At 45.9% G+C, this 114,057-nt stretch carries 88 protein-coding genes, 1 tRNA gene and 1 pseudogene (1 of these 90 only partly in view); 59 read left to right on the top strand and 31 right to left on the bottom strand.

The genetic code is table 11. From position 1 onward, the window contains the following. Positions 1-404: 404 nt before the first annotated feature. The gene (locus tag AC4IE7_RS19845) at positions 405-2,489 is read right to left on the bottom strand and encodes an SGNH/GDSL hydrolase family protein (protein WP_490778607.1); all 2,085 of its coding nucleotides are present in this window, start codon (positions 2,487-2,489) and stop codon (positions 405-407) included. Between the two features lie 245 nt (positions 2,490-2,734). Here AC4IE7_RS19845 and AC4IE7_RS19840 point away from each other — a divergent pair, with 245 nt between their 5' ends. Then, on the top strand, positions 2,735-2,995 hold the full coding sequence (locus tag AC4IE7_RS19840; protein WP_490778606.1) for a hypothetical protein: 261 nt from the start codon (positions 2,735-2,737) through the stop codon (positions 2,993-2,995). 68 nt (positions 2,996-3,063) lie between these two features. Here the strand turns inward: AC4IE7_RS19840 and AC4IE7_RS19835 are convergent, their stop codons facing one another. After that, on the bottom strand, positions 3,064-3,870 hold the full coding sequence (locus tag AC4IE7_RS19835) for a proteasome-type protease (protein WP_490778605.1): 807 nt from the start codon (positions 3,868-3,870) through the stop codon (positions 3,064-3,066). A gap of 223 nt (positions 3,871-4,093) precedes the next feature. On the opposite strand from AC4IE7_RS19835, the gene AC4IE7_RS19830 reads away from it, so the two are divergent. The 17 genes from AC4IE7_RS19830 (at position 4,094) to AC4IE7_RS19750 (ending at position 21,944) form a co-directional block, all read left to right on the top strand. Continuing rightward, a complete protein-coding gene (locus AC4IE7_RS19830) occupies positions 4,094-7,465 on the top strand; it encodes a transglutaminase family protein (protein WP_490778604.1) in 3,372 nt (1,123 codons plus the stop codon). Further along, positions 7,465-8,910, top strand: a complete 1,446-nt coding sequence (locus AC4IE7_RS19825; protein ID WP_490778611.1) for a circularly permuted type 2 ATP-grasp protein — start codon at positions 7,465-7,467, stop codon at positions 8,908-8,910. The genes AC4IE7_RS19830 and AC4IE7_RS19825 overlap by 1 nt, the downstream gene beginning before the upstream one ends. A 40-nt stretch (positions 8,911-8,950) precedes the next feature. Beyond that, entirely contained in the window at positions 8,951-9,895 is a 945-nt protein-coding gene (locus tag AC4IE7_RS19820; protein WP_490778603.1) for an alpha-E domain-containing protein, read from the top strand. A 111-nt stretch (positions 9,896-10,006) separates the two neighbouring features. Continuing rightward, a complete protein-coding gene (locus tag AC4IE7_RS19815; protein ID WP_490778602.1) occupies positions 10,007-10,534 on the top strand; it encodes a Na+/H+ antiporter subunit E in 528 nt (175 codons plus the stop codon). Further along, positions 10,531-10,797 carry a monovalent cation/H+ antiporter complex subunit F gene (locus AC4IE7_RS19810; protein ID WP_490778601.1) on the top strand — a complete coding sequence of 89 codons (267 nt, stop codon included), beginning with the start codon at positions 10,531-10,533 and terminating at the stop codon, positions 10,795-10,797. The genes AC4IE7_RS19815 and AC4IE7_RS19810 overlap by 4 nt, the downstream gene beginning before the upstream one ends. Further along, positions 10,794-11,111 carry a monovalent cation/H(+) antiporter subunit G gene (mnhG, locus tag AC4IE7_RS19805; RefSeq protein WP_490778600.1) on the top strand — a complete coding sequence of 106 codons (318 nt, stop codon included), beginning with the start codon at positions 10,794-10,796 and terminating at the stop codon, positions 11,109-11,111. Before AC4IE7_RS19810 ends, mnhG begins: the two co-directional genes overlap by 4 nt. Beyond that, positions 11,108-11,419: a Na(+)/H(+) antiporter subunit B gene (locus tag AC4IE7_RS19800; protein WP_490778599.1), complete on the top strand. Its 312-nt coding sequence runs from the start codon at positions 11,108-11,110 to the stop codon at positions 11,417-11,419. The genes mnhG and AC4IE7_RS19800 overlap by 4 nt, the downstream gene beginning before the upstream one ends. Next, positions 11,412-12,098 carry an MnhB domain-containing protein gene (locus AC4IE7_RS19795; RefSeq protein ID WP_490778598.1) on the top strand — a complete coding sequence of 229 codons (687 nt, stop codon included), beginning with the start codon at positions 11,412-11,414 and terminating at the stop codon, positions 12,096-12,098. The genes AC4IE7_RS19800 and AC4IE7_RS19795 overlap by 8 nt, the downstream gene beginning before the upstream one ends. After that, on the top strand, positions 12,095-12,574 hold the full coding sequence (locus AC4IE7_RS19790; RefSeq protein WP_490778597.1) for a sodium:proton antiporter: 480 nt from the start codon (positions 12,095-12,097) through the stop codon (positions 12,572-12,574). The genes AC4IE7_RS19795 and AC4IE7_RS19790 overlap by 4 nt, the downstream gene beginning before the upstream one ends. Next, positions 12,571-14,040 (top strand): complex I subunit 5 family protein, encoded by a 1,470-nt coding sequence (locus AC4IE7_RS19785; protein ID WP_490778596.1) that lies wholly within the window; start codon positions 12,571-12,573, stop codon positions 14,038-14,040. Before AC4IE7_RS19790 ends, AC4IE7_RS19785 begins: the two co-directional genes overlap by 4 nt. Beyond that, a complete protein-coding gene (locus tag AC4IE7_RS19780) occupies positions 14,037-15,914 on the top strand; it encodes a proton-conducting transporter transmembrane domain-containing protein (RefSeq protein ID WP_490778595.1) in 1,878 nt (625 codons plus the stop codon). The genes AC4IE7_RS19785 and AC4IE7_RS19780 overlap by 4 nt, the downstream gene beginning before the upstream one ends. Further along, entirely contained in the window at positions 15,914-16,810 is an 897-nt protein-coding gene (locus AC4IE7_RS19775; RefSeq protein WP_490778594.1) for a respiratory chain complex I subunit 1 family protein, read from the top strand. Before AC4IE7_RS19780 ends, AC4IE7_RS19775 begins: the two co-directional genes overlap by 1 nt. Positions 16,811-16,960: 150 nt before the next feature. Continuing rightward, a complete protein-coding gene (locus AC4IE7_RS19770; protein WP_490778593.1) occupies positions 16,961-17,674 on the top strand; it encodes an NADH-quinone oxidoreductase subunit B in 714 nt (237 codons plus the stop codon). Next, positions 17,671-18,240: an NADH-quinone oxidoreductase subunit C gene (locus tag AC4IE7_RS19765; RefSeq protein WP_490778592.1), complete on the top strand. Its 570-nt coding sequence runs from the start codon at positions 17,671-17,673 to the stop codon at positions 18,238-18,240. The genes AC4IE7_RS19770 and AC4IE7_RS19765 overlap by 4 nt, the downstream gene beginning before the upstream one ends. A gap of 55 nt (positions 18,241-18,295) precedes the next feature. Further along, entirely contained in the window at positions 18,296-19,438 is a 1,143-nt protein-coding gene (locus AC4IE7_RS19760; RefSeq protein ID WP_490778591.1) for an NADH-quinone oxidoreductase subunit D, read from the top strand. A gap of 127 nt (positions 19,439-19,565) precedes the next feature. Further along, positions 19,566-21,422, top strand: a complete 1,857-nt coding sequence (locus AC4IE7_RS19755) for an FAD-dependent oxidoreductase (protein WP_490778590.1) — start codon at positions 19,566-19,568, stop codon at positions 21,420-21,422. Between the two features lie 18 nt (positions 21,423-21,440). Continuing rightward, positions 21,441-21,944 carry a ferritin family protein gene (locus tag AC4IE7_RS19750; RefSeq protein WP_490778589.1) on the top strand — a complete coding sequence of 168 codons (504 nt, stop codon included), beginning with the start codon at positions 21,441-21,443 and terminating at the stop codon, positions 21,942-21,944. Between the two features lie 594 nt (positions 21,945-22,538). Here AC4IE7_RS19750 and AC4IE7_RS19745 read toward each other — a convergent pair. The 4 genes from AC4IE7_RS19745 to AC4IE7_RS19730 form a co-directional block, all read right to left on the bottom strand. After that, positions 22,539-25,391 (bottom strand): PKD domain-containing protein, encoded by a 2,853-nt coding sequence (locus AC4IE7_RS19745; RefSeq protein ID WP_490778588.1) that lies wholly within the window; start codon positions 25,389-25,391, stop codon positions 22,539-22,541. A 115-nt stretch (positions 25,392-25,506) separates the two neighbouring features. Next, the gene (locus AC4IE7_RS19740) at positions 25,507-26,859 is read right to left on the bottom strand and encodes a sensor histidine kinase (protein ID WP_490778587.1); all 1,353 of its coding nucleotides are present in this window, start codon (positions 26,857-26,859) and stop codon (positions 25,507-25,509) included. A 276-nt stretch (positions 26,860-27,135) separates the two neighbouring features. Further along, entirely contained in the window at positions 27,136-27,813 is a 678-nt protein-coding gene (locus AC4IE7_RS19735) for a response regulator (RefSeq protein WP_490778586.1), read from the bottom strand. 387 nt (positions 27,814-28,200) lie between these two features. Continuing rightward, on the bottom strand, positions 28,201-28,554 hold the full coding sequence (locus tag AC4IE7_RS19730; protein ID WP_490778585.1) for a hypothetical protein: 354 nt from the start codon (positions 28,552-28,554) through the stop codon (positions 28,201-28,203). Positions 28,555-28,663: 109 nt separating this feature from the next. Here AC4IE7_RS19730 and lexA point away from each other — a divergent pair, with 109 nt between their 5' ends. From lexA to AC4IE7_RS19715, 3 genes are read left to right on the top strand one after another with little or no spacing between them, the layout of a single operon-like run. Next, the gene (lexA, locus tag AC4IE7_RS19725) at positions 28,664-29,311 is read left to right on the top strand and encodes a transcriptional repressor LexA (protein WP_490778584.1); all 648 of its coding nucleotides are present in this window, start codon (positions 28,664-28,666) and stop codon (positions 29,309-29,311) included. Between the two features lie 12 nt (positions 29,312-29,323). Continuing rightward, positions 29,324-30,592, top strand: coding sequence for a DNA polymerase Y family protein (locus AC4IE7_RS19720; RefSeq protein WP_490778583.1), 1,269 nt, complete (start codon positions 29,324-29,326; stop codon positions 30,590-30,592). A 23-nt stretch (positions 30,593-30,615) separates the two neighbouring features. Beyond that, positions 30,616-31,071, top strand: a complete 456-nt coding sequence (locus AC4IE7_RS19715; protein ID WP_490778582.1) for a hypothetical protein — start codon at positions 30,616-30,618, stop codon at positions 31,069-31,071. A gap of 14 nt (positions 31,072-31,085) precedes the next feature. On the opposite strand, the gene AC4IE7_RS19710 is transcribed toward AC4IE7_RS19715, so the two are convergent. Continuing rightward, a complete protein-coding gene (locus AC4IE7_RS19710) occupies positions 31,086-31,607 on the bottom strand; it encodes a TlpA family protein disulfide reductase (protein ID WP_490778581.1) in 522 nt (173 codons plus the stop codon). 650 nt (positions 31,608-32,257) lie between these two features. On the opposite strand from AC4IE7_RS19710, the gene AC4IE7_RS19705 reads away from it, so the two are divergent. After that, positions 32,258-34,645, top strand: coding sequence for a methyl-accepting chemotaxis protein (locus AC4IE7_RS19705; RefSeq protein ID WP_490778580.1), 2,388 nt, complete (start codon positions 32,258-32,260; stop codon positions 34,643-34,645). A 263-nt stretch (positions 34,646-34,908) separates the two neighbouring features. Here AC4IE7_RS19705 and AC4IE7_RS19700 read toward each other — a convergent pair whose 3' ends face one another. Next, on the bottom strand, positions 34,909-35,079 hold the full coding sequence (locus AC4IE7_RS19700; RefSeq protein WP_490778579.1) for a hypothetical protein: 171 nt from the start codon (positions 35,077-35,079) through the stop codon (positions 34,909-34,911). A 117-nt stretch (positions 35,080-35,196) separates the two neighbouring features. Further along, positions 35,197-35,709 carry a hypothetical protein gene (locus tag AC4IE7_RS19695; protein WP_490778578.1) on the bottom strand — a complete coding sequence of 171 codons (513 nt, stop codon included), beginning with the start codon at positions 35,707-35,709 and terminating at the stop codon, positions 35,197-35,199. 208 nt (positions 35,710-35,917) lie between these two features. Here AC4IE7_RS19695 and AC4IE7_RS19690 point away from each other — a divergent pair, with 208 nt between their 5' ends. Together AC4IE7_RS19690 and AC4IE7_RS19685 are read left to right on the top strand one after the other, a co-directional pair. Next, the gene (locus AC4IE7_RS19690; RefSeq protein ID WP_490778577.1) at positions 35,918-36,535 is read left to right on the top strand and encodes a DsbA family protein; all 618 of its coding nucleotides are present in this window, start codon (positions 35,918-35,920) and stop codon (positions 36,533-36,535) included. 451 nt (positions 36,536-36,986) lie between these two features. Further along, entirely contained in the window at positions 36,987-37,577 is a 591-nt protein-coding gene (locus tag AC4IE7_RS19685; protein WP_490778576.1) for a class I SAM-dependent methyltransferase, read from the top strand. A 160-nt stretch (positions 37,578-37,737) separates the two neighbouring features. Here the strand turns inward: AC4IE7_RS19685 and tcdA are convergent, their stop codons facing one another. The 3 genes from tcdA to AC4IE7_RS19670 form a co-directional block, all read right to left on the bottom strand. Further along, positions 37,738-38,514 carry a tRNA cyclic N6-threonylcarbamoyladenosine(37) synthase TcdA gene (tcdA, locus tag AC4IE7_RS19680; protein ID WP_490778575.1) on the bottom strand — a complete coding sequence of 259 codons (777 nt, stop codon included), beginning with the start codon at positions 38,512-38,514 and terminating at the stop codon, positions 37,738-37,740. Positions 38,515-38,637: 123 nt separating this feature from the next. Beyond that, complete coding sequence (locus AC4IE7_RS19675; protein ID WP_490778574.1) at positions 38,638-41,574, bottom strand: EAL domain-containing protein; 2,937 nt, start codon at positions 41,572-41,574, stop codon at positions 38,638-38,640. A gap of 143 nt (positions 41,575-41,717) precedes the next feature. Continuing rightward, a complete protein-coding gene (locus AC4IE7_RS19670) occupies positions 41,718-42,758 on the bottom strand; it encodes an ABC transporter substrate-binding protein (RefSeq protein WP_490778573.1) in 1,041 nt (346 codons plus the stop codon). 947 nt (positions 42,759-43,705) lie between these two features. Here AC4IE7_RS19670 and AC4IE7_RS19665 point away from each other — a divergent pair. From AC4IE7_RS19665 to AC4IE7_RS19655, 3 genes are all read left to right on the top strand, one after another. Continuing rightward, positions 43,706-44,185: a hypothetical protein gene (locus tag AC4IE7_RS19665; RefSeq protein ID WP_490778572.1), complete on the top strand. Its 480-nt coding sequence runs from the start codon at positions 43,706-43,708 to the stop codon at positions 44,183-44,185. Between the two features lie 175 nt (positions 44,186-44,360). Beyond that, positions 44,361-45,035, top strand: a complete 675-nt coding sequence (locus tag AC4IE7_RS19660; RefSeq protein WP_490778571.1) for a response regulator transcription factor — start codon at positions 44,361-44,363, stop codon at positions 45,033-45,035. After that, complete coding sequence (locus AC4IE7_RS19655) at positions 45,032-46,330, top strand: sensor histidine kinase (RefSeq protein ID WP_490778570.1); 1,299 nt, start codon at positions 45,032-45,034, stop codon at positions 46,328-46,330. Before AC4IE7_RS19660 ends, AC4IE7_RS19655 begins: the two co-directional genes overlap by 4 nt. A 20-nt stretch (positions 46,331-46,350) precedes the next feature. Here AC4IE7_RS19655 and AC4IE7_RS19650 read toward each other — a convergent pair whose 3' ends face one another. Further along, complete coding sequence (locus AC4IE7_RS19650) at positions 46,351-47,706, bottom strand: deoxyguanosinetriphosphate triphosphohydrolase (protein WP_490778569.1); 1,356 nt, start codon at positions 47,704-47,706, stop codon at positions 46,351-46,353. A 51-nt stretch (positions 47,707-47,757) separates the two neighbouring features. Further along, positions 47,758-48,642: a DMT family transporter gene (locus AC4IE7_RS19645; RefSeq protein WP_490778568.1), complete on the bottom strand. Its 885-nt coding sequence runs from the start codon at positions 48,640-48,642 to the stop codon at positions 47,758-47,760. Between the two features lie 158 nt (positions 48,643-48,800). On the opposite strand from AC4IE7_RS19645, the gene AC4IE7_RS19640 reads away from it, so the two are divergent. The 5 genes from AC4IE7_RS19640 to AC4IE7_RS19620 all read left to right on the top strand — a co-directional run bounded on the left by AC4IE7_RS19640 (position 48,801) and on the right by AC4IE7_RS19620 (position 56,414). After that, a complete protein-coding gene (locus AC4IE7_RS19640) occupies positions 48,801-49,451 on the top strand; it encodes a DUF2959 domain-containing protein (protein WP_490778567.1) in 651 nt (216 codons plus the stop codon). A 126-nt stretch (positions 49,452-49,577) separates the two neighbouring features. Further along, positions 49,578-51,140 carry an inorganic phosphate transporter gene (locus tag AC4IE7_RS19635; protein ID WP_490778566.1) on the top strand — a complete coding sequence of 521 codons (1,563 nt, stop codon included), beginning with the start codon at positions 49,578-49,580 and terminating at the stop codon, positions 51,138-51,140. A gap of 302 nt (positions 51,141-51,442) precedes the next feature. Beyond that, the gene (locus AC4IE7_RS19630; protein WP_490778565.1) at positions 51,443-53,545 is read left to right on the top strand and encodes a TonB-dependent receptor plug domain-containing protein; all 2,103 of its coding nucleotides are present in this window, start codon (positions 51,443-51,445) and stop codon (positions 53,543-53,545) included. Between the two features lie 36 nt (positions 53,546-53,581). Beyond that, positions 53,582-54,169 carry a hypothetical protein gene (locus AC4IE7_RS19625; protein ID WP_490778564.1) on the top strand — a complete coding sequence of 196 codons (588 nt, stop codon included), beginning with the start codon at positions 53,582-53,584 and terminating at the stop codon, positions 54,167-54,169. Further along, positions 54,162-56,414 (top strand): putative bifunctional diguanylate cyclase/phosphodiesterase, encoded by a 2,253-nt coding sequence (locus AC4IE7_RS19620; RefSeq protein ID WP_490778563.1) that lies wholly within the window; start codon positions 54,162-54,164, stop codon positions 56,412-56,414. The genes AC4IE7_RS19625 and AC4IE7_RS19620 overlap by 8 nt, the downstream gene beginning before the upstream one ends. 68 nt (positions 56,415-56,482) lie before the next feature. Here AC4IE7_RS19620 and AC4IE7_RS19615 read toward each other — a convergent pair whose 3' ends face one another. Next, the gene (locus AC4IE7_RS19615) at positions 56,483-57,019 is read right to left on the bottom strand and encodes a hypothetical protein (RefSeq protein ID WP_490778562.1); all 537 of its coding nucleotides are present in this window, start codon (positions 57,017-57,019) and stop codon (positions 56,483-56,485) included. A gap of 414 nt (positions 57,020-57,433) precedes the next feature. On the opposite strand from AC4IE7_RS19615, the gene AC4IE7_RS19610 reads away from it, so the two are divergent. Next, a tRNA-Asp gene (locus AC4IE7_RS19610) sits at positions 57,434-57,510 on the top strand. 94 nt (positions 57,511-57,604) lie between these two features. Here the strand turns inward: AC4IE7_RS19610 and AC4IE7_RS19605 are convergent. After that, on the bottom strand, positions 57,605-57,946 hold the full coding sequence (locus tag AC4IE7_RS19605; protein ID WP_490778561.1) for a hypothetical protein: 342 nt from the start codon (positions 57,944-57,946) through the stop codon (positions 57,605-57,607). A gap of 290 nt (positions 57,947-58,236) precedes the next feature. On the opposite strand from AC4IE7_RS19605, the gene AC4IE7_RS19600 reads away from it, so the two are divergent. Together AC4IE7_RS19600 and AC4IE7_RS19595 are read left to right on the top strand one after the other, a co-directional pair. Continuing rightward, on the top strand, positions 58,237-61,098 hold the full coding sequence (locus tag AC4IE7_RS19600) for a DUF1800 family protein (RefSeq protein WP_490778560.1): 2,862 nt from the start codon (positions 58,237-58,239) through the stop codon (positions 61,096-61,098). Between the two features lie 24 nt (positions 61,099-61,122). Beyond that, positions 61,123-62,766, top strand: coding sequence for a DUF1501 domain-containing protein (locus AC4IE7_RS19595; protein ID WP_490778559.1), 1,644 nt, complete (start codon positions 61,123-61,125; stop codon positions 62,764-62,766). A gap of 175 nt (positions 62,767-62,941) precedes the next feature. Here AC4IE7_RS19595 and metA read toward each other — a convergent pair whose 3' ends face one another. Both metA and AC4IE7_RS19585 read right to left on the bottom strand, forming a co-directional pair. Then, the gene (gene metA / locus AC4IE7_RS19590; protein ID WP_490778558.1) at positions 62,942-64,009 is read right to left on the bottom strand and encodes a homoserine O-succinyltransferase MetA; all 1,068 of its coding nucleotides are present in this window, start codon (positions 64,007-64,009) and stop codon (positions 62,942-62,944) included. Position 64,010: 1 nt separating this feature from the next. Further along, positions 64,011-64,856 (bottom strand): ATPase, encoded by an 846-nt coding sequence (locus AC4IE7_RS19585; protein WP_490778557.1) that lies wholly within the window; start codon positions 64,854-64,856, stop codon positions 64,011-64,013. 903 nt (positions 64,857-65,759) lie between these two features. On the opposite strand from AC4IE7_RS19585, the gene AC4IE7_RS19580 reads away from it, so the two are divergent. Both AC4IE7_RS19580 and AC4IE7_RS19575 read left to right on the top strand, forming a co-directional pair. Continuing rightward, complete coding sequence (locus AC4IE7_RS19580) at positions 65,760-66,818, top strand: HD domain-containing phosphohydrolase (protein WP_490778556.1); 1,059 nt, start codon at positions 65,760-65,762, stop codon at positions 66,816-66,818. Further along, the gene (locus AC4IE7_RS19575; protein WP_490778555.1) at positions 66,815-68,728 is read left to right on the top strand and encodes a response regulator; all 1,914 of its coding nucleotides are present in this window, start codon (positions 66,815-66,817) and stop codon (positions 68,726-68,728) included. Before AC4IE7_RS19580 ends, AC4IE7_RS19575 begins: the two co-directional genes overlap by 4 nt. A gap of 251 nt (positions 68,729-68,979) precedes the next feature. On the opposite strand, the gene AC4IE7_RS19570 is transcribed toward AC4IE7_RS19575, so the two are convergent. The 4 genes from AC4IE7_RS19570 to AC4IE7_RS19555 form a co-directional block, all read right to left on the bottom strand. Further along, entirely contained in the window at positions 68,980-71,508 is a 2,529-nt protein-coding gene (locus AC4IE7_RS19570; RefSeq protein WP_490778554.1) for a hybrid sensor histidine kinase/response regulator, read from the bottom strand. 270 nt (positions 71,509-71,778) lie between these two features. Next, complete coding sequence (hrpB, locus tag AC4IE7_RS19565; protein ID WP_490778553.1) at positions 71,779-74,280, bottom strand: ATP-dependent helicase HrpB; 2,502 nt, start codon at positions 74,278-74,280, stop codon at positions 71,779-71,781. Next, positions 74,281-76,182, bottom strand: a complete 1,902-nt coding sequence (locus AC4IE7_RS19560; RefSeq protein ID WP_490778552.1) for an ATP-binding protein — start codon at positions 76,180-76,182, stop codon at positions 74,281-74,283. It lies immediately after the preceding gene. Beyond that, positions 76,179-76,376, bottom strand: a complete 198-nt coding sequence (locus AC4IE7_RS19555; protein WP_490778551.1) for a nodulation protein E — start codon at positions 76,374-76,376, stop codon at positions 76,179-76,181. The genes AC4IE7_RS19560 and AC4IE7_RS19555 overlap by 4 nt, the downstream gene beginning before the upstream one ends. Positions 76,377-76,890: 514 nt before the next feature. Here AC4IE7_RS19555 and AC4IE7_RS19550 point away from each other — a divergent pair. From AC4IE7_RS19550 to AC4IE7_RS19535, 4 genes are all read left to right on the top strand, one after another. Next, positions 76,891-77,502: a TetR family transcriptional regulator gene (locus AC4IE7_RS19550; RefSeq protein ID WP_490778550.1), complete on the top strand. Its 612-nt coding sequence runs from the start codon at positions 76,891-76,893 to the stop codon at positions 77,500-77,502. Between the two features lie 117 nt (positions 77,503-77,619). Next, entirely contained in the window at positions 77,620-79,902 is a 2,283-nt protein-coding gene (locus AC4IE7_RS19545; protein ID WP_490778549.1) for an efflux RND transporter permease subunit, read from the top strand. Beyond that, positions 79,899-80,678: an outer membrane lipoprotein-sorting protein gene (locus tag AC4IE7_RS19540; RefSeq protein ID WP_490778548.1), complete on the top strand. Its 780-nt coding sequence runs from the start codon at positions 79,899-79,901 to the stop codon at positions 80,676-80,678. Before AC4IE7_RS19545 ends, AC4IE7_RS19540 begins: the two co-directional genes overlap by 4 nt. A gap of 13 nt (positions 80,679-80,691) precedes the next feature. Then, on the top strand, positions 80,692-81,870 hold the full coding sequence (locus AC4IE7_RS19535; protein ID WP_490778547.1) for a hypothetical protein: 1,179 nt from the start codon (positions 80,692-80,694) through the stop codon (positions 81,868-81,870). Between the two features lie 62 nt (positions 81,871-81,932). On the opposite strand, the gene AC4IE7_RS19530 is transcribed toward AC4IE7_RS19535, so the two are convergent. From AC4IE7_RS19530 to AC4IE7_RS19505, 6 genes are all read right to left on the bottom strand, one after another. Further along, a complete protein-coding gene (locus AC4IE7_RS19530; protein ID WP_490778546.1) occupies positions 81,933-82,274 on the bottom strand; it encodes a zinc ribbon domain-containing protein YjdM in 342 nt (113 codons plus the stop codon). A 13-nt stretch (positions 82,275-82,287) separates the two neighbouring features. Further along, positions 82,288-82,602 carry a hypothetical protein gene (locus tag AC4IE7_RS19525; RefSeq protein ID WP_490778545.1) on the bottom strand — a complete coding sequence of 105 codons (315 nt, stop codon included), beginning with the start codon at positions 82,600-82,602 and terminating at the stop codon, positions 82,288-82,290. A gap of 5 nt (positions 82,603-82,607) precedes the next feature. Beyond that, positions 82,608-82,988 carry a PH domain-containing protein gene (locus AC4IE7_RS19520; protein ID WP_490778544.1) on the bottom strand — a complete coding sequence of 127 codons (381 nt, stop codon included), beginning with the start codon at positions 82,986-82,988 and terminating at the stop codon, positions 82,608-82,610. A gap of 336 nt (positions 82,989-83,324) precedes the next feature. Continuing rightward, on the bottom strand, positions 83,325-85,769 hold the full coding sequence (locus AC4IE7_RS19515) for a putative bifunctional diguanylate cyclase/phosphodiesterase (protein ID WP_490778543.1): 2,445 nt from the start codon (positions 85,767-85,769) through the stop codon (positions 83,325-83,327). Between the two features lie 193 nt (positions 85,770-85,962). Next, positions 85,963-86,496 carry a hypothetical protein gene (locus AC4IE7_RS19510; protein ID WP_490778542.1) on the bottom strand — a complete coding sequence of 178 codons (534 nt, stop codon included), beginning with the start codon at positions 86,494-86,496 and terminating at the stop codon, positions 85,963-85,965. Between the two features lie 189 nt (positions 86,497-86,685). Further along, complete coding sequence (locus AC4IE7_RS19505; protein WP_490778541.1) at positions 86,686-88,503, bottom strand: RNB domain-containing ribonuclease; 1,818 nt, start codon at positions 88,501-88,503, stop codon at positions 86,686-86,688. 112 nt (positions 88,504-88,615) lie between these two features. Here AC4IE7_RS19505 and ygfZ point away from each other — a divergent pair, with 112 nt between their 5' ends. The 13 genes from ygfZ to AC4IE7_RS19440 all read left to right on the top strand — a co-directional run bounded on the left by ygfZ (position 88,616) and on the right by AC4IE7_RS19440 (position 102,135). After that, on the top strand, positions 88,616-89,611 hold the full coding sequence (gene ygfZ / locus AC4IE7_RS19500) for a CAF17-like 4Fe-4S cluster assembly/insertion protein YgfZ (RefSeq protein WP_490778540.1): 996 nt from the start codon (positions 88,616-88,618) through the stop codon (positions 89,609-89,611). A gap of 113 nt (positions 89,612-89,724) precedes the next feature. Then, positions 89,725-90,555, top strand: a complete 831-nt coding sequence (locus AC4IE7_RS19495) for an HDOD domain-containing protein (protein WP_490778539.1) — start codon at positions 89,725-89,727, stop codon at positions 90,553-90,555. Continuing rightward, positions 90,552-91,430 carry an ABC transporter ATP-binding protein gene (locus AC4IE7_RS19490; RefSeq protein ID WP_490778538.1) on the top strand — a complete coding sequence of 293 codons (879 nt, stop codon included), beginning with the start codon at positions 90,552-90,554 and terminating at the stop codon, positions 91,428-91,430. Before AC4IE7_RS19495 ends, AC4IE7_RS19490 begins: the two co-directional genes overlap by 4 nt. Positions 91,431-91,486: 56 nt before the next feature. Beyond that, on the top strand, positions 91,487-92,485 hold the full coding sequence (locus AC4IE7_RS19485) for an ABC transporter permease (RefSeq protein WP_490778537.1): 999 nt from the start codon (positions 91,487-91,489) through the stop codon (positions 92,483-92,485). 3 nt (positions 92,486-92,488) lie between these two features. Then, positions 92,489-92,962, top strand: coding sequence for a nucleoside deaminase (locus AC4IE7_RS19480; protein ID WP_490778536.1), 474 nt, complete (start codon positions 92,489-92,491; stop codon positions 92,960-92,962). 72 nt (positions 92,963-93,034) lie between these two features. Next, positions 93,035-93,511 carry a (2Fe-2S)-binding protein gene (locus AC4IE7_RS19475; RefSeq protein ID WP_490778535.1) on the top strand — a complete coding sequence of 159 codons (477 nt, stop codon included), beginning with the start codon at positions 93,035-93,037 and terminating at the stop codon, positions 93,509-93,511. Next, on the top strand, positions 93,508-95,610 hold the full coding sequence (locus AC4IE7_RS19470; RefSeq protein WP_490778534.1) for a xanthine dehydrogenase family protein molybdopterin-binding subunit: 2,103 nt from the start codon (positions 93,508-93,510) through the stop codon (positions 95,608-95,610). The genes AC4IE7_RS19475 and AC4IE7_RS19470 overlap by 4 nt, the downstream gene beginning before the upstream one ends. Before the next feature lie 151 nt (positions 95,611-95,761). Beyond that, positions 95,762-97,690: an asparagine synthase (glutamine-hydrolyzing) gene (gene asnB, locus AC4IE7_RS19465; protein WP_490778533.1), complete on the top strand. Its 1,929-nt coding sequence runs from the start codon at positions 95,762-95,764 to the stop codon at positions 97,688-97,690. 236 nt (positions 97,691-97,926) lie between these two features. After that, a complete protein-coding gene (locus AC4IE7_RS19460; protein ID WP_490778532.1) occupies positions 97,927-98,172 on the top strand; it encodes an acyl carrier protein in 246 nt (81 codons plus the stop codon). Between the two features lies 1 nt (position 98,173). Continuing rightward, positions 98,174-99,712: a class I adenylate-forming enzyme family protein gene (locus tag AC4IE7_RS19455; protein WP_490778531.1), complete on the top strand. Its 1,539-nt coding sequence runs from the start codon at positions 98,174-98,176 to the stop codon at positions 99,710-99,712. A 1-nt stretch (position 99,713) separates the two neighbouring features. After that, on the top strand, positions 99,714-100,130 hold the full coding sequence (locus AC4IE7_RS19450) for a VOC family protein (protein ID WP_490778530.1): 417 nt from the start codon (positions 99,714-99,716) through the stop codon (positions 100,128-100,130). A 58-nt stretch (positions 100,131-100,188) separates the two neighbouring features. Then, entirely contained in the window at positions 100,189-101,184 is a 996-nt protein-coding gene (nadE, locus tag AC4IE7_RS19445) for an NAD(+) synthase (protein ID WP_490778529.1), read from the top strand. Positions 101,185-101,439: 255 nt separating this feature from the next. After that, complete coding sequence (locus AC4IE7_RS19440; protein WP_490778528.1) at positions 101,440-102,135, top strand: hypothetical protein; 696 nt, start codon at positions 101,440-101,442, stop codon at positions 102,133-102,135. 334 nt (positions 102,136-102,469) lie between these two features. On the opposite strand, the gene AC4IE7_RS19435 is transcribed toward AC4IE7_RS19440, so the two are convergent. Then, positions 102,470-103,360, bottom strand: a complete 891-nt coding sequence (locus tag AC4IE7_RS19435; protein WP_490778527.1) for an AraC family transcriptional regulator — start codon at positions 103,358-103,360, stop codon at positions 102,470-102,472. A gap of 239 nt (positions 103,361-103,599) precedes the next feature. On the opposite strand from AC4IE7_RS19435, the gene AC4IE7_RS19430 reads away from it, so the two are divergent. The 4 genes from AC4IE7_RS19430 (at position 103,600) to AC4IE7_RS19415 (ending at position 111,145) form a co-directional block, all read left to right on the top strand. Beyond that, the gene (locus tag AC4IE7_RS19430; RefSeq protein WP_490778526.1) at positions 103,600-104,151 is read left to right on the top strand and encodes a C40 family peptidase; all 552 of its coding nucleotides are present in this window, start codon (positions 103,600-103,602) and stop codon (positions 104,149-104,151) included. 1,363 nt (positions 104,152-105,514) lie between these two features. Beyond that, complete coding sequence (locus AC4IE7_RS19425; RefSeq protein ID WP_490778525.1) at positions 105,515-106,780, top strand: HlyD family secretion protein; 1,266 nt, start codon at positions 105,515-105,517, stop codon at positions 106,778-106,780. A gap of 78 nt (positions 106,781-106,858) precedes the next feature. Further along, complete coding sequence (locus tag AC4IE7_RS19420; RefSeq protein ID WP_490778524.1) at positions 106,859-109,723, top strand: ATP-binding cassette domain-containing protein; 2,865 nt, start codon at positions 106,859-106,861, stop codon at positions 109,721-109,723. Between the two features lie 9 nt (positions 109,724-109,732). Further along, on the top strand, positions 109,733-111,145 hold the full coding sequence (locus AC4IE7_RS19415; RefSeq protein ID WP_490778523.1) for a TolC family protein: 1,413 nt from the start codon (positions 109,733-109,735) through the stop codon (positions 111,143-111,145). 326 nt (positions 111,146-111,471) lie between these two features. Here the strand turns inward: AC4IE7_RS19415 and AC4IE7_RS19410 are convergent, their stop codons facing one another. Continuing rightward, positions 111,472-112,293 (bottom strand): hypothetical protein, encoded by an 822-nt coding sequence (locus AC4IE7_RS19410; protein ID WP_490778522.1) that lies wholly within the window; start codon positions 112,291-112,293, stop codon positions 111,472-111,474. A gap of 726 nt (positions 112,294-113,019) precedes the next feature. Further along, positions 113,020-113,625: pseudogene (locus AC4IE7_RS19405) on the bottom strand (RHS repeat-associated core domain-containing protein); the annotation flags it as partial. A gap of 232 nt (positions 113,626-113,857) precedes the next feature. Here AC4IE7_RS19405 and AC4IE7_RS19400 point away from each other — a divergent pair. Further along, positions 113,858-114,057: the 5' portion of a CopG family ribbon-helix-helix protein gene (locus AC4IE7_RS19400; RefSeq protein WP_490778521.1), read on the top strand. The gene runs 49 nt beyond the window's last position; only the first 200 of its 249 coding nucleotides appear in the window; it begins with the start codon at positions 113,858-113,860; its stop codon lies off the right edge, out of view.

The following is a 114,057-nucleotide window of genomic DNA, read 5'->3' as shown; positions in this document are numbered from 1 at the left end:
TGTCCCATTAACTTTCAATCTTCTCAGAACAACTCTGAAAGCCCCTCTCCCTTTACGGGAGAGGGGTTGGGGAGAGGGTGTACGCGAAGCGTTTCATGTGATTGAAAGAGAAAAACTGCATTGATCGTTCATATTTATCTTGCTGATTGTTGGGGAAAATAGAGTGTTCATTCTCCCCCTCTCCCGAAGGGAGTTTCTCTCCCCACCTATTCAAGATACTGATGACTTGTAAGTTTTTTCTAGCCGTGACCCTCTGGTTTACGATGCTTTTTCATGCCTCAACTCAAATATCAATCAGCAATAGAAACCAACAGCAATGAATCAGCTACAGCCGTAATAGTTTAAGTAAGTGGGATACAGCCTATTATCACATCATGTCTACTAGGACCTGGCTAGCAGTTGCATCACGATCTCAACTCAATTTGCACACCTATACCACTGCTTCCATCAATCTCCGCCCCCCCTGGCACATTCAAGGTTAAGTATAATGTCTCCCCGCCTGTCTGTATCGGTAGCCAGATACTCTCGAATGATAGAGGTATGCTCTCCAATGTATCACTTTTTTTAATTACCACATCGCTGACTATCCTGTCATGGGATTGACCTGCGGGCGCTCTTGAAAATGAGAGTTGATATTGACCAATATCGGTTGCATTAATAGTACAAAACCCTCTTAGCTTGAAACTGCTATATCCCTGTTGATCAACAATGGTAACTGCACCATCACTCTCACCAGTAATAACTGTGCTTGGCGCTTCATCTATCTCACGAATAGTGACTGTATTTGTAAACGGAATGTTGTGCCAACCCCCACCCAGCAGTTGCATACTCTCTGTTCGAATCAAGCTGACAATATCTACAATTCTGGCGGGCTGAGGATAGTTACCTTGAACTTCAACATCAAACGGACCAAAGACATCATTGCCGATCCTGTATTTGATATGCCAGCTCCCCGCAGCCAAACCAATATTTTGCAGTGAGCTGATATGCGCACCCGTTGCTGAAACCAATGTTGGAGGGTTATTGCTATTCCAGTTGGATGGCTCTGAGACTCCATCTAACCAGAGCTTTGTTGAGATCTCATAATCAGGCCATAAGTTGTTCAACACCACTAAAAACAGATCATCTTTGGATCTGTCTATAGTCTCGGTCAGGCCGATGGTTGGGCGTTGCTCATTTGCCCAGTATTTAATGTTGTAGATCAGGTTGGTATCACCATAAACATTCAGCCACATGGGATACTCTCTGCCAGAGAGGTATTTTGTATCGACATCATAGCCATCCCTGCCGATATCAAGCTTGATTGCTGAACTCCATAACAGATCAAAGTCAGTAAAATCACCCAGTTTCCTGATATTTTTCAGCGCCGGGAGGGTTTCTCGGATTGTGCTGTTGGTCTGTAGCGCTTCCCATACGCGACTCATGATGAAGTAGTGTCCCCAGGAGTTTGGGTGATATCGATCGTGTGAGAGTAACCCCAACCTTGCGGGGCGAAAGTAGTTAGTGTTGATCACCACATCTGCAAGACTACGACACTCTGCATCCAGGGCTTTCCAATCCCTCAACCTCTCCTGCATGCGAGGTGAGAGTAGCTTGTCGACCTCTTCGTATTCAGAAGTGTAGAGCCCCGATTCACCTGGCTGGGTACTGGTCTCATGCATAACAGGTACGCAGTACTTTTTCTTGATCCTCTCAATCGGTTTTCTTGAATGGCGCTCTTCATCGTATGGAACCAACCTAGAATAGATCAGCAGAGAATCAGGATTGTGCACCCTGAAATAGCCAAAGAGTGCCTGTGCATCAGCAATCATCTCTGTCTGAGACCTGCCACCCAAGCCAAGAATGGCGTCATTTATACCTAGCTCAACGATGATGGCATCAGGATTCGATTGGCTGGTAAACTCGGCATAGGTCTGACCTGTCAATGGGTCTGCTCTGTTTAGAGCGTACTGATAGGTTATTGCACCCGCTCCGGTATGATTGAATACAACATTCACCCCCTCTACAGCCAATGCCCCATTGATGTGGTCAACCCAGGTCTCCCGCCACGGAAATACCACTTCACTTGATCCCAAGACCGCAACTTTTGCAGCTTCAGTTGTTACCAGGGCTCGATTTGTCTGCTGCACCATCATGGTCAGCTTATCCAACGCCTGCTCTGTCAGTTCGGGGCTATAGGTGATCTGACTTCTCAAATCAGTGGTTTGAAGCAGATCTACAACACGTTGGATCAGCAGTGATTCATCCATCGCCAGGGGGCCGTTGCTGCCGGGATAGTCCACTGCACCACCAGGGTTGTTTTCCTGATCCAGGTTGAGAGTCACTGTATAGTCATCTCCCTGGGCCAGTATCATTTTAAATCCATTGGCTGCGATCATAGTGACCACAACATGCGCAGGATCGAGCAGAGGAAACGAAAACTCAAAATGGGTGGTGAGCCCATCACCATAGACTGGACCTGAGACGAGAGTAGTGGTGTTTACGGTCATATTGGCATCTTCCTGTGAGTCCTGTTGAGTGTCATTCGCTACTCATAATCCCCATCAACCGGCGACTCAAGAATCACCGACCACTTAATAACATATTGATTTAATTTCATATTTTATATATTGAACATCTAGATATTATTTTGCGCTATTATCCAGATAGGGAGATCAAAATTACCCAACATGATCGAACAAATAATAATGTCAGAAAATGACTGAATAATCTCAATGTCGAGGGGAAAGATGTGATGTCATTAGAAAAACGCGTAGGTTTGGGGCCAATCCCCAATTCTCCTGAGATGTATATCAATGAAAAACAAGTCGACGGAATGTCTATCCTGAAGAAATTCGGCTGGAAATTGGTTTGCATCAGAAGAGCACAAGCAGGGAAAGTGCTGACTTTGCTGAAGAACCGTTTTGATAAGACAGTAGGCGTTCTGGGGGAAGACGGTATCCTCCGACTTCAACCAGAGATCAGGATACGCCATAGCAGGTATGCCGACCACTAAGCATGAGCTTGACTTGTTTACGTCAGAAGTGAGAATCGCCCTGATTTATTATGAAGTTCCCTAAAAATTCAGTCATAGCTTTTAACTGGCTCTGAAGTCTGATCTTGACATTGATTAAGCTCAAGACTTGACTGAATTTCCGCAGTCTCCCATTCAAAGCGAGGAAGATTGGCAAAGGACTGGATCAGACCATTGGTCCAGGCTGCCTGAAGCTCGTTGAGGTACTCCCCCTGCTCTTCAAACTTACACCGACTGGCAAGCTGGAAATCATTTGCTCGATAGAGTGAAAGCTCATAGGGTGGACCCACAGTAATATTGGACATTGTTGTGGAACTGAGTGAAACCAGTGCCAGACGCGCGCAATCATTCAGAGGCAAGTCGTGGCTCAATACCCGATCAAGTACCGGTTTTCCATATTTGGTCTCACCAATCTGCAGATAGGGTGTGCTTTTCGAGGCCTCAATATGGTTACCTTGCGGATAGATCAGCATCAAACCATGGGGCTGTCCTTGAATCTGACCACCCAGTATCAGTGATACCTCACCACTGACCCCGGCTTGTTGAAGCACGCTGCTGTGTTGCTGCTGAACCTGCTGGCTGACACGTCCCACATAGTCTGCCGCTTCGAAGAGGTATCTTGCTGACAGTAGACTATCGACTCCTGTTGGGTAATCAATATCCCGCTGGATTATGTTCACAATCTCCTGGGTAGTCGCCAGATTTCCTGCTGACAGAATGACAAACAGCCGATCCGGCGCCGGATTGAAGAGATGCATTTTCGAATAGGAGGTGACATAGTCTACACCGGCATTGGTACGGGAGTCGGAAGCGAACAACATGCCATCCTTGACACAAATACCGAGACAATACGTCATAGAGTAACCTTATAAAGTTTTTTGGGTATAGATCTGTTTTAAGCAGGATATTTCTGGCCTTGCATCTTAATACAAACTGGAAAGCTGTGGATACCATTTACTCAACCTTTTGCCCCTCAAATGAGTTACAACACTGGCATAAAAACTGCAATAATTCTCCCCAAGCATTGAAATAGGTATTCAGTGCAAAGCAACAGCACCAATCTGGAGCACACGACGCACCATGTCAGTACGCATCGCCATTCAACACCGCACAGAATACCACTTTGATCGTCAGGTTAATCTAGCTCCACACGTGATACGTCTGCGTCCCGCACCCCACACGCGAACGCCACTGCACCACTATGGCTTGATTGTAGAGCCAGAAAAAAAGTTTCTGAATTGGCAGCAGGATCCGTTTGGCAACTATGTGGCACGCTGTGTATTTCCTGAAAAAACAAAAAGTCTGGTTATCGAAGTCAATCTTGTTGCTGATTTAGTGACTATCAATCCTTTCGATTTCTTTGTCGAGGAGGAGTGTGAACACTATCCATTCAGCTATGAAAAACAGTTGAATAAAGAGCTGTTCCCCTATTTCGAAATCAAAGAGAAGGGGCCTCATTTATCCGCTTGGTTAAAGGCTCTGAAAGCAGATCCGGTCGGATTCAATTACCAACTCGACAAATCAACAGAGGAAGAGCGAGCGCAAGGACCTCACATTGTTCACTATCTGGTCGAGCTTAACCAGCGACTGCAACAGGATATCGGCTACACAGTCCGCATGGAGCCTGGTGTACAGAGCTGCGAAGAGACCCTGACCAAAAAGAGTGGCTCCTGTCGTGATAGTGCCTGGCTACTGGTTCAGATATTGCGCCATTTAGGCTTGGCGGCACGTTTCGTATCCGGATATCTGGTTCAGCTTGTTGCCGACCAGCAATCACTCGATGGCCCATCTGGCCCGGAAGCAGATTTCACCGATTTACACGCATGGACTGAAGTCTACATACCTGGTGCCGGTTGGGTAGGGCTTGATCCAACCTCCGGATTATTTGCAGGAGAGGGACATATTCCACTGGCCTGTACACCAGATCCAATAAGTGCTGCGCCCATAGAGGGGGCTACTGATGAGTGTAAAGTCACCTTTCATCACGAAAACAAAGTCATCCGTGTTCATGAGGATCCGCGAGTAACCAAACCCTACAGCAGCAGGGAGTGGCAGGAGATTCTCACTCTTGGCGATTTCGTTGACCAGCAGTTGGATAGAGGCGACGTCAGACTCACTATGGGAGGTGAACCGACATTTGTCTCGATTGATGATATGGAGAGCCCTCAATGGAATACTGCCGCACTGGGGAAGCACAAACGTCAACTAGCCGGGGAGCTACTGCAACGACTGAAAAAGGCCTTTGCAAAAGATGCTGTACTCCACTACGGCCAAGGCAAGTGGTATCCGGGAGAACCCCTGCCCCGTTGGGCACTCACCTGTGCCTGGCGCAAGGACAATCAACCAACCTGGTATCACCCGGAGCTTCTCGATCAGCCCGACTCTTCGAGTGATTACTCTATACAGCACGCTCAACTTCTGATTGAGAAGATTCAGAATCATCTTCATCTGCCAGATCGCTATGTCGTTCCAGGGCTGGAAGACAATCTCTACTACCTCTGGAAGGAAGGTACATTACCAACCAATGTGGATGCACTGGACAACAAGTTAAAAGATCCTCTCGATCGTGACCGGGTGCGTAAAATCTTCGAGCAGGGATTGCAGAAGATCGTCGGCTTCACTCTACCCATAGCCTGGGATTATCGTCAGCAGAGCTGGGTCAGTAATCCTTGGAATTTTCGACGCGGCAAAATGTTTCTCATACCCGGTGATTCACCCATGGGTTATCGGCTGCCTCTGGATTCCCTGCGTTGGGAAAAAGAGCAACAACGTCATGCTGTTCATCCCCGAGACCCTTTTGATGAACGGGAACTACAGCCGGAAATACGGGATCGGCTGCGTATGGTCCAAAGCGGCCATACAACACCACTTCCAGCAAAACCAAAAGCTGCTGATGACCCTTCACTGTTCAAGAGTAAAGATGAGAATCAGAGCCTGATCCGGACCGCATTGTGTGTCGAACCCAGAGATGGCCATCTCTATATATTCCTACCGCCCCTGACCAATCTCGAACACTATCTTGACCTGATCAATGCCATTGAAGCAGCAGCAGTTGAGACTGGCTATTCAGTGATTATGGAGGGATACGAACCACCAAAGGATCCCCGCCTGGAACGCTTTCAGATCACACCCGATCCCGGTGTCATCGAAGTCAACATTCATCCCAGCAATAACTGGCGTGATCTTGTAGGCATGACCGAAACCCTTTACCAGGAAGCTCGGCAGTCCCGTCTTGGTACTGAAAAATATATGCTGGATGGTCGTCATTCCGGCACCGGGGGTGGCAATCATATTACCATTGGTGCCGCTGATCCTGGAGACAGCCCTATATTGCGCCGACCACATCTGCTGCGCAGTCTGTTAACCTATTGGCAACACCACCCTGCACTCTCCTACCTCTTCTCCGGTCTGTTTATCGGCCCTACCTCACAGGCCCCAAGGGTGGATGAGGCCAGAGATGATGCACTGTATGAACTCGGCATCGCTTTCAATGAGATCCCACCTGGTGAAACCCCCGCCCCCTGGTTGGTCGATAGAATCCTTCGACATCTGTTGGTTGACCTGACCGGAAATACTCATCGATCTGAGTTTTGTATCGATAAGCTCTACTCCCCTGACTCTCCCAGTGGGCGCTTGGGTTTGGTTGAATTCCGTGGTTTTGAGATGCCACCTCATGCACAGATGAGTGCAGTACAGATGTTGTTGTTGCGCGCTTTGATAGCACGATTCTGGGATACCCCATACGAGCGAGAACCAGTTCGCTGGGGAACTGAACTGCATGACCGCTTCATGCTGCCCCACTATATCGAACGGGATCTGGCCGATGTGGTCAGAGACCTGGGCAAATCGGGTTTTGGTTTTGAGAGTGAATGGTTTTCACCCTTCCTTGAGTTCCGTTTCCCCCGATACGGCACCATCAACGTCGATGATATTGAGATGGAGTTGCGCTTTGCCATCGAACCTTGGAACGTACTCGGTGAAGAGGTGACTGCTCAGGGTACAGCCCGTTATGTGGACTCTTCAGTTGAACGCTTACAAGCCAAGATCAATGGGGTGACACCCGGCCGTCATGCAATCACCTGTAATGGTCGGCCTCTACCTCTGCGCAACACAGGCACCCAGGGTGAATATGTTGCGGGTGTTCGTTTTAAAGCCTGGCAGCCACCCTCCGGATTACATCCCACCATCAGTAGTCATGCGCCATTAGTGTTTGAAGTGGTTGATACCTGGAATCGCTGTTCCCTGGGTGGATGTACCTATCATGTCGCTCACCCTGGCGGACGGAGTGAAGAGAGCTTTCCAGTCAATGCCTACGAAGCTGAGGCAAGACGTCTTGCCCGCTTTCATGAACAGGGCCACACTGGAGGAACGATCGATCTGACTAAGGAACCGGTCAATCCTGACTTCCCCCATACCCTGGACTTAAGAGCCACTCCGTCGGGAGACACATGATGACGATTAATCGAGACTCCTTTGAAAACCATCGCTTCTTCGATGAACTGATCACACCAAATGGCAACGCAAGAGGCTATGCCCGCAAGCTGATCAGTTACCTGGGCAAGCTTGATGAAGGCGAGCTCGAATCCCGACAACTTGGTGCTGAGCTGGCTATAAAGCAGATGGGGATTACCTTTCGGGTCTATACCCAGGAAGAGGGTTCCATCGACCGGGTCTGGCCGTTTGACATAATCCCTCGCCTGATCCCTAAAAAGGAGTGGGATGATATCGAAGCCGGGCTGAAGCAGCGTGTAGAGGCTTTGAATCTTTTCATTGACGACCTCTACCACAAACAGAAGATTGTGAAGGATAAAGTTTTTCCTGCCGAAGTGCTGGCAGATTCGGAAAACTTCCGCGAGCAGTGCATTGATATTAACCCACCTCTTGGCATCTGGGCCCATATCTGCGGTAGTGACCTGGTACGGGACGACAAAGGAAAGGTATATGTCCTGGAAGATAATTTAAGGGTACCTTCCGGGGTCTCATATATGCTGGAAAACCGCCTGGTGACAAAAAGAGTTTTCCCGGAACTGTTTGAAACCTACAGTCCTTTGCCAGTGGATGACTATCCCTCAGAACTTTTTGATACTTTGGCGGCACTCTCCCCCCGCCCCGGTGATAATCCGGAAATTGTCGTACTTACACCTGGCATCTATAACTCCGCCTATTTTGAACACGCCTATCTGGCGCAACAGATGGGATGTGAACTTGTTGAAGGACAGGATCTGGTGGTTGAAAAGGATGATTGTGTCTATATGCGCAATATCGAGGGTCTGTCACGGGTTGATGTAATCTATCGCCGTATTGATGACCTGTTTCTCGACCCCGAGATCTTTGATAAAGATTCATTATTAGGTGTACCTGGATTGATACGGGCCTGGAAAGCAGGGAATGTCGCCCTTGCCAACGCCCCAGGCGCCGGTGTTGCTGATGACAAAGTTGTCTACTCTTTTGTACCTGACATCATCCGCTACTATCTCGACCAGGAACCCATTGTGCCCAATGTCCCAACATGGCGTTGTATGGATAAAGACTCCTGCGAATATGTTTTAGAACATCTTAAGGAGTTGGTCGTGAAACCGGCGAATGAGTCGGGAGGCTATGGCCTGTTGATCGGTCCCGCATCAACCAAGCAGGAGCGGCAAACCTTCCGTAAACTGATTAAAGCCAATCCCCGAAACTATATTGCACAACCAACCCTGGGCATCTCCACAGTACCAACAGTATCACGTGGCATGCTTGAGCCTCGCCATGTAGACCTTCGTCCATTTATTCTCAGTGGTAAAAATATGGAGGTCACAACGGGTGGTTTGACCCGAGTAGCCCTGAACAAAGGCTCACTGGTGGTAAACTCATCCCAGGGAGGAGGCAGTAAAGACACTTGGATTGTCGATAGTTGATTAAGGTGCATTCAGGACATAATTGAGGTAAGAGCGAGCGATGCTTTCCCGAGTTGCAGAGACTATATATTGGATTGGGCGCTATCAGGAACGGGCTGAAAACATAGCACGTCTGATTACGGTCAATACCCATCTAACGCTTGATCTCCCTTCAGGGGTTGCCCCCGGATGGGATGTATTGATCCGTCTATTGGGTTGTCATGAATCCTATCTGGAACGTCATCCGGAGTTTACTGAACGCCGTGTCGCCAACTTTTTGATCAGTGATGAATCCAATCCCAGTTCAATCATCAGCACCCTTTCAGTGCTAAGGGAAAATGCCCGCACCATTCGTGAAATATTACCCCGAGAAGCCTGGGAATCGATCAACAGTTACTATCAAACGGCCCTCGAGAGTAAACAGAACAGTTTTTCCCGTCATGGCAGGGAAAGTTATCTGCAGCATATCATTACCGGTTCTCAACTAATGACCGGTCTTTTGGCTGGCAGTATGAATCACGACACGGCATACCATTTTCTCAATTTAGGGCGAAAACTTGAACGTGCCGATATGACAACCCGTATTATCGACGTACGATCAGAGAATCCAATTCCTGAAGATGCCCCTGAGCTTGCCCCTTTCGAGGATATACTGTGGGTGAGTATGCTTAAATCCCTTAGCGCACATCAGATGTATCGCCAACATATGCAAGTTCGGGTTCGCCGAGTGGATGTTTTAGAATTTCTCTTCAGAACCAGTAGATTTCCACGTTCAATTAGCTATTGCACGGAGAACATCAGCTTCAATCTTTCGCGATTACCTAAAAACCGATCACCGTTAAAAATTCTTAAACAGATCAATAATGCGCTTTTGGAAATGCCGTTGGAAAAGATGGATAATAACGTTCTTCATGATTTCATCGATAATTTGCAGATCAGTTTTGGAGAACTTCATGAAGCAATATCCAAAGCCTATTTCCCCCCCAAGGCTACGGACGCTGCCTGATTTATAAAACGATTTTTCGATAGCGTCATTGAGTTGTAACATTAAGATGATTTGATATTGATTTAGAGCGTACAATAGACGCAACAACCACAACAAAAGGTGCTTCTGAGTATGTCTGCGAAAATCGTAGAACAGCAACCACTCCGATTCGTCCACGGCTTGTTTCTGTTCCTGCTTGTATTTGGACTCTGGTTGCTATTGGTTGGTAACCTTGATCCTGCAGAACTGGCAGCCGGTATGGTGATCGCACTCATCGTAACCCTGGCAAGCCGCCCTCACCTCACAATACTCTCTGGTTTGATTATTTCACCTTCAGCGATTGTGCCTTTCATAAAGTATCTCGGCACTTTTTTTCTAGCGTTGATTCGAGCCAACATTGACATGGCACGTCGTGTTCTGAGTCCCTCCCTGCCGCTGCGACCAGCGGTTGTCGAAGTTGAAACCAATCTCAAATCTCCCCTCGGCCGTCTGATTCTGGCTAACAGTATTACCCTGACACCTGGCACCCTCACTGTCGATGTACAGGATCAACTGCTTCTGGTGCACTGGGTTGATTGCCCCCCTGGCACCGATATCGCAACTGCCACCCAAGTTATAACCAGCCAATTTGAGCAGCATCTGAAAGGTTTTGTAATATGACAATGACGGTATTGGAAACAGTGGCACTGGTTTTATTGGGTGCAGCGGTATTGTTGAGTTTATTAAGGCTTATTCTTGGACCGACCGCGCCGGATAGAGTGGTTGCCGCAGACACCCTGGCAGTCATAACAACCTCCGGCTTAGTGGTACTGGCCGCACTGCTGGGAAGCCCCCTCTACCTGGACGTTGCATTGATCTACGGCACCCTGGCATTTGTCGGCGTGGTGGCCATCGCAAGAACTATAGAAGGTAATGGCTCATGAGAATGGTGGCAGACCTGTTTCTTCTCATCGGTGCAGCTTTCACCCTGTTCGGTGCTATCGGATTGATTCGCATGCCCGATGTCTATAACCGAATACAGGCTGGAACCAAAGCAGTCACCCTCGGTTCCTTATCACTGCTAGTTGGTATCGCCCTGCTCTACCCCAGTTGGTGGTCGAAACTTCTGGTGATCGGAATACTCATCCTGATTACGAACCCACTGGGTTCTTCCACCATCGCCAGAGCGCTTCTTATGGCTGGTGTCAAACCTTGGAAAAAAGAGCCGCTCACAAATTCAAGCGAGGTGGATCAATGAGTGACCTGGAGATCTGGATTGCCCTGATACTGGCAATAGTGATGTTGAGTTCTGCGGCACTGGCACTGATTGTTAAAAATCACTTGGCTGCAGTTGCAGCCGCCTCAGTTGTCTCCCTTGGTCTGGCGTTACTGTTTGCACTGATGCGTGCGCCAGATGTAGCCATGACTGAAGCTGCTGTTGGCGCCGGTCTGAGCAGTCTCATTCTGGCGCTGGCTCTGCGTCGACTGGGACTATGGCAAATTGAGGGTAAGCAAGAGAAGCACAGTCTGCTTTCCGTTAAACCCAGGGGGAATGAGAATGCGTAATCTCACCGGACTGCTGTTTGCAGGAGGTCTGGGCTTTATGTTGCTGGCGATTGCCAGTGGCATCGATTTCGGCAATCCGGCAATGCGAATCGGCGAGGCAATTCAGTCATCCTCGCCTCAGGAGATAGGTGCCGCCAATATCGTTACCTCGGTAGTACTCGGATACCGCGGTATCGATACTCTGGGTGAACTCTCCATTCTGTTCGCCGCCGCCTCTGCAGCAGGATTGGTTCTAGGGCGTAGACAGACAACTGCAGGCACTCAAACCAGAGGTGGCTTCGTTCTCCATCATGGCGGTGCAATGCTCTTCCCTTTTCTTTTGACCATAGGTTTTTACATTATTTTTCATGGTCACCTGACGCCAGGTGGTGGATTTCAGGGCGGGGTTATTCTTGCTGCCGCTTTCTTTCTACCGCTGCTCGCCTCTCCAGGTGCACGCTTACACCACTCTATTCTGAGTGTGATAGAGGCCTTTGCCGGTGCAAGTTTCATTTTGATTGGTCTGGCCGCTCTGGCAGAGGGAAAAGCTTTTCTGCAACCGATGTTGAATCAGGACACTCTGGGGTCTTTGATATCCGCCGGTACCTTACCCCTGCTCTATATCGCTGTGGGCTTGAAGGTAGGCGCTGAACTGGCAAGCCTGTTATCCAACCTTGCACAAACGGAGTCCGAACGATGATCCCGGGTGTCACACTTGAATTGATACTCTATACAACCGCCCTGGGTCTGGTCATTATCGGTCTCTCAGGAGTGGTTTTATCGAGACACCTATTCCGTATGGTTCTGGCATTGGTCATCGCTGAAGCAGGTGCCAATCTGATGCTGGTGCTTTCAGGATATCGCTGGGAAGCGGTCGCGCCAATCCTCATTGAACGAAGCGAACAACCCGTCATGGTAGATCCCGTGCCACAAGCCATGGTGCTTACTGCGATTGTAATCGGCGTAGGTGTTCAGGCATTGGCTGTAAGCATTCTCATCCGAATACGTCAGCGTTATGCCGCTCTGGATCGTCATGACGTTGCTGAGAAGATGGATGCTGAGATTGCCATCACAGCGGGGATACGCCGGGATATCAGCCAGGATGCGCCACTGGGGGATCGCCCGATTCAACCCGTGCCAGCCCATACTTCTGAATCCCGTGGAGGCGAACTATGAACTACTTGGTTCTAACCATCGCCCTACCCATGCTCGGTGCATTTCTTTTGCCTGTAGTGATGCAGACTTCCAAAGCGATCGGACTCTGGCTGGGGCCGCTTATTCTGGCTTACGGCTGTTGGCTTTTGGCTAATTTATGGCTGAATGATGTCTCTCTGCCGATCTCGATTGCCATTGGTGGATTTGCAGCCCCGTTGGGCATTAACCTCTATATCGATTCCCTCGCCCTGTTGTTTGCTTTTGCTACACAACTCATGGGGCTGATCTGTTGGCCATTCAGTTTGAATCAGGATACTGCTCGACGCCAGTCACTGATGTTGTTGCTGGTAGCTGCATCCACTGGTCTCGCACTCTCCGGCGACCTGTTCAACCTCTATGTTTTCTATGAACTGGCGGCAGTGGCAACCTTTGGTCTGGTAGCAGCATCAAACACCACTGCATCCATTGCGGCAACCTTTCGCTATCTGATACTGAGCGGTATTGGATCAGTCTTAACCCTGCTCGGCATTGCTCTGGTTTATAGTCAGACCGGCACCTTGAATCTGGCCCACCTGGCACAGTTGGCGCCAGAACTTTTAAATGACAAATTGGGATTGACTGCCTACCTGCTGATCCTGATCGGTATCGGCGTTAAAGCGGAACTCTTTCCAGTCAATGCCTGGGTTCCGGAAATCTATGGGACGGCATCGAGCAGATTATCCGGTTTTCTGGCTGGACTTCTGTCGAAACTGGCACTGCTGGTGATTCTGCGACTGTTGCTGTTGGTTTTCCATCAACCAGAGGCGATTCAGATTATTCTTATCCTCGGCATCCTCGGTGTTATCAGTGGCGAACTTGCCGCCTGGCGTGCCAAGGATATGCGACGTATGCTCGGTTTTTCTTCCATTGGTCAGCTGGGAATCGTCTTCATTGCCCTCTCTCTTCCAGATGAACGTGGATTGCTCGCATTGCTGGCTCTCTCTCTGCATCACCTGGTGATCAAAACCGGACTCTTCATGTTGGCCGACGGTTGGGGTGGCTCTCTGGAGCGTCTTCGGGGCATTGCCCGAACCTCACCTATTGGCGCAGCACTCTTCACCCTCTTTGCCCTCTCCCTGGTGGGCGTGCCACCACTGCCTGGGTTCTGGGCGAAGTTCACACTGATCACTGAACTTGCTGCTCAGAGTGAACCACTCTATCTGATCGGGCTTTTGGTATTTCTCCTTGCGACTGTAATTGAGACCAGTTATATGTTCCGTATTGTTGCCTTGATGTACAGTCGAGCTGAGCTACCGAATCAACCGGCACGACCTCATCTGCCAGGAATCTCCTTGGCTACTGCCTCCCTATTTGGCATCTCCCTGCTGGCAGCAACTGTGTTGATTGCCCCAATTGGTGATGGCCTGCAGGCAGTGGCATCAGAGACAAAGAATATCGATCTCTATATTGAAACTGTTTTACCAGCGACTCCCGGAGGCCAGTTGTGATTCTCAGCCTATTGGATGAGCTATTGATCTTTTCCGGCGCCACACTGTTGGTTGCCCTAATTCTTGGTCGTGGTCTTGCGGTCGGTTGGATGGTGACTGTCCTCTACGCAGGACAGTTACTGGTACTGATTAAAATGGCTGCGCTTGGTTATGGGGGTGATCCCATCTCCTCAGGCTTCAGTTTCAGTGTCATGGGCCAAACCCTCTCATGGCGATTCGATGCACTGAGCTGGTTCTTTGCCTTAATCACTATTGTAGCTGCCATGCTCACCAGCTGGTTCTCCTGTGGCGAGTGGGAACGGAAATTTTCCCAACAGGGGGGTAATGTCTGGCTGTTTCATATGGCCATGGCGTTAAACGTTTTCACCATGCTGGTTCTGCTAGCCAGCGGGGATCTGTTATCACTTTTCATAGGTTGGGAACTGGTCAGCTGGGCGGGCTTTCTCTTAATGGCAGTCGCCGGCGGCGTCGCAACCCAGGCAGCAATGCGCTATATCACCTATGCGGTAGTTGGCGGTATGTCGATCTTTGGTGGTATTGCACTGGTCTACGTCTCAGCTGGTTCACTGCAGTATGAAGCGATCCTGATCGCCGTTGAAAATATGAGTGTTGGTCAACTCTGGATGCTGGTACTGCTATTCGGAAGTGGTTTTGGCATCAAGATGGGGCTACTGCCCTTTCATCTCTGGCAGGCAGCTGCTTATGCAGAAACACCGGGGCCGGGCAGTGCCTTTCTCGGGGCCATCTCTTCCCGTATGGGGCTGTTTGCCATCCAGCTGGTTCTGGTAAAGCTGTTTGGTATCGTCAACATCGATAACCTGAAAATACCCTTCACCCTGATAGATGCCCGCGACCTGCTGGCCTGGATCGCAGTGTTTACCATTATTTTTCCAACCTACACAGCATTGAAGCAGAACGATGCACGCTATCTGCTCGCCTGGCACGGTATAGGTCAGGGGGGATACATGTTGCTCGGCCTGGTGACTGCCAATGCCCTGGGTAGTGCCGGTGGACTGCTTCATGTGTTGAATTATGCCGCCTGCCAGGCTGCACTGCTAATGGCTGTGTTTGCTGTAATGCATCGTACTGGTACAGCAGATTTGAACAAGTTGGGTGGTTTGGTAACCCGAATGCCCCTCTCCTTCCTGGTACTGCTGACGGGGATCATCGGTCTTGCCGGCCTGCCTCCCATGAACGGCTTTGTTTCCAAATGGCTGGTCTATCGATCTCTACTGGTAGATGGTATGCCGTTGCTTTTTGTGGGTGCGATCATCGGCACGCTGGGAACCATCCTCTCAGTCTATAAATTGATCCACAATATCTTTCTCGGCCAACTTCGTGTGGAACACCAGTATATACGCGAAGCCCCCTGGAGCATGATGATTCCGATGCTGATACTCGCTGGCATCATCTTCACCACCGGACTGTTACCCGGCATACCTCTGACCTGGGTTGCCTCTGCGTTGCAGAGTATCGGTCTCACCGGGCCAGAGATATCCCTCGGCGGCATAGAATCAACCAGTGGCAACCTGGATATGCTGTGGGTGATCGGTGTTCTGTTTGCCGGATTTGGTATCGGCGCCGTTATCTTCTACTCCGCAGGTCGCAGTAAAAGAGTGCACCAGCTCGACAACTATGCGGGTGGACACTTTCTGACTACCGATGTGCGTTATCAATATAGCGATAACTTCTACTCTGGTCTGATGCATCTGATCAGTGGCTGGTATCGCGGCAGCTTTCAGTGGCTGGAAAACAGTATTACCTCGCTGGTCGAATTTCTCTCCCTGGGTATGCAGGGTATCTACCGGCGCGCCAATTCTGAGTTCTATCTTTTGAGCACGGCACTTTTTGTAATTGCCTGGGTGGTTTTCTAATGGCTCCAATCGAACTTCTTATTGAACTGACCCTGATGCCGTTGATTGCCTTCATTGTCGGCATGATGATGGTGCTGATGATGCGTCGAATCGCAGCCAAGATACAGCGGCGTGTCGGGCCTCCATTCTTTCAACCGCTGTACGACATCGTAAAACTGCACGGCAAGCGAACTCAGATATCCCACGGTCTGATTCACGATATCGGCATCGTCATGGCCATGGGGGGATATATTGCTGCAGAAACCCTGTTACCGGTTCCCGGAATGGATGGCATTGCAGAAAAAGGTGGCATTATCACCCTGCTCTATCTGATGATGATTCCCTCCCTTGGTCTCGCCCTGGGTGTTGGCCAGTGCGCCAATCCCAATGGATCGATCGGTATTGCTCGTGCCCTCACTGCCATGCTCGCCTATGACATTCCACTTGTGATAGTAATCTTTGGTGTCGCCTATGCCGCTGGCACTACCAACCTTGTCGATATCATTGCCATTCAACAGGCGGGTGGATTTGAGACCTGGGGTGCGGTGCAGATGCCCCTATTGGCGATTGCCGGCCTGATTGCAATGCATGCCTCCCTGGGTAAGCAACCTTTTGAAATCTATATTGCACCGGCGGAGATTGCGACCGGCCCGATGGTGGAGATGAGCGGAAAATATCTGGGCGGACTGTTTGTCATGCAGTGTTTCCAGCTCTATACCACCTCTGTGCTCTATGTCAGCCTGTTTTTGGGTGGCGGCACGACCTGGTTCGATTTTCTCTTGAAGAGTTTTCTGGTACTCGCCATTCCGGTGAGTATCGCCTACCTCTTTCCCCGTTACCGAACCGAGGATCTGCTTCGTCTGATGTGGAAATGGCCGGTGATGCTGGGATTGATCGGTTTGGCATTTGTAATGTGATTTTTTTGCCACTCATGAGACAGAGTGGCACCACCCTGTAATCCCCTAATGCGATACAGAGGTGACTGAATTCCGGCTTCGCCGGATTGACGAGCCTGGAGACCATGAAGGTCACCAGGTGCGTTAACCCAAACGACTTTGGTGATCGTAATGAGCACGTTAAAACAGATACCGGTAATCGAAGAGAGAAAGGGTAACCCCCTGGCGCGGGTGTTCGATGATTTAGTACGATTCTGCCGCTCACGCTCCCTCTTCCTTCTTCACTACTGTACCGGTTGTGGCGCCATCGAGTTGCCACCAGCCATGACCTCACGTTTCGATATGGAACGTCTTGGTATTCAACCAATGGTATCGCCACGACAGGCGGACATTCTTCTGATTACAGGCTATGTCTCTATCAAGACACTCAAGCGGGTGATTCTGACCTATGAGCAGATGGGATCACCAAAATATGTGATCGGAATCTGTTCCTGCACCGTCAATGGAGGCATGTATTGGCAGAGTTATGCCACCGCTAAAAAGCTCGATGAGTATATGCCTGTCGATCTCTATATCGCTGGCTGTATGCCTAGACCCGAGGCGGTTATCAGTGGTTTACAGAAATTGATGGATCGTATCCAGAGTGGGGAAGCCAACGGTTGGGAAGACTACTATCGAAACTACGACTACTACCTGGGCAACCAGCAGAAATTGTTCGGTGAAAAATGGCAAACCCCCACTGACATCATCACCGAAGCTGAACACTACAATCTGATTGGTGACGGCACCCTGGGTGATCACACCAAGCTACTGCAGCAGCATCAAAAGCCTCTTGAGGCTCTTGAGATGCGCCTCGGTCACAATATCAAGGAGCCCACCGAATGAGTAAGGAAGTCGCCCATTGGCTGGATAATATCCTGAAAGAGATCGAAGGCATCGAAGTACGCCGTAAAAGCAGCCGTCGGGTACGAGTCGATGTTCCTGCTGACGCCCTGCCTGCCCTGCTGGAACTACTGCAGGGACGAGCTGGCTATATTCATCTCTCCGCCATCAGCTGTGTCGATTGGATTGAAGAGAAAGAGTTTGAACTGGTCTATCACATCTGGTCATACGAAAGTCATTCATTGGTCTCGGCGCACATACGTATATCCCGGGAAGCGGGTGTCTACCTCTCCGTGTATGACCTCTACCAACCTGCCGCTTTTTTCGAACGGGACATCCATGAGATGTTTGGCATCCACTTCGAAGGCAGTCCCAACATGGAGAAGTTCATCCTTACAGAGTGGGATGGCCCACCTCCAATGCGTAAAGAGTTCGATAGCGAGGCCTATATCAACGAGCACCTCAATTGGCAAAACTATAACCCGGAGTGGCTGCAGGAACTGGTCGCAGAGGGCGGTGGTGTAATCATCCCGCCTGAAGAGCAACGCTTCAGTCAAAAGAAGCGTTAATGGTATTGGAAGAGTATCAATTGTTTGAAATTTTTAGGCCACAAGTGAATCAACTATGAGACCAGAGAATTACGAAGCTCAACGCCATCCACCGAGTAATGAGTACGAGCTCAACTTCGGTCCAAATCATCCTGGCATCGAAGGTAACTACGCCTTAAAGGTGAAACTGCATGGCGATATCGTGCTGGAGGCCAAAGCAGATGGTGGCTATCTGCACCGTGGCTTTGAAAAGCTTATGGAACAGCGGCTATGGATTCAAAACATAGCTTTGGTGCCACGGATCTGTGTTCCTGATCCCTCACCAATGGAAGTCTGCTACGCCTTAGCGGTTGAAGAGCTATGCGGCCTGAAAGTACCTCAACGCGCTCAATGGTTGCGTGTCATGCAGCTCGAGTTATCACGTATCGCAGCACATCTCTTCACCTTCGGCGGTCATGCGGCCACAACAGGTATGTACAGCACCATGTATTGGGGGGTGGCAGATCGTGACCTGCTGCTCGATCTTTTCGAAGAGTTCACCGGTGGCCGGGTCTATAGCATCTACAATATCCCAGGCGGTGTACGCAAAGAGTTACCTGAAGGTTTTCTGCAACGTCTTTCAGAAACCCTGGACTATATCGAATCACGACTGCCTGACTACGATAATCTCTTTTTTAAAAATCAGGTTTTCGTAAAACGAGCCAAAGGTACAGGAGTGATGTCCCGTGAACAGGCCCTTGAGTGGGGAGTTACCGGACCCAATCTACGGGCCACCGGACTGGCTTTTGATGTACGCAAAGACGATCCCTATCTGGTCTATGACCAGCTTGACTTCGACATTCCTGTTGAAGAGAACGGTGACGCTTGGGCACGTACCCTGGTTCGTCGCCATGAGTTGATGGAGAGTATTCGTATCCTGCGCCAAGTGGTCGACATCCTACCCGACATTCATGGCCCTATACGTGCACCCATTCCAAATCCACTGGCATGGAATGTCCCCGCCGGTGAAACCTATACACGGGTTGAATCGTCGAAGGGTGAACTCTGCTATTTCGTTGTCTCCAACGGCGGCCCCAAACCCTACCGGGTTCATGTTCGCGGTCCCTCCTCCATGCATGCGGTGCAGGTATTGGAGAAGATGTCTGTCGGTTCACGTATCGAAGATATCGCGCAGACCATGTTCTCCCTTGATGCCTGTCCACCGGAGGTGGATCGTTGATTGCAATCAGTGAGTGATGATGTTGACTGTTAAAAAAAATTCCATCCCATCAAGAAGTCTTCTTATGGGTTATATGGGCCTGTTAATACGAATCCAATAGCTCTTTAAGAGCTACGAGCATTGAACGATGTCGAAACCTATTCAAGATTCTAAATTCAGTAAACAGAGTACTCAAATTGAGCATGATGATGCCGGCTCCATTCTAAGTCCACTGAAAGCACTTCAGTTCTTCATGCGCAAACCGGTCACCGTGCCCTTGGAACCACGCCCGGCAGCAGATAACTATCGTGGATTTCACCTCAATGATCATGAAAAATGTATCGGCTGCAGCTCTTGTCAAAAGGTCTGTGACAATGCTGCAATCACCATGGTTAAGGTTCCACATCTACCCGAAGATCCTGTAAAGGGTATTCGCAATCTACGACCTGCCATCGATTATGGTCGTTGTTGCTGGTGCGCCTTATGTGTCGATATCTGCCCAACCAGCGCCATCTCTCTCTCACGAGAGTATGTCCACACCTGTACGCAAGAAGAGATCGACAGTTATTTCATTCTTCCGGATGAGACAGGCATCCATGGTGAATACTATGGTGAAGGGTGGCAGAAGAGTGTTGATTCAGATCTTCTCGATTTGAAGCGCCAGCCGATGACCGAGCTCGACCCTGAGGAAAGAATCGATAATTTTAATGAAATCGTTTCCGGCTATACAGATCAGCAGGCCGTCCTGGAGGCTTCCCGTTGTGTACAATGCGGCATGTGTCATGATGCCTGTCCTACCCATATGGACGCACCGGAATATATTCGCTCAATCTGGCAAGGCAACCTGGAAGAGGCGGTTCGCCTGATCTATCAAAGCAACCCTTTCTCACATGTCTGTGGCCGTGTCTGCACGCATCGTTGTGAAGATGCCTGCTCTATAGGCCGACGGGGTGAACCAATCTCTATCCGTTGGCTGAAGCGATATGCCATGGACTCAGTCGATCATCAACGCATCAAGGAGATCGCGGCAGAAGGTAAAGCCGATTATCTTAGTGGCAAACAGGTTGCCGTAATTGGCGCTGGCCCCGCAGGACTCACCGCGGCTTATGATCTGATACGTAAAGGTCATCAAGTGACAGTTTTCGAGGCGAGAAAAGAGGCCGGTGGAATGCCCCGCTACGGTATTCCTGAATATCGTCTCCCCTACGACATGCTCGACAGAGATATTGACGTCATCACTTCCATGGGGGTCAAGATTCAAACCGGCACTAAAGTTGGTATTGATATCACCATGGCACAGCTACAAAAAGATTACGATGCCGTTGTATTGGCAATCGGACTCCATCTTGGTCGCTCGACCAGAGTACCTGGCGCTGACCATAGCCAAGTCTTCAAGGCTGTTGACCTGTTACGACAAACCACAGACGGAGAGAAATTCAAAACGCCAAAACAGGCAGTGGTTATCGGTGGCGGTAATGTGGCAATGGATATCGCACGAACCCTGGCGCGTCAGCAGAAGCAACAGTTTGGAGAGGTCAAAGTCAGTGTTACTGCACTGGAAGATATGGCGCACTTCCTGGCTGATCCAGTTGAAATCAAAGAGTGTCGTGAAGAAGGTATCGACATCTATGATGCCAGAGGCCCTCAGGAATGTGTCATAGAAAAGAATAAACTGGTCGGACTTAGAACCTGGAAAGTACGCTCTATATTTGATGAACAAGGACGCTTTGCCCCAGCCTATGATGAGCAGGATGAGCGCATTCATAAAGCCGATATGGTCATCGAAGCCATTGGCCAGATGTCAGACATCAACCTCTTGGGAGATGATCTGAGTGAGGCGCTAGAATGGCAACGCGGCCGTCTAAGCATCGATCAGCAGGGACGCACATCGGTTGAGTGGTTATGGGCTGCCGGAGACTGTGTAAATGGCCCTGATGTGGTGCATGCAGTAGCGGATGGTCACAGGGTGGCCAGCAGTATCGATGAATGGTTAAATCAACAGTAACGATAGGAGCGCATTGCCATGTCTGAAGGTCATCAAAGCAGTTATGACACCTTGAAGTCTAAAAAAAGCCTGGCAGAGATCCTTGAAACCGCGATTAGTTTTGAACGCACAGCCCGCGATTTTTATAGTGACCTGATTCCAAAAGTAAGCAAACGGATTCGCTATCTGGTGGAAGAGTTGGCTGAAGAGGAGCAACACCATTTCGACCTTTTCACAGAGTTGAAGTCACGTCCCGACATCGATCAACAGATCCATACCCTGGTCGAATTACCAGCCAGCGATAAAAAGTTTTCCGATGCCATACTTCTCCCGGAATTGGGAGATAAACCTGATGACCAATCTGTTCTGCAATACGCGTTAGGCCGGGAACATGCTGCGATGGAACAGTACCATGCACTCGCTAAAAGCTCACCAGATGGTCCGATAAAAGAGTTGTTTCTGTTTCTTGCCAACGAAGAGACGCTACATAAGAATCAATTGGAAAAACTCTATTACGAAACCATACACAGCGGTGGTGTCTGAGTTCGATATCCTCTTCTCATGATGCTTCCTGTAAAGTATCTGATTCTTATTACCCAAAAACGATGCAGTGTGTAATTTCTTACACCGCGCACCCATGCCTGTGGGCCGTAAGTAAAGAAAAAGAGAGCATGATTCAAGGGGCAATTCACTCAACCTGAATTAGATTTACAACCCAGATGGTGCGGCAGGGCCGCACCCTACATGAATCAGAATGCCGTAGTGGTAAAGCAGCCCCTACATGAATCAGAAAGCCGCAGTGGTGAAGCAGCCCTACATGAATTAGAAAGCCGTAGGGTGCGGCCCTGCCGCACCATTTTCATCTCCGCACACCATGTTTACTGAGCCTATTCGTACCACTCAGTCAGAAGCGAAAGTCTACACGTGCTCACTTATTAACCCGGCGACTAAGTATGTCGTCTTCAGGGCATCAAGCATGCATTTACGTTTAATCATCTTATTGTGAATAGTTAATAATTCACATCAAACATAATTTGATTTAACAATCAATTCAGTAATCGCAATCCCTTACCGAAAAACAGGCAAAAAAAACCCGCGTGAGGGGAGACACGCGGGTAAGGGTAAACTGCTTATCGGTCAGTCGTGGTTTATCTGATTCTCATGGCACTCAACACACCCCACCATGTAGCCCTTGGGGAATGTTTCTCTATTGCCATCAGGACAGAAGCTGGTGCTATCGTCACATTCAAGAACTCTGTCTATAGCCATACGGGAAAGTACCGTACCTAAACCATCCTCTCCATGACATGCCTTACACTCATTGGAGTTTCTCTCAACAAGGCTTGCATGACCACCATCAGCAAATTGTGTGTCACCTACTGGATGCATACCATGGGGACCACCCAAAGTATTGCCAAGATCACCTTCATGACAGGTACTACATTCAATGATGGTGCCCTTGTGTCCCTGCAATTGTCCAGCTGCTACATTGTCATTTGCATCGTCGTTCTTGTTAGGCCAGATACCATGAGTCGATCCGTGGCAGGCTTCACAGAAGATGCCTTCATGACCAACACTCACACGGTAGAGCATTGGATTGCCGATCCTCGGATCATCTCCTCCAGTAACTGCTGGGTTATCCGCTTCGATAACGTTTTCGGCAAAGCGTTTATTGGTCGGTACGATCGGTGTAGCTTTTGGATCATCTGACAAATAAGCTTTGAATAAGCGGATTTGATCTGGATTGCTATCTGCATCAGCAGGATTCACAACTGTCCCTGCTGCACCGGCCATATTGTCCATTGCATCACCGGTATGGCATGAACCACAACCCGGCTCATTCGCCCAGGGTACGCGAGGCTGATCTGGATTGGTGTAGAAATCACCACCCAATACGAACGCCCCTGGATTATCAGGATTCACCAGATCTGTAAAATCTGTACCCACCTGAGCCATGTCACCATGACAATCCTGACAGAGCATGCCGCCATTGGACATAGCACCACGCAGACAATCGGTACGTCGTCCTGGATGGCACTGATAACAGGTCTCATGCAAGACCTCACGTCGCTCAGTATTATTGGCTACCACACCAAACTCATCCTTAACCGCTTCCGGCATATCGGGGAAGACTAACTCTCCATTGGAATCTGTAAGGCTGCCATGGTGACTATGCATAACATTGGACATACTCTTCACAGTAATTTGATTACGTCCATTGGCAAAGCCGCCATATGGATCAAATTCTGGCCCCAAGGGTCCCAGTTGCGCCAGATCCAAAGCGGGTGTGTAGTGACACTGCTGACAGACCACAGGGGCCTGGTTCTCCAGGTCAGTACCATGTTTCTGATCGTGCAGGCGAACCAGATTGATATCGGCTGCATACTCTTTACTCACCTCATCCGGCACCATGCCATGCATCGGATCATCCAGAGATGAAGCAACATCGGTTAGAGCCGCTGTAGCCAGGCCATTGCCGCCGTCTACATCTGATCCATGACAGGCACCGCAATTAGCTTCTCCGGAGATCGGTACAACGGTATCAACTGATGCGAGGGTTGTATCACCAATCTTGGCTTGCACTCGATACAGAGGCCATGGATTCTCTCGGCCATAATCATCAAAGGCAGTAATAGGAACGCCTGGCGCTTCAAACCAATTTACACCCTCCACTACATAACCGAATTGGAATCCCCGATCCAGTCCGCCCATCATGTCAATAAAGAAAGGTTGATCTACCACATAGGCCTCAAATTTCTCCAACGCATTGTCGACATAGGGACCATGGCGACCTGGCATGGACTGCTGATCTGCAGTCAAGGCGCCATCACCAAGATAGAGTCGTTCAACATTCGGCATTGGCAAGCCAAGATCAAGAATGCCTTCTACTGGGCCAGCAGGGTAAAAGGCAGGCAGAATGCCTGGTGGGTAGAAAGCGTTGTATGCATCGCGGGCAACACTCCAGAAGTTGGTCTTGAATACCTCTCCAGTCGTTGCATTCATGCTCGAATAGACCGGACCGGTTAGTGCTGAGTTAATGCCGCTTAGAATCGGATCACTTGGGTTAGAGGCGGCTGAGTAATAGACATCCACATCATTCGGACCAAGGATATCAGGCTCCTGACCCCGTCTTATCACGGTTGCATGCAGCACATTGAATGGTGGCAGGATGCTTGAAATACGGGTATCGAAATCACCACAGTGCATACCCAGATCATTCACCGCAAAGACACGATAGTCATTGGTATTGATCAGAGGTTGTTCAGGGACAGGCTCACCCGGAATACCATTTTGACTGGTGGAGTTAATCGAAACATTTGGAATACCAACCACTGGTGGTTCACCATCAACCACAGCAATGGTCATCGTATCGGATGAAGCACCTTTTGGGTCAGTAACGGTCAGTAGTACATCATAATCACCAGCATCAGCATAGAGATGTGAGGGGTTGGCATCAGTACTGCTATTGCCATCACCAAAATCCCATAAATAGCTCAAGTCACCTTTTTCAGGATCGCTGGAACCGTCACTGGAAAAATTTATGGATTGCTCGAGGCTGCCTGTATAAGGGCCATTCGCATTGGCAATCGGAGCTAGATTCTCACCACCACCGTCGCCACCGCCATTATCACAGTTTTCCGGCGCTGAACGTACGCTCAATATTTCCATAACACCATCTGAAGTACGCTGTGCACTCACTTCACAAGGCACCTCAGTATCATCTTTTATTCTAGACCTAAAGCGCCAATCATCATCTTTGGAGGTGACTGCCCCAATAACCTCTTTAGTCGCCGTATTGGTGATAATAACTTCTATACCCTGACCACCCTTACCTTTGACAACCAAGTGGTTTTTTTCATCTTGCCAGATGGCTTTTTCAATCGAAAAACTGGACTCATCCGATGCTAAAAGACCTTGAGAATATAAGGTAATTAATCCTAGATATATGGTGGTGGTAAAAACTACTCCAATGGACTTAATTTTATTCATAGACTCAATACCCCTAAGAATCATTTGGTCGTTAGGTAAACGCCTATTTGCAGATTGCAAGGTCCATTCACGGCTGCGCGGGCGGACAGATACCATAAAAATTAGCAGTTAATACTTAAGATTCGATTAAGTCAGGGAGGAACAGTGTCACAATTAAACCCTGCCCAGCTTGCCGATCACTCAAGGTAATGCTGCCTTGGTGAAGTTCACATATCTCCTGAACAATAGAGAGGCCCAATCCACTACCACTTTCAGTCTCACCAGGAAGTCTGTTCAAACGTTCGAAAACCCATTTCTTTCTATCATCCGGAATCCCAGAACCGGAATCTTCCACAAATATCTGGACACCTTTCTTTGTTGTAGATATGCGGACAGAAACCCCACTTTCATTCGGGGTAAACTTAATCGCATTATTCACCAGATTACCCAGCAGAATGGCTATCATCTGCTGATTGCCTCTAATCTTTATTTGATTTTCAGATACCAACTCCATATCGATATTTTTTCTCAGAGCCATTGGTGAAATCTCAGAAAGTACATCTTCAGTTACAGCCACAAGATCAAATATCTCAAACTCTTTTCTAATCTTTTCAGGTTCTATAGAAGCTAAAATAAGTAACTGATTAACGACATGATTAAGGTGTTTTAATCCTTTTTCAATATGCTGTATGCCTTTTTCACGTTCAGCATCTGTGCGCCCGGTTACACTAGACTGCAACTGCACCAACATACCGGCTATTGGCGTACGGAGTTCATGTGCAACATCTGCTGTGAAACGATTGTTTCGTTCGATTGATAGCTTAAGCCTTGCGAGTAAGGCGTTTAACTCATCCACAAGATAGGAGGCCTCTTCTGGAACTTTTTCAGCTGACACTGGATTCAGGTTGTCGTAGTCACGCTCTGCGATCAAACGTGAAACAGATTGTAATGGACGAAATCCTTGCTGAATAATGAACCACAGCATTCCGGACAAAGGTAAAACAATAAGTAGTGGCTTCACCACATCCTTAACAAAGGAACTCACCAACTTTCGACTGATTGCATGAGCTCGAGCAACATGCACCCGATAGTTATATTCGACAATATTATAGGTATATACCCGCCAACCCTCCCCAGCAAAAACACTATCCGAATAACCATCGACAATATCTGTAGTCAACGGGTGTTCCGGGGCTTGAGGCCCGCGTATGACCAACTTATTTTCATTTGACCAGACTTGTAGTAGCAACGGAAAACTAACACCTACTTCATTCAGGTTAACCTGGTAATCATCCAGGTCGAACTCCTCTAATTCATGCTTTGTTCCAACCGCCAGTAACTCTGCCATCAGTTTTAATTCAGCATCATAGACCTGATTGATATCACGACTGGTTCGCCACCAAGTAAACCAAAAGGTTGTACCCCATAGCAGCAATATTGATAGTGAAATCATAAGCAGCAATCGCAAGCGAATCGATCGGATGTACATTCCGTATTCCTTGTTATGCAGTTATAGATGGGGTTCTAATGCCCGAAACATTAACTGTGTTATGCCAAATCGAAACCAAGCTCTTCCAGACTCATATTAAGGGCCCCTCTATTAATTTGCAGCAGATAACTACTTATCCCCTACCACATGGATACCACAGACAAATTGATTAGATTACTTTAAGCCACAGAGCAGCAAATTTCTGCAGCATGCGATGATTAAAGATGAATCTGAAGAGCTGACTTTTACTATTTTTTATGGTGCAGAAATTATCGTCTAACGCTTGGCATAAACACCCGGCTTCTCTATCACATAGCCCACGCCACGCACAGTACGTATCGGATGATCACCCAGCTTCTTGCGCAAATGGTGAATATGCACCTCTATTGCATTACTCTCTACATCATCTTCCAGACAGTATACTTTTTCACTGAGTTTTCGACGTGACATGACCCGCCCCATGTTCTCCATCAGGCTATGCAGGATATCGAACTCTTTAGCTGATAACGCCACTGAACTGTTTTGAATCGTCACCGTATGAGCGGAAGGATCCAACACCAGATCACCGTGGCGAAGCATCTCAGCCTCTTGCCCGCTGTGTCGACGGTGTAAAGCTCGGATTCGAGCACAGAGTTCATCGATATCGAAGGGTTTGACCACATAATCATCGGCACCACCATCCAGTGCCTGCACCCGATCCACAACTTCGGAGCGTGCAGTCAGAACCAGAACCGGGATCTGATTGCCTTCAGATCGCAAGCGAGCCAATACTTCAAGACCTGATAACCAGGGTATATTCAGATCAAGCAGCAACACATCATAGTGGCCGCTTTTAATCGACTGCATGGCTGACAGACCATCACGCACCCAATCGATACCCAACCCACGACGCTCCATAACGGTCTTAATACCGTCACCCAGCATCTCATCGTCTTCGACCAACAGTAGATTCATGTTCACCGACATACGTCCCCCGCGCAACAATATGTCACCGACCAAGTAGAGAGGCTATCTTTTTTGCTCATCAGCTATGAGCCTTTGCCTTTCTCCTAGTATCAATGATAGGACTATCGTCCATCCGGCCTAACGATAATGAAGGGCTTTCGACTCGACCCTGTCAGGCTTATAAGTTTGCTCCTGCCAAACCTATTAAGCCCGGTTCAAGCATAGCAACTCATTTGGACAATTATGCAATAATTGGGAATTATATACCAATTCTTAGATTATTTATTAATTTTCAGTGTGATTCAGAGCACATTTAAGAATATCATTCCTCTGAGCGCACCGATTCTGCTGCGCCGCAGCTACCATATCTCAACTCAAAATATCAGTGATTATCAATCAAACAAGCAGGAAGAATGCTACTGCGGCCGCAGTAACTAAACTGATAGTCGTGGGCAGGGTCACCAGCATAACACCACTCCCCAGCATCAAATAGGCGGTCTCCACCACCAGAATCCCCATCGCGATACCCAACGCCCGAGGCGTATGCATCCATTTGGTTACTCCGGCCAGAGAAATAAACGCCAATCCCAACAGGGCCGCTCCCATCATCCCGGCAAAAGCCTGGTTCACCGGCTCGGTGCTGAAAAAGCCGACGATCAAATAAGGATCGACAATCAGGATCACCCCCCACAGGGTCAACATAACAATCGCTAGAATCAGAGCCAGACGCTGCAATACCCGATTAGGCATAGCCTTCCCCTAGATTATCTTTTAATTATCATATGATTATAGAAAATTTCTCAATCGAATGACAGCGAAAGATAGCAATAATTGCGATGCAGTTCCATTAGTTCTCACAATGTTCTATACTCCAATCACGATAAACGGAACTTTTAGAGAACAGAATATGCTGACCGCCACACAACATAAAACTCTGGCCTTTATCCGCCGCTATCTGAAGCGGCGCGGATATGCCCCATCGCTGATTGAAATCGCTGAGGGGATTGGAATCACCTCCAAAGGCACCGCCCACCGTCATGTTCAAGCCCTGGCCGAAGCAGGACGCATCCGCCTGATTCCCGGCCGCAAACGCGGCATCGAAATGGTCGATGACGCGGAGCTGTCGAAGTTCAGCCTCCCCATGCTGGGCAGCATCGCTGCCGGTCGACCGATCGAAGCCATAGCCGGCCAGGAGCGCCTTGACCTGGCCGAATATCTGACCGGCCCAAACCGCTACGCCCTCCAGGTCAAGGGGGATTCCATGATCGACATCGGCATACTTGACGGTGACCTGGTCATTATCGAGCGCTGCGACACCGCAGATGACAATGCCATTGTCGTCGCGTTGATCGATGACCAGGAGGCCACCCTGAAACGCCTTAGACGCCTCAAAAGCGGTCGCATCAAGCTGATTGCCGAGAATCCCGATGTTCCTCCCATGATCTATGCCGCTGACAGGGTGAGAATTCAGGGGGTTCTGGTCTGTCAGCTCAGACAGTATCACTAACGTAATACGCCAATGCGGTTTGACGACACATGCCCTGACAGCTATTGGTCTCGGGCCATCATCCTAGTGGATATGAATGCCTTTTTCTGTAGCGTAGAGCAGATTGACCATCCCGAGCTACAAGGACTTCCTATCGGCATTACCAATGGCTCCCAGGGAACCTGTATCATCACCAGCTCCTATGAGGCTCGATCCTATGGCGTACGAACTGGTATGCGCCTGAAAGAGGCTCAACGAATCTGTCCGGAATTTCGCCAGGTCCCCTCTCACCCGGAGCGCTACGCCCAGGTATCCTCCCGTATCATGGAATCACTCGCGGACATCACGCCCGACCTGGAAGTCTTCTCTGTGGATGAGGCCTTTCTCGATATCACCCGCTGCCAACGCCTGCTCGGTACGCCACAACAGATTGCCCACAAGGTGAGAAAGGCGGTATCGGACGCCTCGGGGGGCATGCTCTGCTCGGTTGGCGTCAGTGGCGACAAAACCACCGCCAAATATGCTGCCAAACGAAACAAACCCAATGGGCTGACCATTATCCCCCCCGGCTTGGCCCGTTCCGAGCTGGCCAGAATCCCGGTTACCGAGTTGTGCGGCATCGCTCGTGGTATTGGTCGCTATCTGGCAGAACGGGGGGTATATAGCTGCGGTGATATGCAGCGCCTGCCAATCGGTGAGATCGGACGACGCTTCGGAAACCCCGGACGGCGCATCTGGCTAATGGCTCAGGGGCTCGATCCTGATCCGGTTCATACCGACGTTGCCGCCCCTAAATCCATAGGCCACGGCAAGGTCATGCCGCCCAACACCAAAGACAGGAAGATCATCGACACCTTCCTGCTGCACATGACCGAAAAAGTGGCATCCAGACTACGTCTACACCAGTTTCGCGCCACCCACTTCTATATCGGAGTTCGACTCGAAGCCGGTTTCCTCAGTCGCAAATATCGCTGCGACCCGCCCACTGACCACGCTCCTGACATTTTGGCCATGTGTGATGATCTGCTCGACAACCACTGGGCAGGAGAAGGCTGTTTTCAGGTACAGGTGACAGCACTCGATCCGAAACCAACTGGCTACCAGGCCGATTTTCTAAACCCTGGACAACAGCAGAGGGACCGGCTCAACCAGGCCATGGACAACATCAACCGACGCTACGGCGAATTTACCCTGGCCCCAACCCGTCTGCTCGGACGCTCCCAAATGCCCAATGTCATCGCTCCGGCCTGGAAGCCCTCCGGCCATCGGGAGACGATTCTGATGAATGGTTCAAAATCCTGAATGATGAATTTAAGCTGATTAAGATGTGTACTGCCATCTACTACGCTTCCAGCAATCAAGAGTTTCGCACAGAGTTTCCCGATCCCCGGGCCTGTCTGCCGGTGATCAAAAAACAGGGAGGCATTGCCCTGTTACCCTGGGGAAGAAGAAAACAGCAGACAGGCAAACTCCCCCTCGGCGGATGGGCGCGACTCGACGCCATCTATGGTGGACATTGGGATCGGTGGCGGCCTCTTCCAGTCAAGCTCGATATACGTCAGTTCATGGAGGTGGATTTTGAAGGAAACCGACGCTGGTTTGATGTCACATCAGGCAAGTGGATTCAGGGGCTGATCGCTCACTGCCATCATGAACGACGTGTCTATGTGGTCACCATTACACCAGAACTGGACGATTCCGAGTACGAGCGCTGGCCAAGAATACTCAGTGCCGGAAATCGGTCAAAATCACCTGTTGCAGCTGACTTTGGCACATACTAACCAGGCCATAGATATTATGGCGTCTCCTCTGCGAGTAGCTGTTTGATATAAGCCACCACTTCATCACTATCCCATTCAACAGGACCAATCGCTTTAAACCTCATTCGACCAGATGAATCTATAAGAAAACTACTCGGATAGACCTTGATACCCCAAGCATCAGCAACCGCCTTTTTTTGATCGAGCAAAACAGGAAAATTGAGTTCCAGCCTAGTTGCTATTCGCTCTACTCTAGCCCTCTTCTCTTTGACATTGACAGCAAGTACGACCAGCCTATCTGAAGAGATTGTCTCCACCAACCTGGTCATTGAAGGCATCTCTTCAATACAAGGTGGACACCAGCTTGCCCAGAAATTAACCAGAACCACTCTCCCATTTAAGCCACTCAGGCTATATTTTTGATTGTTGATATCAAATAACTCAATGCTATTAGCCTCTTTAGATGGCTTTATCTCTTCTAACCATCCCCCATTGGCAGAAGTTAAAAGCATGAACAGAAGTGAAGCAGTAATGAGTCGTTGATAGACAATTCGCATAAATATTTCTGAGTTTAAGTGCGTAACAGGGCCAGTTGGTCGTAGGGTCTGCGTCAAAATTCTTCTAGTGTAAAATCATTATTTCACCATGGAACAACTTATAGCATCCGACTTTGTTTTTTATATATTGTTCAATTTACACCCTCTATAGATCAAAATACACCCTATCAATAAACGAAGCACGACTCTCTCAGTTGCTATAGTTTCAAAAAAGAGTTGGGATGATTAACATTTTCACTTTGAAATTTAATATCACCATTCAATTAAATACTTTATTTCTTTTTTTGTTCTACAAAAGACTAATATTGTTTGTTGTATTTAAGTTTTTATATTATTCGCAGCAACTATTTCTTAAAGTTTTATATACAAGTGTCGATTAAACAGATGGAAATGGAATCTAAATCAAACAGCAAGGATTCACTGATCATTTCGATAACCGGTGCAAGCAAAAGCAGCATTAAGTAAAACACCTGCGTTTATGAACTCATCAGCGGTTCTGCCAAGGGAATACCACTCTGGATTCCATCAAAATAAGTAGCAGTAAATAATAGTGCCTATAGGCGGCTTGTAGGCAAATAACAGTATCACCTGAAATATAACAACAATCAGGGTGAATATAGGATATATGTAATATACCAAGGGGACTTGCTATGCTGTCGCTATCTCGTTTTTCTTCTATTCGTACAAAACTATGGCTTGGTTTCGGGCTGGTATTGTCCATCTTTTCAATTAGCTCAGTGATTACATTATTGAGTCTTAATGAAGTCAATCGCGATGTGGACAAAGTCATAACCACCAATCAGCCGACAATTTTATTGGCAAAAGATTTAACATTACATATTGAGCAGGCTACCGCATCACTTGGTTTCTATATGGTAACGAAAGAAAATTACCATTTGGAAGGCTATACAGAGGCACTTATAAGAACTAAAGAAGTACTTAGTCTATTAAATAACGCAACCCTACGTAATCCTGAAATTGATTATGATGAAGCACTGAATTTGGTAAAGGAAGAGATTGAGGCATTCGAAGAGACCGCAAACATTTTATTGCAGAAAACATCTTCTTTTGAGGAGAATTTTCCTGGTATCTCCTATGCCAACCAGTTTATCAATCCATTAAGCAGAAACTTCATGCAGCTTACGACACAGATGATTATGTCCGAAATGGATGAGGATTCTGAGGAAGGGCGTAAGCAACTTTTAGCTGATATTGCAGAATTGAGATTTACCTGGAGTCAGGTAATGAATGGTATCCGTGGATACCTGGCTTTCAGAAACAAGAATAATATAGAGGATATGAATCTGTACCTTGGGCAGGTGGAATCACTACTTAAGAAGCTTTCAGATCGTGAAGAGATACTTACACTTGAGCAGGTTGATGCACTCGATATTTTTATAGCAAATATCGTTATCTTTAATAAGCATTATACAAAATTACTAGAAATACATAGCAGTGATCAGTGGCGTAGTGATGCCGCACTGGTACGCAACGAATTAAATGTTGATCTACAGGCAATTCAAACCAATCTTGCAGATCTTGCTGGAGAGCTTCAGACATCAATAGATCACACTAGCGAGTCCTTAACTGAGAATACCCAATTCGTATTTGATTTAGTGATCATTCTGTTAATCATCGGCCTGATAGTTGGGTTTGCAATTAGTTGGTTTATTGCTAACTCTATATCCATACCTATTACAAAAGCAACAAATACCATGCAAAATATTGCAGATGGCGATGGTAACCTGATGAACACCCTTGACCAATCTGGTAATGATGAATTAGCGATGTTAGCAGCAAGCTTTAATGTATTTGTTGGTAAAATAAGAGACCTTATCAGGCAGACTGCTCACTCAACCGAATCTGTTATTAATGCAGTTGCTCAAACCAGTGAAAGCTCGAGCCAAATTATTAATGGTATACATAACCAAGAGAGACAAATAGAGCAAGTTACAACCGCAATGAACCAAATGACCTCCTGTATTAGTGATGTAGCTAAGAATGCAACTATTGCTGAAGAGGCGGCTAAAACTGCTAATGAAGAGACTCATAGTGGATGTTCTATTGTACGACAAACATCTGACGCCATCGAAGAACTTGCAAGTGAAGTAAAGAATGCAGAGCATTCTATTAAGAGAGTTGAGCAGGAAAGCTTGCATATTGGTAGCGTTCTTGATGTTATAAAAAGCATCGCTGAGCAGACCAACCTGCTAGCACTCAATGCAGCAATAGAAGCTGCACGAGCCGGGGAACAAGGCCGGGGTTTCGCAGTTGTAGCTGATGAAGTACGCAGTCTTGCTACAAGAACGCATGAATCTACCGGTGAAATACAAAGTATGATTCAGTCACTTCAAAATGGCACACAAGAAGCAGTTGCTGTTATGACCTCTGGTCGAGCAAAGGTAGAGGCCAACGTAAAACTTACCGGTGAAGCTTTAAATTCACTTAATACGATAAATAGAGCAGTAAACACTATTAATCAGATGAATACTCAAATTGCAACAGCTGTAGAGCAACAGTGTGCCGTTGCAGAGGAGATTAACAACAATATTTCTAATATTAACAATAGCAGCAAGCTAAATACTACGGAAGCCAATACTACTGCTGACACAGTCAACTCCCTGGGATCGTTTGCCTCAGCCCTGCAAATGGTTGTACAGCAATTTAAATTTTCTGGAGACAGCAGTTTAGATTTTAGTGCAGCTAAATCTGCACACATAGCCTGGAAAGCGAGACTACGTTCGTTTCTCGATGGCATGGAGTCCCTATCGAGAGATGAAGCAGTATCACATCATAATTGTGCATTCGGAAAATGGTATTATAGTGAAGGATTAAAGCAATATGGTGATAGCTCTGAAATGCAAGCTATTGAACAACCACATCACGACCTTCATGATCTAATCAAGGAGATTATTAGCTCCAAAGAAAATGGTGATAAAGAGAAAGCTGAATATCTATACACAAAAATTTCACCAATATCCAGCCAAATTGTTAATCTATTAGAACAGGTCGAAGAGTCGATATCCAGTAAGAGCTAGTTATAAATAGTTAGTTATCAAACATAGACTGCTTATCCATTTGTATGGTAGTTGATAATAGACTTCTATTATCAACTATTATTTTGGATTAGCTCTATTGTGACTTATCTATTTTTTAATAGAATGCAACCCCATTATAGTGACAATGAGCTTTTTTTCGTTAGTTACTCTTGTCGATTAAGATTTAACGGATATAGTAGAATTTTTGAAAGTAATTAGCAGATATTTAGTACATGGTCGAGTATCATTTTAAGTTCTCTAATTTATTTACGCCAAATCTGCACACCAATAGCCACAATTCCAAGAGCAATTCCTGAAGAGAGCACCATCCTCGCAAACCATTCTGGCCAGGCGGGTTGCGGTGTTATTAATGCAAAAAAACCAATAACAACTAACCAGAATGCCACCTTTCCTAATAGCGCGAATTTTAACAAGATAACCTCTTAACTTGCTCTATATTCTGATTCATTATTTTATATCTGTAATCAGTTAAACTATCAATTCTTTTATTCAAAATAGTGTATTTGTTTGCGCGATATACTCAGGCGTCATTATAATAGGTTCTTGTTTGATTTCACACCCATTATATGCATAATCATATTCAACTCCTCACCATAATATTCCACCAATAAGTTGATATTATCATTCAGTTCTGTCCTTGCAAACCACATACTCTGTTGATGTTCGAAATAAAAGGCTTGATAGTGAATGAGACTTGGCCTCCCTGTTCCATCCAGAAATCGCCTGAGAGTTGTTACAACTGTTAGACCTGGTATTGATGTCTGTTCTATTTGAAATTTATTTATTACCTCCCCTAATCGAGGACCGTCGCTGTCAATTATTCTGTAGAAGTGTTGAATCAGATTATTTTCATTATAAGCAGCAAGGGGAAATAGAGTGACTGTCAAACGATCACCCTCTGACAACCCATAAAGTTTGATTATTTTTATTCCAGAACTCTCTAAGGTTATCCAGTCTACCTCTTCTGAGATAATTGGTTGTGATACTACCCATAACAATAGAGCTAGAAGAAGATTTGATATACGCACTTCTGATTCCTCCACTTTACCTTCACATAGAATTGTTATTAATTCTTAAAAAGTGAAAAATAAAGAGAGTCACCTCTCGATTTCCAGATCTAATAATTATTTTCTTAGAATATATTTCTAACACTTCCTGTGTGTACTCCATTCAGATATTCCATTCTTAAAATAGCGCTTTAATAGTTTCTATAATATTATACTATTCAATAATTAACGGAAACTATTTCTAATGCCGCATCTTTATTATGTTCACGATCCAATGTGCAGTTGGTGCTGGGCTTTCAGACCTACACTCTCAAAACTGATAATAAGTTTACCAGATTCAATAACCTACAGTTATCTTCTAGGTGGTCTGGCTGCAGATTCAGAAGAGCCTATGGAAATGGATATGCAGGAAAGATTAAGGAATACCTGGTTGACTATTCAGCAAAAGTTACCCAAGACCGACTTCAACTATAATTTTTGGTTAAATAATGTACCTCGCCGCTCAACCTATCCTGCATGTCGAGCTGTCATCACCAGTAGAAAAATGGACGCAGCATTAGAAGAGCAGATGATACTTTCTATTCAACAGGCATATTACATGGAAGCAAGAAATCCATCTGATAATTCGACACTGGTTGAAATAGCAGGTGAAATTGGCTTGGATAGATCTATTTTTCAAAACCTGTTGAATAATGAGTCTATTAACAACAGTCTATTAGATGAGATTGAGCAATCAAGATTGATGGGGATAAACAGTTTTCCTGCTCTTGTACTGAAAATTGAGGATGGATATTGGCCGATCGCCGTCGACTATCATGATGAGAATAGTATGTTAGATATTATTCACCAACTATTTACCTGATATCTAGTGTACCTCGCCATAGATTCTGTACCATTCAGAGCCGCCCCATTACGTCAGATCAAGGCGTGGCTCGCAGGGAATGGCAGGCCCTTTACAAGAGCCACAACGCAGAGCAGGCGTATTGGGCCGACCCCTCCGGGCGAGCCTGGAAGGGGTTATCCGCGGCGTTATGCCTCTTGGCAAGGGAGGGGCCATTCCCTTCGAGTCATGCCTTGCACCCCAAGGGCACTTCCTTCGGGGCGCGGCTAACCCCTTCCAGACTCGCTGAATGGTACAGAATCTATGACGAGGTACACTAGCAAGCATGTTAAACTTAGACGAGAGCCTTCAAACTATTTGATTAACCTGAAGAATAGACATTTAATCACATCATACCGATTTAAGGCATGGATTGCCGATAATCGCCAGCTGTTGTGAATCCTGCAATACTTGAATATAAAAGCAATGAATTATGTTGACTGATAAAAATATAGATAGACTACGCAAAGATATTTCATTTACTGCCGATCTCAATGGAGAAAAACTATTAATTCACTCCACCTGGGGCATTTTCTCACCTAAGGATATTGATGAAGGTACCCAGCTATTGATCAATAACTTACATATAGAGCCAGAGTTTGACTGCATGGATCTGGGTTGTGGTTATGGCCCAATAGGACTTTACATGGCAAGACGTGCAGCACAAGGCAGAACTTTGATGGTTGATAAAGACTTTATGGCTATCGAGTACAGTAATGCCAATGCCGCTAGAAATAATATATCCAATGCTAAAGCTATGTTAAGCAACGCATTTGACCATATTGACTCTTCATTACGCTTTAACGTAATTGCCTCAAATATACCTGCAAAAGTAGGAAAAGAGATGTTGAGCATAATTCTCTATGATGCCAAACAGAGACTCAAACCTGGGGGTAAACTCTATGTAGTTACCATCAATGGTTTACGACAATATATGAAACGTAATTTGAATGAGATTTTTGGTAATTATAAAAAACTAAAACAGGGAAAGACCTATACTGTAGCCATGGCTGAAAAACATTAACACAAGCCTCTGTTTATTTTCAGTTTAATTATTAAACAGGTGATTCAACATGTCGTCATAAGTCGAAATGTACCTCGCCTGCCTGCATCGAGGTTTCAAAATGCCGCTGCAGTCCCAATCTACAGGCAAGCGCACTTCTGCCACTCGAAAAATCAGTATGTTAGGGCCCAACTCCATCAGACAGCTGCTTTAAGACATGTGAAACTGCAACCAACCCAAAACTGGCTGTTACGGTCATAGCAGAGCCATATCCACCGCAGTTTAGTGAGCCATCAAGTCCATCTGGCCTTGCAAGGCATACCTCTCCTTCACTATTAGGATATTTTTGTTGTTCGACTGAATATACACATGGCACACCAAATCGACGTTTCAAATTAGAAGGGAATCCGAACTCTTTTCTCAATAATTTACGAGTCTTAGACAAAAGAGGATCCTGTTCACTTCGACTCAAATCAGAAATACCTATTTTTGTAGGATCTATCTGCCCACCAGCACCACCTAATGTTATCAAAGGTATCTTTTCTCTTTTACAGTAATCTATTATTGCGGCTTTGGTTCTGTAGTTATCAATACAATCCAGTACATAGTCAAAGTTATCGAGTAGTAAATCAGATAGATTCTCTGCTTCAACATACTCCTCAACTGCAGTGATTTGACAATCTTGATTTATTTGTTTGATTCGCTGAGACAACACTAAGACTTTAGCTTGGCCAAAATCCTTCTCAAGCGCAGGCAATTGACGGTTGACATTAGATTCAGCCACATGATCTAAATCGTATAGGGTCAATTTACCAATACCACTACGAGCAAGAGCTTCGACTGCCCACGACCCCACCCCACCAACACCTATAACTGCAACATGCGATTTTAGAAATCTTTCAAGGCCACTTTGACCGTAGAGACGTGCAATACCTCCAAACCGTCTTTGATAATCCATATTTTACTCTGCCAAAGCCATTCTTAGATATTGATTGAAATGTATAAATTTAATGAATAATTTTACCGTAATCAGTAGCTATGAGCATTACTCTTTTTTCGAATCAATAATTCGGTTGAGATATCATGAGCTTTCTTGTTTTACTAATTCATTAAGTTGCTGAATAAATTGCTGATGCATCTGCCGTAACTCATCAATCCTACTCTTTACACTATCTTGATGCTCACTGACTGACAGATTATAGAGTTCCTGACCTAACAGATGTATACGTTCATGGCACTCTCTTAAGTTTGAATACTTTTTAAGGTGTCCATATTGAAAATATCCATTTCCATAAAACCAACGACCGAATGAACAACTATGACTGTCTAAAAGAAGCCTTTGTGATGTTGAAGGTGGTTTTGAAAGAATATCAACAGCATTTTCAATCCACTGCTCGTGGCTGTTTATGGCCTCTTCTATATCCGAGTTACTGGCTTTTTCAAGTCTTTTTTTCAAATATTGCCATTCATCATCACTATCCCAAGCATTTAACCACCCAGGTATATTCTCAGCAGGCATTGGTCTTGCTATACCATACCCCTGCCCTAATTGACATCCAAGTCTTAGCAATGCAGCACCATGTTCAATACTTTCAACACCCTCAGCAATAACCGGATGATGATAGGCTTGCGCCAGTCTAACTACACTATCAACAATTGCCAAATCCTGTGGATCCTCGAGCATATCGCAGACAAATGAGCGATCTATTTTGAGCGTATTTACTGGGAGTCTATGAAAATAGGTCAAAGATGAATAACCTGTTCCAAAATCATCTAAAGTTATCTGCAAGCCTAAATCCTGACAGCTTACCAGTGATTTAATTATACGGTTTAAATCTTGAATAGAGGTAGTTTCAAGTATTTCCAGTTCAAGTTTTTGAGGCTTTACTGCACTATATTTTGCAAGTGCAGTTTTTATATGATTGATAAATTCTGTGTGCTGTAGGTGATGAGGGCTGATATTTATACTTACAGATAGATCAATACCAGCCAATTGCCACTCTAATATTTGCGCAAGTGCAGTACCTAAAACCCACTGACCAAGTTCGATTTCCAGCTCAGTATTTGTCAGATTATGTAGAAAAGCACCTGGCGCAACCAATCCTTCATCTGGGTGAATCCATCGAATCAATGCCTCTACACCTATCACCTGTCCACTATACATATTTACTTTTGGCTGATAGTAAAGTGTAAATTCCTCATTGGTAAAAGCTTTCTCTAGACGCTGATAATTTTCGCGATATGCCTTAACTTGCCTGTCCTGTTCCGGATCAAAGAGATGAAAGCAATTTTTACCTCTTTCCTTTGCGATATACATTGCCTGATCTGCATGCCGTAGTAGTAAATCTGCATCTGAATTATCTGAAGGAAAGAGTGTATAGCCTATACTTGCCGAGACCTCAACCTCAACACTATCCACTTGAATCGGTAATGCGATATTTTCCATTACTCTCTGCAAAATTACTTCACATGCGACTAAATTTGTAAGCTCGGTAAGAATCAGTACAAATTCATCACCACCAATCCTTGATACAGTGTCTCCAGCACGAACGGTCATTTGTAATCTTTGCCCTATCTCTATTAAGACCTGATCCCCAGTATCATGACCATAGGTATCATTAATCGGCTTAAATCCATCAAGATCCAGATAGCAAACTGCAACCTGCATATCGTTACGCTTCGCTCTTACGATAGCTTGATTCAAACGATCTGCCTTTAGTAATCGGTTCGGTAGACCAGTTAAAGCATCATAATGTGCAATTTTATCTAGTTCAGCTTCCGCTTTTTTTCGATCGGTAATATCGTGTATTATTGAGTAGAGTACCTGCCTTCCTCCCCACTCTATCGGTCCAGAATGGACTTCGACATCGCGAACTGTGCCATCAACCAATGTATGTTTAAAATAAAAGTGGCTTCGTTCTTCTCGATCTGCCAATTTCATCTCATGAGCAATCTCAATCTCGCTCAAGGTATTAATATCGCTAATATTCATTCCCAACAATTGATCACCGCTGTAACCATAATAAGACTCAGCAGCTTGATTTGCGGCAAGAATTTTACCGGTTACTGGATCGATGGTAAGCATCACAGCTTTACTTTTTTCAAATAGCATTCTGAAACGTTCTTCACTATTGCGAAGTGCTTCAGTAAGTTCTTTTTCCCGCTCCAGAGCATGAATCAACTCTTTATTGCTATCCTTCAATGTAAGATTTGCACTTGCAAGCTCTTGTGTTCTTATATCAATCTTTTCTTCAAGTTCTTGGCTGGAATTTTTAAGTGCTTTGATCTGTGCCTTGAGTATTTCTCCCATCTTATGTAGTGATATTGATAGTCTACCAATTTCATCTCTACCGTCTACTTCTGAAATCTTCTCAAATTTACCTTTTGCTATTGATTCAGCATAATCAGAAAGGCGCGATACAGGCTCAATAATCGATCTGCGAAGAAACAGATTAAGAAGAAGTGCTATTGAGAGAAAAGTAATAACAACATTAACAAGAATCTGAGTAATTGCACCCTTAACCTTATCGTCAACAATCGAGGTAAGAAAGCCTAGCCGAACTGCACCTACATAACTACCATTCTGTCCAAATAGTGGTATAGCCACATCATAATAATGCTCACCATCAAAACGATTGTATACCTGCCAAATTGGCTTTCTAACACTCAGGATTCTTGTTGTTACCGGGTCATTAAAATGTCTGCCGATTAAATCTGAACTGCTATGAAAAAGGGCCATTCCGCCTTCATCTACTACTGTTGCATAAGCAATATGACTATTTTTATCCACCACCTCTGCCAGTTTTTTATCCATGCCAGACAATGAATCCAAGGGTAGCCCCAGAGAAATCAACTCAGTCAAAAGACTCTCTATGCTATGCCCGATACCAAAACTACCTGTTAAAAGTGCATCAGTATATTTACTACGAAAACTTAATATATTGAGCATGGAACTTATCAGTAATGATATGGCTAATACACCAATCGTGATGAGTAATATTTTTCTGTTCAGCCCCATATTTCAACAGCCACTATGATTTCTATTTACTTGGAGGAGACCTATTTTATGAGAGGTTCTAATCAACCCACTATCCTCAATAGTTCTATTATCAGCACTCAAAAAATGATAAGAAAACACCACTAGAGATCGAATCAGGTATCTCATTGAACTATATTTTTTCCAGAGAGTTGCAAAATGCCAACTGGTACGCTTATTCCAAAACGTTTTGCCTTAGTCAAATCAACTGCATATCCATAACGCGCTGGCCATTTGGGTTCAATTTTCTGAACTTTATAATCTTCAAACAGATCACGGATCATCACCGCCACTTGCCGCCCGATGCTCTCGAGACAGGGAAATACGACAGCAGTTGCCCCCCAGCGTGACACCACATCGCTTTTAACCAAACCAATCAATGGTTTATCCGCGAAGGATTCAACTGTTTTCGCGAAATACTCGCGTGCGCCTAACTGATCGTTCGGTTTCAGAAAGGCATCCACTTTATCATTCAATTCCTTGATAAGCGGTATAGCAAACTCTGCCATTTGTTGATCACCATTTTTTCCAGTTACCAATGGAACAGCCCGAAATAAAACCTCAACATCATTAAATGCAGGATCTTTCTCCAATAACTCCCTGATCCATCGATTGTAACTTTGCGATTGAGGCATATCGGCATAGATTAAGCCAAATGTATGAGCGTCAGGCATCAATTGGCGCAGGAATAAAAACCTTGATCTAACCGGTACTGGATAACTGACTCCAGTAAAATTAGCTTTCGGAGATTGGTCGAAATCGTCAATTACACCAATACCGACGGGATCAGTTGGCGCTCCAAAAACTACGGGGATTTCACTATTCCACACTACATGCTTTGCAGAAATTGTTGCAACGGTTCCGCCGACATAGATCACATCGTATTTAGTGGACAACTCCTTTCTGAGTATCGCCTCTCCTAGCACCACATCGTTTTCTGCAATACCGTATGTGATATGTAGATTCTCTCCCTCTCGATAACCATGGTCAGACAGTGATTCGATCAGCGATATTCGAACATCTTGATAGGGGCTACCACTTTGAGAGTCGAGGATAAGTAACCGATAGACACGCCCAGGCTCTGGAAAACAGTGTGCTAGTATCGGAAGACACATTCCGATAAGCGCTATAATTTGAAGGAAAATAATTTTTTTAGTCGTATACATCTACCATCACCAACGGTAGATGACCAAGCATCTAAGATGCCAAACGAATCTGGCACATTCACAGGGGATCATCGCTGTTAACTCCAAATATCTCAATCTTAGAAACAGATAGCCATTTCAAGTTTTGCTAGTGTCCTACACCACAAACCAATTTCGATGAGATAAAGATTAACTTAAGGAGCCTCTGTATATGTTTAGTTCGAGTATGAAGCAGTATGAAAGGTTCTGCAGCACTATGAAATGCATGTTTTACAAACTACAACCATGCTTTTAAAAACACCGGAGCAAAATCTTTCGCATGCTACAAAGCAAATCACGAAAATCAGAGGTTCCTTAAAGATACGCTGGCTTTCCTGATCCTCTGGAACGCCTACAGGCTGTGCAGATGTTATTTCCTACACATTTCAACTTAACAATAGCGTAAATTATACGCTACAAAGAGAACTTTGCACCTGAGATCTTGTTTCCGACTGACCCTGCTTCAATATAAAGTACGCTTTTAGTCGTTTAATTCTTTTTTGGAATTTTATAAAAATTTCTTGTAGTAATTTTACCTGTTACATCTTGTTACAACGGGTTACACCCCTGAGAGGATCTTCTCATCCCAATGCCTCACAATATTTCCTGTAAGACGATGGATGAATCGTTGGCAGCTATGACATAAGGGCACCTCTATTACTTGTTTATGCCCTCTGTGTGACCTGCGCATGTAGCTGTAAGGCATGAGCCGAAGCAGAATGGTTGTTCCATTCTCAAGCATCACAACGCAGCAGATACATGTTCAGGCCCCGCCCTACGGGGCTTTACGACCCGTCCAGACTCTACGTTGCGCTTTTTCGACAGGCAATAAGCATGATTCAAAAGCACGCCTTGATTCTGAACTCGTCGTAAAGCCAGAGGGCACAAGCAATTAATAGATGTACCCATATACAAATCAGGAGACCATTATGAGTAAGAGTGTAATCATCTTTATATGTATATTTGCACTACTGTTGGTTAGCGGCGTCGCAATTGCACGCTATAAAGGACTCTGTAACAGCACTGAAGGCCGGATAGACTGGATGGCAAGCAGACTTGATAGTCACCTTCAGCTGAATGAGTCACAAAAAAGCCAGCTTGACCTACTAAAAGCTGAAGTTGTTACCATTGCAGAGACATTACGCAGTGACCGATCTGTATATGCCAGTGAGGCAACTGAACTTCTCAGTTCACCAGTTCTGGATCGGCAGAGGGCACACACGCTATTGATGCAAAAACAGGCTCAACTCGCCAGTGTCAGTAGTGATTTGATTGAGGCATTTGCCGATTTCAGTGATAATCTGGAGCAGCACCAGCGTGATAAGCTGCAGGCTATGATCAACAAACACAGGCAGCATCGTCACTGTGGCTTTGACTGCAAGAGACTCGATACTGAGACACAGGAGTAAGCCCAAACAACAATATTTGAGGTTCGCTTTGCCCTCTCCATTGGTAGGGCAAAGCAACCCATATTGTTTATCTCAAATTGACTATGACTGATGCACTACGACAGATAGAAGCACTTACCGATTCCTGGGTCAGGCAGGAAGGATCGGATATACTGCGGCACGTAGGGGTATACTGATGGCCCTTATACTTCTGATTGATGATGACCAAGGCTTAGCCGCACCACTGAGCGAGTACTTCTCACGATACGGTCTCACTCTGCAGTCATTCACAACGCCCTCAGAAGGTCTTGAGTACCTCAATCTCAACCAACCAGACCTGATCATACTGGACATTATGTTACCTGAGATGGATGGTTTTGATGTATGTCGAACGATACGAAAAACCAATGACATCCCTATTCTGATGCTAACCGCGAGAGGTGATGTCATGGACAGAGTTATCGGCTTGGAACTTGGTGCTGATGACTACCTTGCTAAACCATTTGAACCACGTGAATTAGTCGCACGAATTCAAAACATCCTGAAACGCAGTCTTGCCCAGTCAAGTAAAAAACAACCTTCTATCCTTGGAGAGTTATCCCTCGACAAGAATCAACTGACTGCTTCAATTGGAGATCGGATTCTAAACCTTACAAATTTGGAATTTCGTCTACTTGAGCTTTTTGTTCTAAATCCTGGACAGGTCTATAGCCGGGATGAGATTTTGTCTGCCATCAAGGGTGTAGATGCAGAACTCTACACCCGGTCTGTGGATATACTGGTCAGCCGACTCCGTCAAAAAATTCTGCCCCTGGACTACATCAAAACTGTTTGGGGATCAGGTTATCGAATGATCGATCCATCCGCATGAAACGGCATCATCGACTAAGCGCCCGACTCGTATTGCTGTTTATTTGTGTAAGTATTTTAATTATTTTCGTTGTTCATAGCGGCTTTCGATATGGTATTCGAGATGAGTTCAGACAGTTTGCTGAACCTCACATGATGGAATATGTCGACCACTTACGCCAGCAGATTGGTACACCTCCGGATATCGTTGCAGCAACAGCCCTGGCTCAAAGACTGCAACTCGATATACAGATAAATTTCCCCGATCACCGCTGGTCTAATAATGGAAAGCTTGTTGATGAAGATAAACTCAATTTTCATACACATCAGCTATCGAACGGCAGAGCTGTTCAGGTAAGTTATGATGAGCATCGCTTCCTGCTACGGCTACAGGAGGAAGATATTGGGCTGCTGTTTATCTCCCAAGACAACTGGAAAGGCGGTCGTTTACCAATCATTGCCATTACCACCATACTCACAATTCTGGCATTGATAGCCCTCACCTACCACCTTGTCAGACGCCTTTTTCAACCCATTGAAATCATTCGCCGAGATGTTGCTCGCTTCGGTTCTGGCGAACTGAATCACCGTATATCACTAAAACGTCGAGACGAACTGGGGGAGCTGGCGAATAGCATCAACACCATGGCAGAAGAAATAGAGGGAATGTTAGATGCCAAACGTCAACTGTTACTTGCAATCAGTCATGAACTCCGTTCACCATTGACCCGGGTACGATTAAACGCTGAGCTACTCAGTGAAAGTGATCAGAGAGAAAGGATAATCTCAGATCTGAAAATACTTGAACATCAGTTGGCCGAGCTACTTGAGACTGAACAACTGGAGTCGAAACATGCGAAACTCGACCTTCAACCTGTTGATCCGACTCAATTGATTGAGTCTGTTAAAAATGAGCATTTTTTTGATGCGCTATGGCAACCCCACTTCAAAAATGCTCACCAACAAATTGATCTGGATCCTATTCGCATTAAATTATTGATCAGAAATCTATTGGAAAATGCGCTACGACATACTCCTGATGAGGCTAGACCTGTTGATGTCCGCAGTGAGTTGAGCAATAAAGGCTGGCACTTCCTTGTTGAAGACCATGGCGAAGGTATACCAGCTGAACATATTTCTCATCTGACAGAGCCATTCTATAGAGTTGACCAGGCCAGACAGAGAGCAACCGGAGGGTATGGCCTTGGACTTTATTTATGCCGTATTATCGTTGACGCTCATAATGGAAGATTAAGTATAGAAAGTGAACCTGATAAAGGTACAAAGATCTCCATTTTCATACCCATATCTGAGTAGATGAATAGAAAGCGACTTCACTATCCTGGGAGTGAAATCCCAGTCACCTTCTTATACAGTGAGACAGCATAGGAGTCGGTCATCCCTGAGACGAAGTCAGTCAAACGTAGCAATCGGGTATAGTCATCCTTTATTGGCTCTCCTTGTGGTCCAATAAACTGATCGGGAATCAGTCTAATCATCATTTGACTGCGTGGACTCGCCCCAGAACCATGCTCAGCAACATCGTCAATAATTGGGATAAACCTTTCCAGCAGCTCACTGATCACCTGAAACCCTGCCGTTTCGATCTCGATAACCTCTGGTGCGATATATATCTTTTCACCTGCCACTTCAATTAACCGATCCATCTCTTCCCGGTGAGGGATATGGCTCATTAAAGGGTCGTCAAACTCCCCTTTTAAGATTTGCTGTTCGTGATCAAGAAAACAGCAGAGAATCTCACTAATAGCCTGGCTTATGACCTTAGCCCGCAAAAACTCCACCTTCTCCTTGTCCCCGCCAATACTTTTCAAGCGAGCTGTTTGAATGGATGAATCTGCGAGTATGGCGCTAAACAGATCCAGTGCCTCCTGAAAGCTGAGGTGTCCCAAGCGATACCCATCCTCAATATCAATCACTCGATAGCAAATATCATCAGCAGCTTCGACCAGGAATGAGAGTGGGTGTCGATGCCATATAGCGAGCACCGGATCCCGTCGAATCAAGCCAACGGCCTTGGCAACAGCTTCAAAATTCCCCTGATCTTCAGCAGTGAAACCTGGCTTCTTGGCGCTTACTCCCCCAAAACGACCTTTGCCTATGCAGGACTCTCTTGGGTATTTGGTAAATGCCCCTAATGTTGCGCAGGTCAACTGCAAACCACCAGGATTATCTCGGTTCTGCAGTCGGGTGATGACACGAAAGCCCTGAGCATTACCCTCGAAATTGAGAAAATCCTCTCGCTGACTGCCGCTAAGCACCGCGACACGCTGTTTGCCATAATCGGCAGTTTCTGCCCAATGGCGTATTGCGTCTTCTCCAGAATGCCCGAAGGGTGGATTTCCTATATCGTGAGCCAGACAGGCTGCAGCGCAGATATCCCCGAAATCTGACGCCTCGTGTTTCTGTAATTTATGGCGGGCAATGATCTGCTCTCCAGCCAAAGTTCCCAATGAACGCCCAACACTCGAGGATTCAAGACTGTGGGTCAAGCGAGTACGGACATAATCGACCTTCGAGAGAGGAAATATCTGTGTCTTATCCTGCATTCTCCGAAATGCTGAAGAGAAGACGATACGATCCAGGTCACGCTGAAAATCTGTGCGTGAGGTACTGCCGCCTGGGTGATCCTGCGAACCAAGGCGTTGCCTAGACAACAGTTGTGTCCAATTCATCGACATAGGCCGAGCCAATCCTTCAAAGTGCTATAAATAGGGTGCATTGTATCAAGTTCTTGCAGAATCGCTGACCAATCTCTCATCCTCATCTCTCCCTCTGAGAGCAAGAATGCCTGCCAGTCCAATTAACAGGGCGCCAAATACAAATTGCAGACTGAGGGTCTCTCCCCAGAACAGGTAACCATAAACAGCACCGAAAAGAACCGATGAATAGGTAAATGGACTTACTCTCGCAGCAGTTGCAATGGCATATCCACGAGTTAAAAGAAGTTGACCCAGGGTACCAACCAGGCCCAATAGAGCGAACAGCCACCACTCAGAGACTGTTGGCTGTTGCCAATTCCAGCTCATTGGCACTGCTGAGATAATTGAACTCAACAGGGCAAAATAAAAAACCACTCTGACAGATGGCTCAGTTTTCCCCAACCTGCGTAAGCTGACCTTTGCCAATGACGCCAACCCACCTCCGAGTAAACCAATCAGTGCAATCTGATTGAACTCCCCGCCAGGATTAAGAACAAGTATTACCCCTAAAAAACCAACCCCTATGGCTACAAAAATCATTCGATGCAGGGGCTCGCTCAACCAGTACCATGCAATTAAGGGCATAAATAGAGGCGATGTCATCTTGAGTAACATACCATCGGCCAATGGCAGATTGGCAAGCGCATAAAAAAAGCAGTACATAGCCGAAACACCTGCCGCAGAACGCAAGAGATGCAGATGAATCACTTTGGTATTTAAGGTTATAGTGCTGCTACCCCAAACCAGAGGTAAAAGAAGGCCAAGAGCAAACAAATTCCGCATGAATACGGCCATTTCGCTGGGAAGAGTCTGTGTCAGCTGCTTAACAATCGCCCCCATTGAGGCAAACATGAGTTCCGCGAGCAGGATAAAAAGCGCCCCCAATAATATATTCTGCTTATAAAACATAGTGTTATTTCAAAATACGCGCTTTATGAAATAGGTTATAGGACGAAGATACTGTTAAATTGTATAAAAATTCAAAAAAGATTCGTTCTTGCATCGCCCCACTCACCTACTCTGTGGCAAAATTGCCAATCTACCAGATTCCAAGGGGATTATTTCACATGTTTACGCAACATCGATGCCTTTTGTTCGGCTTCCTGCTTATTCTCACTGGCTGCTCCAGTGTCTACTACGACACCATGGAACAGGTCGGTTACCATAAACGTGATATTTTGGTCACCCGGGTTGAAGATGCCAGAGATGCTCAAAGTGATGCCCAGGAGCAATTCAAGTCAGCCCTCGACCAATTTGCCTCCGTGATTCGTCTTGAAGAGAGTGATCTGAAACAAGCCTATGACAGTCTTAATCACGAATTCGAATCCAGTGAAAGCGCGGCCCAGGAAGTGACAGATCGTATAGAGAAGGTGAAATCGGTTGCCGAAGCCCTGTTCGAAGAGTGGGCAGACGAGCTCGAACTCTATGAAAACAAAAAGTTGCAGGCGAGTAGCAAAAAGAAATTGTCCCAAACCAAAACACGTTATCAAAGTATGCTCAAATCGATGCAGCAAGCTGAGCGCACTATGCAGCCCGTACTCAATAATTTCCGTGATAATGTACTTTACCTGAAGCACAACCTCAATGCACAGGCGATTGGGTCATTGCGTGGTGACTTCGGAAGCTTAAAAGCTGATATCAACACGCTTATCAACCGCATGAATCAATCTATCAAACGTTCAGATGAGTTCATACGAGAGATGCAAAGTTCACAATAGAGTTAAACCACAGACCAAACAGTACTCCAACTAACTGTTTCTGCAGCTATAACATTAACCATTTTTGATGAAAATAATGTTTTGTTCTATGACTATATCATCGCTTAGGAATTGAAAACCAGACTCATGCAGAATTTACGCGGCATCTCATTTTCAGCCTACCATCCTCTCTATTATCTGCATCACCTGCTTGCTGTTTTTTTTCTGCTCGGAACCTTCATCGTTTCACAACTATTTTTCGATGAATTAGATGGGCACAACATCGTTATTCTTTCTGCTCTATTATGTGGATATATAGCACTAACCATTGGTGCCAATGATGCAGGTAACAATATCGGGCCACTGGTGGGTTCTGCAGTAATCAGCCTCTCAGGTGCTATTTTATTAGCGGCAATATTCGAATTTTCCGGCGCCTTTCTCGCAGGCAGTGAGGTCATCAGTACCATTAAACATGGCATTGTTGACCAACAACAGCTTGGCAGTTCACGTACAATAATTCACGTCATGATCAGCGCTCTTCTTGCCAGTGCCATCTGGCTTCATATAGCAACAGCAACAGGCACACCAGTCTCTACTACTCATACTATTGTAGGCGGGGTTTTAGGCGCTGGTATCACCTTTGGTGGCATGATGGTGGTGAACTGGAAAATACTAAGCACAATAACTGTCAGTTGGTTTTTATCTCCCCTGCTGGGAAGTATAATAGCTGCATTTCTGCTCTATATGATAAAACGTAAAATTACTTATCATCCTGACATGTCTCGAGCAGCGGAAAAGGTCGTTCCACTATTTGTTGGCATGATGGCGCTGACATTTACCACCTACCTGCTAACCAAGGGACTTAAAGCCAGCTGGCGAGTTGATTTCATCACAGCATTTCTCTGTGGAATTTCAGTCGGTACAGGTGTTTTTCTGATAATCAGACCTATCCTAAAACAGCACGTCGCTTTGTTACCCAATACAAAATCTGCGGTAAACCGCCAATTCAATATCCCCCTGATTGTTGCTGCAGGGTTACTCAGCTTTGCTCATGGTTCAAATGATGTCGCCAATGCCATCGGACCTGTTATTGCGATCAAAGAGGCACTGATTTCAGATCAGGGAATCAGCCATCCTGCTCTGCCCACCTGGCTGCTGACTATTGGCGCAATAGGGATACCGCTTGGACTGGTGCTATACGGCAAGCGCTTGATTAAAACCATCGGCAACGAAATTACAGAGCTTGATCAAGTAAGGGCCTTCTGTATCGTCACCTCAGTCACCATCACTGTTCTACTGGCCAGCCTGATGGGAATCCCGGTCAGCAGTACCCATACAACCGTTGGTGCAATATTCGGTATCGGATTTCTTCGGGAAAACCTGAAAAAGAATCATGCTGTTACTCTGGAAGTTATTAAACGCCATAAAGCTGACCAAAATCAGGAAGAGAGCGATCTCTTCATTCAACAGTTTGATAGCGCTTCTTTCCAAGAGAAAGGCAGACTACTGGATAAGTTGAATGACAGAGATAAAGGATTCATTCTCTCGAATAAGGAGAGAAAGTCTTTGAACAAGCTCTATCGCAAAGAACTGGTTAAACGATCAACATTCATGCGGATCATTACCGCATGGATCATCACCCTTCCAGTTACTGGCCTACTTGCCTCAGCTATCTACTCCCTCCTCGATTGGAGTAACATTCTTTTCTAAATATGTCCTTTTTCTACAGATTGACTGACTTAACAACTACTTTATTCATCATACAACTGGAAGTGATTTCACAAAAACACAGCACCCTTATCGGGAATTAACTGATTGATTACAACTATCCTGCTTGGTAGTCTACCGCCTCCCAGTGCTAAATTGCAGAACCATAAAAGTGTAAAAAACATTGAGTGGTAAAATTGATTTGACACATTTAAGAAACAGCTGTTTTATGCCACAATTGTCTCGTAGACAAAAACTGACAGACATCACATTGATACCTGTTTCCGTATTGAGGTATATGACTGTTGCACACCCATATAACGTCACTCTCAAACATGGACAAGCGAGAGCATCCTCAAATACCATCCGCTTTTGTCAGCAGATTTACTCAGGCTATTCAAAAAGCTATATACGTACTTCTGCTTCCTGTTTTTTGTCAAGGGCTGGCATTTGCAGATAGTAACGCGAATCAGGATTTACGCAACCTGCTCTCTCTACTGGACAGCCAGACAGAATTAGCCACAAAAAGCCGCATGAATGCTGACTATGTACCTGGCATGGCCAGCATTCTATATGGAGACGAACTACTGGCTCGTGGTGCAAGAACAGTTTGGGAGGCACTGGGGCTGGTACCAGGAATCAGCCTAGGAATGGAATTCACTGGTGAGCGACAAATACTCAGTAGAGGGGTTGGTCATGGCTACGCTTCCGGAAATGTCAAAATACTGATTGACGGTATCTCCCTGAATTCAACCCTGCTTGGAACGGCAAATCCCGCACTCAACATACCTATTGAGCAGATTGAGCGAATTGAAGTCGTACGTGGAGCAGGTGCATCAGTGTATGGTGAATATGCCTATGCTGGTGTGGTAAACATTATTACCAAACAGAATGAGACCTCTCTTAACACACATTATGAGCATGATTCCCACTATGGCTTGGGAGGGATGTGGAATTTGCTCGATAAAGAAAATGAATTGTCTCTATCCCTTAATATTTCAGGTCTGAAAGGCGATGGTCACGAGGTAGATGTAGAGGAGGATGCCTGGTATCACACGGGGCAATCAGAACTCTCTAACGCACCAGGCCCAAGCAACGAAGCCAGACAATATCTTGGGCTTTTTTTTGATATGGAATGGAAGGGACTATTTGCCTCTGCAAAATTGTTGGATGATGCATACGGGGATCACTTTGGAATCAACCATTTTCTGCCACCATCTGACAATCGTTTGGCATCACGGCAAAAATATCGTTCATTTAGCATTGGCAGCAAAAATAAGCTCTCTGATACTCTCAATACCGAGGTACGCTTTGAACTTTTAGAGCATGAGCGTAACAGAGACCAGCTCTATATCTATCCGGCTGACTTTATCTCACCCTACCCTATCTATTTAGACTCATACTATACTGAGCGAAAATATGTTATTTCAACCGACTTTTTTTGGCGTCCAAATGTAAAGCATGAGATGCTTTTGGGCATAAAGGCAAGCGATACCTCTATTGAGGATGCTGGCTGGAAATGGCCAGAATTGCCTTTTGAATTATCTTCAAATTGGATCGATACTCAAATAAACCGAAATATTTTTACCTTCATCATACAGGATCAATATCGTTTCAGTGAGCAGCTTACGCTAACCGGGACTCTTCGTTATGATGATTATAGTGACCTCGACAGTCCTGTAAGCCCGAGATTGGCCAGTGTATGGCGCCTCGCCCCTGATAAAATAGTGAAATTTCAGTTTTCCAGAAGTTTTCGGCCCCCTACCTTTTATGAGCTGCAAAACCCTGGTGTCGGTCATCTTGAGTTGAGTTCAATCAATAGCACAGAAATCGGATACATTGTAAAAAAGAGTGATTGGCGAGGTAGTTTTATCCTGTTTAACTCAGAGCTCAAAAACCCGATACTGTTTGATGAACTCAATTACGCAGGCTACATCAACGGCGAAGATGCCCGCCTTCAGGGCTTTGAATTCGAATATCAGCAACGCCTCAGTTACAACATTAAGCTTGATGGTAATCTCTCCTATGTAGATGCAAGATTCAAAAAAAGTGACGAGCACCTTGCTGGTGGTGCCGAATGGCTGGCGAACATAGGACTCATCTGGAAGCCATTTCAAGACTGGTCTGCAGCTTTACAAACCTCCTATGTTGGCGAACGACATCGTTCAAATCTTGATTCACGCAACAATCTGCCTGCCTCTACTGTCATTGATTTCACAGTTGGTCATCAGGGATTGACACCAGGACTACAACTCCATGTAGGCATAAAAAACCTGACCGATGAAAAGATAAGATATCCACAACAACTCACAACAGACTTTACAGGAGAGGCCTTTCTACCCTACCCCAATGACTATCCCCGACCTGGAAGGCGGTGGTGGCTATCTTTGAACTACGAATTTCAGTAGCGCGCTCACCGATTATCGACTACTAAGGGAATTAAAGTGAAGATACCGGGTCGCAGGGATTTGAAAAGATTTACCATTAGACATTTATGCTTACTGCTTTCTCTATTATTCTTCAAAATAGCCACTGCTGACAGTCTTTGGCCTGAGGATGCTCAGAGACTCAATGTCGGTATCAATATATTACCTGCCTGTCTGGTCGCTGACCTTGCCCTATCTAAGAAACTCACCCCTTCAGGAAAACTTCGAATTCTGGTATTGCATAAAGATAATTATGCCAGTGCTTTATCTGTTTCAGAGGGCCTGTCAGCTTTAAAGAGAATTGGTGGGTATCCTATGGAAATTGAGATCATCTCCACTTCTGAACGACAAGAACCTCATGATAAACCTGTTGCAGCACTATTCATTGCATCGCCCGGGATTAATTCTGAGATTTTCAACAACTGGGTCAGATACAAACAAACCACAGTCTTTTCTCCTTTCTCAGGTGATGTCGAGCGCGGAGCTATAGCAGGCCTATATGTCACAGATCGTATTTTACCGTATATAAACACCTCGCAAGCCAATCTTGCAGGCGTCATTTATAAGCCATTTTTTCTACGCATAGCGAAACAATATAATGAGTAGGAACAGGCAGAATAAACAACCAAGAGTCCTGGCAAAAAGCCATGGTCTTTTATTGCTATTTTCAGCCTTGAGTATCACTTTAGGCATTCTCATAGGCACCTATTGGTACTTAACATTGGAGCCAAGATTAATTGCCTACGCCCAATCCCAGGCCAATGCCCTAGCTCAGGCTCAGGCTAACATACTGAGCAAGCCACTCAGCAGAGATCAAAACAGTTTAATATCAAATGAACTCGAACGTGCTATGGATACCATACTACTGTTACGTGATCCTTCTACCACCATACCGCTGATACAACGCATAGAAGTCGAGGTTGACTATAGCGTTGTGAATGTTGCACCCAAGACTCTAAATCTGATTCGGGGGCAAAAAACATGCACAGATTGTTTTGTCTCTGAAATTCCCCTGTTTCACGAAAACACACACGGTCTTATTGGTATTGCACGAATATTCACTGGGCGTGATTTTGTCAAAAAGTTGATAGCGGATGTTCAACATAAGCTCTTGTGGTCGAGTGTGATTTTATTGATTATCCTTGTAATGGCCTGGGTAACAGCAGAATGGTTACTATCGAAACTAAGACAGAGTGAGTCTAAATTACAATCGATTATCGATGCCGTTGCCGACCCACTCTATGTATTCAGTACTCAACACGAGTTAATATTACAAAATAAGGCAGCACATTCTCTTACTGCTTCCGAGCAGCGTGTCAGCGATGATGTCGAGATGAAAGAGCACATGCCCATGCAGGAGATAATAGACCGTGTCGCCAGCAAAGGCCGACCGGTAAAATATATCCATAGCATCCAGCAAGCTCATAGTAAACCACGCCGTATGGAGCTATTAGCCAGCCCGCTTTCGATTGAGAACAGCGACGCAGTTGTCGTTACCTATCGGGATATCACAGAACATCTCGAAATCGTTGATGAGCTACAAATAAAGAAACAACAGCTTCAGCAACTGGCAGAAAAAGACTCACTGACCCAGCTACCTAACCGCTTTTCCTTCACCAGACTTCTTAATCAGGCAGTAGCTCGTGCTCAACGCAATAAGACACTGTTAGCAATTCTGTTTCTTGATCTCGATCGTTTTAAGGAGGTCAATGACAGTCTGGGTCATGACGCAGGAGATGAGCTACTTATTACTACGGCGAATCGGCTTCTACATGTAGTACGGACCGGTGACGTGGTTGCTCGTCTAAGCGGTGACGAATTTGTTATTCTGCTTGAGGATATCAAACGCCCTGAAGATGCTTCATCTGTAGCGAGCCACATCATCAATAAAGTTCGAGAGCCACTCACCCTTTTAGGTAAGCGACTCCAACCTGCTGTTAGTATCGGAATAACTATTTTCCCTAATGATGGCGATAATGCAGATCGCCTTCTGCAAAACGCTGATACCGCGATGTACAGGGCCAAACGTAAGGGTTCTAATACATTCCGGTTATATGATTACAGCATGACCGAATCAGTCAAGGAGCGGATCAGTCTCATTGCAGAATTACAGGCTGCTACAGCAGAAAACAATTTTGTCATGTTATATCAGCCTCAAATCGATCTCTATTCGAAAAAACTGATAGGTATTGAGGCCTTGCTTCGTTGGGATAGACCTGGACACTCCCTGGTCTCCCCAAATGATTTTCTCCATTTAGCAGAGGAGATGGGACTCTCCCACCTGATAGGCCAGTGGGTACTCTACAACGTCTGCATTCAAACCAAGCAGTGGCATAAGGAGAAATTTACAACACCAAGGGTGGCAATCAACATATCTGCAAGTGAAATCATGCACGATGATTTCTTAGCGAACGTAAATAAAATCTTGGTGAATACCGGCTGTGAAGCATCGTGGCTGGCGTTGGAAGTTACCGAAAATCTTTTTATTCAGCGTATCGACGAAGCTGCGAGTCGCTTGCAGCAACTGAAACAGATGGGGTTTTCCATCGTAATTGACGATTTTGGTATCGGCTACTCATCTCTGGCCCGACTTAAAAAATTACCCATCGATCTGTTAAAACTTGATAAGGTGTTTTTAGAGAATATCAGCCATGACAAAGGTAATCTTGCAATTGTCCAGACAGTAATCGACATGGGACAGCGGCTTGGAATTGAAGTGCTTGCTGAAGGTGTTGAGACTTCTGAGCAAGAAACCTATCTGATCCTGTCTGACTACAGGTCAGCACAGGGCTATCGATACGGCAAACCCATGACTGCAGGAGAGCTGAAAAAAAGACACCTCAAACCGTAAACCGGTCAGATGGTATCCTTGTAACTGCCAGTTTAGGTCCCTTCTCTACAGATGTTTCAAAAGGATTGCTATCCCCCTTCAGCCACCGAGTTGACCTGCTTTTCGATAACAGGTAAATCATCAGGGGGCGGCATACGCTTCGTTATTCCATCAGGCACTTCACCCCGGCCCGCCTGGTAGATTGAGCCCGATTCCAGAACAAAACATACCATCACGGTCAGTAAGGTAGGTACAACCGCAACCCGGGAGATAGCCACCATCATGATATCCCCTTTCGAACTACCTGAAGTGGCCATCATCGCCATGCCGAGAATAACTGCACTGATAGTGTACCCTACCATCAGAATACGGGTACGATTGGCCGACAAACGCCAATGGGCTGCCACAAACCAGGGATCGCCTTTCATGCTGCTACCCGCCTTGAGCCAGATAAACGCAATCACCGCCAGAGAGAGGGCCAGAGGGATCAGGAATCCAAGCAATCCGACGTCGAGCACAATGGATGCAGGAGCCGCGATCAGGTGACATCCCACCAGATTCAGCATAGATAGCTCATGGGGCGTCTTAGCACGCTTTCGTATCGCCTCATCAATATCAAATAGCATAGGCTTTTTCTCTTTAAAATCCGTCGGCCAAACCTGACCGAAATAATCGATGCCATCAGAATGGGCAGTCTTCTGTGAGAAGCACTCAGATATGGTACACTCAATCACCACTTTGGCAGGTTACCCTACCCAGCCAATACCTACCTCGATTAAGTCGCTGAATCTGTTGCCGCTAGCTGCTGGGGTGGTACCGCCAATATGACATGGTTTACATAAGAAAATCGTTGATATTACGCAACGCTCCCAGCCTGCCCACAGATATAGGCCGCTCACCCCACTTTTTTAGATCATGACACCATTTCAGTGCCAGACATAGTGGCTAGATGACACTATTTAACCATCAGACCAACCTTATTTTCTACTTTATGGTTGACCTATGAAAAAATATCCTTACACTATCGCGCTCTTGTCTTCGGAGCGGTAGTTCAGTTGGTTAGAATACCGGCCTGTCACGCCGGGGGTCGCGGGTTCGAGTCCCGTCCGCTCCGCCACTAATTTCACCCCATCAAACTTGCCTTCGTCACTAATCCAAACCCTTGTGAGCTGCGCGATAAATCCCGGTAATGCTCAGCTGGGTCTCAAGCCTCATTGGCATGGCATGCCAGCAGAGGATTGGCCGTTGCAGATTATAAAGAGCTTAACAGCGCCTATGGCGATTGTGCCCTCTGGCTTTACGACCCGTTCAGAATCAAGGTGAGCTTTTAAAGCCATGCTTATTGCCTGTCGAAAAAGTGCAACGCAGAGTCTGAACGGGTCGTAAAGCCCCATAGGGCGCGGCCTGAAGCATGCTTCTGCTGCGTTTTGATGCTTGAGAATGGAACAACCATTCTGCTTCGGCTCACGCCTCGCAGCTACAGGCTTCAGGTCACGCAGAGAGCTTAAGCAATTAATAGAGGTGCCCTTTATATATCCCGCTGGCAAGCCCATCAATTCTCCACCAATTGACCTTCATACATACGGGATATCTCGTATAGTCATTATTTTCAGCTGCCAGTAAGATTAAATGTTGTCCTGAGTCTCAATATCGCAGATTGATTCCTACACATTGAATTTTTTCGAGATTTTTTAGGACTCAACTTCCTTTCGTAGTAGATAGTTTGAAATGAAACACAGTATTCAATTAGAAAACTGCCTAGTCTTCATCTTCAAGTTTTGGAACAAAATGACCGTTTGCGATAATCAGTTTGCAAAGTCGAACGATCTATTAAAAGAGAGATATGGAAGTTTTAAAATCAATCTCAAATTATGCTGCCTATCTAGTTCTCCCTATTACTCTATTTGGCTGCGTTGAAGAGAATGTTGCACCTGAAGCTGAGAATGACAGTGCGACCCTCTCCCAGGGTGAAAGTGTTATTGTCAAAGTTTTAGATAATGACACTGATGATAATGATGACCCTCTGGAGGTAACCAATCTCTCAACACCAGAACATGGACGGATAACAGTTCAGTCTGATGGGTCTGTTCTCTATCAGCATGATGGGACGGCAACAACTGAAGATGCTTTCACCTATACCGCATTTGACGGCGCCGCAGAATCTCAAGCTGCCGTAGTCTCGATTGCCATCAAACTCAATGAGAATGGCTCAGAGGATGACCCAGGGAGTGACTCAAACGAAGATAACAGTCCTCCGACATCGGACAACCAAAGACCGGTTGCCCGCGATGATCAAATTCAAATTACTCAGGGAGAGAGCCAATCACTCAATTTGACTCAAAATGACGTAGACCCAAATGGTGATCCGCTTCAGATTGTGACGCTTACCAATCCCCTTAGAGGTAGAGTTGAATTACAAGCCGATGGGGTAACCGTTGTCTATAGACACGACGGCTCAGATAGTACTAAAGACCGTTTCAGTTATATCGTCTCTGATGGCAAGCTGCAGTCACAAACTGCGCAGGTTTCCATTACAGTCGCACCCAGTAACAGTGCTCCCGAATTCACACGATCTGGCAGCAACACTTCTATACCGGTTGATGTGCTCTATTCCCTCACATTCCAAGCTAGTGACCCCGATGGTGACGAGATCTCCTACAGTGTTGAAGGATTGCCCTATTGGCTTGTCCATACACCATTATCAAGAACACTCTCTGGTGCCCCTTCCTGGGAGGATCTAGGCAGAAACTATACAATCATCATTTCTGCCTCTGACGGAAAAACCTCTACAGAAAACCGTTTTACAATCTCTGTCTCCGAAGCACAATCAGTGACTGACAGCATGGCCCATCGACTTCTGCAGCAAAGCACATTCGGGCCTGTGGAGAGTGAAATGGCTCGGGTTAAAAGCCTGGGAATCAGTGGTTGGGTCGATGCTCAACTGAGCATGAATTCAGCCTATACAAGTGCATCAGATGGTTGGAAAACACACTTGGAGCGTACTCAGGAGATTACCCAGCTAGCTGAACCCAGTGTACAGTGGCTCGGAAGCGGTCAGGCTTTTAACCAGTCAACCAGCAGTAGTACTGTCAGAGATTATCAGATGGCCGCCTGGTGGGAGAGCGCCTTGACTGCAACAGCGCCCCAGCGCACGCAGATAGGTACAGATCAATTGCGTCAGCGAGTCGCCTATGCTTTAAGCCAACTCCTTGTGGTATCAACAAGCAGCCCCACACTCTCAATGCGAGGCGAGGCCCTGGCGGCATACTATGATTTGCTGGCCGAGCATGCTTTCGGAAACTATAGGGATCTATTGGGAGAAGTCGCAATCAGCCCAGCAATGGGAGTCTATCTATCGCACCAGGGAAACAGTAAAGCAGACCCATCCACAGGTTCCCGGCCCGACGAGAATTTTGCTCGGGAGATCATCCAACTCTTCACTATCGGACTCTATGAATTGAACCTGGATGGATCACCTGACCAGGATGGCAACAGTAGCAGCTTTCCTGATGCAGGCACCGGTACAGTACCAACCTATACCCAAACGGATATAGAGGAGCTGGCCAAGGTAATGACCGGATGGGATCTGGCGGAGAACAGCCGCTTTGGCAGATTAAGCACCAAAAGCGGTGACTATACTCAACCCATGGTATTTCACCCCTCTGAGCATGAGGATGAATCAGCTGAAGGGGGGGATGGCGATATCACACTCCTTGGAACAACATTTCCGCTCAACTCAGGTCAGGATGGTAGTGGGCTGGACAAGGCGCTGGATACTCTCTTTGCCCACCCAAACGTTGCACCATATGTCAGTAAACACTTGATTCAGAGACTGGTTACCTCCAATCCCACATCAAATTACATTGCTCGAGTCGCTAGGATATTCAATGACAATGGACAGGGTGTAAAGGGTGACCTGAAGGCCGTGGTGAGAGCTATTCTGCTCGACCCGGAAGCCAGAGATGACAGCTACCGCACTAACCCCGCTTTCGGAAAAGCGAAAGAGCCACTGCTTGCGATTACTCAGTTACTGCGAGCTGCTCATGTTACGCCTTTAAATGGATGGAAGAGTAGAGATAATGTCTCCATGGATCATGTCTATTGGTTTAGAAACCCTGAAAGTTATCTAAACCAGGGGGCTATGCGCTCACCATCAGTTTTCAACTTTTACAACCCCCACCATGTTCCAAGCGATGACTATTTCACAACACACCAGTTAGTAGGGCCAGAATTTCAGATACAGACTTCACAAACACTAGCCGACTATAACAACCTGTTTTTTCAACTGGTATCGAGTTTCGAAAAGAACAAGATCACTGATGTCAACGGTAAATCATTGAGTGAATTTTCAGCCACAAGGGGCCAATACGCTCTCTCACTACTGACAAATTTTGACACTGAACTATCACTATTCGAACAGACCCTAGAGAATGATAGTAATGGGGATTTCAGTTCTCTCAGCGACAACACCCCTGACAACAATGGGGAGACCCCTAAAGCACGTGCTGTTGATGCCCTGATCGATCACTTTGATCTTGTTATGCTGGGAAGCAGTATGTCTGACAATTATCGTGCTGCACTAAAACACTATCTGCTTTCAAACAGCTATACCAATACCGGCAACAATCGAGAAAACGTCAGGCGAATGATTCAGGATGCGTTTACCCTGATTGCCACCTCTAGCGATTATATGATCCAAAAATAGTAAGCCAGTAAGGAAAAGTACACTATGGCGATGCAACGCAGAGCATTCTTAAAATCATTGGCCGGACTTGGCAGTGTCAGTGCTCTCGGTTCGGCTGGACAATTGATATTGCCTACACAGGCTATGGCAGCAGCCCCCGGCTTCAATGACTACAAAGCATTGGTGTGCATCTATCTCTACGGTGGCAATGACGTATTCAATATGTTGGTACCTGTCGGCACAGATGCAGATAAGGGTTATGACCCTTATGCATCTATTCGAGGTGACCTGGCTGTCAATAATGAAGATCTTGGACTAGATCAGATCACAACGAATGGCAATAACCTGAACCAGGGTGTTATTGGCGCTGCACAGCAAAATCCCTATAACCAGAATCTAAATCAATCAACAGCCTATACCCGAGGTGTCTATTCATTAAGTTCCAAAGGTATCGACTTAGGTGTGAATGGCGTGATGCCAGAACTGGCACAGCTGATTACCGACGACAAAGTATCGATCCTTGGTAATATTGGCACCCTCGTCAGGCCTGTTACACGGGATGAAATCCGAAATGCAGACCCTGAGCTTCCTCTCTATCTTTTCGCCCATAATCACCAACAGCGTATACTACAAACGGGTCAGGCCAATAACCTGAATGATGTCGGATGGGCGGGTAAAATTGCAGATAACTGGGGAAACATCAATCAGAACAACCCATTAGGGCTTAACATATCCTATGCGGGTAATGACCGTATGCTGATTGGTCAGTCAACATCTCCGCTTGTGCTTAAGCCGAGCTCAATACCTACCATCAACCACCTGAGAGAAGGCGCTGGTAACAGTTTTGATGATCGACGTGCTTTTTTCAAGGCACTCTCTGGAATCGAAGGCTCAACCGATAGATTGGAGTTCGATGCCTCACGAACCAACACAACGGCTGACCCCTATAAAACTCTCTATAATCAAATGCAGCTTAAATCCTTAACCACTTTTGAGCAGTTGAACCAGAGTTGGAACTCTGTTCAGATCGACTACACAACACTTGGCCCCTATGGCGAAGCCCTGTTTGATATCCCCACAGCGCAACAACTCGGTTTTACCAGTTCAATCAGAGGCAGACTGATCAACCAACTTGAAGCCGTTGCCAAGATGATTCATCTTGGTGCCTCAGGCAATCTGGGAGCGGGATATAATCGACAAATCTTCTTTGTCGAGCTGGGAGGGTTTGACACTCACGCCAATCAAGCTACTGATCACCCAATGCTCCTGAGAGAATTAAGCTTGGGATTATGGAAGTTTCAGAAAGCGATGGAGGAATTGGGACATGCAGAGAAAGTAACCAGTTTCACCATGTCAGACTTTGGTCGCACGCTAAGTCAAAATGGCGATGGCACCGATCACGCCTGGGGTTCGCATCAATTGGTCATGGGAGGAAACGGCACAGGTGCGGCAGGTCAGTTAGATGGCGGCAAACTGATAGGTGAGCTACCTACCATGCAATTGGGAGGCATAGATGACTACAGTGGTAAAGGCCGAATGATCCCGAAGCTTTCACAGGATCAAGTCAATGCAGCATTGACCCATTGGTTCGGTGCCGATAATAACCTTGTACGTAATCTATTTCCAAATCTGACTAATTTTCAATCAGGCGGGAATATTGAATCGGCCTACTCACCAATATTCGTTTAGACATTTAATTGGCTTCATGATTTGAAGACAAGTTGTAATTTCAAGAATATAAAAGGGATATTTAACTCATTAAAATAGTCGCAACGGAGATAGTCAATAAACTTATTCGATTAATCACTTGCTAATCAAGTGTTGCATCATGGTTAATAAAGGCTTCCATCTTAAGTTTAAATTTCTACTTCAGGCCCAATGGATTTTCCGGATCAATTCCATCCATAAAAGGCAATTTTCGGATATGATGCGTCACTTGATAGACTAGACCAATCCAATTACCGATGACCGCCTCAGCAGTATCGTGCCAAGTGTTATCAAGACTCTCGATAACCAATGATTCAGGGAATTCAGGCAAAGCCTGCCCCTCCTCCTTGGCTCGATCCAACTTTTCATGATATTCGTTAAAGATTGCCTGACTACGGAGAGAGAAGTAGTTCTCAGGAAAGGGTGGATAGTCGGTACGAGCGCCAGCTATATATAGATTGACCTCGCGCTTATACTCTTTCAGCAGACTGATCGTGTCATATTCTGGGTGCCCCTGAAAATAGACAACCCGAATACCATCGCCGCTTACAGCCAGATGCACGCCTGCTTCTTCACTTTCAACCAGAACTTTTAAACCAGCCTGATCAAATTGCTCTCTTGAAATCTGATTGAAACGGGAATGAGGCACATCAAAGCGTGTATTAACATCATTAACCAAAGGGTGTTTAGCATCCTGAACACGATGGCTGAATACTCCCCATAATTTGTCACCCATATGAGTGCGTTGCTTGCCATGGTGGGACTGCACGACGGCATGGGTCGCAAGACAAGAGCAGAGTACCGAAGTCACATTCTTATGCGCCCAATCCACCACTTCAGTCAAAGGCTGCCAAAAATCCTCTTGTGCCAGATTCGGATGGGTAACATTGGCCCCGGTAATAATCAAGGCATCCAAACCATTCTGCTTTATCTGCTCAAATGATTCGTAGTATTTTTTAATATGCGCACTGGCCTTTTCGCCACGAGGCAAGACATCCAATGTGAATGGATGAATAAAAAACTGAGCGATTGGATTTGCTTCACCTACAAGACGAAAAAACTGTCTCTCCGTTGCTTCAATCGCTGCATCTGGCATCATGTTGAGCAAACCAATATGCAATTCGCGAATATGTTGTCGGGTTGCCCGATCAGGAGAAAGCACATTCTGCCCCTCCTGGCGTAAACGTTCGAATGTGGGTAAATTGGTATGTGCAACCAGAGGCATATCAGGACTCCCGCTCGATTACCTGCTCCAGAAGAGAGGTAAAATCTGCTTCACTTTTTACTTTTGCAAGCTCATGGGTGGTTACCGTATATCCATACTCTGCAGCTATCGCTTCATAACGAGGAATCCTTGCCCGAAATAATTTTGGAAATACCCATCTTGTAAAATCATTCGGTTCAATCAACGAAACATACTCCACACCTTTTAAGGTCATATATTCAGAGAGAAGCTCATCAAGAAAAGCCTCTCTGTAATACAAGGGTTTAGGGTGAGATAGTGATCGTTTAATCAATGATGTTTCATCATCTTCGCTGGCACGTATGTAGAGTATCAATGAGTGTTCTGAGAGAAAGTCTAATAACCCCGGCTCATCCAATTCACATAAACTGCCACCCACATCATTGATGAAATGGTTATACCCATATATAAGCTTTGCCTTGCGCATGAAATCAGGAACATCATACATAGCAGCAATTTCTGCTTGCCTATGCAGGTTCTGGCGTCGTTTGAACTCAGTCAGAGAGAGACCACCAAGCTCTGGATTGCCTAACATACCAAGAAAAGTAGAGACAGGCTTCAGGTTATGGAAGGTGACATTGTTGCGGATAAAAATCGAATCTGAACGCAATAGATCTCTAAGAAGAGGCACACTCATTGCCTGCTCCTTGATCGTATCCAGTATGGCTTCATCAAGATAGCGTGTACCTATACGGTAGTCTCCGGAGTAATGAAACCAATCACTAGATCGTAGCAGGTTGGAAAGACGAGTCTTTCCAACGCCTGACATACCCAAAAGGGTGACACATTTTCGATCCCAGTTACGAAATTGTTCGGGGCTCAATCTCACTACTAAATTCTCCTCTCTCAAGAGGCGCACATTCTACGGAGAAGCAAGGGAGGAAGAAAGTCATCGCTAAAAAACTCCTGAATGAGAATAGATCTCATATTCATGAGTCATAGCTCAGACACCGGGTACATTTGATATATTCAAACTGTCAGCCCCCTAACAACACGCCATCTTCAGAGGTGACTTCGCAGCATAAGGCCTACTTTTTATATATAATACAATATGTTACTGAATATACATACTAAAATTATGGAATATAGGCATTGTACCCAGTTGTAACTCCTTAGTTGAGATTCAAGCAATTACATGCACATGCAAAATATCTAAAAAAAACTGAGTCCCCCAAGTGATTCAGCTAATCTCGCTAAATTGATCTTCCACTCGCTGTATCCAGGTGAGCTGGAGACTGCTACATTTAAGAGCACCTCTATTAATAGAGGTGCTCTTAACTTGAAATTGAAATAGCCAGCTACTTATATAGTTGGGCAGCGCATACCCTGGAGGTGATTTAATTAAGCGGCTATAAGATCGCTAATAACCGGGAGGATACTAGAAAAAAGCAACGATCTAACATAGGGCTAACCAAACATCCTCACTTGGATTTAGCAGCAAAACACTCAAATCTATTTCTATCGCGTTATAAATAAAAATAAGCTAACATTTCGGGAAGTTAATTCGTGCAAATATCGAATATAACAAAGCTCAATTTATTACCTGAATTCATAAATTCAGTTTCCAGTTAAATCTGTTATGTGTAATCAACAGTGGTACTGGTTGTTCAACAGCTAAAAATCTGAATGAAATTCGGAGATCGATAAAGCATTGAGCCTGCTAGCCGTTATTGAAACAGACAGACTTGCAAACGATCACAGTACTAATAAACAGGGTTAAGTATCTATCTATATGTCTCACGTACTCATCATTGATGACCAATCGATTACCCGGATGATCCTGCAAGAGCTGGTTGGATCAATAGATACCGACATATCATCTACCTGTTTTGCTGATCCAACACAAGCACTCGAATGGGCTAAGACCCACGAAATCGACTTAGTCATTACTGATTATAAAATGCCGCAAATGGACGGTATTAAGTTTATCAAATGGCTTAGACGCATCCCAAGATGCAATGATGTACCGGTGATGATTGTTACCTGTGTAGAAGACCAGTCTGTACGATATATGGCCCTTGAATCGGGTGCCAACGATTTCATTACCAAGCCAATAGATCACACTGAATGTCGTGCCCGTTGCCACAACATGTTGACAATGAGCCGACAACGGAAAATGATTAAAGATCGTGCTATTTTACTAGAGCAGGAGATACGCAAAACCACACAGGAACTGCATGACCGGGAACAGGAAACTCTAATGCGTCTGGCTAAGGCTGGCGAGTATAGAGATGAAGATACGGGTAATCATATATTGCGTATATCCAGATACTCTCTTTTAATTGCAAAGAAGCTGGATCTATCTCAAGAACGTTGCGATTTGATTGCTCAGTCCTCTCCTATGCATGATATCGGCAAAATAGGTATACCCGACGCGATTCTGCTTAAACCTGGAAAACTGACACCTGATGAGTTTAAGACCATGCAGCAACATACACTTCTTGGTTACGAAATACTGAAAAACAGCTTATCAAAATATATTCAAATCGGTGCGGTTATTGCGTTAAACCACCATGAAAAATATAACGGACAGGGGTATCCAAATCAATTGAGCGGTGACGAAATACCATTAGAAGCCCGTATCGTCGCTGTTGCCGATGTTTTCGATGCTTTAGTATCGGATAGACCGTACAAAAAAAGTTGGTCAATTGACAAGGCCATTGACTATATTAGCCAGGAAAGAGGAAACCATTTCGACCCTGATTGCACAGATGCATTTCTCAGTGAAATGCAGGAAGTGGAAACCATCCACTACGCGTTACGTGGAAATCCCGAAGGAACATACTCTTGAACATACAACCCAGGAACAATCGACAGACTCATAATCTGACAGGAGACCATGTCTACTATAGTCTCAGTTTTTTAGCCAGCTGCGCTGTACTCTGCGGACTTGTCATCACCTACTTCTGGTCTGCCACCTCTCTGATCGGGCTCGGTGTACTTCTTCTGACCAGTCAGTTTATGCTGATCCGTTTGATACAAAACCTCAAAAACCTGCATACGTCTAACCTGCTCACACGTAGCATGTCAATCATTCTGGATCAGGTATTTCTAAGTCTGATTACATTTGTAGGCAGCTCGATTCTGCTATTTTTGCCTCTTAGTAGCTTACTGATCTTTGCTGCGCGCTCTTTTGGCAGAAACTATCTTTGGCTGGCAATGGTAACTGGGTTTATATCGATAACCATAACACTAAATATTGTATTTCAGATGGACCTACCGAAAGCAGTACTCTTCAGTCTGCTCGCCCTCTGTCCACCCATTCTGGTATCTATCAGAAAAAGTAGTGTTTCGGCTCGCAATCTTCCTCAATCGGACGAAGTAGCGGAGTTGCCACAGCTTGACGAGGTTTCAACAGATAACCCTGAAGAATCTAAAGAGAGCCAACAGTTTACAGGCACTCCAGTTGATCAAAAAATACAGCGGGTTCTGATACTTTCAAGAAACACCAGTACCACTTCCCTATTATCACAGCAACTCTTCAACTGGGGACATGACGTAACGACCTGCAGCAATAGCTTACAGGCATTCAAGCATATGCTGTCTCGCAGCCAGGGTGAAGTATATACCCCTTACTCCTGTCTCATTGTCGATGGTGAAAACCTGGATATAGAACCCCTATCCCTGGCACGCTTGATAAAAAACGAACCACTACTCACTAAGGTACGGTTGATCTGTATACAGTCCTCATTCTTCAATGAAAAGTATGCTCACAGGTTACTTCGTGCAGGTTATCACACGCTTCTGGAATCTCCCTGGAGCAAGGAACAACTATTCAGCATCATCAGCTACGACCCGAACACCTTTACACCGGCAGAGAATGTCGTCAGCCTGGTAAAACATCGTACAATTAAAAAAGCTTACACCCGCCAAAAAGTAATATTACTGGCAGACGCCGTATCCCTGGAGCGTGATTCACTTAGCCAGGCACTGAGTAACGCCGGCTACAGAATCCACCTGGCAGACAATGGTGATCAGGCCCTTGATGCACTGGAAGAACATTTTTTCGATTTAGCTATTATCAATTTACAACTACCTGTCATGAGTGGTATTCAGGTTGTCAAACTGCATCGATTTACCACACCTTACAAGCAGTGGGTACCCTTCATCTTTATGAATGACGAAGATAACCCTGAGATACTCAACCTATGCCATAGTATTGGCGTGGATATTTGTCTCTTTAAACCGATCACGCCCCAGGAGGTCATACTTTCAATTCTCGCAGCACTCGATAAGGGTGACCTGCAGAATCTGACTTATGTTTCCCGCAAGACAGACCCCATCCAGTTTAAGAATAACCGTATCCAGGATGCCATGTTGCTTGACCACATGACACTTCTAAGACTGGAAAAGCTGGATAGCGGCATCTCGTTAATAAACGATCTATTTAAGATTTTCGAATCTGAAGGACGGGGCATTCTGCGGCAAATGGAAAAAGCTGTGGCTCACCGTCAACTTGGGCAGTTTCTCGATCAGGCGCAAATACTTTTAGACAGTTCAGGTCAACTGGGTGCGGTACTGCTTTACGAACTAAGCCAACAGGCAGCTAAACTCTCCGCCAGAGAGTTTGAGTACAAAGGCTCAGATATACTGAGTGAAATTGAACAGACCTTTAATCTAACACTCCAGGCTTATGCGCTCTATCTCTCGCAAAGAGCCTCTGCCACGCAATCCGAACCAAACAGTAACCCTTCAAATTGAGCCAACAGGCATAGTAGATGAGTCCTGGTTGGTGTTTCATGCTAGCGGCCCACTACTGTCGTGTCCTACGATGTTAGCGTGACTAGAAGCTATTAGCCGCTAGGCGGCGTTCCGTAGGGAATGGCGTACCCTTGCATGGAAGGCAACGCCCCGAAGGAAGTGCCCTTGGGGTGCAACGCGGTTGATAGCTTCTCGTCGCGCCCAAAGGGAGGGCCTCTAAAAACGTCAAACAATATAAGACACTGCAATAGCTATCTGCTTACCTTCAAAGAACTACGGTAGTGTTGAAGCACTTGACAGGTAATGCTGAAGGTTGTAGATATTTTTTTCATTAATTTAATGCCCATCTCATCAAATTCAGACTGTTTAATATGTACAGCTGACAAACAGATACTCATCAGAGAATATGCACCGATGCCTGAAGCATTATCAGCAAGTGCATGGGCACAATCCTTATATTGGCTAATATTCTTCTCTTCTACTGCCTGATGCATAGCTACTAGCAGTTCCTCACAATCATTTAAAAAGCTATCGTATAGCTGCCCCAAAAATTCCGGCTCTTTACTCAGCTGCTCAAGCCCTTTGAGTATTGTCTTATCAAGCACCCTGCTCCTCTTTTCCTGACTCTCCGGTCGAGTAGGTTGATCAATTATCATATCGGTAGCTACAGCAGAGACATCCTCCCCTAATATCTCCCTAACCACATCCAATAAATGTGCAGACCGGACAGGCTTTGTGAGATATGCATTGACACCAACCTCATCACACAAGTCAGCCGCCTCTCGGGTTGCATTTGCAGTTAGAATGATAAACGGGAGATTGTTCGTGCCATGATCAGTAGCACGATAGGATTTAATAACATCAATACCACTGATATCGGGCATTTGCAGATCCAGTATTGCCAGATCGAACGTCTGCTCATTGAGTTTTTCTATCGCTTGATTACCATGACTGACCACCTCAACATGGTGCCCCTGTAACTCTAATATTTTTTTCACCACCTTTTGATTAATCAGATTATCTTCAGCTAATAGAATATCTGATTTTTTTGAAAGGCTGTGTTCTACCGATGAGAATATTCTTGGAGGCATGGAATAGCTATGAGTTCGCTTTAAGGCATATTGCAATACATGGTGAACTTTTTCATTGGTTACGGGAGTGCTCATAACAGCACTATAGCCTTCATGACATAGCGTCGTTTCTCTTTCTTGATTTTTCGAATGGTGTGTTACACATACCATTTCCAGTTCATCCAAACTCCTTTCAGATCGTATAACCTGTATTAATTCATCGCTGGAAAATAGACTGTGGGTCTCATCAACTATTACAATATCGTAAGGCTCTTCCACTTTCACTGCATTCAGCAATTCCAGAAAGCCCTCAGCGATACTATTATAAACTTTTACGTTTACCTGCCACTCCTGCAATCCATCCAACAGCTGTTGTGGTTCTGCCAGCAGGTCGGAAAACAGTAGCACCCTTGCCTCATTTATACGTTTCTCATCAAGCGGGTAATCCGAAGGAATTGCAGGAATCTGGAACCAAAATCGACTACCCTTTCCCAATCGACTCTCTACACCAATAGAGCCTCCTAGCAGTTCAACCAACTGTTTAGTAATCGAGGTACCCAACCCACTACCTGAATAATGGCGAGTTGCTGAATTATCACCCTGCTCAAAGCGTTCAAAAACAATTTTCTGCTGGCTCTCAGAAATCCCAATACCACTATCTACTATTTCAAAACAGATACGCGGCACTGAATCTACAGGATCCCCATGCTGGTAGGGCGTGACTTTTAAAGCTATGCTGCCATGCTCTGTATATTTAATCGCGTTACTTAGAAGGTTGATCAGAATCTGTCTGAGTAACTTTGGATCGGTTTTTATAAATGGCGAGACATCCAAATCAAGCAGCTTACTCAACTCTATACCCTTTGCATCTGAAGCTGGCTTTAACATTGAAACCACACTATCCACCAGAGCAAAAATATTCTGGTCACTATAGCTGACTTCTACTTTTCCGGCCTCAATTTTGGAAAAGTCAAGAATCTCCTCTATCAGATTGAGCAGGGTCTCCGCTGAAGCCTGAATTGCCGACATAATCTCCCGCTGTTCAACACCCATTGGGGTTCTTGCCAATAAGTCAGTCATACCGACCACACCATTAAGTGGCGTACGAATTTCATGGCTCATATTCGCCAAAAATCTGCTCTTAGCTTGGTTGGATGCGTCTGCTCGCTCTTTTTCAGACTCAATTCGCTTTAGTAATAATGCGACATAAAGGGTTGTAACCAGTAACCCCACCAGCAATCCAATACCGAGTATCTGCTGCTCTCTCCAGTAATCACTGACAACTATCACCGATGCGAATCCCAGAGTGGAAAAAGCACTTGTAAAATAGAGTGAGGGAGTACCATAACGAAAACCATTTCCCAGACTGACCCACAAATAGAATACATAGAGCATCGCTGCACTCTCACCACCGAACCACATAACAGCAGTGATCATATTGACGTCGAACAACATCGTTAAAGTTCGGCGCAGGCGAAATTGATCAGGCCGCCATGCAATTGCCCCGATAATGAGCAGACTGCATATTGTATAGGCAAATGCATAAACATATAGGATTTCTGATTCATCAACAGAAACCAAATAATGGATGGACAAAGCGTAGACACACATCAGCAATGCGATGGCTAATCTCACAAGGGACTGCTCTGACTCCTTGTCAGGGGCCTTTTTGAATTGGCTGATGAATTTTTGCCACAGGTTACCAAGCATACTGTTCTAATCCGATACTGACCGTTGTTACTCAAGACCCTTTTTGAAGAGGCTCAGTTGTATCTTAGCCTATGCAATATGAACCCATACTATACTCTCCATGAGAGGATTTTAAGACAACTGTCTCTAAATACAGTCTATTCGGCCCAGACGTCTTGAGAGGTTTATTATACAGTATCGCTGTCCGTTCAATAATTCGTGAAAAAAACTGAAGTACCTACATTCTTAATCTTTTGAGTTGTGACTCTACTAGTCAAGTCTAATCTTCTATCAAGATTTTCTGGGTTTGGTTCTGTTGGTAGCCTCTGCCTGCAATGGATCATCTGGCCAATAGTGTTTTGGATAGCGCCCTTTTAGCTCTTTTTTAACCTCAGAATAGGTTCTTATCCAGAAACCGGCAAGATCGTCAGTAATCTGGATCGGTCGTTGTGCCGGTGAGAGAAGATGAAGCATAACTGGTACTTGTTTGTTACAAATCTTTGGGGTCTCGGCAAGACCAAACATCTCCTGTAACCTAACCGCCAGAACCGGACCAGCATCCCTGGTATATTGCAACGCAATCTTTGAACCACTGGGTACTTTTAGATGGGTGGGTGCCCATTGATTCAGAGACTGTTGCTGCTCCCAAGTCAGTTGGGTTTGCAAGATAGTCAACAGATCGAGTCGTTGTAACTGTTCTTTATTTAGGATGGATTCAAGCCAAGGGCCTAACCACGTCTCAAGATGTTCTATTAGCCAATGATCAGAGAGATCGGGCCAGTTACTATCATCAGTGTGACTACCCAACCAAATAACCCTATCCTGCCATTGACGCACTGAGCGTGACCAGGGTAATGCATCCAGCCCCATTATTCGAATGCCGTCAATCATAGCGGCTTTAATCAGTTCTGAGTCCCCGGAAGGCAAAGGCTTTCGGCTTAAAACCAATGCACCCAAACGCTCTTCGAGAGAGCTACTTACTCGCTGCAGCCGTTTATCCCATAGAATCTCCTGCAGATGGTTAATCCTGGTTTCCGGTAAACTGCGAATCTCTTCCAAATCAATGCTGGTAGCCAACCTGACACGGCCCTCACTTTGCCCTGCATCCAATTGTGCAGCCACCAAAAATGGTTCGTTAGCCAGCGGGTCATGCTCTGCGAGACGAACAGCTCTGCCATTCACCAAACGAAATCGTGCATGACCAGTGCGTTGAGCCAGTCGATCTGGAAAAGCCAGAGCCAAAAGTTGTCCCACGGATAGCTGCTTCTGTTGATGACAATCCTTGTGCTGCAAACGACGTAACCAATCCTTGCTTATTCGATCGATATAGCGGCATGAAGAAGCTGTTGCATTAGCTGGCGCCCTCTTTTCACGCCAGGCATTCAACAGTCTCAATCTCAAAGCCAGATCACATCCCTCCTCCCTGCTGGAAATGATATCCCGTTCACTCAGCAGAGAGACAATATCGCTGACGAGCTCTCTCTTTTCACTAGATGTATGCACCAGCATGTGCGCCAATCTAGGGTGTGTTGGCAGTTCAACCATACGCCGTCCCAGAGTCGTGATCCTGCCATGTTCGTCGAGGGCTCCCAAAACCTGCAGTAGATCGATTGCCTGACTGAAGGCGCCTCTTGGCGGTGGATCAAGCCAGCGAAGTTGCATTGGATCAGCAACCCCCCAGGAAGCCAGCTGTAGTGCCAATGGCGCTAAATCGGTCTGCAGGATCTCTGCTGGATGGTGAGCCTGAAGTTGTGTGTGATAGGATTCTGCGCATATGCGGTAGCAGATACCTGGACCAAGGCGGCCTGCCCGTCCGGCCCGTTGTACTGCGGCTGCCTGGGAAACTGGAACAGTCTCCAATCTTGTCAGACCTATACCCGGAAGAAATCGGGGCATTCGAGACCATCCACAATCAACCACTACTTTAATTCCCTCGATTGTGAGACTGGTCTCTGCAATAGAGGTGGTTAGTACGATTCGACGTCGTTTTTTCTGGTCAGGAAGTATGGCACGATCCTGTGCAGCTTTTGGTAGATCTCCGTATAAAGGAGTGATCAGAGGCACCCTTTCATAGTCGGAGAAGCGACTCCCGAGTAGCTTCTCAACACTACGAATTTCAGCTACCCCCGGAAGGAAGGCTAGCACATCCCCTGTCTCACACTGACATGCCCGAACAATTGCCCCCGCAACTTGCTCGGCAATCTTACGTTTTTCAGGTATCTGCTCCAGGTAGTGACAGGTTACAGGAAACTGACGACCCAGTGCTTGAACTATAGGCGCATCATCCATCAACGCACTGATGCGTTTCTGATCCAGGGTAGCGGACATCACCAGCAGATGAAGATCCTCCCGCAGTCCTTGCTGCGCATCGAGTGTCAGGGCGAGAGAGAGATCACTATGGAGATTGCGCTCATGAAACTCGTCGAAGATAACCAGACCTACACCCGGCAATTCAGGATTCTGTTGCAATCTTCGGGTCAGAATCCCTTCAGTCACCACTTCAATTCGGGTCTTGCGGGAGACTTTGCGTTCCAAGCGTATGCTGTAACCAACTCGCTCACCAACCGATTCACCAAGCAGGCTGGCCATTCTGCTGGCAGCGGCACGAGCCGCCAGACGCCTGGGTTCAAGCAGCAAAATTCCCCCACCATTCAGCCAAGATGAATCAAGTAGCTCGAGTGGTACCAGGGTGGTTTTACCCGACCCTGGTGGCGCACTCAATACTGCTCTGCGATGTGACTCCAGTGCCCTGTTGAGATCGGGAATAACCTGCTTAACTGGAAGATCTGACACTCAATCCCGAGCTGCCGGCAGTGATTCATACTCCCTATCGCACTGGACATGCATATCAAACTTCAGATCATCAGCAAAATCCTGGGCCACTATCCAGATCTGCTTCAACTCCTCACTCAATGTTGGCAGAACAGTTAGAGCGCTGCGGGTACGCTTCTCATCGAAGAAAGCAAACGGCTCATCCAGAAACAGAAATTGACCACCCTGTACAGCCCGACCAACCAGCTCTTGAGATAAAGCCAATCGTACAGCAAGCATTATCTGACGTTGGGTACCACTGGAGATCTCATCCAGATCCATAAAATCACGTTTTTCACTGGAGAAGGCTCGCACTGTCAGATCATCATCGATCTGCAGGTGTTCGTATCTATTCTCTGTAAACAGCGGTAGTGTCTTGCTTACCAAGCCACGCAGCTTTCTGTTGAATTGGTGAGAAACCTCTCGGGAAGTCCCCTGAATCAGTTCATCTGCCAAACTGCAGATATCGATATGCTGCTGCCGTTCATCGATCTTCTCCTTAAGACTCGACTGCATCTCTTTCAGCCGAGTCGCTCTATCGAGCCGCTCCTGTTCAATGGCAATGGCCTGGTCAAGTTCACCTGAACGTCGCCTGGTACTCTCCAAACCCAGACCTAACAGATCCAGTTCATTCGCGACACCATCCCGCACCTCAGCTAAAGAAGCGCTCCAATCTGCAATGCGACCACTGAGTCGCACCCGTGCAGCTCGGTCGACTACTTCCGCAGGGGGATTGCTCTCGACAGATTCCTGTTCGACCTCTTCCTCAACCACATCACTATTCAAGGATTGCTCAGGCGCCTCTTCCGTAGAGGCATCCTCTTGAGGCAATCCATCCAGATTGTTAATTGCAGTGGCAAGTGCAGCTGCAGTCTCATTAAAACCCGCAACCGAACGCTTAAGAGCAGAGCGTCTGATCAAAAAGATCAAAAACAGCAGCGCGAACGCCCCAGCTGCGTATAACAACCAGGGAAGCATTGCCATCTCCCAATTGGGGACCATTTGCCCAAGCCAGCTATTCAAGCTTACTGACCAATCATGTTCTGGAAGCTTACCCAGCAGATACCAGGCACCGCCAGCAACAGCAGCAAGAATCAAAAACAGAAAACTGAAAAAACCAGCACTCCCAGACTTTGAACGCGCTTTATCCCGTTTTGGTATCACATCCTGATATGCTGTGGCAGCCCCACCCAGTTCATCAATCAGTCGCTGGGTTTCATCCATGCGCTGATTGACCTCATGGCGCTCACTCTCCAGACCAGGCATCAGTCCTGGGTTGATATCCAGCTCCTCCACTTGCTTCTGCAAGCCACCTAACTCCTGATTACGCTGTTCCAGTTCCTGGTGTGTCTCTGCGCGGTCTTCCTGACAGGCAGCAGCACAATATTCAAGGGTGACCAAGCCGGCCATTGTCTTAACAGCATAACTGTGGGGATGGGGTGTAGTGATCTCTCGTTGAGCAAGATAGAAGGATTCAACAAACTCCTCATACTCAAAGCCAATCAGTTGATAGATCTTGTCAGCCACCTGCTCCACGCCCCGCACAACCTGATCATCATCATCGACTCCGAAGGGTGATAGACGGGCACTGTGATTTCCAGCGTCATCCAAAAAGCGCTCAAGCTGGTACTTCTGGCCATCAGCAGCTGAGAATTCCAGTTCAGCAGAACAGTGTGTTTCACCCCAGCGGATAATTTTGGTTAGCTCATCCACATCCAGGGAAAAGGTTCTGCCAAACAGGGCAAAACAGACCGTTTCACCAATAGAGCTTTTACCCGACTCATTCGGCCCGGATATAGCAATCAACCCCTGTTCAGGGATCTCATTTATATTCAGGCTACTGTACTTCAGTACATTTTTAGCATTGATCGAATGTATGATCATGACCAACCCTCATCAGCTAATACCCGAAGCTTGCTCAAGACCATCTCAATAGCCTGATCGAACGCCTGCTCATCAAACGACTCCCCTGAATTCAGTCTACGCTCCCGTTCAGCATTGCAATAATCCAGAAACTCAGTGGCGGATGGCCCTATTTGCATATTCTGCTGTTGGGTAGTCTTTTCAGACGTTGACATACTGGATCCCCCTTTTTGTTGTATACCGGCTGCCCCCGATCACCGCCATCCCAGATCAAATAGATCTATTCAAAGCATAACCATAGCGGTAGTCAAGCACGCTCAGTATAGGGAGTTCTGATCGAGAGGTCATCATTATTAGCCCAGCAACCAAACAGATTACTTTCAGCCCCAGCGCACCTTCACAAAGCAAGGCACCAAAACACCTCTATAGATGACCTACAGCAAGTTTGAAAACCCACTCTGTATGCAGAGAGCGCTCTGCATGTCTGAAAAATCATAAAGTTAGGAGTTCAAGGAATCGATTCGAACGCCAGGTTATAGTGCCCGTTACATCTTGTTACTCAGCGATACATCTCAGAAAAGATCTATTCGTTGGCTCCAGTAATAATCGATCCAACATTGTCAGAATTTATTCTCCTATCAATATTGATTGCTACTCTATTTTTGACAAAATCAGATCCCACATACATACTGGTTGGTATGTTACATAGATAGTATATGGATAAATCTCATGGTAGATGCGGATAAAACACGTCAAGCTCTGCTTGAGGCAGCATATGAAGAGATTTACCGCGATGGGTTTCAGGCAGCAAGCCTGAGTGCCATTTTGGAAAGAACCGGTGTAACGAAAGGCGCTCTCTACCACCATTTCAGTAGCAAACTGGAGCTTGGCTACGCTGTCGTCGATGAAGAAATCAGTAACAAGCTCCACCAGCTTTGGATACAACCTCTACAGAATGAGGGGAATCCAATTGATATCCTGGTTGAGACAATTGAGCTGGCTGGTCAGCAGATTACAGATAAGCAACTCTATCTAGGCTGCCCTCTAAATAATCTGGCACAAGAGATGTCTCCTATCGATGCTGGCTTCCGTATGCGCATAGATCAGTTGTATCAACAGTGGTTGAAAAGTATCGAGCACCTAATAAGTAAAGGTCAACACAGTGGCAAGGTAAAAACATCAATAGATGCTGCTGATACAGCACTATTTATTATTGCTTCTCTAGAGGGGTGTCTTGGAATTGCTAAAAATGCTCAAAGTCATGATGAACTTGAACGCTGTGGAAAAGGACTAATTGGCTATCTCAATAACCTTCGTGCAGAGACCTCATCGACTTACTAACCAAGGGATTGGATATGTTATTAGGGAATTTCTGAATTAAGTCTGTGTGATCAATTCATGAATTGATCAGTGGTTCCTTATCCTAATAAGCAAGAATACGACGACAAGGAATAAAACATGAGTGAACTCTTCTTTAGATTTGTTTTAAAGCACAAAATTATAGTGCTACTGCTCTCTGTTGCGATCAGTCTGCTCATGGGTAGCGGCGTACAACATCTGCGTTTCAACAACGACTACCGAATGTTTTTCAGTGAGGAGAACCCGCAACTGAATGCATTTGAACAACTTCAGAATACCTATACAAAAACAGATAATATTCTGTTTGTCATAGAACCGAAGGATGGCAAGGTATTTACCCATGAGACCCTGACAGCAGTATCTGAATTGACCCATGAAGCCTGGCAAATCCCCTATTCCATACGCGTGGATTCCATTACAAACTTTCAGTACACCTATGCTGAAGGTGACGACCTGATAGTGGAAGACCTGGTACTAAACCCAGAATCACTGGATGATAATACCCTGGCTGAAAAACAACAGATCGCCACTACGGATCCTCTGCTGGTTAACCGATTGATTTCACCCCCCGCCCATACCACAGGGGTTAATGTTACTGTTCAGTTACCTGGAAAAAAATTGACTGAGGTACCCGAAGCGGCAGCTAAGGCCATGGATATGGCCAAAAACCTGGAAGCCAAATATCCCAACATCAAGGTTCATCTGACTGGTATGGTGATGATGAACAATGCCTTTCCCACAGCTTCGCAGGATGACATGAAGAGCCTCTATCCGGTTATGTTTGCTGCTGTATCGCTGGTATTAGTATTGATGCTTCGATCCATACCGGGTACGGTTTCAACCCTGATTATCATTGTGCTGATGATTATCGCCACATTGGGAGTGACAGGTTGGCTTGGCATCAAGATGTCTCCACCGACCACCACAGTCCCCATTGTCATCATGACGCTGGCTATAGCCGACTGCGTACACATACTGGTTAATTTCCTCCATTTCATGCGCGATGGAGAATCAAAATATCAGGCCATGATGGAGAGCCTGCGGATTAACCTACAACCGATATTTCTCACCACTCTGACCACCATGATCGGTTTTCTGAGTCTCAATTTTAGCGACGCACCACCGTTTCGTGACATGGGCAACATGGCAGCAATGGGTGTAGTTCTGGCATTTCTACTGTCAATCACTTTTTTGCCTGCAATGATGATGCTGTTACCAGTGAAAGCATTGAGTGGTGACACCATGGGTAGCATTGCCATGGTACGCTTCGCCGAATTTGTCATACGCAACAAGAAACGACTCTTATGGGGCATGGGCCTACTCATCCTATTTTTAATTGCGCAGATCCCAAACAACCGCCTGGACGATCAATTTGTAAAATATTTCGATGAGACTATCACCTTTCGTCAAGCCACCGATTTCGCCACTGAGAACCTGACTGGGATCTATCGAATCGAGTATTCACTGGACAGTAAGGAGACTGGGGGAATCAACGACCCTGCATACCTCCATAAAGTAGAAGAGTTCGCCCAATGGTACAGACAACAGCCCGATGTACTTCATGTCAACTCCATTACAGATATCATGAAGCGCCTCAATCGAAATATGCATGAAGATAATGACAGCTGGTATCGATTACCTGACCAGAGAGACCTTTCTGCTCAATATCTGTTGCTCTACGAGTTCTCGCTTCCTTTTGGTCTCGACCTGAACAATCAGATCAATGTTAAGAAATCAGCTACTCGACTGACAGTCACCTTGAATAGCATCTCCACTCAGCAACTTCTCAAGATCGAAGAGGATGCACAGCAATGGCTGCTTGCCAACGCCCCAGATTTACGCAGTGATGGCGCAAGTCCTTCAGTCATGTTCGCTCATATCGGCAGTCGCAATATCATTGCCATGTTGAAGGGCACAACCATTGCGTTAGTTGTAATCTCCTTTATCCTGGTCATTGCACTTAAATCACTCAGGATTGGAGCTATAAGTCTGATTCCTAACTTAGTCCCCATAGGTATGGCTTTCGGACTCTGGGGCTTGACTGTTGGCGAAATCGGCTTGGCACTCTCAATTGTCAGTGGCATGACACTGGGCATAGTCGTCGATGATACTGTTCATTTTCTGAGTAAGTATCTCCGTGCACGGCGTGAAAAAAACCTCCCCAGGGAAGATGCAGTACGTTACGCTTTCTCGACAGTGGGTACCGCACTATGGGTAACTTCTCTGGTTCTGATCGTTGGTTTCGGTATCCTTGCCTTCTCCCAATTCCAACTCAATGCCGGCATGGGGCTACTGACTGCAATAACACTGGGGCTTGCCCTGATTGCCGACTTTCTGTTTCTACCCCCGCTGCTAATCTATTTCGGAGGAAAAAAATCATGACATTAAGGATATTACTCACCTCATTACTGCTTATCCCCACAGCCATGGTGGCAGCAACCCCTGAGGAGAAGGGCTTGGAAATAGCCACTGAGGTCGAGGCCAGAGATACAGGCTTTCACGACTTTAAAGCGACCATGACCATGCTGCTGAAAAACAGGCATGGTGAGGAGAGCCTGCGGGATATGCGTAATCAGACCCTAGAGGTAGAGAACGACGGTGATAAAACTTTAGTGGTTTTCGATGAACCAAGAGATGTCAAAGGCACTGCGCTGCTCAGTTTTTCCCACAAGGTGGGAGATGATGATCAGTGGCTCTATCTACCTGCACTAAAACGGGTAAAGCGAATTGCCTCACGTAATAAGTCTGGACCTTTCATGGGCAGTGAATTTGCCTATGAGGATATATCCTCTCAGGAAGTTGAAAAATATACCTATAAATATATTGCCGACAATGAACATGAGGGTATTGCTTCATTTCTTATCGAACGATATCCAGTTGATCCCAACTCAGGTTATACACGGCAACAATTATCGATTGACAAGGAGAGGTATATCCCCTTGAAGATCGACTACTACGACCGAAAAAACGCCCTCTTGAAAACCTTGGTTTTTCGTGGCTATCAACAGTACCTGAATCAATACTGGCGGGCCAAAGAGATGTTTATGGATAACCATCAGACAGGAAAAAGCACCCTATTGACCTGGACAGAGTATAATTTTCGCAGCGGCCTGACTGACTCTGATTTCAATAAGAACAGTCTCAAGCGTGCCAGATAGGGAGATTTAAAACGTGAGATATTGGCGATGGATCATCTGTCTGATACCCAGTCTGTTGCATGCCGGAGAGTGGAGTGGATTCCTTGAATTACAGGGGCGATACTTTCCTCAACAGGCCACAGATGCAGAACAATCCGATCAAATTATTTCGCTGGCATTTCAACCTGAATATTATCAACGCTGGGATAGTGGCAACCAGAACCTGTTGTTTGTACCTTTTATTCGTTGGGACAGTGAGGACAATGAACGTACACATGGGGATCTACGGGAACTGATCTGGACTTACGCAGGAAAGCGCTGGGAAGTTCAAGCGGGCGTAGGCAGAGTCTTTTGGGGCGTTACAGAAGGGCTCCACCTGGTGGATGTAATCAATCAGACTGACCTCGTTGAAAACCCTGATGGCGAACAAAAACTGGGACAACCATTAATTAAAGCTTCGCTTGAACGGGACTGGGGTATTCTTGATCTTTATGCCCTGTTCGGTTTTCGTGAACGTACCTTTCCGGGTGAAAAAGGTCGCTTACGCACCCACCCCTATGTTGATCAGGATCATGCGCAATATGAATCCGAGCATGAGCAGCAGCATCTGGATTATGCACTGCGCTGGTCCCATTATATTGGCGATTGGGATATTGGCCTCTCTCACTTCAACGGCACCAGCAGGGATCCACAACTAACTCCCAGGATCACTCCCCAGGGAGATATCACCCTTCTCCCCTACTACGAACTGATGCGACAAACCAGTCTGGACTTACAGGCGACCAAGGGGGATTGGCTCTGGAAACTGGAAGCAATCCATCGCTCCATCGACAGTGGCAGTTACAATGCTGCAACAGGTGGGTTCGAATACACCTTTGTAGGCATTGCCGAGAGTGACATTGATATTGGTCTGCTCGGAGAATACATGTATGACGATCGTGGAGATGATGCTACGACACCATTTGAGAATGACCTTTTTCTCGGATTTCGGCTGACGGCAAATGACGTAGATGGAAGTGAATTGCTTGCAGGTGTAATAAAAGACCTCGATGAAGCGGGTTGGATGTTCAACCTGGAAGCAAGCCGGCGCATTGGCAGTCACTGGAAAACCAGTGCACAAATACGATTATGGTCGGACATTCACCAACAAGATCCGCTGTTTGTAATGCATCGGGACGACTATGCAGAAGTCACCATTACCCGTTTTTTCTAAACCAGAGATTTCTGATTGCAGCATCTTTAAAAAAACTGGCTATACCGGCCCACCAGGGCCTGTTAAGCCTTTTTAACAAACTCAGATTTTAGCTGCATCCCACCAATACCGCTTATTTTGCAATCGATATTGTGATCCCCGCCGGTCAATCTTATATTCTTGACTTTAGTCCCAACTTTCACGACAGAAGATGAACCCTTCACCTTGAGGTCTTTTATGACCACCACTGAGTCACCATCATTTAGCACTGTACCATTGGCATCTTTTATTACATCTTCAGTCTCAACATCATCTTCATCACCAGTGGTTGCCCACTCATGAGCGCATTCTGGGCAAATATACATATCACCATCCTGATAGGTATACTCTGAATTGCATTTTGGACAAAACGGCATATTACTCATTAAAATTTTCTCTTTAAAATATCCACGCGACCATTAACCAGATAATCACGAAGAAAGCAAAAAATCCACTCAGTACGAATTGAATCTCACCCAGCAAACCATCTCCAGAGAAAATGGCAAATAGAATCAGCAATATTACTGTAATAAAAAATGAGATCACTGCAGAATCTTTGATACCCAATCCAGGTGTCAAATGCACTGCTGCGATTTCCGACAATGCTGGCATAAGCAGTAAGAGAGCTACAGCTAAGATCACAATCAGAGAAACCAGTGCAATAGCAATTTTACGGGATTCGTTCTTATCCTTACTATCAGTTTCCCCGACCATATCGACTACTCTTCATCCTGACGGGGCTTGATCAGCTCACGTATTCTATTTGGATCAGGCAGACCGGTTACAACAATTTCCGGATTGTCACCAGCCGTATATATTTCAACAGACCCAACACCAAAGATTCGGTTGAAAAAGGATTGTTTAACTTTCGTTGTTCTTACACTGCTGATATTAATTTCTGAGCGCTCTTTGCTGAGCAGGCCTTTTTCATAAAGAATCTCAGATTCATTTATCGTTAGCTTGGATGATTTATTTTGAAGATGCCATACAAGCAATATAATCAAACCAATACCAAATGCCGGTATTAACAGAATTGAAACTATAAAACCTATTGGATTATTCTTAAACATGACAGGATTTTCAGAATAGATTTCGCTCACCACAACTCTCCAAGATTACTTTTTTTACACATCTCAGTCATGTTAACCAAGTGTTGACTCTTTACACTGTTTCACCCAAGAGACCAGTATACAATATAGCGTTGCAAATAAGACCTATTAGATGAAAATTTTTGTTGCATCATGACACACAGACATCTGGCATTGAACTCAGAATGGTGCGGCAGGGCCGCACCCTACAGTGCGTTAGTTACTTGTCCGGGAGAGGTAGTAAATAGCCTAAATGCCCAGTTTAATGAACAAGACCATTGCCTTGAATAGAAGCAGGTTTACCAAATAGTAGTGTTCTGCTTTAAGTTAGTTATTCGATGAGTTCTATCAGCTAATTGATCCAATTACAGAACTATCTCGAAGTAAATTTGTGAACTCATCCTCATTGATAGGCTTGCTGAACAGATATCCCTGAGCATACTCACACTGCATATCGCGCAGCAGGCTAAGCTGCCCCTCGGTTTCCACACCTTCAGCCACCACTTCCAAACCCATTCCGTGGGCCATCATTATGGAAGCATTCACAAGTTCACAATCGGCAGGGTCGTCAGTTAAATCATTAACGAAGCTCCGATCCACTTTTAACACATCAAATGGGTATTTTCGTAAATAACTCAACGATGAGTAACCAGTTCCGAAGTCGTCCATTGCTAAATGTATGTTTGCTTTATGCAAGTGTGCAACTGCCTCGTCGATATCCCGCTGACCACTCATCAGAACGCCTTCCGTGATCTCCAATACCAGGCTATCAGCTTTCAAACCACGCTCTCGCAGAAGATCTTTCACATAATCTACCAACATAGCATCACGGAACTGCCGGGGAGAGAGATTGATAGCGATTTTGAAATCGTGGTCGAGCATTTCACGCCAGTCTACAGCGTTAGCGACAGCCTGTTGCAATACATATCGTCCAATACCCAAAATCACCCCGGTCTGTTCTGCAATCGGAATAAACTCATCTGGTGACACCTTTCCCAGCACTGGGTTATTCCAGCGTAACAGAGCTTCAGCAGCGACAATCCGATTGTTCTTTAAATCGATGACAGGTTGGTAAAACACTGAAAACTCGTGACGCTCCTGGGCGCCATGCAACTGCTCCTCGACCTCTAAACTACGGGATATATTCAGATTCATCTCAGTAGTAAAAAAGTTGAAAACATTTCTACCCTGTTCTTTTGAGTGATACATGGCAGTATCGGCGTTGCGTAGTAGTTCAGTTGGGGTCAGGCCATCATTGGGATAGAGAGCAATACCGATGCTGGTGGTAACCACCAATTCTCGATCATCTAATTTAAACGGTTGTCGAAACTGAGAAATCAGGCTACTTGCAATTGTGCGGAGATCACTCAGTTCAGATAAGTTACGCAAAAGCACAACGAATTCATCGCCACCAAGGCGGCAAATACTGTCACCATCACGAACAGCCGACTGTAAACGCCCAGCAGCCTGAATCAGCAGGCGGTCGCCGGTTTCGTGTCCAAGGCTATCGTTAACCCGCTTAAAGCCATCGAGATCAAGGAACAGAATCGCAACCTTGCAGTTATCTCTAGATGCCTCTTTGAGCAACTGAGCGAGACGATCCATCGCTAGAAAGCGATTCGGTAGACTGGTTAAGCCATCGTAGTGCGCCTGCCTGAGAATACGAGCTTCCTGGCGCTTCTTTTCAGTGATATCAACGTGTGTCCCGACTGTTCGGATCGCCTTTCCATCTGCATCACGGACTAAAAAGGCGCGGGAGAGGATATCCACCCAATGACCATCCTTGTGACGCATCTTGAACTCGATATGAAAGTTATCGCGTTTACCGTTGATGTAATCATTCAGCATCTCCCAGGAGCGCAGACGATCTTTCTCTTCAATCAACTTTTCCCAAGTGGAAAAAGCATTCTCCAGTTCAAAGTCAGCGTAACCGAGCATGCGCTTCCAGCGTGGAGAGAAATAGATTTCATTAGTGAGGAGGTTCCAGTCATAAACGCCATCATTTGAACCACGCATCGCCAACTCGAAGCGCTCCTCGCTCTTGCGTAGAGCCGACTCAGCAGACTTCCGCTCAACTATCTCCTTTCTGAGGCTGCTGTTCTTTTCCTCTAACTCCAATGTGCGCACTTTAATGACTTTTTCTCGACTTTTAACCTCATCCCCCAGGCCCTCGATCAACTGACTGTTCTGCACCTGAAGCCTGATATTCTCCAACAGATTGCGGTTCACATTGCGGGTGAACAGTGTGGTCATGACCAAATATGCCAGGGTCGCAAAAGCCAATGCATTGTATCCCTGGCTCCCGTAGGCAAACAGGGTGACAATAAGGGTCAGCAACTGTGGATAGACATAGGCGATAAAAGCCTGCACGTATACCGACAGGACAACAACTGCCGAGGCAACAATGCCGAACAGCAGCATGCATAAGCTAATTGCAACAGTGAGGCTTTCCGCGACCGCTATATAGGGGACGATCAGGCTCCATGCCACACCAACTAACAGACACCCGATCAGATAGCTCCTCTGCCACTGCTCAATTGTAAATTTTTGCGGGTTTCGCTTTCGTATAAACCAAAGCGCGAGGCGAAAGGAGGCCGTAACAAACAGCGCCGCAACCCATATATCAACAATCGATGATTCAATATGGGGCTTCAATATGAAGTAAAAGAGTATTGAGACTGAATAGACGGTGATATTGGATATTGGTGCCTGCTGATAGAGTATCCGAGTCTGCTCTTCAGCTATTAATGCCTTCCCAAGATCTTGCTTTTTTTTTCTTTTATCGGTCGACATTATCCTTCCGACTAAGGTGATCACCCACAGAAACCTTAAAACTTAGTAGTGGTAAGATCTAAATCGACCTGATAAGAACAGCCCCTTAGCCCTTTCAAATTCAACTCTTCCACCCTATAGCTAGATATAGCACATTTTGATTTGAGGTTTACATCTTGTTAGTAGTGGCATTATGTTTAATTTGAACAGCGAATCATAAAACCAACCTGAGTTCAGCGATCTCATCCAGGGCTTGACGAATCTCGGAAATAGTCGGCGGCTGTGCTGCCCACATGTCGTCAAATGCACTGCGACAGGTGAGCCGCATAACTTCTGGATGTTGTGATGATTCCAGCCAGAAATGGTATCCACGCGAAACCATTGGGGTTCCGGAATCATCCAGAGCAACAGTTACAAATCCATATTGACGCTGTTTTTGAACAACCTCAACCATCAGCTCTTCTACTTTAGTGACAGTGAATGTTTCCGGATGAATGGTTTGTGGCTCATTGAGCAGGGATTTTACTTCAAAATTACAATTTGGCTTATAACGATCAAAATCTTCCAGCAGCATGGGTTCTCCCTGCTGCAGAAACAGTCGGGTCCGATTGGGAGCAACCAACAAAGCTTGTTTTAAAACAATGGTCGAACCGACAGGTATCCGGTAGTAGGGATTATCAAAATCTGCAACCGTTTGATAGGCGGTACTACAACCCGACAGGCATAAAGCAATTAATAACCATCTCATGATAAAAGCACCTCAGACTCAGTTATCTCTTTGATACTTCATCTACCGCCACCCTTCTCCGGATCACCAATACACTTGGAGTGGCTGAGTAGATACAATCCGGCGCAGTCACTGGAGATTAGACTGGGTGTGCCACCCGCACCCAGGGCCTGTTAACACTAATCGAATCGGCCCTAATACGTTGACTATTCAGAGAATCCTGAAATAGCAGCTAAGATCAGGTAAATCCACCTCCCTAAGCTTAAGCTGAACAGGCTCATTCAACCCGGCGTCTCCTTTGATGCGTACCTTGGCCTCCAGACCAATAGCTGGAATCAGGACTGTTGCCCGCTCTCCCTCTCGTGCAACCACAATGCCCTCTCCCTGCCAATCAGGGTGATCCCGCAAATAGACTATCCGCCAGTGGTTATTCGACACCCGTTCTGTCTTTCTATTCGACATGCTACCCATTTCTGCTTGAGCTATGCGCTCAGAAATGGCTTGCAGGTCAAGCAGTGGCTCACCACTAAGATGAGCCCTTAGCTGCTGATGGGTAAGTAGGTCAGAATAGCGTCTCAATGGACTGGTTGATCGAGAGTATGCTGGAAGCCCTAATCCGGAGTGGGGTTCAGCCAGGGTTTTAATCTGGGTTGGTTTGAACATACGCCGGTAGGCATACATTCCGGCCAAATCCTGAGGTTGATCGGGCTGCTCCGGGGGGGCCTGGGTAGCGTATGGAATAGGGATCTCTTTCTCCTGGCAATAAGTAGCAATCCCCTCCCCTGCCATCAACATCAAATCTGTGACCATTTCCCGGCTTTCCAGTTTTTCCAGCGGAACAATCTCCACTTCACCCTCTTGCACTTTAATCTTCACTTCAGGCAGTTGAATAGAGGCAGCCCCTGCCGCCTTGCGACGCGCTCTGAAAACATGGCATTTTTCCAACAGAGTCTTGAAGGGCTCTTCATCTAAACGCTGATCAGCTTTTGCGTAACTTATACGCTCCACTTTCAACCAGCTGGGATGAACTTCGAGTTGTTCCACCTCACCCTGCTCCGATAGTTGAAAGGCGATGGAGAGTGCAGGTGAACGTTGTTGCAGACCCAGACCCAGTTGTTCAGTCACCTGTGGTGGCAACATCGGCACGATCCGGTCAGGCAGATAGAGATTTGCCCCTCGACTCCTGGCGTCGAGATCCATATCACTGCCTGGCTTCACCAGAGCAGCCACATCCGCGACATGCACCCAGATGCGCTGACCATCAAGACTGATGGCATCATCCGGATCCTGATTATCCTCATCATCAATGGCAAAAGCAGGTAGATGTGTCAGATCCAATCGTTTCTCTTCTGCCAATTCTGGCACCGGATGCGCGGGAATAGACTCATCTATGCCCATACGACGGGGATAGGGGTTCTCATTTAATGACCAATATCTGGTCTTCACCAGTAATCGATGGGCACTGACAGGATTTTCTGCCAGCTTCAAGGCTTGCAATATGCGGCTGTTTTCCCGCTTTTGCAGGGCCAGGGCCTCGACCTCTCCCAGGGTTTTACGATCTTCTTCTATGATCTTGCCTTGATGCAGGCGCTCCATGAAAGCGTTCCAGGCCTCTGCCTCAGCAGCTTTTTTATTGCGTGATTCGATCTCTACCTTCACCGCATCAGCAGATCTGGGTCGAATCGAGTGTGGCTCTCCTTCAAAATAGATGCCATCTGCAACCAGAAGCCAGGTAGCCCAGGCCATGGCAGGGGTGTAGTCGCCAAATACCAGTTCGCTCAGCTCTTTGAGATCGGTCTCTGCACCTTCCAGCAGCTCCCAGTTCTCTTCAACTTCGCCTTCGCCTTCAGGGGTTTGTAAATTATTTAATTCTGAAACTGGCCCAGGATGCAGCAACACAACATCTTTATCCCGAACCCGCTTATTCTTACCCCCCTCCAACTCAATGAGAATCTTGTCGGATACTTCCACCACCCTTGCCGGGCGAATCTTGTAGAGCACCAGAGCGCCTGCAGTCAAATTACTCATCTATTAATCTGAACCCATCATAAAAACCTGATTAAACGAGGGGAGTTTCGTCCCCGGTTGGATCGGGTATGATACGCACTGTTGTTCCTCAAACCCAGGAGCTGTTCCTGATATGAATAAAGAATGGACAGAATTTCTAGCTAGCCGCACCAATACCGCCCAAAACAGCGTAGCGCCAAACTGCGCCTTAAATGACCTCTCCCATCTGGGACTGATACGGATTTCTGGTGAAGATGCGGAGACCTATCTGCAAGGGCAGTTAACCAATGATGTGCGTAAAGTCACCAACCAGCACAGCAATCTGGCCGGTTGGTGTAATGCAAAAGGGCGCATGTTGGCTAATTTTCGCTGTTTTCGCCGCGCTGATGACTATTTTCTACAAACCCCGCTTGAGAATGTCCCATCGGTAATGCAACGCCTGGGGATGTATGTGTTAAGGGCAAAAGTCACACTCAGTGATGTCAGCGACGAATTGATAAGAATCGGACTTACCGGTGACTGCTCCGATGCCCTGCTGCAACCCTTCTTCGAAGACGTTCCAGAACAACCAAACGATGTTATGCAACAGGGTGAATTAACCCTGATCCACCTGCCAGGCAGTAAACCCAGATTTGAGGTGATCGGCCCAGCCAATCTACTACAGGAAATCTGGCAAACTGCAGAAGGTCAGGCACAAACCGGGAATAGAGATTTTTGGGCGCTTCAGGAGATACGTGCTGGGATACCCACCATCTATCAAGAGACAAAAGAAGCATTTGTACCGCAAATGACAAATATGCAACTCATTGATGGCGTCAGCTTTACCAAAGGCTGCTATACAGGTCAGGAAGTAGTGGCACGTATGCAGTACCTGGGTAAATTGAAGCGAAGGATGTATCTGGCCCATGTCGATACATCGACTGAGCCTCAACCTGGCGATGAACTCTACGCAAAACAGAGCACTTCAGGACAGGGTACTGGTAAAGTTGTCGAGGCGCAGGCAAACGGAGATGGCTATGACCTCCTGGCAGTTATCGAAATTGCCAGTGCCGAAGAGGGTCAGGTACTGCTTGGTGAGCAGGGTCCAGCCCTTGAAATACTCAATCTACCTTACCCTTTTTCGGAATAGTCTTTGAATTATAGGGATCAGTATCACATCAAGAAATCAGCAGCCTGACCGATAATCAAATAGCGCCTGCAGTCTAACACTAATCGAATAGGCCCTAGGACAAAAGATAAAAAATGATTGATGAAAAACAGTTTTTAGACGACCTGAACAAAGCCATAGACAGCAACAAACTCACTCTGCCGACGCTGCCCGAAGTAGCACTCAAGGTCAGGGATGCCGTCGAAAAAGAGATGAGCAATGCCAATGAGATAGCAGAAATCATTGCATCAGATGCAGCCCTCTCTGCACGCCTGTTACAAGTCGCCAACAGCCCCCTCTACCGGGGTCGGGTTGCAATCGATAACCTGCAAATGGCTGTCGCCCGTCTTGGGGTGCGTCTGGTTCGCAGTCTGGTGGTAAGCCTGATCATGCAACAGATTTTTCAGGCCACCAATGACCTGCTTGATGCCAAGTTCCACAAGATATGGGAAGAGAGTGTGCAGATTGCAGCCATCAGCAGAGTCCTCTCTTACAACCTGGATCACCTGGACAGAGAGCAGGCGATGCTGGCCGGATTGATACACAACATTGGTGCTCTGCCAATTCTGGCGATGGCTGAAACCCGTGATGAACTGATTCAAGACGAAGCGGAGTTAGATCGGGTAATTAATGAGCTAAGCCCACAAATTGGGCAGAGAATTCTTGAGATGTGGGATTTCCCTGAATCCCTGATCAAGGTACCGGCCAATTTTCTCAATCTAGAGTATGAGAGTTCAGGGGATGGTGACTACTCAGATATTGTCCTGGTCGCCCGTTTACAGGCCAATTTAAATCCTGACGATTCTGTCGAAGTGTCAAATGTACCTGCATTCAGCAAGCTCGGCATGGAACCGGAAGTCAATTTCATCGAAATCGAAGGCGTAGCTGAGGATATCCAGGAAATTGAAGTCATGTTTCTATCATGATAGAGGCACGTGACCTCTGTAAACACTACCCTGGCGTCAAAGCTGTCAATGGCGTGAACTTCAATATTCCCCGAGGGGTATGCTTTGGCCTTCTAGGCCCGAATGGCGCAGGTAAAACCACCACGGTGGAGATGTTGGAAGGTATCATTACCCCCTCATCCGGCAGCATACTCTACAAGGGCGAACCCCTGGGACAACGTTTCCGCAATGAAGCTGGAATCATGTTCCAGCACACAGCCCTGCAGGAGTTTATCCAGGTTGATGAAGCACTGAAAATGTTTCAGCGCTTTTACTCCAACCCCAGAACCATAGATGACCTGGTCGAGGCCTGCGCACTGGAAGAGTTTCTAACCAGGGACACCCGTAAACTCTCCGGCGGTCAAAAACAGCGCTTATTGCTCGCAATTGCACTTATCAACAATCCTGATGTGGTTTTTCTCGATGAACCCACAACCGGTCTAGACCCCCAATCCCGGCGCAATTTATGGAACCAGGTACGTCGCATAAAGGCAGAAAACAAGACCTTGGTTCTGACCACTCATTACATGGAGGAGGCCTTTGAGCTCTGTGATGAGATCATTATCATGGACCACGGCGTGATCATTGCTCAAGGCAACCCACACACCTTATTGGCAGACCATTTCGACAACTCGGTTATCAGCCTGCCTCACACAGCGATACCTGAGGGCTTCTGCCCGGATGATGGCGCTTCAATGCATACCCAAGGTGAGATTATCGAGATACTCTCTAAGGACGTGGATACCACGATCCGTCATCTGACCTCCCAACAAGTCTCCCTGAAACAACTTCAGGTCCGCTCGCCTACTCTGGAAGATCTGTTTTTGGAATTGACTGGTCACCATCTTCGCTCCTAGTCTGGTGTTTCACACTAGTGTAGGATCGACTCTACCCCACAACCTGAACCAGCATCATGTCAATACGCCGTTTTCTCGCAGCCTTCCAAGCACGAAACCTTGAGTTCCTGCGTGATCGTACTGCGCTGGGGTGGAACCTGATCATGCCTGTTCTGATCGTTATGGGTTTTGCCTTCGCCTTCTCTACCGGTCAGGAGGAGCTCTATAAGGTCGGACTCTATGGAGAGGCAGAGCAGCAACAACCGGTACAGACCTTTCTGCAGACCCGCTATGTGGAGTTTATTCCGGTGATTGAACTGGAAGAGACTGTTGATAAGGTCGACAGGCACCAGATCGACCTCTTGCTTGACCTGACAACCCAGCGTTATTGGGTCAACAGCACCTCACCTAAAGGTTATCTGCTGGAGCAGCTGCTACAACCCTATCAGTTTGAGAGGGTCACCGTGAGTGGCTCAGAAATTCGCTATGTTGATTGGGTAATACCCGGTGTGCTTGGTATGAACATTATGTTCAGCGCCCTCTTCGGCGTCGGTTATGTAATTGTCCGATATCGCAAGAATGGTGTATTAAAGCGTCTCAGAGCAACCCCTCTGAGTGCTTTTGAGTTCCTCTCGGCCCAGATCGCCTCACGCCTATTGATGATCCTTTCAGTGACCATCCTGGTCTATCTTGGCACGGATCTGGTAGTCGATTTTCGCATGGTTGGTTCTTACTGGCTGCTGTTCCTGATTCTAATTCTAGGTGCCTTGAGCTTGATCAGTGTAGGTCTATTGGTTGCGGCACGAATCACCAGTGAAGAGGCAGCAAATGGCTTATTGAACTTGATCAGTTGGCCAATGATGCTCCTCTCAGGTGTCTGGTTTTCACTGGAGGGATCTCATCCTTTGGTGCAAAACCTTGCTTTGGCACTACCACTGACCCATATGGTGGATGCTGCCCGTGCCGTGATGATTGAGGGAGCCGGCTTCAAGGATGTGCTGACGTCTCTATTATCTCTTACCACTTTTACTCTATGCTTTGTCACAATAGGTTCTAAAGGCTTTCGCTGGGAGTAAGCAGTGGATCAGGACGAACTGTTCATGAGTCAGGCAATTGAGCAGGCAAAGCATGGACTGGAGCTGGGTCATGGCGGCCCCTTCGGTGCTGTGGTGGTGATGCAGGGTGAAATTGTCGGCAGGGGTTGGAATCAGGTTGTACATCTCAATGATGCCACTGCCCATGCAGAGATGCAGGCAATTCGGGCTTCCTGTAAACATCTAGACAACTTCCACTTGTCGGGGGCTGTTCTCTACACCACCTGTGAACCCTGCCCGATGTGCCTTAGTGCTGCCTATTGGGCCCATATCGAGCGATTGGTCTATGCCGCCAATTCTGCAGATGCTGCGGCCAGTGGTTTCGATGACAACGCAATAGCATTGCAGATATGTAAGCCGATGCAGGATCGGGAAATGCCCAGCCGGCAGGTTCTGCGCGATGAGAGTCGATTGCTCTTTGAGGCTTGGAATGTCAGCGATAAACGTACTGAATACTGAGTGATTTACCTGTCCGGTAACTATTGATCCGGCGGTTAGTAAGTATTTTGCTTTCAGGGAGATGTTGTTTAAATGACACTAAAACTGTTAATCAACGGTTCAATAGCCCAGCTCGAGATCGACAGCGATACACCCCTGCTCTGGGTACTGCGTGACCATCTCGATCTTACCGGCAGCAAATACAGTTGTGGTATAGGGCTTTGCGGATCCTGCATGGTCCTGGTTGATGATCAGCCAATGCAGGCCTGCCAGATCACAGCCTATGAAGTTGTAGGTAAAAAAGTCGTAACCATCGAAGGCTTGGCTAAAGAGAAAAACCATCCCATCCTCAAGGCGTGGTATGAGATACAGGTCCCTCAGTGCGGTTATTGTCAATCCGGCCAGATCATTATGGCCTATGCGCTGCTGAAAAATAACAGCAATCCCACCGATGATGAGATCGATAAGGCCATGTCCAAGGTTCTCTGCCGATGCGGTACCTATCCACGCATCCGTCAGGCCATACATCAGGCGGCCAGAGTATTGAGAGAAAAGGAAGCATCCTCATGAACTGTTTCGATCCGGACAGAAGACAATTTCTGAAGATGAGCGCTGCATCAGCCGGCTCTGCTCTGGTATTGGGTATCAGCTGGACAGAAAGCATCGAATCGAGTGAAAAGGCCTCTCCACCATTCTCACCAAATGCCTGGTTACGAATCGACACCGATGACATTGTCACCATATTCATCGCCGAATCGGAGATGGGTCAGGGCACCTACACAGCACTTGCGATGATGGTGGCAGAGGAGTTGGAGGCAGACTGGCAGAAAGTTCGTGTTGAGCACGCCTCCCTGGATCCGGCGTATGGTTTTCAGGGAACAGGCGGTAGTCGTAGTGTGAGAAGAAACTGGAAAACACTGCGCAATGCAGGCGCCATTGCCAGACAGATGCTACTGAATGCGGGGGCAGACTATTTTAATGTAGCAATTGATGGGTGCCAGGCTGATCGATCACGAATAGTTCATGCTGCCTCTTCCCAATCCGTGAGTTATGCCGATCTGGTAACCCGTGCAGCAAAATTACCGATTCCCTCTTCGATTGCGTTAAAGAAACCTGACACATACAAACTTATCGGTAGCTCACTACCGCGACTTGATCTGGCTGAAAAGCTCGACGGCAGCGCCCGTTACGGCATCGACACCAAACTGCCAGGCATGTGCTACGCGACCATTGTCCAGTCCCCTGTTTTTGGGGGGCGAGTGAAGCAAGTCAACGCCTCTGACATTAAAAAACGGCCTGGCATCATAGACTGCTTTACCCTGGATGAAGGGGTTGTGGTTGTCGCCAAGGATACCTGGCAGGCCTTCCAGGCCAGAAAAGCCCTGAAGATTGAATGGAGTGAGGGAGAGTCAGCCAAACTGAATAGTGAAGATATTATTCAGACTTTGACACAGCACGCCTCCCTGGAGACAAAGTCCCTGATATTGGAAAAAGGTGAACCACTCTCCCAGCTTGAAGACCACTCTAATCCCATAGAAACGCAATATGATCTGCCCTTTCAGGCCCATATGACTCCTGAACCGATGAACTGCACAGTGCAGATTCAGCAACAGCGGATAAGAATCTGGGCACCCACTCAATCTCCCACCAATGCCAAAGCCAGTGCACTGGCTGCCTTGAAATCGCTCATTGCCGAGCCAACTCAAGATAAGATCGAAGCTCTTGAGCAACGCATCGAAGTGATAACCCCCCTATTGGGTGGCGGGTTTGGCCGCAGAAACATACAGGACTATGTTAGCCAGGCGGTGAAGATTGCTCATCGCATAGATCAGCCTCTACAGCTGGTCTGGCCGAGAAGCGAAGATCTACAGCACGACTACTACCATCCAATCACTCAACATCATCTCAGGGGTGTACTGGACAAACAGGGCATTCCCCAGGTCTGGCACCACCAGATCACCGGCTTGCAGGTCGATGAGTATGGCGCCCAAACACTGCCTTACTCGATCCCTCATATCCTGGTGGAGATGCAGCGCCTTAATTCACCGGTACCTATAGGTCCCTGGCGATCGGTCTCACACCACTACAATGCATTCGCGATAGAGCATTTTTTTGATGAACTGGCTGTTGCGGGAGGACATGATCCTTTGCAACTTCGTCTCCAACTACTGAGTGAACCCCGGTTAAAAACTATTCTGCAGATCGCAGCAGAAGCTGCCTCCTGGAATCAACAGAGTGAACAGCGGGTATTGGGTTGCGCAGTTCACTCAAGCTTTGGCAGCCATGTAGCCGAAGTCGTTGAACTCATCAAAGATGACAATCAAGCTTTTAGACTGGGTAAGGTCACCTGTGTCATCGACTGCGGTATAACGATCAATCCCGATACCATAAAAGCGCAGATGGAGGGTTCCATCATCTTTGCTCTGACCGCAGCGCTTAAATCCAGAATCACATTAAAAAACGGTAAAGTGGAACAGAGTAATTTCCACGACTTCCCGATACTGTCATTCAAAGAGACGCCACCGATTGAAGTCATCGTGGCAAAAAACCATCATGATCCTGGTGGCGCGGGTGAACCGGGTGTCCCCCCCCTGGCCCCGGCTCTGGCCAATGCCCTCCTCGCAGCTCACGGTGAACCGGTAAGAAGTTTGCCTGTGCGACTTATATAAACGTTCCATCGATTGTAGTGGCAATATATCTGCGCAAATACTATTCAATGATTCCATCTTTATGACTATCGGCAAATACATGTCGGGCATGTTAAAGTCTTCGGCTAACCCCGGCCCTCTCCACCCCAATTGAAGGACGCAAGATAAAAATATGTGTGGCATAGCAGGTATTCTTAATCTCAAGGACGGTACTTCACCCTCCAGAGGTGAACTGGAGAAGATGATACATGCGGTTCATCACCGTGGGCCGGATGGGTATGGGTATTTTAGCCAGAATCGCGTCGGACTGGCCCATGCCAGACTTAGTATCATCGATCTGGCAGGTGGTGATCAGCCGATACACAATGAAGACAAAACAATCCAGGTTGTCTTCAATGGTGAGATATTCAACTACCTGGAGCTACGTGATGAACTGGAGCGACAGGGACACCGCTTCTATACCCATTCAGATACCGAGGTAATCGTTCACCTGTACGAACAGCATGGTGATGATTTTGTCGATCATCTCAACGGTCAGTTCGCTATTGCACTCTGGGATAGCAATCGGGACAGATTGGTGATCGCCCGTGACCGGACAGGCATCAGACCTCTCTTCTATACCCAGGTTGGAGGCCGGCTCTATTTTGCCTCTGAGGTGAAATCCCTCTTCAGCCATCCCGCGATCCCCCGAAGAATCAACCTCACCGCTTTACAGGAGGTCTTCACTTTCTGGAGTGCCCTGCCCCCAAACTCCCTCTTTGAAGATATTCAAGTTCTACCACCCGGCCATCGCATGGTTGTTGAAAGCGGACAACTAAACATCGATCAATACTGGGACTGGAACTTCCCCAACGACGAGATAGACCAGCATAAATCTGCTGAGGACTGGGCAGAAGAGTTAAAATCTCTGATGATCGACTCGGTACGTCTACAACTCAGATCTGACGTCCCGGTCGGTGCCTATCTGAGTGGTGGACTCGATTCATCTGTGTTGACCTCATTGATCAAAAACTTCACTGATACCCCGCTAAGAACCTTTTCAATAGGCTTTGAGGATGAGGAGTTCGATGAGAGTGGTTTTCAAAAAGATCTGGTGGACTATCTGGGTACAAACCATACCCATGTTTTGTGCAAACAGTCCGATATCGGGGAGGCTTTTCCAAGGGTGATTCGGCATGCCGAGTCTGCCATCGTCCGCACTGCCCCGACCCCATTGATGCTGTTGTCAGGTGCCGTCCGTGAGGCGGGATACAAAGTGGTGTTGACCGGTGAAGGCGCTGATGAGGTTTTTGGTGGATATGACATCTTCAAAGAGGCAAAAGTCAGACGCTTCTGGAGTCATGCCCCAGATTCTGAATGGCGTCCGTTGATATTACAGAGACTCTATCCCTATCTGAAGCACTCGCCTACAGCCAGTGGCGCCTTTACCCAACGTTTTTTTCAACAGGGTATGGAACATCTGAGTAAACCCTATTTCGCCCATATTCCTCGTTGGGCAACCACCCAGAGGATAATGCAGTTCTTCTCTGATGAGGCGCGTGCCTCAGCATCCCCTGTTGATTTCTCCACCATTGAACGGATTCTTCCAACTGAAATCAATCAGTGGAAACCCCTGAATCGGGATCAGTACATCGAGGCGCACACCCTGCTTTCAGGCTATCTTCTATGCTCCCAGGGTGACCGGGTGGCGATGGCCAACTCGATAGAGGGACGCTTTCCCTTTCTCGACCACCGGGTGATAGAGTTTGCGGCAAAATTGCCCAGTCGCTATAAGATCATGGGGTTAAATGAGAAATATATGCTGAAAAAGACCATGAAAGGTCTGATTCCCGAGAGTATCAGGAATCGCAGCAAGCAACCCTACAGGGCACCGGACAGCCAATCATTTTTCAAACAGGGCAAACCCCTCGACTATGTGGATGAGCTGTTCAGCGAAGCACGCATCAAAAAAGCGGGTTATTTCAATCCCAAAGCAACCAATATGTTGTTAAAAAAATGCGCCAAAGGCAAAGCACTGGGTTTTGGAGACAATATGGCCTTTGTCGGAATCCTCTCTACGATGCTTGTAGATGACCAATTTTTAGGCAGTAGTTCAGAGTAGATGGACTCATTAGAAATCTCCAATACACTTCAGGAAAGCCATATTTAACCGATATATGCTTTGTATGTTATTACCCCGGTGACTAAAAACTGTCTTGTTTTGGCTCTTATTCTCAACCGGGATAATAACTAATGTCGATAAGACAGCTCATATAGTGAAGAATTAACGTTTTTTTTGCACAGTTCGATGCAGTATCATGCGCATATCTTCGAATTGTTAGAACTTTAGGAATACCCATGTCAACAGAAGCTCAGATCAGAAACTATATCCTGGAAAACTATTTGTTCACCGATGACCAATCAGCCCTGGATAGTACGGACTCCTTCCTTGACAAGGGTATCCTGGACTCCACTGGCATTCTGGAGGTTATCTACTTTCTGGAAGACGAATTCAACCTTAAAGTTGAGGACACAGAGATGGTTCCCGAAAACCTCGACTCAGTGAACAATATCGTCGCCTTCATCGGACGTAAGAGCCAATAATGTGACAGCACCTGCGTTGCCATTGATCGATCATTTCAGGTCGATTGCCGCAGCTCAACCCGATAAGCTCGCGATTGCCGATGTAACCCGGCAATGCACCTATCAGCAGCTCTCCGAACTGGCTGGACAGGTGGCGAGATATCTCGTTGAGGCTGGCCTGAAAAAGGGTGACAGAGTTGCGATGGTAGTCGCCAACTCTGCAGACTATGCTGCGATTTTTTACGGCATATGGGCTGCTGGTGGCGTCACTGTCGCACTCAACACCCAGGCAAAAGCGAAGGATGTCCTCAATTGGGTAAGCCATTCCGGGGCAAAATGGCTATTTGTAGATAATAAGCATGCAGAGTTTACTGCAATTGCTGACAAACTTGAGCAGGGAACAGAACTGATCAGGGTAGGCGAATCACTATCGGAAGAGAGTGTCGATGACCCTACCCCCTGGAATAGAGTGTTACAGCAGCAGGCTTCACTGCCGAGTCTCGACCTCGAACCATCCGATCTCGCTTCAATCATCTATACCTCTGGCACCACAGGGAGTCCCAAAGGGGTTACCCTCAGTCATGGCAATCTCAGCGCGAATATTGAATCGATCCAGAAATATCTGCAGCTGACAAATAGAGACAGCATCCTCAATGTGCTGCCTTTTTACTACTCATATGGCAACTCTGTACTACACACCCATTTATCTGTAGGTGGATCACTGATTCTGGAAAACAACCTGGTCTACCCTCATCGGGTCGTAGAACGAATCGCCAATGAAGCTGTAACTGGATTTTCCGGTGTGCCATCCACTTTTGCTCTACTGCTCGGGCGGGTTAACCTGGATGACTTTGATCTCAGTAAGCTGCGCTATCTGACTCAGGCTGGCGGTGCAATGGCACCTGCCTTAACTGATAAACTATTGGCAGCACTACCCAAAACCCAGATATTCATCATGTACGGCCAAACAGAAGCCAGTGCACGTTTAACCTATCTACCACCAGAAAAAATCTGCGAAAAACGAGGCTCTATCGGTATTGCCATACCAGACACCACGATAGAGGTTAGGGACAAGCAGGGTAAGGTAACCAAACCCGGTGAGACCGGTGAAATCTGCGCCCATGGTGACAACATCATGCAAGGCTACTGGAGAGATACAGAAAAGAGCACCCAGGTATTAAAAGATAGATGGCTCTATACTGGCGATCTGGCCCATACTGACAGTGATGGTTATCTCTTTATCGATGGCCGCTCCTCCGACATGATCAAGAGCGGTGCAAACCGTATCAGTCCGAAGGAGATCGAAGAGGTGATCCAGGAACTCGATAGTGTCATGGAAGTGGCTGTTGTAGGCGTACCGGATGAGATGCTGGGTGAAATCATCAAGGCCTTTGTAGTGCCGAAAGACATTAATGACACTGACAAAAAAGTTATCCAGCGTCATTGCCGACAGAATCTTGCCATATACAAGATTCCAAAGAGTATTGAATTTATTGCCGAATTACCCAAAACAGCATCGGGCAAAATCCAAAAGTTTCAACTACAAGAGAAAGGATCTTAGAATGGATGTCGACCATGTCTGCATTGCTGTGAGATCTATCAAGTCGAGCAAAGACAGGCTGTGTGACATCTTACAGTACAAGGAAAAAACAGAGGTTGTGAAAAACACCAAGCAAGATGTTCTGGTACAGTTTTTCAGCAAGCCTGGTTCGCTTGACATAAAGCTGATCCAACCTGCCAGTCCACAGTCACCACTGACAAATTTCCTTAAATCGAGAGGCGAAGGCTTACATCATCTCTGCTTCAAAGCAGATGATGTCCAGCAGACAATGGATGATCTGCTAGAGCGTGGCGCACGAATGACAGCTGACCCACTGCCCGGAGAGGCCTTCGACGACGAGTTGATCGCCTTCGCCTATGTGGCAGGGGGTCTGAATATTGAAATCATCGATACCGACAAACGGCGAAACCTGCTCTAACGGAGCCATGTGTCGGCTATCGAACGGAAAACAAACAGTATCAAGGGGAGAAAAAAGAATGCAATCCTTTTCAGAACGGTACGAAGCTGAAATCCTAAATTTCGACCGCGAACAAGAAGCTGACCGTATCTGTGAGACCATGCGGGAAGCCTTGCGCAGCAAACTCAGAAAGCGCGGACTGGTTGTTGCAGTATCAGGTGGTATTGACAGTTCAGTCTCTGCAGCACTCGCCGTCAGAGCGATTGGCCCGGGGAAATGCTTCTTTATCCAGATTCCGGAGGTGGATTCCGCTGAAGATACTCAATCCCGCAGCAGCCAGCTGATCAAACATCTTGGGGTCGAGAGTACCCGGCACAATATCGCTGCCACCCTGGAAGCTATCGGTTGTTATGACGCCCGGGACGAAGCGATCAAAAAGACCTTCCCGGAATATACTGATGGCTGGAAAAACAAGATCACGATCAAAGGCGGCATGGATGGGCAGGTCAACCACTTTATGCTGGTGGTTCAGGATCCACAGGGAGAGATGCATGAGAAACGTCTAGATCTCAGAGAGTACCTGCAGATCGTTGCCGCCACCAACTATAAGCAGCGTATCCGTAAAACTATCGAATACTACCATGCAGACCGTCTCAACTACGCAGTAATCGGCACACCCAACCGACTTGAATATGATCAGGGTTTCTTTGTAAAGAATGGTGACGGCTCCGCTGATTTAAAGCCAATTGCCCATCTCTATAAAACCCAGGTCTATGCCATGGCAAGACACCTGGGCCTGCCAGAATCCATCTGTGACGCCATTCCCACCACCGACACCTACAGTCTGCCCCAAGGTCAGGATGAGTTCTATTTCGCCCTGCCCTACCAGGAGATGGACAAAGCGTTATGGGCACATAACCGAGGTGCTACCGATGTGGAATTGGCTGAAATGCTCAATATCTCAGAAGATCAAGCCCGCTTCGTCAAGCAGGATATCGATAACAAACGTAAAACCACACACTACTTGCATGCCAAGCCCTATTTGATTGAACCGATTCCAGAGTTGGATCTATAAAACAACACCACAAAGTTACAACACTCAACAGATTCAGTAATGGCCCCATACACCTCAGCCCTCACCTGCTTGGAGAGGGTTGAAGTTTTTTCACTAATCCCAATACCCGGCTCTTCCTCTAGTGGGAGAGAGCCGTTCATTATTCAGACATAACTCAGAACAATTCTGAGATCATCCTATACTCAGCTGTAGACAGTCATATGGGGCTAATCGAATATTTCATGAGAACTTAGGCTTACTTTGTTGGTGGTTGGGATGTATGCACTCAGACAAATATCTCTATTTATTGCCCTGTCTCATAATCTGGTAAGTTGTTTTGCTGATGAACAGGCTGACTTTTCCTGGAATAGTATAGGAGAGGTTACCAACGCCAAAGGTCAGATGATTCGCCTAGATACCCATTTTGTTGCTAGCGCAAAGCGCTACAATAATGCGCTTTTCCTGATTGGGACCCAAGTAGATAAGTCAGGTAATGAACACTCTAAGCTATCAAAAGTATCGAGCTACTTGCAGCCACCAAAATATTGGTCATTCGAAGAGATTTTAAAAGAACTATTCATTTACAAGGAGAACTTGTACTTAAGTGATTATGCAGGATCTGTTTTTAAACTGGTTAATGAGCGCTGGCTACCTGCGATGTTTAGCTTTCCAGCAAACTCAGAAGTAGTCTACGCGTCTAAAGAAGACTTGATAGCTTGTTACCCACATTCATTAAGAAAGGCAGACCCTACCAATGGCGCTTGTTGCTCAATCGAACAAGAGTGGTGCACACCACTTAACTGGCGAGAGCGGAAGCCTTCCGTTTGCAAAGATCATCTCTACGTATTCGAAAATAACAAAAAAGGTAAAGAGATGGTTATAAAGAAGATAGATCTTAAAAATGGAAAGATCCTGGATTCAGTGCCGATGGAGAGGATTCCTGAAGCTATTGAGTGCGAAGTAACATTCTAGCCATATTGGAGGAATGCTAAGTCAGGTTTATTGAGAAGAGCATCAAATCCAGCATTGAGTATCAATTAATGTTACACTAGAAATGCATGGTCGGTGACTACGATCAATATTGGTTGTGTATATAATTCTTCATTTACTTTTACCACAACATCTAATCCGGAGTTTTCAGGTAATTGAATATCCACAAGCGCTAAATACTTGCAGCAGTAATATTCAATGCAATTTATAACTTGAACTGTCAATATTCCCATAGAGGATTTCAGTAGGATTTGGTGCATATAAAATGCCCATCAGGTTGAACACTTCAATGTTGATGGGCATGTAGTTCGTGAATCTATCTCTTGGAAACAAAACAGTTGATTCTTGTCAGTAGCTCATTAGGCGGCGTATTCTTAGGGTCATTCAAATACTCTTCAAACGGTGGAAAATCTGAAGCTTCATAACCACTTTGAGGTAACCAGTGACCAAAAAGCCAATCATAAGGCTTTTCCAATTCAGCATAAGAGCCTTTAAATAACAGACTGGCACATATACCACCTGGAATTTCATTGTTATGAGGCGTCTCACCATTTACGGGGACTTCTACTCCATCAGGAACAGATATTGCGGCAAACGATCTTAGCTTCTTCTTTTCCACTGTCTTAGGGTCATCGTAATAGAGACCAATGGAACGGGTTTTTTCACTCAGCAGATTGTGGCTTGAAGCATAGACAAATATCTTCTCAAAGGTTCGACCGATATCCATATAGTCCCCTTGATGGGGGTATCCAATGAGAGAAATTGAATCTACATCTAGAATTTCAACAGAATACATATCATGATACTCCTCTATTTCCATAGGCAACATAGCTACAAAAGGTTCATCTACCCTACCCGTCCTATCATGCCTGGCACCTCGGTACTCTGTTGGAGATTCACCAAACTGAAGCATAAAGGCCCGACTAAAAGCCTCAGGACTACTATAGGATGCATGGGTAGCTATGCGTACAAGCGGCTTGGTTGACGTGATCAACTCAACCGCAGCTCTTTGGAGGCGAAGACGCCTGATGGTTGCGTTCAGTGTTTCTCTGGCCAGTTTTCGATATATTCGATGAAAATGGTAGGGAGACATGAAGGCAACATCTGCCAGAACAGTAACAGTAAGGTCTTCATCCAGATGATCGTGAATATACTCGATCACCCTGATGACACGTTGTCGGTAACTGTCTGTCGTTGACTGTTTCATGTTTTCACCTCCTGATACTGAGCTTATCTAACTCCATCTGATAATGTTTGCGATTTTTCTGGTTAAGATGGATATTCTGTCATACTCAAAAGAGGAGATAGGCTACGGTATCTCTTTTACAACAAACATCATATTCCTAGATCCTAATATTCATAAGTAAGTAGCTCTTAATTTTAAAGTAAGCATGAAATAATCTAATATACGTAAGAAATTAACTAAATAGCCCAGACAGTAGAGTTATGATTGAATTATTTTCCAGATACACTGAACAAGCGACAAGTTTAGTGGATCTGTTAATTCATACACTTGCAACAGTCATCTCTGCTCTTGTTTTAATCAATCTATTGACCAGCTGCTCATCTGTACCTAGTGGTGCAAGTGAGAATCGAGAAGTTAATAACCTTACAACACGGCGAAGTATTTCCGATTTAAGGATTAATATTGCGGAAGAGCTGATAGGAACGCCATACCTCTATGGCGGAACAACACCTTTGGGATTTGATTGCAGTGGGTTTACATACTACTTGTTTGACAAAACAGGTATTTCCATACCTCGAACAGCTGAAGATCAATACCGATTATCTGCACGACTACCACTCTATAGGGTACGCCCTGGTGATCTTCTCTTTTTCAGAATCAACTCTCAAAAACTCTCACATGTTGCACTCTATATTGGGGATAAACAATTCATTCACGCCTCTTCTTCAAAGAAGCAGGTTTCTATATCCAGTTTAGACAATCCATACTGGCTCAGCCGTTTAATCTCAGCTGGGCGTTTAGACAATGATTGAATCTCATCTACAATTTTAACCACTACTGGCTACAGTAAACCTGACCGGGACGAACTAATCTCTGTCTGCAAAGCAGGTTCCAATGAATGACAAAACTGTGTCGAAGTTTTTTACACCCAATGCTTTCCAAAAATCATGCAGATATTTAAGTCACTAATATTAATGATTTTAATTCCTACGGCCTAAATGTTGCATTATACTTGGATGGAATTATAGATAGCGGGAATTAGGCCATTTAACACAATAAATCGTGGTAAGCAGCAGACTTAGGATTTGTACTATTACATTTTAAGAATGTACTTACAGGTCTGATTGAATAGTCTGCCAATCAATATTGTCACTTTAATTAAACACATTATACATTGTGGAGATTAACTCAAAATGATTTGACAACCTTATAATGAACATCACTTATGAGACCTATAACTGATGTTGAAGTAGATTTAATTCTACCTGATTTTTGCAGATGATTACTGAATAATATACATCAATGATGTGTATGTAATTTTAGCTATTCTTATTTTTTATTTTATATATATATTTTTCCATAAATAAATACTTTTCTTACTGAAGTTATTCAAGTGCTTTGTACGACAATTTTGCACTAACAATTTTTTTAAAATAGCCTCATATTTTATATTTACAGTTTCAAACAAATTGTTTTTATATTATGCACCTATATTTATAGTACTTTGGCAATCAATCATATCTACCTATCAATATCACCACCTGTGATCTACTAACTCTAAAAATATAACTTTCACTATGATGCTTTTTAAGTTTTTATGTAGACATAATATTTTCCAAATGAAGCTTTGACAAAAAGATAAAAGTTGATAATCTATCCGCGGATCGTGACGACGGTCTAAAAATGGAATTGCACTAAATCACATTTTCTATTCGATTCGTGCATAAATCACATTATTACTTCAATAACTCAAGGAGCATTTTATGAGAACATTGAACGCTATGGAACTCACTAAAGTAGAAGGCGGCTGTGATCAACCAGCACCAGCTGAGCCTGAGTGCCCACCCACTCCAGAATGCACACCAACACCTGTCTGTGAACCAAAACCCAGACACCATCACCACCGTCACCACCGTCACCACTTTTGTTTTGACTTCATCTCCTCATGCATACCTAAGTGGTGCTAAGTTGATTTGATTCAGCTTATGGTTGGAAATAGTTTCTAACCATCTGGATTGGCCACTTTTGTGGCCAATCTTTTCTGAAAACCATCTAAAGCAAACACTGACTCATCGTATAAGCGATCATTAAGCTTTAATAAAATAGTATCTACAAAACTCAATCTAAAGTTCATCTACATGAGTATGTTGATGTACTGAACAAAGTGACACAGGGATGAATGACGAACTTTTTAGGAGAGAAGTGGTTGAAGCTCAGCAGAGTAATCGCCAAACGGGTGTAATTCTCCTGACGCAGTCAATAAAACTATGGAGTCTTACCTTTACTGTTACTGCTGTTACCCTTGCGATTATTCTATTCCTCACATTTGCTGAGTTTACTCGTAAGGAGCGTGTATTTGGCCTAACTGTTCCTGGCCATGGCGCTATCCATCTTATGGCCAGGGAATCAGGTGTAATCTATGAAGTTAAGGTTTCTGAAGGAAGCCAGGTCACTGCCGGTGATCTGTTATTCGAAGTACGCCAGGATAAATTCAATGATTTGGGTGAAACTCAGCAGTTAATAGAAGAAACCCTTGACAGCCAGTCTGAAAATCTCACAAACGAGATCCGTAATCGTATCAATCAAGGTAAGGATGCGGCACTCAATCTAAAAAAGAAGGCCGCGCTTCTCAAACAGGAGATCAACTCTCTCGATACTGAAATAGAACTGCAAAAGCAACATATTGAATCTGCAAAAAGCTTGTTAGATAACATGAAACCGCTATATGAAGAGCGCATCATACCTGAATTACAATACCAACAGCAGGTAAGTTCGCATATTGAGCAAAAGACCCGGCTCGAGGGTTTGAAGCGACAATTGATTTCTCTCAAATCCCGCCATATGGAGACAACTAGTGATATCCGTGCAACACAACTACGCACCGAAGCTGATCAGTCTTCGTTGGAGCGCACTCTGCTTTCAACAAAACAGCAAAGCCTTGAGCAGAGAAGCGCTCGTCTGAGCTATGTACGAGCTCCCGTCAATGGCACCATCAGCAATATTCAAGTTGATGTCGGAAGACAGGTTGAAGCTGGTACAGCACTTGCCACCCTCTTACCTCAGGGAGTAAGCCTGGATGTACAGATATTTATACCGAGTAGCGCTATCGGTTTTCTTAGAACCGGTCAGCGTGTAAAACTCCGCTATGATGCATACCCTTATCAAAAGTTTGGTGTTTATGAGGGTGAATTGACAGAACTTGCGAATGTTGACGCTTCACGGGTAGAGCTTCAAACGCGTTTTCCACACTTAATGGAAAAGCATCAGGGAATGACTTTTTTCAGAGCTACTGTGCGTCCTGAATCTCAGAATATCCAAGCTTACGGTAAACCTATTTCGCTGCGTGCCGGACTAACTCTTGAGGCAGATATCCATCTGGAGAGAAAACGCCTTATCGAATGGGTATTCGATCCAGTAATGGCCTTGGGCAGTAATATCTAATGACAGCCAATCTTTCACTTATATTCACGGTATCGCATGGAAATCTTTGAACGTTTGCACCTAGGCCGAAGAAATAAAGTGCCTGTACTACTGCAAACTGAAGCCGCAGAATGCGGCCTCGCATGCTTAGCCATGTGTGCAGCTCAATATGGTTATGAAACTGACCTTCGCGCACTACGTAACCGCTTCTCATTGTCACTGAAGGGACTCAACTTAAAAACATTGATCGATATTGCATCTGATATCGGACTTGCAGGTCGCGCTCTGAGGTTGGAAATCGATGAACTGACTCAGTTGAATATGCCCTGCATTTTACACTGGGAACTGCGTCACTTTGTAGTTCTGACTAAAATGGAGAGAGGCAAAGCGATTATTCATGACCCAAGTATTGGTAAACGTCGCCTAACTCTGGAGGAACTCGGACGCTCCTTCACTGGTGTAGCACTGGAACTGACACCAGGAACGGACTTCACTCCCAAGAAGGAGAAGACTCGAGTCCGGTTACGTAACCTGCTTGGCCATGTAGTAGGGCTAAAGCGCTCCCTCGGACAAATATTGGTCGTCTCATTAATCCTGGAAATCGTCGCTATCATTCTGCCATGGCTGAATCAGTGGATCATCGATGATGTTGTGGTAACTGGCGATCACTCACTACTTCTGGTGCTGGTTAGCGGTATGTTTTTGCTGACGATATTCCAGCTTGTCACCTCATCGCTACGCTCCTGGCTATTAATGGTCATGGGTACACGTATGAATCTTCAGTGGTCGACCAACGTTTTTTCACACCTGTTACGCCTCCCTATTTCCTTTTTTGAGAAAAGAAACCTTGGTGATGTTCTGTCCCGATTTGGTGCTGTGGATCAGATTCGTCGTGTAATCACAGATAGTTTCATTGAGAGTATCGTGGACAGTATTATGGCAGTAATTGCGTTGTGCGTAATGCTCTTCTACAGCGTAGAACTCACTCTCATCGTAGTTCTCTCGGCACTACTCTATGTCTTATTACGTACCTATTTTTATCATGTCTATCGTTTACGCAGTGAGGAAGAGATCATACGAGATGCCAAACTCAGCAGTATTACGCTGGAAAGTATACGAGGCGTACAAAGCTTGAAGTTGTTTAACTTCGAGACAACTCGTGTTTCCACATGGCTGAATCAGCAAGTTGATGTTTATAACGCTCGTATCGCTTTACAGAAACTCGATATCGGATTCCGCTTGGGCAATGGTTTTTTAGTTGCCCTTGAAAACGCATTGGTTATCTGGCTAGCCGCCAGTATGATAATCAATCGTGAATTCACAATCGGTATGCTGTTCGCCTATCTTGGCTATAAGGAGCAATTCATCTCCAAAACATCTGCATTCGTAGATAAGATGGTAAGTTTCAAACTCCTCTCCATTCAAACTGAACGCTTAAGTGATATCGTACTCCACGAACGTGACAGTACAGAAGAAGGTGTTTCTCTTATACCTTCGGAAACTGGCCTTAGTCTGGTATTCGAGGATGTTTGGTTTCGTTATGCCGACGGTGAACCCTGGGTACTTTCCGGAATCAATCTGGAAATACAACCTGGTGACTCGATTGTCATCATTGGACTTTCTGGTGGTGGTAAGACGACATTAATTAAATTGATGCTCGGTTTATTGACACCCGATAAGGGTGATATCCTGGTTGATGGGATCAGTCTACGACAGATTAATCTTGCTCAATATCGCTCACACATAGGTACGGTGATGCAGGAAGATCAACTGTTTGCAGGCTCAATCCTGGAAAATGTTGCATTTTTTGATCCGGAGCTGGAACAGGAACGCGTTGTTGATTGCTTGCGTAGTGCCGGATTGCTCGAAGAAGTCACCACCATGCCAATGGGCATGCAGACCCTGGTAGGAGATATGGGCACCACCCTTTCTGGTGGCCAGAAGCAACGTTTACTGGTGGCACGAGCGCTCTATAAGAGTCCTGAGATTCTGATTCTCGATGAAGCCACAAGCCATCTCGACAAGAGCAATCAAGCCCATGTCCATGCTGCTTTGCGTAATGCAGGCAGAACCCATATCTCAATCACCCATCGAGAAGAGCTACTCAGCCAAACCGATAGAGTATTTACGCTTCATGAAGGAGAGCTTTTACTAAGGTCATCAGGCAAACAACAACTTTTGAAACCTCCCCAAGAAGATATTGTGATAGAAGTTAACCATCACAACATTGATGCTGGCGAAAACCACTCAGATATTGAAACAAGCTTCAACATTGCGTTTGAGGATGTATGGTATCGCCATACCGACGACCAACCTTGGATAGTCTCCGGGATTAACCTGGATATCAAATCGGGAGATTCAGTTGTCATCCTCGGACTCTCGGAGAAAGTCAAAACAACACTGATCAAATTGATGCTTGGTTTATTGATACCTGATATAGGCGATATTACTGTCGAAGGCGTCAACCTAAGACAGATCAATCTTGTCCAATATCGTGCCCATATAGGTACAGTAACTCAGGAAGACCAACTGTTTGCTGCACCAATTCTAGAGAATGTTGCATTTTTTGATCACAACCTGAATCAACAACGGGTAACCGAAAGCTTGCGCAGTGTCGGACTATACGAAGAGATCACAGCTATGCCAAAGGGCTTGCAGACCATGGTAGGCGATATAGGTACTAACCTTTCTGGCAGCCAAAAGCAACGACTCCTGTTAGCAAGAGCCCTCTACAAAAGACCAAATATATTGATTCTCGATGAGGCCACCAGTTATCTCGACAAGGGCATTAATGCCCAAATCCACGATGCTTTGAATAGAACAGACATAATCTATGTTTCATTTACTCAGAAAGAAGTGTTGATAAGCCCAACGGATCGAGTCTTTATACTGCATGAGGGACAGCTTGTTGAGAGATCATCAGGGGATACGCTCTATCAAATGCCTACCAACGATGATACTTAGGAGTAGTTGATGTTCGGCACACATTATAAATCGAGACTCAACTATCCGCTGCTCTTCAGCTTACTGCTCTGGAGCAGTATAGGTTTGACTGAGCCACAACAAACATCAATAACTTGCAATGAGTTCTCACAGACTCCAGAGGCAATCAATGAGAATAATAAAAATCATCTGATTACCACCTTGATTCAAATTGCCTGGCAATGCAACCCACAGAATCTGGCACTATCTGAGGAGATCGAAGCTGGCAATGCCAGAATCAAGCAAGCCAGGGCTTCATTGTTTCCAAACGCATCTGTAAGCGTCAACTACGATGACTCTCGCTATAAACCATCAAGTGGTAATTATGATGAATTAAGACAACGAAGTGGTACCTTACAAGGAACTTTACGCCTGCCTCTATTTAAGCCTCAAGCACTTCAAGCCCTGGATGCGAGCCGTATCAGTAGCATCGAAACGCAACTTGCCTTGCAAGAGCGTCAAAGTGAACTAGCAATGTTGATTCTTGACAGCATATTAAATTTAATTACATTAACTGAGGATATTCGGGTACTAGATGGCCAGGTCACCAGTACCAAAGAGCAAGTCTATAACAATGAGCGTCGTCTAGAAGGTGGGCTGGGTTCCATTACGGAGGTAGCCGAAACAGGTTTGCGACTACGTCTGGCGCAATCGCAATTAATAACCCGTTATAGTGAACGGGAGTTGAAACAGATTGAACTTGCAAAACTGATCGGCAAGCAGCAGCTAGCGCTTGGAAGGATCGTGATCAATAAAACACTTCCATCGATCGCACCCAAAGATATCAAAGTAGCCCTAGAGCAGTTGATGAGGGACAATCCGACTTTAATGCGAGCAACAAACAACGTTACACTTGCAGAAGCTAATATCCAACTGCAGAACCGCGGTCACTGGCCAACACTCGATCTAATCGCAACTCGTGGTGCCAGCCGTTATTTTAAAGAATCCGGAAACATCAATAATAACGCAACAACTAACAGCTATATGTTACAACTAGAGATGCCACTTTACTCAGGCGGTAGTGTTAGTGCACTAGAGCAAGAGGCAAAAGCACAATCACGTAAGGCAATGCAAGAACTACACTCGGCACAGAACTCAACGGCTGCAGAATTACGTCAATACTATAAAGAGAGTGAACTACACCATCGACGAGTAACAATGAATGAAAAGTCCTTGACGGATGCGGAAAACCTTTTAATGATCACACGCAAAGCATTCAAAGCCGGAAACCGCAGTAACATTGATGTATTGAATGCCCAGCAACAAGTCACCGATGTAGGTGGTGAACTGATAAAATCAAGAGTCGACTATCTGCGTTCTCAGGCACATATCATGAGATTACTCGGTAGACTATTGGATCTTCCTTCTCTGAAAATATTTGATACTGCAATCCGAATGGAATAGCTGACACCTTAAAGACCATGAATTATAGGGATATTTATTGACCCTCAAAGCAAGTAAAAAAACAGTGGATAATATTTAAACCCCTTTTCCTACGGATAACAAAAAAGAGAAAATTTGGCTCTTGAAAACTATCCAACTTCATTATGGTGTGATTAATAGATCGAGCCCTGATGAGTAGATTAACAGACTTTTTCTGTTTGTTAATACGTGTGAGAAAGTGACCGGAATTACTGTGAAATCCAAACTTATTTGGTGTTACTTAATGCTTGATCACTTGAAGGTTGAATGCAACACCCATCAAAATGGGTGTTGCATATTCGTGCTTACTACAGTTGGTAGGCTTGGTTAAGAATCATCTGCAAGTCACCTGCAGGTGCGATTTGTCTCATACCGGATTCATCCTCATATTCGACTTCCAGAAAATATGCATCGCCCTCCGGAACAGAAGTAGTAATTACATTCAAAGCTATAGCCTTAAAGCGTGAATAATCCTGGGGAGCAAAGGGTGTATTCAGATAGACTGTTTGCTCTCCATGCCCCATCCAGTTCATGTAGAGCTTAAAGCCGTTACCTGGGATTGACGCGGTAGGATTATACTCAGCACGTTGGTATAACCGCATATTCAATCCTTCACTATCGACCTTCATCCAATGTGTGTCAGCAATTGGATTGGTTGTTACGTCAACTATTGTGCCGTGGGTTTCTAACAACATCTCCCCTTGTGGAGGCTGAGCAAAATCGTTGTTGAAATCATTATTGTTTGCAACAAATACACGGACATCAATATTGTCGCCTGAAACAGGATTTGCAGATGTTATGTTTACGTCAACAATCAGCTTGCGAAATACATATCCATTATTGACAACACCGTAGTAGGATGGACTGTTAGGGGATAACTTTAAGTTGCTAACCACCAGATTATTGGCATTCGGAAATTCTATTTCTAATCGGTCTATACTGTAATCAAGATTACTACTTGTGGTGCTTGTTGTTAGCTTGATACCTTCAACGTTATTCAAGTCCAGCCCGGGAAATTGATAGGGTGTCACGGTGGTCGGCGTTTGAACTTCATACTTTGATGTGGCTGCGTCAACACTGGAAGCAATCAAAATTGTTCCTGATAAAAAAAGTGCTTTAAAATATTCCATATAATATTCCTTTCGAAATGCATGATTAAAAATAGCAGAAGTAATTGAATTAGCACAAAACCTACGTCAATAAATAATATCCAATGATGCACTGCTAATGAGAAATTGTATCAGGGTTTAATTAAATATCCAGACTTGATCAACTGCGTGAAGATACAAAGACAGTCATAATTTGGAAATGAGAAAATAAACTCCCAAGCTTCACCTGTGATCTACACGCCAACCCCTACCACCTCGCCGGGATCGGGTATACCTCGCCGATGAAAGGTGCGACCCACTCGACGGGGAACTCGAAGCATTCAAGACCATCAGGCAACCCCAGCCATAAACACGGCTCTTATAAAAGCAAAAGTCCCGCTCTGGGATAAGAGGGGTTTTATTTTAGAGGGCTATTTGGTGTGTGTCCCGGTTTATCAACGATAGTCGTCTCGATAGGCTGAGGAAGCCTAAACAAAAAGGGGACGCTGGTCCCTCCTTTTTTACTATCCAGGATTATCAATTATGGCAACTTTCTTTTTGTTCCAGGTAAGTTTTTCTTTATATGCTCTGGAAGTTCATCGTAATAAGGATAAGGCTCTGAAACAGATACACACTCGATTATCGCATTATCACTTTTGCTTCCACCTTCTGATTCAAAGGCAATCCCCGGCATAATCATTTCAAAGCCCCGATGAACACTCTGTTAAAGTTAATCGAACAACCCATCTCTTGCTTTTAACCACCGCTTTATTTCTCTCCGAGTATATCTTTCAAAAGTTTTTTTGCCTTTATATCCGCAAAACTTATTACCTTTCTTGCTACGGTCAGAGCAGCTTCAATTGCCACTCTTCTAGTTCCAGGGTTATTCGAAAAGAAACCATCGAAATATGTAGCTCCTTTATTCAGTTGAGGCAATCCTTTTTCTCGGATAAGCATATTTTGAACAGTATGGAGCATTTGATGAGTTCTTCTAGCTGTATATAAAAGAACTTGTTCATCCGCACCTCCTAAGCTTTTCTGCAATGGATGGTGCCCTTTCACTCTGTCACGTTTTCTATCTACATATTGTTTTCCGATTAAACAACCAACTTGCTTGGTGAGCTTTACAACTTTACCTTTATTCTTTCCGCTATAAACTCTTACAGTAGCGCGAGCTGTTGTTGTTATAATCCCATTTATATTATTAGCTGCCCCAAGATTACCGAGCGTCATATATCCACTAGGATCAGTCCCATTAGCAGGATTCGCATCAGCATAAAGGTATTTATTCAGAGTAATGGGAGTACAAGCTTTACCATCCCACTCATCCATCTGAGTAAACCTTCCTTGGCTTGGATCGTAGTATCTTGCTCTGAGGTAATACTGATCTCACGTTGAGTCAAACTGCTCCCCAGCAAATAGGTTTTCCGACGCGGCTTTTCAGCGCATCGTACTTTTTCTCTAAGGCGTTCAAGGTGTTAAAGAGCGGGTTCAGCTAATGCAGTCCACTATAGTAAGAATTTTGCCCTAATGCACTTTTTCGCTTAACTCGGTGCGGCCTCAGTATGTGTTATATTGTGTACAGCTAAACACATCGAGGTGAACCATGTCTCAGTCCACAACCATGACTATCCGCTTGGATCCTGAGCTTAAGACCCGTCTGGATAAGCTTGCCGCTGTCACGCACCGTAGCAAGTCTTTCCTGGCCTCCGAGGCCGTCCGGGAGTTTATTGAGATCAACGAGTGGCAGATTCAAGAGATCGAGGCCGCGCTCAAGGAGGCCGACGAGGACGATTTCGCCACGCC

This window comes from Candidatus Thiodiazotropha sp. AKAK3, from assembly GCF_058244645.1.
The sequence above is the reverse complement of the archived record's forward strand: the minus strand, read 5'-3'. Positions and strand labels throughout refer to the sequence as shown.

What these genes read in the sequence shown, in the direction of transcription:
- AC4IE7_RS19845 (WP_490778607.1), bottom strand. Translation starts at nt 2,489, where the DNA reads ATGACCGTAAACACCACTACTCTCGTCTCAGGTCCAGTCTATGGTGAT.
- AC4IE7_RS19840 (WP_490778606.1), top strand. Translation starts at nt 2,735, where the DNA reads ATGTCATTAGAAAAACGCGTAGGTTTGGGGCCAATCCCCAATTCTCCT.
- AC4IE7_RS19835 (WP_490778605.1), bottom strand. Translation starts at nt 3,870, where the DNA reads ATGACGTATTGTCTCGGTATTTGTGTCAAGGATGGCATGTTGTTCGCT.
- AC4IE7_RS19830 (WP_490778604.1), top strand. Translation starts at nt 4,094, where the DNA reads ATGTCAGTACGCATCGCCATTCAACACCGCACAGAATACCACTTTGAT.
- AC4IE7_RS19825 (WP_490778611.1), top strand. Translation starts at nt 7,465, where the DNA reads ATGACGATTAATCGAGACTCCTTTGAAAACCATCGCTTCTTCGATGAA.
- AC4IE7_RS19820 (WP_490778603.1), top strand. Translation starts at nt 8,951, where the DNA reads ATGCTTTCCCGAGTTGCAGAGACTATATATTGGATTGGGCGCTATCAG.
- AC4IE7_RS19815 (WP_490778602.1), top strand. Translation starts at nt 10,007, where the DNA reads ATGTCTGCGAAAATCGTAGAACAGCAACCACTCCGATTCGTCCACGGC.
- AC4IE7_RS19810 (WP_490778601.1), top strand. Translation starts at nt 10,531, where the DNA reads ATGACAATGACGGTATTGGAAACAGTGGCACTGGTTTTATTGGGTGCA.
- mnhG (WP_490778600.1), top strand. Translation starts at nt 10,794, where the DNA reads ATGAGAATGGTGGCAGACCTGTTTCTTCTCATCGGTGCAGCTTTCACC.
- AC4IE7_RS19800 (WP_490778599.1), top strand. Translation starts at nt 11,108, where the DNA reads ATGAGTGACCTGGAGATCTGGATTGCCCTGATACTGGCAATAGTGATG.
- AC4IE7_RS19795 (WP_490778598.1), top strand. Translation starts at nt 11,412, where the DNA reads ATGCGTAATCTCACCGGACTGCTGTTTGCAGGAGGTCTGGGCTTTATG.
- AC4IE7_RS19790 (WP_490778597.1), top strand. Translation starts at nt 12,095, where the DNA reads ATGATCCCGGGTGTCACACTTGAATTGATACTCTATACAACCGCCCTG.
- AC4IE7_RS19785 (WP_490778596.1), top strand. Translation starts at nt 12,571, where the DNA reads ATGAACTACTTGGTTCTAACCATCGCCCTACCCATGCTCGGTGCATTT.
- AC4IE7_RS19775 (WP_490778594.1), top strand. Translation starts at nt 15,914, where the DNA reads ATGGCTCCAATCGAACTTCTTATTGAACTGACCCTGATGCCGTTGATT.
- AC4IE7_RS19770 (WP_490778593.1), top strand. Translation starts at nt 16,961, where the DNA reads ATGAGCACGTTAAAACAGATACCGGTAATCGAAGAGAGAAAGGGTAAC.
- AC4IE7_RS19765 (WP_490778592.1), top strand. Translation starts at nt 17,671, where the DNA reads ATGAGTAAGGAAGTCGCCCATTGGCTGGATAATATCCTGAAAGAGATC.
- AC4IE7_RS19760 (WP_490778591.1), top strand. Translation starts at nt 18,296, where the DNA reads ATGAGACCAGAGAATTACGAAGCTCAACGCCATCCACCGAGTAATGAG.
- AC4IE7_RS19755 (WP_490778590.1), top strand. Translation starts at nt 19,566, where the DNA reads ATGTCGAAACCTATTCAAGATTCTAAATTCAGTAAACAGAGTACTCAA.
- AC4IE7_RS19750 (WP_490778589.1), top strand. Translation starts at nt 21,441, where the DNA reads ATGTCTGAAGGTCATCAAAGCAGTTATGACACCTTGAAGTCTAAAAAA.
- AC4IE7_RS19745 (WP_490778588.1), bottom strand. Translation starts at nt 25,391, where the DNA reads ATGAATAAAATTAAGTCCATTGGAGTAGTTTTTACCACCACCATATAT.
- AC4IE7_RS19740 (WP_490778587.1), bottom strand. Translation starts at nt 26,859, where the DNA reads ATGTACATCCGATCGATTCGCTTGCGATTGCTGCTTATGATTTCACTA.
- AC4IE7_RS19735 (WP_490778586.1), bottom strand. Translation starts at nt 27,813, where the DNA reads ATGAATCTACTGTTGGTCGAAGACGATGAGATGCTGGGTGACGGTATT.
- AC4IE7_RS19730 (WP_490778585.1), bottom strand. Translation starts at nt 28,554, where the DNA reads ATGCCTAATCGGGTATTGCAGCGTCTGGCTCTGATTCTAGCGATTGTT.
- lexA (WP_490778584.1), top strand. Translation starts at nt 28,664, where the DNA reads ATGTTCTATACTCCAATCACGATAAACGGAACTTTTAGAGAACAGAAT.
- AC4IE7_RS19720 (WP_490778583.1), top strand. Translation starts at nt 29,324, where the DNA reads ATGCGGTTTGACGACACATGCCCTGACAGCTATTGGTCTCGGGCCATC.
- AC4IE7_RS19715 (WP_490778582.1), top strand. Translation starts at nt 30,616, where the DNA reads ATGTGTACTGCCATCTACTACGCTTCCAGCAATCAAGAGTTTCGCACA.
- AC4IE7_RS19710 (WP_490778581.1), bottom strand. Translation starts at nt 31,607, where the DNA reads ATGCGAATTGTCTATCAACGACTCATTACTGCTTCACTTCTGTTCATG.
- AC4IE7_RS19705 (WP_490778580.1), top strand. Translation starts at nt 32,258, where the DNA reads ATGCTGTCGCTATCTCGTTTTTCTTCTATTCGTACAAAACTATGGCTT.
- AC4IE7_RS19690 (WP_490778577.1), top strand. Translation starts at nt 35,918, where the DNA reads ATGCCGCATCTTTATTATGTTCACGATCCAATGTGCAGTTGGTGCTGG.
- AC4IE7_RS19685 (WP_490778576.1), top strand. Translation starts at nt 36,987, where the DNA reads ATGTTGACTGATAAAAATATAGATAGACTACGCAAAGATATTTCATTT.
- tcdA (WP_490778575.1), bottom strand. Translation starts at nt 38,514, where the DNA reads ATGGATTATCAAAGACGGTTTGGAGGTATTGCACGTCTCTACGGTCAA.
- AC4IE7_RS19675 (WP_490778574.1), bottom strand. Translation starts at nt 41,574, where the DNA reads ATGGGGCTGAACAGAAAAATATTACTCATCACGATTGGTGTATTAGCC.
- AC4IE7_RS19670 (WP_490778573.1), bottom strand. Translation starts at nt 42,758, where the DNA reads ATGTATACGACTAAAAAAATTATTTTCCTTCAAATTATAGCGCTTATC.
- AC4IE7_RS19665 (WP_490778572.1), top strand. Translation starts at nt 43,706, where the DNA reads ATGAGTAAGAGTGTAATCATCTTTATATGTATATTTGCACTACTGTTG.
- AC4IE7_RS19660 (WP_490778571.1), top strand. Translation starts at nt 44,361, where the DNA reads ATGGCCCTTATACTTCTGATTGATGATGACCAAGGCTTAGCCGCACCA.
- AC4IE7_RS19655 (WP_490778570.1), top strand. Translation starts at nt 45,032, where the DNA reads ATGAAACGGCATCATCGACTAAGCGCCCGACTCGTATTGCTGTTTATT.
- AC4IE7_RS19650 (WP_490778569.1), bottom strand. Translation starts at nt 47,706, where the DNA reads ATGAATTGGACACAACTGTTGTCTAGGCAACGCCTTGGTTCGCAGGAT.
- AC4IE7_RS19645 (WP_490778568.1), bottom strand. Translation starts at nt 48,642, where the DNA reads ATGTTTTATAAGCAGAATATATTATTGGGGGCGCTTTTTATCCTGCTC.
- AC4IE7_RS19640 (WP_490778567.1), top strand. Translation starts at nt 48,801, where the DNA reads ATGTTTACGCAACATCGATGCCTTTTGTTCGGCTTCCTGCTTATTCTC.
- AC4IE7_RS19635 (WP_490778566.1), top strand. Translation starts at nt 49,578, where the DNA reads ATGCAGAATTTACGCGGCATCTCATTTTCAGCCTACCATCCTCTCTAT.
- AC4IE7_RS19620 (WP_490778563.1), top strand. Translation starts at nt 54,162, where the DNA reads ATGAGTAGGAACAGGCAGAATAAACAACCAAGAGTCCTGGCAAAAAGC.
- AC4IE7_RS19615 (WP_490778562.1), bottom strand. Translation starts at nt 57,019, where the DNA reads ATGCTATTTGATATTGATGAGGCGATACGAAAGCGTGCTAAGACGCCC.
- AC4IE7_RS19605 (WP_490778561.1), bottom strand. Translation starts at nt 57,946, where the DNA reads ATGGGCTTGCCAGCGGGATATATAAAGGGCACCTCTATTAATTGCTTA.
- AC4IE7_RS19600 (WP_490778560.1), top strand. Translation starts at nt 58,237, where the DNA reads ATGGAAGTTTTAAAATCAATCTCAAATTATGCTGCCTATCTAGTTCTC.
- AC4IE7_RS19595 (WP_490778559.1), top strand. Translation starts at nt 61,123, where the DNA reads ATGGCGATGCAACGCAGAGCATTCTTAAAATCATTGGCCGGACTTGGC.
- metA (WP_490778558.1), bottom strand. Translation starts at nt 64,009, where the DNA reads ATGCCTCTGGTTGCACATACCAATTTACCCACATTCGAACGTTTACGC.
- AC4IE7_RS19580 (WP_490778556.1), top strand. Translation starts at nt 65,760, where the DNA reads ATGTCTCACGTACTCATCATTGATGACCAATCGATTACCCGGATGATC.
- AC4IE7_RS19570 (WP_490778554.1), bottom strand. Translation starts at nt 71,508, where the DNA reads ATGCTTGGTAACCTGTGGCAAAAATTCATCAGCCAATTCAAAAAGGCC.
- AC4IE7_RS19560 (WP_490778552.1), bottom strand. Translation starts at nt 76,182, where the DNA reads ATGATCATACATTCGATCAATGCTAAAAATGTACTGAAGTACAGTAGC.
- AC4IE7_RS19555 (WP_490778551.1), bottom strand. Translation starts at nt 76,376, where the DNA reads ATGTCAACGTCTGAAAAGACTACCCAACAGCAGAATATGCAAATAGGG.
- AC4IE7_RS19550 (WP_490778550.1), top strand. Translation starts at nt 76,891, where the DNA reads ATGGTAGATGCGGATAAAACACGTCAAGCTCTGCTTGAGGCAGCATAT.
- AC4IE7_RS19545 (WP_490778549.1), top strand. Translation starts at nt 77,620, where the DNA reads ATGAGTGAACTCTTCTTTAGATTTGTTTTAAAGCACAAAATTATAGTG.
- AC4IE7_RS19540 (WP_490778548.1), top strand. Translation starts at nt 79,899, where the DNA reads ATGACATTAAGGATATTACTCACCTCATTACTGCTTATCCCCACAGCC.
- AC4IE7_RS19530 (WP_490778546.1), bottom strand. Translation starts at nt 82,274, where the DNA reads ATGAGTAATATGCCGTTTTGTCCAAAATGCAATTCAGAGTATACCTAT.
- AC4IE7_RS19525 (WP_490778545.1), bottom strand. Translation starts at nt 82,602, where the DNA reads ATGGTCGGGGAAACTGATAGTAAGGATAAGAACGAATCCCGTAAAATT.
- AC4IE7_RS19515 (WP_490778543.1), bottom strand. Translation starts at nt 85,769, where the DNA reads ATGTCGACCGATAAAAGAAAAAAAAAGCAAGATCTTGGGAAGGCATTA.
- AC4IE7_RS19510 (WP_490778542.1), bottom strand. Translation starts at nt 86,496, where the DNA reads ATGAGATGGTTATTAATTGCTTTATGCCTGTCGGGTTGTAGTACCGCC.
- AC4IE7_RS19505 (WP_490778541.1), bottom strand. Translation starts at nt 88,503, where the DNA reads ATGAGTAATTTGACTGCAGGCGCTCTGGTGCTCTACAAGATTCGCCCG.
- ygfZ (WP_490778540.1), top strand. Translation starts at nt 88,616, where the DNA reads ATGAATAAAGAATGGACAGAATTTCTAGCTAGCCGCACCAATACCGCC.
- AC4IE7_RS19495 (WP_490778539.1), top strand. Translation starts at nt 89,725, where the DNA reads ATGATTGATGAAAAACAGTTTTTAGACGACCTGAACAAAGCCATAGAC.
- AC4IE7_RS19490 (WP_490778538.1), top strand. Translation starts at nt 90,552, where the DNA reads ATGATAGAGGCACGTGACCTCTGTAAACACTACCCTGGCGTCAAAGCT.
- AC4IE7_RS19485 (WP_490778537.1), top strand. Translation starts at nt 91,487, where the DNA reads ATGTCAATACGCCGTTTTCTCGCAGCCTTCCAAGCACGAAACCTTGAG.
- AC4IE7_RS19475 (WP_490778535.1), top strand. Translation starts at nt 93,035, where the DNA reads ATGACACTAAAACTGTTAATCAACGGTTCAATAGCCCAGCTCGAGATC.
- AC4IE7_RS19470 (WP_490778534.1), top strand. Translation starts at nt 93,508, where the DNA reads ATGAACTGTTTCGATCCGGACAGAAGACAATTTCTGAAGATGAGCGCT.
- asnB (WP_490778533.1), top strand. Translation starts at nt 95,762, where the DNA reads ATGTGTGGCATAGCAGGTATTCTTAATCTCAAGGACGGTACTTCACCC.
- AC4IE7_RS19460 (WP_490778532.1), top strand. Translation starts at nt 97,927, where the DNA reads ATGTCAACAGAAGCTCAGATCAGAAACTATATCCTGGAAAACTATTTG.
- AC4IE7_RS19450 (WP_490778530.1), top strand. Translation starts at nt 99,714, where the DNA reads ATGGATGTCGACCATGTCTGCATTGCTGTGAGATCTATCAAGTCGAGC.
- nadE (WP_490778529.1), top strand. Translation starts at nt 100,189, where the DNA reads ATGCAATCCTTTTCAGAACGGTACGAAGCTGAAATCCTAAATTTCGAC.
- AC4IE7_RS19440 (WP_490778528.1), top strand. Translation starts at nt 101,440, where the DNA reads ATGTATGCACTCAGACAAATATCTCTATTTATTGCCCTGTCTCATAAT.
- AC4IE7_RS19435 (WP_490778527.1), bottom strand. Translation starts at nt 103,360, where the DNA reads ATGAAACAGTCAACGACAGACAGTTACCGACAACGTGTCATCAGGGTG.
- AC4IE7_RS19430 (WP_490778526.1), top strand. Translation starts at nt 103,600, where the DNA reads ATGATTGAATTATTTTCCAGATACACTGAACAAGCGACAAGTTTAGTG.
- AC4IE7_RS19425 (WP_490778525.1), top strand. Translation starts at nt 105,515, where the DNA reads ATGAATGACGAACTTTTTAGGAGAGAAGTGGTTGAAGCTCAGCAGAGT.
- AC4IE7_RS19415 (WP_490778523.1), top strand. Translation starts at nt 109,733, where the DNA reads ATGTTCGGCACACATTATAAATCGAGACTCAACTATCCGCTGCTCTTC.
- AC4IE7_RS19410 (WP_490778522.1), bottom strand. Translation starts at nt 112,293, where the DNA reads ATGGAATATTTTAAAGCACTTTTTTTATCAGGAACAATTTTGATTGCT.